At 69.0% G+C, this 112,997-nt stretch carries 112 protein-coding genes and 1 riboswitch (2 of these 113 cut by a window edge); of the genes, 47 read left to right on the top strand and 65 right to left on the bottom strand.

The genetic code is table 11. From position 1 onward, the window contains the following. From lacZ to TPAU_RS04935, 10 genes are all read right to left on the bottom strand, one after another. On the bottom strand, positions 1–1,978 hold the 5' portion of the coding sequence (lacZ, locus tag TPAU_RS04980; RefSeq protein WP_013125671.1) for a beta-galactosidase, LacZ type. It extends 1,061 nt beyond the left edge of the window; 1,978 of the gene's 3,039 nt are visible here — the first part of the coding sequence; the start codon lies at positions 1,976–1,978; its stop codon lies beyond the left edge, outside the window. Between the two features lie 136 nt (positions 1,979–2,114). Beyond that, positions 2,115–3,203, bottom strand: a complete 1,089-nt coding sequence (locus TPAU_RS04975; RefSeq protein ID WP_013125670.1) for a galactokinase — start codon at positions 3,201–3,203, stop codon at positions 2,115–2,117. Continuing rightward, a complete protein-coding gene (gene galT / locus TPAU_RS04970) occupies positions 3,200–4,297 on the bottom strand; it encodes a galactose-1-phosphate uridylyltransferase (protein ID WP_013125669.1) in 1,098 nt (365 codons plus the stop codon). Before galT ends, TPAU_RS04975 begins: the two co-directional genes overlap by 4 nt. Beyond that, positions 4,294–5,088 (bottom strand): DeoR/GlpR family DNA-binding transcription regulator, encoded by a 795-nt coding sequence (locus tag TPAU_RS04965; protein ID WP_013125668.1) that lies wholly within the window; start codon positions 5,086–5,088, stop codon positions 4,294–4,296. Before TPAU_RS04965 ends, galT begins: the two co-directional genes overlap by 4 nt. A 6-nt stretch (positions 5,089–5,094) precedes the next feature. Next, on the bottom strand, positions 5,095–5,388 hold the full coding sequence (locus TPAU_RS04960) for a hypothetical protein (RefSeq protein ID WP_013125667.1): 294 nt from the start codon (positions 5,386–5,388) through the stop codon (positions 5,095–5,097). A 35-nt stretch (positions 5,389–5,423) separates the two neighbouring features. Next, positions 5,424–7,133, bottom strand: a complete 1,710-nt coding sequence (locus TPAU_RS04955; protein WP_013125666.1) for a sodium:solute symporter family protein — start codon at positions 7,131–7,133, stop codon at positions 5,424–5,426. A gap of 99 nt (positions 7,134–7,232) precedes the next feature. Further along, on the bottom strand, positions 7,233–8,399 hold the full coding sequence (locus TPAU_RS04950) for an aminotransferase-like domain-containing protein (RefSeq protein ID WP_013125665.1): 1,167 nt from the start codon (positions 8,397–8,399) through the stop codon (positions 7,233–7,235). Between the two features lie 89 nt (positions 8,400–8,488). Beyond that, positions 8,489–9,220 carry an SDR family oxidoreductase gene (locus TPAU_RS04945; protein WP_013125664.1) on the bottom strand — a complete coding sequence of 244 codons (732 nt, stop codon included), beginning with the start codon at positions 9,218–9,220 and terminating at the stop codon, positions 8,489–8,491. 77 nt (positions 9,221–9,297) lie between these two features. Further along, positions 9,298–10,155: an RNA polymerase sigma-70 factor gene (locus tag TPAU_RS04940; protein WP_013125663.1), complete on the bottom strand. Its 858-nt coding sequence runs from the start codon at positions 10,153–10,155 to the stop codon at positions 9,298–9,300. Positions 10,156–10,161: 6 nt separating this feature from the next. After that, entirely contained in the window at positions 10,162–11,565 is a 1,404-nt protein-coding gene (locus tag TPAU_RS04935) for an NAD(P)H-quinone dehydrogenase (protein WP_013125662.1), read from the bottom strand. Positions 11,566–11,654: 89 nt separating this feature from the next. Between TPAU_RS04935 and TPAU_RS04930 the strand changes: the two genes are divergently transcribed. Next, complete coding sequence (locus TPAU_RS04930; RefSeq protein WP_013125661.1) at positions 11,655–12,155, top strand: gamma-glutamylcyclotransferase family protein; 501 nt, start codon at positions 11,655–11,657, stop codon at positions 12,153–12,155. A gap of 134 nt (positions 12,156–12,289) precedes the next feature. Here the strand turns inward: TPAU_RS04930 and TPAU_RS04925 are convergent, their stop codons facing one another. Then, positions 12,290–12,514 (bottom strand): hypothetical protein, encoded by a 225-nt coding sequence (locus TPAU_RS04925; protein WP_041944291.1) that lies wholly within the window; start codon positions 12,512–12,514, stop codon positions 12,290–12,292. 44 nt (positions 12,515–12,558) lie between these two features. On the opposite strand from TPAU_RS04925, the gene TPAU_RS04920 reads away from it, so the two are divergent. After that, a complete protein-coding gene (locus TPAU_RS04920) occupies positions 12,559–13,557 on the top strand; it encodes an ArsR/SmtB family transcription factor (protein WP_245537846.1) in 999 nt (332 codons plus the stop codon). 25 nt (positions 13,558–13,582) lie between these two features. Here TPAU_RS04920 and TPAU_RS04915 read toward each other — a convergent pair whose 3' ends face one another. Genes TPAU_RS04915 through TPAU_RS04905 form a run of 3 tightly spaced genes read right to left on the bottom strand, consistent with a single transcriptional unit; the run spans position 13,583 to position 16,673 of the window. Then, the gene (locus TPAU_RS04915) at positions 13,583–14,764 is read right to left on the bottom strand and encodes an amidohydrolase (RefSeq protein ID WP_013125659.1); all 1,182 of its coding nucleotides are present in this window, start codon (positions 14,762–14,764) and stop codon (positions 13,583–13,585) included. Beyond that, positions 14,761–15,960, bottom strand: a complete 1,200-nt coding sequence (locus tag TPAU_RS04910; RefSeq protein WP_013125658.1) for an amidohydrolase — start codon at positions 15,958–15,960, stop codon at positions 14,761–14,763. The genes TPAU_RS04915 and TPAU_RS04910 overlap by 4 nt, the downstream gene beginning before the upstream one ends. Before the next feature lie 2 nt (positions 15,961–15,962). Next, a complete protein-coding gene (locus TPAU_RS04905) occupies positions 15,963–16,673 on the bottom strand; it encodes an enoyl-CoA hydratase/isomerase family protein (RefSeq protein WP_013125657.1) in 711 nt (236 codons plus the stop codon). A 32-nt stretch (positions 16,674–16,705) separates the two neighbouring features. On the opposite strand from TPAU_RS04905, the gene TPAU_RS04900 reads away from it, so the two are divergent. Genes TPAU_RS04900 through TPAU_RS21775 form a run of 3 tightly spaced genes read left to right on the top strand, consistent with a single transcriptional unit; the run spans position 16,706 to position 19,713 of the window. Further along, a complete protein-coding gene (locus TPAU_RS04900) occupies positions 16,706–17,542 on the top strand; it encodes a purine-nucleoside phosphorylase (RefSeq protein WP_013125656.1) in 837 nt (278 codons plus the stop codon). Further along, positions 17,543–19,168, top strand: a complete 1,626-nt coding sequence (locus tag TPAU_RS04895; RefSeq protein ID WP_013125655.1) for a phospho-sugar mutase — start codon at positions 17,543–17,545, stop codon at positions 19,166–19,168. It begins immediately after the preceding gene. Further along, positions 19,165–19,713: a hypothetical protein gene (locus TPAU_RS21775; protein WP_013125654.1), complete on the top strand. Its 549-nt coding sequence runs from the start codon at positions 19,165–19,167 to the stop codon at positions 19,711–19,713. Before TPAU_RS04895 ends, TPAU_RS21775 begins: the two co-directional genes overlap by 4 nt. 10 nt (positions 19,714–19,723) lie before the next feature. On the opposite strand, the gene upp is transcribed toward TPAU_RS21775, so the two are convergent. Next, complete coding sequence (gene upp, locus TPAU_RS04885; protein ID WP_013125653.1) at positions 19,724–20,353, bottom strand: uracil phosphoribosyltransferase; 630 nt, start codon at positions 20,351–20,353, stop codon at positions 19,724–19,726. A 90-nt stretch (positions 20,354–20,443) separates the two neighbouring features. Here upp and TPAU_RS04880 point away from each other — a divergent pair, with 90 nt between their 5' ends. From TPAU_RS04880 to TPAU_RS04870, 3 genes are read left to right on the top strand one after another with little or no spacing between them, the layout of a single operon-like run. Then, complete coding sequence (locus tag TPAU_RS04880; protein WP_013125652.1) at positions 20,444–20,746, top strand: hypothetical protein; 303 nt, start codon at positions 20,444–20,446, stop codon at positions 20,744–20,746. Further along, the gene (locus tag TPAU_RS04875; protein ID WP_013125651.1) at positions 20,743–21,897 is read left to right on the top strand and encodes a C40 family peptidase; all 1,155 of its coding nucleotides are present in this window, start codon (positions 20,743–20,745) and stop codon (positions 21,895–21,897) included. Before TPAU_RS04880 ends, TPAU_RS04875 begins: the two co-directional genes overlap by 4 nt. Before the next feature lie 26 nt (positions 21,898–21,923). Continuing rightward, entirely contained in the window at positions 21,924–23,234 is a 1,311-nt protein-coding gene (locus TPAU_RS04870) for a hypothetical protein (RefSeq protein ID WP_013125650.1), read from the top strand. A gap of 6 nt (positions 23,235–23,240) precedes the next feature. Here TPAU_RS04870 and TPAU_RS04865 read toward each other — a convergent pair whose 3' ends face one another. Both TPAU_RS04865 and TPAU_RS04860 read right to left on the bottom strand, forming a co-directional pair. Further along, the gene (locus TPAU_RS04865) at positions 23,241–24,368 is read right to left on the bottom strand and encodes an adenosine deaminase (protein WP_013125649.1); all 1,128 of its coding nucleotides are present in this window, start codon (positions 24,366–24,368) and stop codon (positions 23,241–23,243) included. A 20-nt stretch (positions 24,369–24,388) separates the two neighbouring features. Next, positions 24,389–25,204 carry a helix-turn-helix domain-containing protein gene (locus TPAU_RS04860; RefSeq protein WP_013125648.1) on the bottom strand — a complete coding sequence of 272 codons (816 nt, stop codon included), beginning with the start codon at positions 25,202–25,204 and terminating at the stop codon, positions 24,389–24,391. Positions 25,205–25,279: 75 nt separating this feature from the next. On the opposite strand from TPAU_RS04860, the gene TPAU_RS04855 reads away from it, so the two are divergent. Together TPAU_RS04855 and TPAU_RS04850 are read left to right on the top strand one after the other, a co-directional pair. Continuing rightward, positions 25,280–26,158: a phytanoyl-CoA dioxygenase family protein gene (locus TPAU_RS04855; RefSeq protein ID WP_013125647.1), complete on the top strand. Its 879-nt coding sequence runs from the start codon at positions 25,280–25,282 to the stop codon at positions 26,156–26,158. A gap of 11 nt (positions 26,159–26,169) precedes the next feature. After that, positions 26,170–26,529: a hypothetical protein gene (locus TPAU_RS04850; protein ID WP_013125646.1), complete on the top strand. Its 360-nt coding sequence runs from the start codon at positions 26,170–26,172 to the stop codon at positions 26,527–26,529. Here TPAU_RS04850 and TPAU_RS04845 read toward each other — a convergent pair. Both TPAU_RS04845 and TPAU_RS04840 read right to left on the bottom strand, forming a co-directional pair. Next, a complete protein-coding gene (locus tag TPAU_RS04845) occupies positions 26,511–27,137 on the bottom strand; it encodes a response regulator transcription factor (RefSeq protein WP_013125645.1) in 627 nt (208 codons plus the stop codon). The genes TPAU_RS04850 and TPAU_RS04845 overlap by 19 nt on opposite strands. A gap of 11 nt (positions 27,138–27,148) precedes the next feature. Beyond that, entirely contained in the window at positions 27,149–28,402 is a 1,254-nt protein-coding gene (locus TPAU_RS04840) for a sensor histidine kinase (RefSeq protein WP_013125644.1), read from the bottom strand. A 98-nt stretch (positions 28,403–28,500) separates the two neighbouring features. Between TPAU_RS04840 and TPAU_RS04835 the strand changes: the two genes are divergently transcribed. Continuing rightward, a complete protein-coding gene (locus TPAU_RS04835; RefSeq protein ID WP_013125643.1) occupies positions 28,501–29,427 on the top strand; it encodes a D-2-hydroxyacid dehydrogenase family protein in 927 nt (308 codons plus the stop codon). On the opposite strand, the gene TPAU_RS04830 is transcribed toward TPAU_RS04835, so the two are convergent. Both TPAU_RS04830 and TPAU_RS04825 read right to left on the bottom strand, forming a co-directional pair. Next, entirely contained in the window at positions 29,424–30,722 is a 1,299-nt protein-coding gene (locus TPAU_RS04830) for a thymidine phosphorylase (RefSeq protein WP_013125642.1), read from the bottom strand. The two genes, TPAU_RS04835 and TPAU_RS04830, sit on opposite strands and share 4 nt — an antisense overlap. Beyond that, positions 30,722–31,120 carry a cytidine deaminase gene (locus tag TPAU_RS04825; RefSeq protein ID WP_013125641.1) on the bottom strand — a complete coding sequence of 133 codons (399 nt, stop codon included), beginning with the start codon at positions 31,118–31,120 and terminating at the stop codon, positions 30,722–30,724. Before TPAU_RS04825 ends, TPAU_RS04830 begins: the two co-directional genes overlap by 1 nt. A gap of 242 nt (positions 31,121–31,362) precedes the next feature. On the opposite strand from TPAU_RS04825, the gene sdhC reads away from it, so the two are divergent. The 9 genes from sdhC (at position 31,363) to TPAU_RS04780 (ending at position 39,194) form a co-directional block, all read left to right on the top strand. After that, on the top strand, positions 31,363–31,767 hold the full coding sequence (gene sdhC / locus TPAU_RS04820; RefSeq protein WP_013125640.1) for a succinate dehydrogenase, cytochrome b556 subunit: 405 nt from the start codon (positions 31,363–31,365) through the stop codon (positions 31,765–31,767). Between the two features lie 11 nt (positions 31,768–31,778). After that, positions 31,779–32,246 carry a succinate dehydrogenase hydrophobic membrane anchor subunit gene (locus tag TPAU_RS04815; protein WP_013125639.1) on the top strand — a complete coding sequence of 156 codons (468 nt, stop codon included), beginning with the start codon at positions 31,779–31,781 and terminating at the stop codon, positions 32,244–32,246. Positions 32,247–32,270: 24 nt separating this feature from the next. Next, positions 32,271–34,022, top strand: a complete 1,752-nt coding sequence (sdhA, locus tag TPAU_RS04810) for a succinate dehydrogenase flavoprotein subunit (protein WP_013125638.1) — start codon at positions 32,271–32,273, stop codon at positions 34,020–34,022. Next, positions 34,022–34,792, top strand: a complete 771-nt coding sequence (locus tag TPAU_RS04805) for a succinate dehydrogenase iron-sulfur subunit (protein ID WP_013125637.1) — start codon at positions 34,022–34,024, stop codon at positions 34,790–34,792. The genes sdhA and TPAU_RS04805 overlap by 1 nt, the downstream gene beginning before the upstream one ends. A 92-nt stretch (positions 34,793–34,884) precedes the next feature. Next, positions 34,885–36,033 (top strand): SGNH/GDSL hydrolase family protein, encoded by a 1,149-nt coding sequence (locus TPAU_RS04800; RefSeq protein WP_013125636.1) that lies wholly within the window; start codon positions 34,885–34,887, stop codon positions 36,031–36,033. A 113-nt stretch (positions 36,034–36,146) separates the two neighbouring features. Continuing rightward, positions 36,147–36,656, top strand: a complete 510-nt coding sequence (locus TPAU_RS04795; RefSeq protein ID WP_013125635.1) for a toxin-antitoxin system HicB family antitoxin — start codon at positions 36,147–36,149, stop codon at positions 36,654–36,656. Positions 36,657–36,757: 101 nt separating this feature from the next. Then, a complete protein-coding gene (locus TPAU_RS04790) occupies positions 36,758–37,603 on the top strand; it encodes a DUF4097 family beta strand repeat-containing protein (RefSeq protein ID WP_013125634.1) in 846 nt (281 codons plus the stop codon). Positions 37,604–37,629: 26 nt separating this feature from the next. Beyond that, complete coding sequence (locus tag TPAU_RS04785) at positions 37,630–38,427, top strand: ABC transporter ATP-binding protein (protein WP_013125633.1); 798 nt, start codon at positions 37,630–37,632, stop codon at positions 38,425–38,427. Then, positions 38,424–39,194, top strand: coding sequence for an ABC transporter permease (locus TPAU_RS04780; RefSeq protein ID WP_013125632.1), 771 nt, complete (start codon positions 38,424–38,426; stop codon positions 39,192–39,194). Before TPAU_RS04785 ends, TPAU_RS04780 begins: the two co-directional genes overlap by 4 nt. A gap of 60 nt (positions 39,195–39,254) precedes the next feature. On the opposite strand, the gene TPAU_RS04775 is transcribed toward TPAU_RS04780, so the two are convergent. The 4 genes from TPAU_RS04775 to TPAU_RS04760 all read right to left on the bottom strand — a co-directional run bounded on the left by TPAU_RS04775 (position 39,255) and on the right by TPAU_RS04760 (position 42,845). Then, positions 39,255–40,715, bottom strand: a complete 1,461-nt coding sequence (locus TPAU_RS04775) for a DHA2 family efflux MFS transporter permease subunit (RefSeq protein ID WP_245537883.1) — start codon at positions 40,713–40,715, stop codon at positions 39,255–39,257. Between the two features lie 61 nt (positions 40,716–40,776). Further along, positions 40,777–41,361 carry a PadR family transcriptional regulator gene (locus TPAU_RS04770; RefSeq protein WP_041944290.1) on the bottom strand — a complete coding sequence of 195 codons (585 nt, stop codon included), beginning with the start codon at positions 41,359–41,361 and terminating at the stop codon, positions 40,777–40,779. Between the two features lie 64 nt (positions 41,362–41,425). After that, positions 41,426–41,911, bottom strand: coding sequence for a nitroreductase/quinone reductase family protein (locus tag TPAU_RS04765; protein WP_013125629.1), 486 nt, complete (start codon positions 41,909–41,911; stop codon positions 41,426–41,428). Further along, a complete protein-coding gene (locus TPAU_RS04760) occupies positions 41,904–42,845 on the bottom strand; it encodes a ferredoxin family protein (protein ID WP_013125628.1) in 942 nt (313 codons plus the stop codon). The genes TPAU_RS04765 and TPAU_RS04760 overlap by 8 nt, the downstream gene beginning before the upstream one ends. A 28-nt stretch (positions 42,846–42,873) precedes the next feature. Between TPAU_RS04760 and TPAU_RS04755 the strand changes: the two genes are divergently transcribed. From TPAU_RS04755 to TPAU_RS04740, 4 genes are read left to right on the top strand one after another with little or no spacing between them, the layout of a single operon-like run. Then, entirely contained in the window at positions 42,874–44,250 is a 1,377-nt protein-coding gene (locus tag TPAU_RS04755) for an MFS transporter (RefSeq protein ID WP_013125627.1), read from the top strand. Then, positions 44,240–44,674, top strand: a complete 435-nt coding sequence (locus tag TPAU_RS04750) for a MarR family winged helix-turn-helix transcriptional regulator (protein ID WP_013125626.1) — start codon at positions 44,240–44,242, stop codon at positions 44,672–44,674. The genes TPAU_RS04755 and TPAU_RS04750 overlap by 11 nt, the downstream gene beginning before the upstream one ends. 28 nt (positions 44,675–44,702) lie before the next feature. Next, on the top strand, positions 44,703–46,001 hold the full coding sequence (locus TPAU_RS04745) for a D-alanyl-D-alanine carboxypeptidase family protein (protein WP_013125625.1): 1,299 nt from the start codon (positions 44,703–44,705) through the stop codon (positions 45,999–46,001). 21 nt (positions 46,002–46,022) lie between these two features. Continuing rightward, a complete protein-coding gene (locus tag TPAU_RS04740; protein ID WP_049825936.1) occupies positions 46,023–47,486 on the top strand; it encodes an APC family permease in 1,464 nt (487 codons plus the stop codon). Between the two features lie 19 nt (positions 47,487–47,505). On the opposite strand, the gene TPAU_RS04735 is transcribed toward TPAU_RS04740, so the two are convergent. From TPAU_RS04735 to TPAU_RS04710, 6 genes are read right to left on the bottom strand one after another with little or no spacing between them, the layout of a single operon-like run. Continuing rightward, positions 47,506–48,504 (bottom strand): YhjD/YihY/BrkB family envelope integrity protein, encoded by a 999-nt coding sequence (locus TPAU_RS04735; protein WP_013125623.1) that lies wholly within the window; start codon positions 48,502–48,504, stop codon positions 47,506–47,508. Between the two features lie 30 nt (positions 48,505–48,534). Further along, complete coding sequence (gene trpS / locus TPAU_RS04730) at positions 48,535–49,560, bottom strand: tryptophan--tRNA ligase (protein ID WP_013125622.1); 1,026 nt, start codon at positions 49,558–49,560, stop codon at positions 48,535–48,537. Between the two features lie 23 nt (positions 49,561–49,583). Beyond that, positions 49,584–50,402, bottom strand: a complete 819-nt coding sequence (locus TPAU_RS04725) for an exodeoxyribonuclease III (RefSeq protein ID WP_013125621.1) — start codon at positions 50,400–50,402, stop codon at positions 49,584–49,586. Then, positions 50,399–50,830, bottom strand: a complete 432-nt coding sequence (locus TPAU_RS21770) for a barstar family protein (RefSeq protein WP_013125620.1) — start codon at positions 50,828–50,830, stop codon at positions 50,399–50,401. The genes TPAU_RS04725 and TPAU_RS21770 overlap by 4 nt, the downstream gene beginning before the upstream one ends. Continuing rightward, entirely contained in the window at positions 50,827–51,282 is a 456-nt protein-coding gene (locus tag TPAU_RS04715; RefSeq protein WP_013125619.1) for a guanyl-specific ribonuclease, read from the bottom strand. The genes TPAU_RS21770 and TPAU_RS04715 overlap by 4 nt, the downstream gene beginning before the upstream one ends. A 10-nt stretch (positions 51,283–51,292) precedes the next feature. After that, positions 51,293–52,438 (bottom strand): MFS transporter, encoded by a 1,146-nt coding sequence (locus TPAU_RS04710; protein ID WP_041944289.1) that lies wholly within the window; start codon positions 52,436–52,438, stop codon positions 51,293–51,295. 157 nt (positions 52,439–52,595) lie between these two features. Next, positions 52,596–52,716: riboswitch (SAM riboswitch) on the top strand. An 83-nt stretch (positions 52,717–52,799) separates the two neighbouring features. Here TPAU_RS04710 and metX point away from each other — a divergent pair. After that, positions 52,800–53,879: a homoserine O-acetyltransferase MetX gene (gene metX / locus TPAU_RS04705; RefSeq protein WP_086012716.1), complete on the top strand. Its 1,080-nt coding sequence runs from the start codon at positions 52,800–52,802 to the stop codon at positions 53,877–53,879. On the opposite strand, the gene TPAU_RS21765 is transcribed toward metX, so the two are convergent. The 3 genes from TPAU_RS21765 to TPAU_RS04685 form a co-directional block, all read right to left on the bottom strand. After that, positions 53,876–55,282: a hypothetical protein gene (locus tag TPAU_RS21765; protein ID WP_013125616.1), complete on the bottom strand. Its 1,407-nt coding sequence runs from the start codon at positions 55,280–55,282 to the stop codon at positions 53,876–53,878. The two genes, metX and TPAU_RS21765, sit on opposite strands and share 4 nt — an antisense overlap. A gap of 125 nt (positions 55,283–55,407) precedes the next feature. Further along, entirely contained in the window at positions 55,408–55,722 is a 315-nt protein-coding gene (locus TPAU_RS04690; protein WP_013125615.1) for a DUF3017 domain-containing protein, read from the bottom strand. Further along, positions 55,722–56,588 carry a bifunctional methylenetetrahydrofolate dehydrogenase/methenyltetrahydrofolate cyclohydrolase gene (locus TPAU_RS04685; RefSeq protein WP_041944715.1) on the bottom strand — a complete coding sequence of 289 codons (867 nt, stop codon included), beginning with the start codon at positions 56,586–56,588 and terminating at the stop codon, positions 55,722–55,724. The genes TPAU_RS04690 and TPAU_RS04685 overlap by 1 nt, the downstream gene beginning before the upstream one ends. 87 nt (positions 56,589–56,675) lie before the next feature. Here TPAU_RS04685 and TPAU_RS04680 point away from each other — a divergent pair, with 87 nt between their 5' ends. Both TPAU_RS04680 and TPAU_RS04675 read left to right on the top strand, forming a co-directional pair. Then, positions 56,676–57,254: an HdeD family acid-resistance protein gene (locus TPAU_RS04680; protein ID WP_013125613.1), complete on the top strand. Its 579-nt coding sequence runs from the start codon at positions 56,676–56,678 to the stop codon at positions 57,252–57,254. A 51-nt stretch (positions 57,255–57,305) separates the two neighbouring features. Further along, on the top strand, positions 57,306–57,770 hold the full coding sequence (locus tag TPAU_RS04675; protein ID WP_013125612.1) for a tRNA (cytidine(34)-2'-O)-methyltransferase: 465 nt from the start codon (positions 57,306–57,308) through the stop codon (positions 57,768–57,770). Here TPAU_RS04675 and TPAU_RS04670 read toward each other — a convergent pair whose 3' ends face one another. Next, a complete protein-coding gene (locus tag TPAU_RS04670; RefSeq protein ID WP_013125611.1) occupies positions 57,771–59,654 on the bottom strand; it encodes an alpha/beta hydrolase in 1,884 nt (627 codons plus the stop codon). It abuts the gene before it with no gap. A 464-nt stretch (positions 59,655–60,118) separates the two neighbouring features. Here TPAU_RS04670 and TPAU_RS04665 point away from each other — a divergent pair, with 464 nt between their 5' ends. The 3 genes from TPAU_RS04665 to TPAU_RS04655 are packed head-to-tail and all read left to right on the top strand — an operon-like array spanning position 60,119 to position 65,103. Further along, the gene (locus TPAU_RS04665; RefSeq protein ID WP_013125610.1) at positions 60,119–63,505 is read left to right on the top strand and encodes a pyruvate carboxylase; all 3,387 of its coding nucleotides are present in this window, start codon (positions 60,119–60,121) and stop codon (positions 63,503–63,505) included. A 60-nt stretch (positions 63,506–63,565) separates the two neighbouring features. After that, positions 63,566–64,162: a CHAP domain-containing protein gene (locus TPAU_RS04660; RefSeq protein WP_013125609.1), complete on the top strand. Its 597-nt coding sequence runs from the start codon at positions 63,566–63,568 to the stop codon at positions 64,160–64,162. Then, the gene (locus TPAU_RS04655) at positions 64,159–65,103 is read left to right on the top strand and encodes a patatin-like phospholipase family protein (RefSeq protein WP_013125608.1); all 945 of its coding nucleotides are present in this window, start codon (positions 64,159–64,161) and stop codon (positions 65,101–65,103) included. The genes TPAU_RS04660 and TPAU_RS04655 overlap by 4 nt, the downstream gene beginning before the upstream one ends. Positions 65,104–65,143: 40 nt before the next feature. Here the strand turns inward: TPAU_RS04655 and TPAU_RS04650 are convergent, their stop codons facing one another. The 3 genes from TPAU_RS04650 to TPAU_RS04640 all read right to left on the bottom strand — a co-directional run bounded on the left by TPAU_RS04650 (position 65,144) and on the right by TPAU_RS04640 (position 69,271). Beyond that, complete coding sequence (locus TPAU_RS04650) at positions 65,144–65,566, bottom strand: nuclear transport factor 2 family protein (protein WP_013125607.1); 423 nt, start codon at positions 65,564–65,566, stop codon at positions 65,144–65,146. After that, entirely contained in the window at positions 65,563–65,892 is a 330-nt protein-coding gene (locus TPAU_RS04645; protein ID WP_013125606.1) for a nuclear transport factor 2 family protein, read from the bottom strand. Before TPAU_RS04645 ends, TPAU_RS04650 begins: the two co-directional genes overlap by 4 nt. Positions 65,893–65,989: 97 nt before the next feature. After that, positions 65,990–69,271: an error-prone DNA polymerase gene (locus tag TPAU_RS04640; protein ID WP_013125605.1), complete on the bottom strand. Its 3,282-nt coding sequence runs from the start codon at positions 69,269–69,271 to the stop codon at positions 65,990–65,992. 101 nt (positions 69,272–69,372) lie between these two features. Between TPAU_RS04640 and TPAU_RS04635 the strand changes: the two genes are divergently transcribed. Together TPAU_RS04635 and TPAU_RS04630 are read left to right on the top strand one after the other, a co-directional pair. Then, entirely contained in the window at positions 69,373–69,702 is a 330-nt protein-coding gene (locus TPAU_RS04635) for a YnfA family protein (protein ID WP_013125604.1), read from the top strand. Further along, positions 69,689–70,249 carry a GNAT family N-acetyltransferase gene (locus TPAU_RS04630; protein ID WP_013125603.1) on the top strand — a complete coding sequence of 187 codons (561 nt, stop codon included), beginning with the start codon at positions 69,689–69,691 and terminating at the stop codon, positions 70,247–70,249. The genes TPAU_RS04635 and TPAU_RS04630 overlap by 14 nt, the downstream gene beginning before the upstream one ends. Here TPAU_RS04630 and TPAU_RS04625 read toward each other — a convergent pair. Further along, positions 70,227–70,769, bottom strand: a complete 543-nt coding sequence (locus tag TPAU_RS04625) for a TetR/AcrR family transcriptional regulator (protein WP_013125602.1) — start codon at positions 70,767–70,769, stop codon at positions 70,227–70,229. The two genes, TPAU_RS04630 and TPAU_RS04625, sit on opposite strands and share 23 nt — an antisense overlap. Before the next feature lie 45 nt (positions 70,770–70,814). On the opposite strand from TPAU_RS04625, the gene TPAU_RS21760 reads away from it, so the two are divergent. After that, complete coding sequence (locus tag TPAU_RS21760; RefSeq protein ID WP_049825771.1) at positions 70,815–71,240, top strand: FAD-dependent monooxygenase; 426 nt, start codon at positions 70,815–70,817, stop codon at positions 71,238–71,240. Next, a complete protein-coding gene (locus TPAU_RS21755; protein ID WP_049825770.1) occupies positions 71,198–71,854 on the top strand; it encodes an FAD-dependent monooxygenase in 657 nt (218 codons plus the stop codon). The genes TPAU_RS21760 and TPAU_RS21755 overlap by 43 nt, the downstream gene beginning before the upstream one ends. On the opposite strand, the gene TPAU_RS04615 is transcribed toward TPAU_RS21755, so the two are convergent. Next, entirely contained in the window at positions 71,804–72,319 is a 516-nt protein-coding gene (locus TPAU_RS04615; RefSeq protein ID WP_013125601.1) for a MarR family winged helix-turn-helix transcriptional regulator, read from the bottom strand. The genes TPAU_RS21755 and TPAU_RS04615 overlap by 51 nt on opposite strands. Positions 72,320–72,330: 11 nt before the next feature. Here TPAU_RS04615 and TPAU_RS04610 point away from each other — a divergent pair, with 11 nt between their 5' ends. From TPAU_RS04610 to TPAU_RS04600, 3 genes are all read left to right on the top strand, one after another. Beyond that, positions 72,331–73,407, top strand: coding sequence for an amidohydrolase family protein (locus TPAU_RS04610; protein WP_013125600.1), 1,077 nt, complete (start codon positions 72,331–72,333; stop codon positions 73,405–73,407). Positions 73,408–73,460: 53 nt separating this feature from the next. Beyond that, positions 73,461–74,726, top strand: coding sequence for a serpin family protein (locus TPAU_RS21750; RefSeq protein WP_013125599.1), 1,266 nt, complete (start codon positions 73,461–73,463; stop codon positions 74,724–74,726). Positions 74,727–74,815: 89 nt separating this feature from the next. Next, on the top strand, positions 74,816–76,117 hold the full coding sequence (locus TPAU_RS04600; RefSeq protein WP_013125598.1) for a hypothetical protein: 1,302 nt from the start codon (positions 74,816–74,818) through the stop codon (positions 76,115–76,117). Between the two features lie 7 nt (positions 76,118–76,124). On the opposite strand, the gene TPAU_RS04595 is transcribed toward TPAU_RS04600, so the two are convergent. The 6 genes from TPAU_RS04595 to TPAU_RS04570 form a co-directional block, all read right to left on the bottom strand. Beyond that, positions 76,125–77,708 (bottom strand): DNA polymerase Y family protein, encoded by a 1,584-nt coding sequence (locus TPAU_RS04595; RefSeq protein WP_013125597.1) that lies wholly within the window; start codon positions 77,706–77,708, stop codon positions 76,125–76,127. Next, entirely contained in the window at positions 77,705–78,430 is a 726-nt protein-coding gene (locus TPAU_RS04590; protein ID WP_013125596.1) for a hypothetical protein, read from the bottom strand. The genes TPAU_RS04595 and TPAU_RS04590 overlap by 4 nt, the downstream gene beginning before the upstream one ends. Positions 78,431–78,652: 222 nt before the next feature. After that, positions 78,653–79,705, bottom strand: a complete 1,053-nt coding sequence (locus tag TPAU_RS04585; protein WP_013125595.1) for a threonine aldolase family protein — start codon at positions 79,703–79,705, stop codon at positions 78,653–78,655. Further along, positions 79,702–80,415 carry an SDR family oxidoreductase gene (locus TPAU_RS04580; RefSeq protein ID WP_013125594.1) on the bottom strand — a complete coding sequence of 238 codons (714 nt, stop codon included), beginning with the start codon at positions 80,413–80,415 and terminating at the stop codon, positions 79,702–79,704. The genes TPAU_RS04585 and TPAU_RS04580 overlap by 4 nt, the downstream gene beginning before the upstream one ends. Then, positions 80,412–82,541: a DUF6421 family protein gene (locus tag TPAU_RS04575; RefSeq protein ID WP_115329536.1), complete on the bottom strand. Its 2,130-nt coding sequence runs from the start codon at positions 82,539–82,541 to the stop codon at positions 80,412–80,414. The genes TPAU_RS04580 and TPAU_RS04575 overlap by 4 nt, the downstream gene beginning before the upstream one ends. 185 nt (positions 82,542–82,726) lie before the next feature. Next, positions 82,727–84,229: an amino acid permease gene (locus tag TPAU_RS04570; RefSeq protein ID WP_013125592.1), complete on the bottom strand. Its 1,503-nt coding sequence runs from the start codon at positions 84,227–84,229 to the stop codon at positions 82,727–82,729. Positions 84,230–84,278: 49 nt separating this feature from the next. On the opposite strand from TPAU_RS04570, the gene TPAU_RS04565 reads away from it, so the two are divergent. Together TPAU_RS04565 and TPAU_RS04560 are read left to right on the top strand one after the other, a co-directional pair. Further along, positions 84,279–84,827, top strand: a complete 549-nt coding sequence (locus tag TPAU_RS04565) for a CGNR zinc finger domain-containing protein (protein WP_013125591.1) — start codon at positions 84,279–84,281, stop codon at positions 84,825–84,827. Positions 84,828–84,843: 16 nt separating this feature from the next. Then, positions 84,844–86,001, top strand: a complete 1,158-nt coding sequence (locus TPAU_RS04560; RefSeq protein ID WP_013125590.1) for a serine/threonine-protein kinase — start codon at positions 84,844–84,846, stop codon at positions 85,999–86,001. 4 nt (positions 86,002–86,005) lie between these two features. On the opposite strand, the gene TPAU_RS04555 is transcribed toward TPAU_RS04560, so the two are convergent. Together TPAU_RS04555 and TPAU_RS04550 are read right to left on the bottom strand one after the other, a co-directional pair. Continuing rightward, the gene (locus TPAU_RS04555; RefSeq protein ID WP_013125589.1) at positions 86,006–86,677 is read right to left on the bottom strand and encodes a LuxR C-terminal-related transcriptional regulator; all 672 of its coding nucleotides are present in this window, start codon (positions 86,675–86,677) and stop codon (positions 86,006–86,008) included. Continuing rightward, a complete protein-coding gene (locus TPAU_RS04550) occupies positions 86,674–88,074 on the bottom strand; it encodes an ATP-binding protein (RefSeq protein ID WP_013125588.1) in 1,401 nt (466 codons plus the stop codon). Before TPAU_RS04550 ends, TPAU_RS04555 begins: the two co-directional genes overlap by 4 nt. Before the next feature lie 153 nt (positions 88,075–88,227). On the opposite strand from TPAU_RS04550, the gene TPAU_RS21745 reads away from it, so the two are divergent. Both TPAU_RS21745 and TPAU_RS04530 read left to right on the top strand, forming a co-directional pair. Beyond that, the gene (locus TPAU_RS21745; RefSeq protein ID WP_013125587.1) at positions 88,228–89,631 is read left to right on the top strand and encodes a PspC domain-containing protein; all 1,404 of its coding nucleotides are present in this window, start codon (positions 88,228–88,230) and stop codon (positions 89,629–89,631) included. After that, positions 89,621–89,872 carry a hypothetical protein gene (locus TPAU_RS04530; RefSeq protein WP_013125586.1) on the top strand — a complete coding sequence of 84 codons (252 nt, stop codon included), beginning with the start codon at positions 89,621–89,623 and terminating at the stop codon, positions 89,870–89,872. Before TPAU_RS21745 ends, TPAU_RS04530 begins: the two co-directional genes overlap by 11 nt. Positions 89,873–89,941: 69 nt before the next feature. On the opposite strand, the gene TPAU_RS04525 is transcribed toward TPAU_RS04530, so the two are convergent. From TPAU_RS04525 to guaB, 6 genes are all read right to left on the bottom strand, one after another. Beyond that, a complete protein-coding gene (locus TPAU_RS04525) occupies positions 89,942–90,751 on the bottom strand; it encodes an SDR family oxidoreductase (RefSeq protein WP_013125585.1) in 810 nt (269 codons plus the stop codon). A gap of 40 nt (positions 90,752–90,791) precedes the next feature. Further along, entirely contained in the window at positions 90,792–92,351 is a 1,560-nt protein-coding gene (guaA, locus tag TPAU_RS04520) for a glutamine-hydrolyzing GMP synthase (protein WP_013125584.1), read from the bottom strand. A 24-nt stretch (positions 92,352–92,375) separates the two neighbouring features. Further along, entirely contained in the window at positions 92,376–93,029 is a 654-nt protein-coding gene (locus TPAU_RS04515) for a DNA alkylation repair protein (RefSeq protein WP_013125583.1), read from the bottom strand. A 93-nt stretch (positions 93,030–93,122) separates the two neighbouring features. Beyond that, a complete protein-coding gene (locus TPAU_RS04510; RefSeq protein WP_013125582.1) occupies positions 93,123–94,856 on the bottom strand; it encodes a GMC family oxidoreductase N-terminal domain-containing protein in 1,734 nt (577 codons plus the stop codon). Between the two features lie 147 nt (positions 94,857–95,003). Next, entirely contained in the window at positions 95,004–96,170 is a 1,167-nt protein-coding gene (locus tag TPAU_RS04505; protein ID WP_013125581.1) for a GuaB3 family IMP dehydrogenase-related protein, read from the bottom strand. 63 nt (positions 96,171–96,233) lie between these two features. Next, positions 96,234–97,778, bottom strand: coding sequence for an IMP dehydrogenase (guaB, locus tag TPAU_RS04500; RefSeq protein WP_013125580.1), 1,545 nt, complete (start codon positions 97,776–97,778; stop codon positions 96,234–96,236). An 84-nt stretch (positions 97,779–97,862) separates the two neighbouring features. On the opposite strand from guaB, the gene TPAU_RS04495 reads away from it, so the two are divergent. Then, on the top strand, positions 97,863–98,252 hold the full coding sequence (locus TPAU_RS04495) for a DUF5319 domain-containing protein (RefSeq protein WP_013125579.1): 390 nt from the start codon (positions 97,863–97,865) through the stop codon (positions 98,250–98,252). 60 nt (positions 98,253–98,312) lie between these two features. Here the strand turns inward: TPAU_RS04495 and TPAU_RS04490 are convergent, their stop codons facing one another. From TPAU_RS04490 to TPAU_RS04480, 3 genes are read right to left on the bottom strand one after another with little or no spacing between them, the layout of a single operon-like run. After that, on the bottom strand, positions 98,313–99,422 hold the full coding sequence (locus tag TPAU_RS04490) for an anti-sigma-D factor RsdA (protein WP_013125578.1): 1,110 nt from the start codon (positions 99,420–99,422) through the stop codon (positions 98,313–98,315). Next, positions 99,422–99,994, bottom strand: a complete 573-nt coding sequence (locus TPAU_RS04485; RefSeq protein ID WP_013125577.1) for a sigma-70 family RNA polymerase sigma factor — start codon at positions 99,992–99,994, stop codon at positions 99,422–99,424. Before TPAU_RS04485 ends, TPAU_RS04490 begins: the two co-directional genes overlap by 1 nt. Before the next feature lie 20 nt (positions 99,995–100,014). Beyond that, complete coding sequence (locus TPAU_RS04480) at positions 100,015–100,863, bottom strand: hypothetical protein (RefSeq protein ID WP_049825768.1); 849 nt, start codon at positions 100,861–100,863, stop codon at positions 100,015–100,017. A 373-nt stretch (positions 100,864–101,236) separates the two neighbouring features. On the opposite strand from TPAU_RS04480, the gene TPAU_RS04475 reads away from it, so the two are divergent. Then, on the top strand, positions 101,237–101,533 hold the full coding sequence (locus TPAU_RS04475) for a WhiB family transcriptional regulator (RefSeq protein ID WP_013125575.1): 297 nt from the start codon (positions 101,237–101,239) through the stop codon (positions 101,531–101,533). 9 nt (positions 101,534–101,542) lie between these two features. On the opposite strand, the gene TPAU_RS04470 is transcribed toward TPAU_RS04475, so the two are convergent. From TPAU_RS04470 to TPAU_RS04455, 4 genes are all read right to left on the bottom strand, one after another. Beyond that, entirely contained in the window at positions 101,543–102,397 is an 855-nt protein-coding gene (locus tag TPAU_RS04470; protein ID WP_013125574.1) for an LLM class flavin-dependent oxidoreductase, read from the bottom strand. 102 nt (positions 102,398–102,499) lie between these two features. After that, the gene (gene groL, locus TPAU_RS04465; RefSeq protein WP_013125573.1) at positions 102,500–104,113 is read right to left on the bottom strand and encodes a chaperonin GroEL; all 1,614 of its coding nucleotides are present in this window, start codon (positions 104,111–104,113) and stop codon (positions 102,500–102,502) included. Positions 104,114–104,194: 81 nt separating this feature from the next. Beyond that, entirely contained in the window at positions 104,195–104,494 is a 300-nt protein-coding gene (groES, locus tag TPAU_RS04460) for a co-chaperone GroES (RefSeq protein ID WP_013125572.1), read from the bottom strand. Between the two features lie 167 nt (positions 104,495–104,661). After that, positions 104,662–106,026 (bottom strand): DUF445 domain-containing protein, encoded by a 1,365-nt coding sequence (locus tag TPAU_RS04455; protein ID WP_013125571.1) that lies wholly within the window; start codon positions 106,024–106,026, stop codon positions 104,662–104,664. 270 nt (positions 106,027–106,296) lie between these two features. Here TPAU_RS04455 and TPAU_RS04450 point away from each other — a divergent pair, with 270 nt between their 5' ends. Then, complete coding sequence (locus TPAU_RS04450; RefSeq protein WP_013125570.1) at positions 106,297–107,511, top strand: IS110 family RNA-guided transposase; 1,215 nt, start codon at positions 106,297–106,299, stop codon at positions 107,509–107,511. Between the two features lie 68 nt (positions 107,512–107,579). Here TPAU_RS04450 and TPAU_RS04445 read toward each other — a convergent pair whose 3' ends face one another. Together TPAU_RS04445 and TPAU_RS04440 are read right to left on the bottom strand one after the other, a co-directional pair. After that, positions 107,580–108,641 carry an endonuclease/exonuclease/phosphatase family protein gene (locus tag TPAU_RS04445; RefSeq protein ID WP_013125569.1) on the bottom strand — a complete coding sequence of 354 codons (1,062 nt, stop codon included), beginning with the start codon at positions 108,639–108,641 and terminating at the stop codon, positions 107,580–107,582. 67 nt (positions 108,642–108,708) lie between these two features. Further along, positions 108,709–109,545 (bottom strand): helix-turn-helix transcriptional regulator, encoded by an 837-nt coding sequence (locus TPAU_RS04440; RefSeq protein ID WP_013125568.1) that lies wholly within the window; start codon positions 109,543–109,545, stop codon positions 108,709–108,711. A gap of 86 nt (positions 109,546–109,631) precedes the next feature. Between TPAU_RS04440 and TPAU_RS04435 the strand changes: the two genes are divergently transcribed. Next, positions 109,632–110,051: a hypothetical protein gene (locus TPAU_RS04435; protein WP_041944705.1), complete on the top strand. Its 420-nt coding sequence runs from the start codon at positions 109,632–109,634 to the stop codon at positions 110,049–110,051. On the opposite strand, the gene TPAU_RS04430 is transcribed toward TPAU_RS04435, so the two are convergent. After that, a complete protein-coding gene (locus tag TPAU_RS04430; protein ID WP_013125566.1) occupies positions 110,005–111,531 on the bottom strand; it encodes an MFS transporter in 1,527 nt (508 codons plus the stop codon). The genes TPAU_RS04435 and TPAU_RS04430 overlap by 47 nt on opposite strands. 65 nt (positions 111,532–111,596) lie before the next feature. On the opposite strand from TPAU_RS04430, the gene TPAU_RS04425 reads away from it, so the two are divergent. After that, positions 111,597–112,067, top strand: a complete 471-nt coding sequence (locus TPAU_RS04425) for a MarR family winged helix-turn-helix transcriptional regulator (protein ID WP_013125565.1) — start codon at positions 111,597–111,599, stop codon at positions 112,065–112,067. Positions 112,068–112,089: 22 nt separating this feature from the next. Here TPAU_RS04425 and TPAU_RS04420 read toward each other — a convergent pair whose 3' ends face one another. Further along, the gene (locus TPAU_RS04420; protein ID WP_013125564.1) at positions 112,090–112,785 is read right to left on the bottom strand and encodes an alpha/beta hydrolase; all 696 of its coding nucleotides are present in this window, start codon (positions 112,783–112,785) and stop codon (positions 112,090–112,092) included. 73 nt (positions 112,786–112,858) lie between these two features. Between TPAU_RS04420 and TPAU_RS04415 the strand changes: the two genes are divergently transcribed. After that, on the top strand, positions 112,859–112,997 hold the start of the coding sequence (locus TPAU_RS04415; RefSeq protein WP_041944282.1) for a helix-turn-helix transcriptional regulator. Its footprint extends 731 nt past the window's final position; the window shows 139 of its 870 coding nt (coding positions 1–139); it begins with the start codon at positions 112,859–112,861; the stop codon falls past the right edge of the window.

Genomic DNA, 112,997 nt, shown 5'->3' with positions numbered 1-112,997 from the left:
CGAACGGCAGCGAGTACGCGCCGACCGAGCCGGCGTCCACACGCGTGTCGATCTCCGCCTCTTCGACGATGGTCCCCCCGTAGGAGAGCTGCGCGACGCAGCGGAAGTCCGCCGAACTCGTGAACATCATGCGGTTCTCGATCTCCACCGACGACCGACCGATCGTGAAGACGAAGCCTTGATACAGGCGTTTGACTTCTTCCGCGCACGGTTTGGGCGACCTGTCGGCGAACAGTATTCCGTTCCCGGAGAAGTCGGCGTCATTCGGTCGGTCACCGAAGTCTCCTCCGTAACCGAGGTACTCACTGCCGTCCGCGTTCCGTGCGGGGAGTGCTTGGTCGACGAAGTCCCAGATGAATCCGCCCTGGAAGAGCTCGTCGCGATACGCGAGGTCGACGTATCGGTCGACCGCTCCGAACGAGTTGCCCATGGCATGGGCGTACTCGCAGAGGATGTACGGCTTATCGCGATGCTCCAGCAGATAGGCCTCGACATCGTCCACGGGTAGGTACATCCTGCTGACGACGTCGCTCGTCTCCGGATACCGCGGGTCCATGGAGATCCCCTCGTAGTGGACCGGACGGGTGTCCTCCGCTTTGAGGAGCCGAGAGACCTCGAGGAGATTCCGGCCCCCGGAGGATTCGTTGCCGCACGACCACATCACGATGCTGCAGTGGTTGCGGTCTCGGGCCACCATATTGCGGGCGCGGGCACGGACGTTGTCCAGCCACTCGGGGCGGTCGCCGGGCAGTGCGGTGTCCGGCGTCGCCAGCACCGGGGTATCCGCCCACGTCCCGTGCGTCTCCAGGTTGACCTCATCGATCACGTACACGCCGTAGATGTCGCACAGCTCGTAGAAGAACGTGTTGTTGGGGTAGTGGCTCGTGCGAACCGCATTGATGTTGTGCGCCTTCATGAAGCGGAGATCCGACTCCGTCTCCTCGCGGGTGACCACGCGCCCCTTCAGGCCGAACTCGTGCCGGTTGACGCCGTTGAACACCACGCGTCGCCCGTTGACCTTGAACACACCGTCTTCGATGCCGACGCGCCTGATGCCGACTTTCACCGGCACGATCTCGGTCACGTCGCCGCGGTCGTCGGACACCTCGAGTACGAGGTCGTAGAGGTGAGGGGATTCGCTGCTCCACAGCTGCGGGGAGTCCACCGCGACGGCGAGCCGGCCCGCACCCGCCGAGACCAGGTCGCCGACTCCGGTCAGGACGCCGCGGACCATTCCCGCTCCGCGAAGCGTGACGGCGACCGAGACCTCGGCCGTGCTGAAATCATCTGCGATATCGGTGGACACGACCAGGTCGGTGATGTGCGTCGCCGGGTGGCGGTGCAGAGTCACATCACGGAAGATGCCCGAGAAGCGGAAGAGGTCCTGGTCCTCGAGCCACGAGGCGGAGCACCACTTGAAGACGCGACACGCGATCCGGTTCTCGGCCGACGTCAGGTAGTCGGTGATGTCGAACTCCGAGGGTGTGAACGAGTCCTCGGCGTAGCCCACGTAGATCCCGTTCACCCACACCGCCAGCGCGCTCTCCACGCCGGCGAAGTGCAGCGTGAGCCGCTCCCCCGGCCCGAGGGGTGCGTCGAGCTCGAAGGTCCGCACGTACGACCCGACCGGGTTGAATCTCATGGGGACCTGCCCCGGTTCGAGCTGCTCGCGCCCATCCCACGGGTATTGCACGTTGACGTACTGCGGCCGGTCGTACCCCTGCAACTGGATGTGCGCGGGGACCTCGATCTCAGCCCAGTCGTCGACATCGCAGTCGAGCCGCTCGAAGCCCTCGGGCGCGGACTGCGGATTCGGCGCATAGTCGAACTTCCACATGCCGTTGAGGCTCTGTTCGAAGGAACTGATCCCCGCCAGCGCCTCGTCTCGGTTCCGGAACCAGCGATGGTCCGAATGGGGGGCAACGGTCCCCTCCGCGAAGTGCTCGGGATCAGCGAGATCGCGTAGGTGAAAGGTCATGGCATGTCTCCGGTTGATCAAGGGAGTGGTCGAGGGTCGCACGGGAAAGCGGTCGATGGTCGGATCCCGGCAGACTCCGGCGATGATCACGAGTGCGCCAGGACGAGGCGTCAGAACACCGAACTGCGATCGGGGCTTAGGTCTTCTCAGCGAACGCACCGCCGCCGGGGCGGACCGCCGCAATGCTGGGACGCGGGTGTCCCGCCGAGTGGACCGCCTCGGGGAGCTCCGACACGATCCGCTCCGCTGCTGATGCAGGTGCCAGCACCACCACGGTGCCGCCGAAGCCGCCGCCCGTCATACGAGCGCCGTAGGCGCCGAACCGGCAGGCCTCATCCGCGATGAAATCGATAGCCGGAACGGTGATTTCAAAGTCATCTCGCATCGAATGATGCGATTCGACCATCAACTCGCCGAACCGGGTGAAGTCACCCGATGCGAGGGCATCCGCAGCTGCGAGGACTCTCGCGTTCTCGGTGATGACGTGCCGTGCCCGGCGAGCCGTGACGGCATCGTCGGTCCGGGTCCACGCACCGTCGGACGCATCGCGAAGCGAGGACAGCCCCAGTTCTGCCGCTGCCGCCTCACACGATCGCCGGCGCGCACCGTACTCACCACCGGCGTGCTGGTGCGGTGTCCGCGAATCGATCGCGAGGAGGACCGCGGTCCCCAGGTTCATGGGGACACGATCGACGGCCAGCGAACGGAAGTCCAGGAGCAGGGCGGTGTCCTGCTCGCCGTACAGGCTGCTCATCTGGTCCAGCAGCCCCGTGGGAGCACCGACGTACTCGTTCTCCGCGCGCTGCGCGATGCGGGCCAAAGTGGTCCGGTCAGGGGCCTCGGACCCCGATGCCGCCACCAAGGCCTCCAGCACGGCGCACTCGATCGCAGCGGAAGACGAGAGCCCGGCTCCCACAGGAACATCGGAAGCAATCGTCATTGCGCCTCCCGGCACGCGAACACCGTGCTCGCGCAGTGCCCAGACACATCCTGCGACGTACCCGGGCCAGCCTCGCACCGCGCCCGTCCCGGGACTGGTGTCCAGCGGGATGGCCGCCGCGGCCCCTTCCTCGCGCGAGGAAACGGCGATGCTGTCCGAGATCGACGGATCGAACCGCGCCGTGGCACCCACCCCGAGCGCGATCGGCAGCGCATAGCCGTCGTTGTAGTCCGTGTGCTCACCGATCAGATTGATCCGGCCGGGGGCATAGCCGCGCACGGTCATTCGAGCGCCTTCCTGAGTTCGGCCGCGATCGCTTCCGGTGACTTGTCGGTGATGAACGCGTCGCGTCCGGACTCCGCACCGGCAAGGTACTTCAGCTTGTCGGCACTGCGGCGAATGGAGAACAGCTCGGCGTGCAGGTACCCCTCCGCGGCATCAGTGCGGTACTGGTGCCAGGAGGCGATGTACGGCAAGGGGGTGCCGTACAGGGCATCGAATCCGCGCAGCACGGCGAGGTAGACCCGCGCGAGGTCATCCGCTTCCGCTGCAGTGAGTTCGGACAGATTGCGCACATGCCGGTTCGGGTACACGTGTACCTCGGACGGCCACTTCGCCGCGAAGGGAACGAACGCGGTGGTGTGATCCGTGCGGATCAGAATCCGGTCGCCGTCGGCGACCTCGGCGGCGAGGATGCTCTCGAACAGGTCCTGGCCCGTACTGGCACGGTGTGCCTGCGCTTCCCGCATGAGCGCAGCGGTCCGCGGTGTGGTGAACGGGAAGGCGTAGATCTGCCCGTGCGGGTGCGGCAGCGTCACGCCGATCTCCTCGCCCCGGTTCTCGAAGCAGTACACCTCCGCCACATCGTCACGACTGAGGAGCGCTGCAGTGCGGTGCGCCCACACGTCGACCACGAGGCGGGCATGCTCCTGCGTCAGGCCGGCGAACGCACCGTCGTGATCGCTGGAGAAACACACCACTTCACATCGTCCGACACCGGGCGACTCGACACGCAGGGCGTTCTCGGGCGGACCGGCCGCCTCGGCGACGCCGAACAGCGACGGGAAGCGATTCTCGAAGACCGCCACCCGGTAGTCGTGGACCGGGAGCTCACTGGAGAGGCCCTCCGGGTCGGGACACAGCGGGCACATCTGTTTGGGAGGCTTGTACGTCCGGTCTTGGCGGGCCGGCGCCACGATCACGAGATCGCCGGTCTGCGGGTCTCGGCGCACCGTGGTCGTGGGACCGTCCGGTCGCGGCGCAAGGGCGCGGTGATCGGTTTCGAGCACCGGTCGCGGAGCCTCGGATACATCGAACAGCAGGATCTCCCGGCCGTCCGCCAGGTGCCCTACGGTCGGGTCCGGCAGTGGGCGGTTCATTGCACGCCTCCTTCGGCGATGGTGAGCTCGACGACGCTGGAGAGGGCTTCGCGAGCGGCGGGTCCGAGCCCGCTGTCGGTGATGAGTTGTTCGACCACGGAGAACTCCCCGAACAGGTGCGCGCCGATCTCACCGAACTTGGTGTGGTCGGCGAGCATCACGGTGTTGCGCGATGCCCCGATCAAGCGCCGGTTGGTTTCCGCCTCACCGATGTTCGGCGTGGTGAACCCGGCGGTGGGGTCGATGCCGTGACATCCGAGGAAGCCGATATCGCATCGCACACGTTCGAGCATGGCATTGGCGACCGGGCCGACGAGCGCATCCGACGGCGTGCGCTGGCCACCGGTCAGCTGGACCGCTCCCCCCGCCACGAGGTCGTCGGCAGGGTCGGTCATCACGTGGAAGAGCGAAATCGAATTGGTCACCACGGCGATCGCTCGGCCGCGGAGCAGGCGGGCGAGTTCGAGAGTCGTGGTCCCTGCGCCGATCGCCACCGTCATCCCGTCTTCGACCAACGCCAGAGCGGCCCTGGCGATCGCCGTCTTCTCCGCGGTGGCTCGCTCTGCTTTGAGAGCAGATATCGGTTCCAGGCCTCGCCCGGAAAGCGAACCGGCGGTGCGCACCGCTCCACCGTGCACCTTCGTGAGCTCACCGGCCTCTTCCAAGCGGTCGAGGTCCCGGCGGATGGTCATCTCCGAGACGCCCAGCTCCTCCGCCAGATCGATGACCCGCACGGCGCCGTGCGCGACCGCCGCGGCGAGGATGTGTCGACGTCGTTCCGCTGCCAGCACCCGCGCCTACCCTTGCGACGAGTCGGAGCGCGCAGGCGTGAGCGCCGCCCACACCGCGAACAGGACGGCGAAGAGCAGCAGGCCGGCGCCCACCCACAGGTTCGCCGAGCTACCGGCCGCCATGTCGATCGGGTTCTGGCCGCGCTGCGCCTGGCCCGCACCGGCTTCGGCGACGCCGGGCAACAGGCCCGCGATGAGCAGACCGATCCCGTACAGGCCGAGGAGGGCGGCGATCACGTTGCGGATGTCGAACAGCCGGGTCAGCAGTCCCCGTGTGGGAGTACCGGTCGGATCGGTCATCGATCTGCTCCTGTCGTCGAAGTCGTTGTGGCCCATCAGCGGAAGATGACGCCCAGCACCAGGGTGGTCGCGAGCACCGCGATGCCGAGCGGCACCGCGCGGGCGTACCAGGGCGCCCGCGCATCGGAGTCCTCGGCACCGCGCAGGATCGCGCGGTCGGTCAGCGAGTACACGTAGCCGTTGAGCTCGGCCTCGGGTTTGGGCATGGTGACGGCGGAGACCGCTACCGAGACCACGATGTCGACCACGAACGCGGCGGAGGCCGCGACGAAGGCCATGCCCTGTCCGGGCAGATCGATTACACCGGTCTGCTGCATGACGAAGACCGCGATGGCGGCGAGCGTGCCGGAGACCAGGCCCACCCAGCCCGCGGTCGGTGTCATCCGCTTCCAGAACATACCGAGCAGGAAGGTGGCGAACAGCGGCGCGTTGAAGAAGCCGAACAGGGTCTGCAGGTAGTCCATCAGGTTGGAGTACCCGGCCGCGATGGTGGCGGTACCGATCGCGAGGAGGACGGCGATCACCGTGGCCACCTGACCGACCTTGATGTAGTAGGCGTCTTCGCGGTCCTTCACCACGTACTGCTGCCAGAGGTCGAAGCTGAAGACGGTGTTGAAGGCGGAGACATTGGCCGCCATACCCGCCATGAACGAGGCGATCAGGCCGGCCACCGCCACACCGAGCAGGCCGTTGGGCAGGATGTCACGGATCATGAGCAGCATCGCGTCGTTGTAGGTGACTCCTTGCGCCGCACCGTTGTTCTTGAGGTTCATCATGTCGCCGATGGCGGCGGCGCAGATCATGCCGGGGACCACGACGACGAACGGGATGAACATCTTCGGGATGGCGCCGATGATCGGCGTGCGGCGGGCGGCGGACATCGAATCGGACGCCATGGCGCGCTGCACCTCGACGAAGTTGGTGGTCCAGTAGCCGAACGAGAGCACGAAGCCCAGACCGAAGACGATGCCGACCACCGACCACACCGGCGATTCGAATCCACTGAGCGCCTGCCCCGGCCAGGTGTGCAGTTGCTGCGAGACGGTGGCCGTGACGCCCTGATCGCCTCGGGTCTCGATCACCTTCTCCTTCAGCCCGCTCCAGCCACCCACCTTGATCAGGCCGATCACGGTGAGCGGAACGAGCGCGGCGAGGATGACGAAGAACTGGAGAACCTCGTTGTAGATCGCCGCCGACAGGCCTCCGAGCACGGTGTAGGTGAGCACGACCGCGGCGGCGACGAGCAGGGACACCCACTGCGGCCAGCCGAGGACCACGTTGATGACGGTGCCGAGCAGGAACAGGTTCACACCCGCGATGAGCACCTGGGCGACGGCGAAGCTGATCGAGTTCACCAGGTGTGCGCCGGTGCCGAAGCGCTTGCGCATGAACTCCGGGACACTGCGCACCTTCGAGCCGTAGTAGAAGGGCATCATGACCAGGCCGAGGAAGACCATCGCCGGCACGGCGCCGATCCAGTAGTAGTGGAACGTCGACATGCCGATCTGAGCGCCGGTGGCCGACATACCCATGATCTCCACCGCACCGAGGTTCGCCGACACGAAGGCGATACCGGTGACCCACGCGGGCAGTCGTCGTCCCGACAGGAAGAAGTCGAGACTCGATGCCACCTGGCGCCGGGCCAGATAGCCTATGCCCAGCACGAACACGAAGTAGATCGCGATCAGCCAGTAGTCCAGGAATCCGACGTTGAGCCGGAGCGGAGCGTCCATCGCCAGAGTCATGGCCGACATTCCCCTTCGATCGCAGCAATCACTCCACGGAATCTAACAGCTTCAAACAGTCGAGGGGTGCAGATTGTTAGATTTTGTTCGACGGAACCGTCAGAAGACCTTCTCGAGCCTCTCCACGGCCTCACGCAACCGTGCGGGTTCGGCGGTGGTGAAGCAGAACCGCAGCGCTCCGGTGTGACTGCTCGCCACGGCGAAAGCACTTCCCGGCACGTAGGCGACACCCGCGTCGACGGCGCGCGGCAATGCAGCGGCGGTGTCCGTCCCGTCGGCGAACTCACCCCACAGGAACATGCCGCCGGCGGGCTCGGTGAGCGCCAGCCGGTCCCCGTACGCGCGCTTGAGGGCGGCGTGCAGCGCCGATGCCCGCTCGCCGTACAGCGACCGGATACGCCCGATATGTGCGTCCGACCAGGGGCCATCGGCAAGGATCTCAGCGGCGATGGCCTGCGTCAGGGTCGAACCGCAGAGGTCCGCGCCCTGCTTGAGCTTCTCGACCAGAGCGAGGACTTCGGCGTCGCCGTGCATCCACCCCACCCGCAGCGCCGGGGCCACGATCTTCGATGCGCTCGACAGTCGGATCACACGGTCACTGTGCGCGGCCACCGGCTCCACCGCGCGGCCGCGGAATCGCAGCCGGCCGTACGGATCGTCTTCGACGATCCAGAAGCCGAATTCATCGGCGAGCCGTGCGAGTTCGATCCGCCGCTCAGCCGCCAGCGTGGCGCCGCCGGGATTGTGGAAGTTCGAGACCGTGTGCACGACCCGCACGCCACCGCGCTCGACGATGGGTCGCAGCAGGTCGACGCGCATCCCTTCGGCATCCATGGGCACAGCCTCGATGTTCGCGCGCACCGCCGCGAACACCTGGAGGGCGCCTGTGTACCCGGGGTCCTCGACCACCACGGTGTCCCCCGGATCGAGCAGGGCCTGAGCGAGCAGGGCCAGCGCCTGCTGCGAGCCGTGCGTGATCACCACCGCGCCGGCGTCGCGGCCGATCGCCTCCGATTCGCGCGCATGCACGACATCGCGGAGCGCCGGCGCGCCCGTGGTGAGGCCGTACTGCAGGACGGACGGTGCCGTGAGCGCGCGCTCTGCAGCCTCGGCGACTCGTCGGGTGGGCAGCAGCTCAGGAGCGGGTAGACCGCCGGCGAGCGAGATCACGTCCGGCCGATCCGCGACCGCGAGCAGATCACGGATCGCCGACCCGCGCACAGCGCGCACCGCCGCCGACCCCCGTTCTCCGTGTGTCGTCGTCATGCGACGACGATCGCACATCACGATCCAAATGGCGAGATAGTTATCTCATCAATTGAGATTTCTAGATCTCCGCCCGGCTCGACGTCGCATCATCCGAAGAAGTGGGTGGCGGCGATCGTCGCGCCCGGTCCGGGCAGCAGGGTGTCCTCGCCCAACTGCGCACCGAAGTACGTCGCCTGCGCGTCACACACCACCTCCCGATCGTCCCCGTCGCCGCGGAGCGCTCGGCGCACCAGCTCGTCGAGGGCGAAGGTGTCCGGACCCGCGACCTCCGTGTACCGCCCCAGCGGCTCACCGGTGGCGGCCGATACCACCGCCGCGGCCACATCGGCGGAGGCGATCGGGGCGATACCCGCGCCCGGGAGGCGGATCACACCGTCGACGGTCGATGCGGCCGCGATACCCGGGACGAACTCGAAGAACTGGGTGGCGCGCACGATCGTGTAGGGCACCTCGCCGCCCCGGATCAGCTCTTCCTGCCTGATCTTTCCCCGGAAATAGCCGCTTTCGGCCAGCCGGTCGGTGCCCACCACCGAGAGTGCAACGTGGTGCCGCACCCGGGCCGCCCGCTCCGCAACGAGCAGATTCGTCGTCGCAGCGGTGAAGAACTCCAGCACCGCGGCATCGTCGAAGGACGGCGAATTCGCAACGTCGATCACCACATCGGCCCCGTCGAGCGCGGACGTCAACCCCGTCCCCGTGACCGCGTCGATCCCCCGGCTCGGCGAGCCGATCACTACCTCGTGATCACCCTCCACCAGCGCCTTCGCCACCTGTGATCCGATGAGCCCGGTACCGCCGATCACCACGAACTTCGCCATCGCGCACTTCCTTCCGTCCGCCCGTCCGTCGCGGGCACCCACAGCAAGGACCGAACGGGGTCGCGATCTGTGACAGATCAGCGGAAATCGGCGAGCTTGTCCGGGTTCATCACCCACATCAGCTGCGTGATCCCGCTCTCGTCGGCGACCACGCACAGCAGCGCCGAGGGCCGGCCGTCGTGCAGGAACAATGCCGCAGGCCGCCCGTTGGCCTGCACCCGCCGCACCGTGGCGTCGGGCCAGAACCTCGTCGAGAAGCCGGCCACGAACCGGGCGACATCGTTGCCACCCACCACGGGGCGACGCGCGGCTCGACGCACCCCACCACCGTCGGTCTCGCTCGTCACATCCGCGGCCAGCACCGCTTCGAGGCCCGCGATATCGCCGGCGTGTGCGGCCGCTAGAAAGGCGTCCAGAAGCGAGCGCAACCGGTCATGCGAGACAGTGGTACGCCGCTCACCGTCGAGCCGCCTGCGGGCCCGGCTCACCAGCTGTCGCACGGCGGGTTCGCGCATCTGCAGGATCTCCGCGATCCGGTCGTACGGATGGCCGAAGGCCTCCCGCAGGACGTAGGCGGCACGTTCGGCGGGCCCGAGTCGCTGCAGCACGTGCAGCACCGCCAGTTCCAGGGTCGCACGCCGTTCGGCGCCGAGTTGTGGATCGGATTCGGTGTCGACGGGCGTCGGGAACCACGGTCCCACATACGCTTCGCGCCGCACGTGCGCGGACTGCGCCTGAGTGAGGGCCAGTCGGGTCGCGGTGACCACGAGGAAGGCCTCGGGGTCGCGCACATCGGTGCGGTCCCGGCCGGACCATCGCAACCACGTGTCCTGCACCACGTCCTCGGCGTCCGGCGCGGAGCCGAGGATCCGATAGGCGATACCGAACAGGCGCGGCCGCGCGCGGGTGAAGGCGTCGAGCGCGGTGTCCGACACCGTCGGCTACGCCAGGTCGTCCTGCCGCATCAGCTGGCGTGCGGCCTCGGTGACGGATCCGGCGAGCGACGGGTACACCGAGAAGGTCTGCGCCACATCGTCGACCGAGAGACCGTTCTGCACTGCGAGGGTCAGCGGGAGGATCAGCTCGGATGCGTTGGGTGCCACCACGACCCCACCGATCACCACACCGGTGTTGGGGCGGCAGAAGACCTTCACGAAGCCGCGCTTGAGGCCCGACATCTTGGCCCGCGGATTGGTCGCGAGCGGCAGCATCACGGTGCGCGCCTGGTACGTGCCGTCATCGATCGACGCCTGGGAGACACCCACCGTCGCGATCTCCGGCCGGGTGAAGATCGCCGAACTCACGGTCTTGAGCTTGATCGGCGAAACGCCCTCGCCCAGCGCGTGATACATCGCGACACGGCCCTGCATGGCGGCCACCGAAGCCAGCGGCAGGACCCCGGTGCAGTCACCGGCGGCGTAGATGCCGGGCACCTTGGTGCGGGACACCCGGTCGACGGGGATGTAGCCGCCCTTGTTCAGCTCGATCCCCACGTCTGCGAGGCCGATGCCGTCGGTGTTGGGGATGGAGCCCACCGTCATCAGGCAGTGCGAGCCCTCCACGGTGCGACCATCGGTCAGGCGCACCACCACACCATCGTCAGTGCGCTCGACCTTGTCGGCGTAGGCACGTTTGACCAGTGACACACCGCGATCGACCAGCGCGTCCTCCAGCACCAGGGCCGCGTCCTCGTCCTCGTGCGGCAGCACGCGGTCGCGGGAACTGACCAGGGTCACCTTGATACCCAACTCGGTGTAGGCGTGCACGAACTCGGCTCCGGTCACACCGGAACCCACCACCACGAGGTGGGTGGGCAGTTCCTCCAGGTCGTAGAGCTGGCGCCAGGTGACGATCCGCTCACCGTCGGGCTTCGCCGAGTCGAGCACGCGCGGTGAGGCACCGGTGGCGACGAGCACCACATCCGCCTCGAGCATCTGCTCGCCACCGGTGGGGGTGATCACATTCACCATGTGCTGTGCCATGGCCGGATTGCTGGGGGCCAGCGAGGCGCGTCCGCGGATCATCCGCACGCCCTCGCCGGCGAGCCGGGCGCGGATGTCGGCGGACTGCGCGGCGGCCAAGTCCTTCACGCGGCCGTTGATCCGCTCGACGTCGATCTCGACGCGCTCGAAATGCAGCTCGATGCCCAGGTCGACGGCGCGCCGGGTCTCGGTGCGGATGCCGGTCGAGGCGATGAAGGTCTTCGACGGGACGCAGTCGTAGAGCACGCAGGCGCCGCCGATGCCGTCCGCCTCGACCACGGTGACGTCGCCGCCGTGCGCCACCGCGACCAACGCCGCCTCATATCCCGCCGGGCCGCCGCCGATGATCACGATGTTCGTCATGGGTGCAACGCTATCGTCCGCCGCCGCGCCGTGTGCGGGCACCATCGCACCCGACCGCCCGTTCCGCTCGGCGCGCTAGAGTCTGACCTGTGCCGATCTACGCCGCCTACGGCTCCAACATGCACCCCGACCAGATGGCCGAGCGCGCCCCGCACTCGCCGATGTACGGCACGGGGTGGATCCACGGCTGGCGCCTGACCTTCTCCGGCGAGGACATCGGCTGGGAGGGTGCGCTCGCCACGGTCACCGAGGACCGGTCGGATCCCGACGCCAAGGTCTTCGTGGTGCTCTATGACGTGACCACCGACGACGAGCTGTCCCTGGACCGCTGGGAAGGCTCCGAGCTGGGCATCCACGTCAAGCTCAAGGTCCGCGTCGAACTCACCGACGGCGGTTCCGTGCTGGCGTGGCTGTACGTGGTCGACGCCTTCGAGGGCGGCCTGCCCTCGGCCCGCTACCTCGGCGTGATGGCCGATGCCGCCTACATCGCCGGCGCTCCCGAGGAGTACGTGCTCGACATCCGCACCCGCGAGTCGCGCAACGTCGGACCGGGCCCGGGCGCCTCCGCCGACGGCGCCCCCGACGCCTGACGACGCACGATATCGCCGCGCGGGGGACGAGGCTCACCCGCACCGGAGGTCTGCTCCCCCACCGCACGATGTTGCTCCGGTGGGGGACGAAACGAGGCGCTCGCGGATCGGTGCGGCGCGGGGGGACGACCGGATCAGGCGGGCTCGGGACTGCGGGAGGACGGTGCCGGTTCGATCGCCGCTGCCAGGCGCCGCAGAGTACGGGCGACGGTGCGCCGCAGGCCCGGCCGCGCCCGCACCGGAGCACCCGTGCTGCGGTGCCGGTTCTCCGCTTCGTCGTGCAGATCCGCCAGCCGCGCATAGACTGCTGCTACCGGTGGGTCCGATGTCAGGTTCCAGTGTTCTCGATATCCGCTCATGTCCCGAGTACACGCGAACCGCGGCGAAGGTTCCAACGATTTAGGTGGCACCTAACATGTTGACCTATCTGCTGGACGTCGGCGACCTGGCCGATGCCCGATTCGTGCTGTCCCCGTTGAACGAAACGGCGCTCAGCCTGTTCCACTTCCGGAAGGCGCTGCCGTTCGGCCCGCACCTGGGACACTGGCGGCGGGAGGCCCTCGCCCGACGGAACAGCTTCGACAGCGAACTGATCGATGTGCTCGTCTCCCCCTCGGGGGCGCAGATTCCGGACTTCCTCACACCGCCACCGGCCGAGTCCGCGCGCCCGACCTTCGCGGAGCATCTGCGCCTGGTCGAGGCCACCGACGCGGAGGAGGCGCGCCGCCAGCTCGCGGGCCTGAGCGAAGGCGCGCGCCCGGCTCCAGCACTCACCGCGGTGATCGACCACCCCGAGCCCGCCCGGCGCGTGGCCGACGCCCTTGCCGGATACCACCGGGAGACCATCGCGCCCCACTGGCCGGCGATCGAACGAATCCTGGAGTCCGATATCACCTACCGCGGGCGGGAACTGGCGGCCGGCGGCCCCGCGCAGCTCTTCCGTTCCCTCACCCCGCGGGTGTCCTGGAGCCGCACGGGCGAACTCCGCATCGATCTGGCGTGCTCGAACGCCAGCGGCGAATTCCCCACCGACGGGCGGGGACTGATGCTCGTTCCGAGCGTCTTCATCGGTGGCGTCGCCGCCGCGCATGACCCGCGGTGCACGGCGCCACACATCGCCTACCCCGCACGCGGTTCGGCGACGCTCATCGAGTGGGCGGCGCCCGTCGCCGCGGATTCCCTGCGCCGACTGATCGGTGCGGCGAAGGCGGATCTCCTGGTGGCACTGGAGGAACCGGCGGCGGTCAGCGAACTGGCCCGGTTGCTCTGCGTATCACCGTCGGCGATCTCCCAGAGCCTGAAGGTGCTCGGCGCCAACGGGATCGTCGACAGTGCTCGCTACGGCCGCCGCGTCCTGTACCGCCGCACCGCCCTCGGCGACGCACTCGTACAGCCGCACTGACCGCCGGCGACACCGAGCCGCGTGACTACTCCGCGGAACCGAAGACCACGTTGGTGAACACCCGCACGCCCATCTCCAGGGCGCGCTCGTCGAGCACGAAATCCGGTTGGTGCAGGTCGTACTGGCGCCCCTCACCGGACCACACGCCCAGCCGCGCCATGGCGCCGGGCGCCTCCTCCAGGTACCACGAGAAGTCTTCGCCGCCACCGGATTGCGGCGTATCCGTCACCGCATCGGGAGAGACCGCGAGCGCCGCGGCGGTGAGGATCGCGGTGGCGTGCTCCTCGTTGATCACCGGCGGCACACCGCGGGTGTAGTTCACCTCGTACTTGATCCGCAGCGGCGAGATCAGGCCGTCGATGATGTCGCGCACCACCGGCTCCAGCGTCGCCCAGATGTGGTGTTCACCGGTGCGCACGGTGCCGTGCAGGGCGCCGATCTGCGGGATCGCATTGGGGGCGGAGCCTCCGTTCGCGGCGCCCCACACCATGATCGTTCCCGACCGCGGATCCACCCGGCGCGAGAGCACACCCGGCAGACCGGTGATCACGGTGCCCATCCCGTAGATCAGGTCCGAGGTCAGGTGCGGCCGCGATGTGTGACCGCCCGGCGAGTGCAGGATCACCTCGACGTGATCCGCCGCCGATGTGATCGCCCCGGAGCGCACCCCGATCCGCCCCACCTCGATCCGCGGATCGCAGTGCAGCGCGTAGATCCGGGAGACGCCGTCCATCACGTGATCGCGCACTGCCGAGAGCGCGCCACCGGGCATCACCTCTTCGGCGGGCTGGAAGATCAGGCGCACCCCCACCGGCAATTCGCCTGCGGCGTCCGCTTCGGCCAGCGCGAGGGCGGTGCCCAGCAGGATCGTGGTGTGCGCATCGTGTCCGCAGGCGTGTGAGACACCGGGATTACCGGACTGGAAGTCCAGGCCCGTGGCCTCGTGGATCGGGAGCGCGTCCATATCGGCGCGCAGCGCGACCCGCTCGCCGGTGCTGGGACCGAGGTCGCACACCAGCCCGGTGGTGGAGAGCTTGCGCGGGTGCAGGCCGGCGGCGGAGAGGGCCTCGAAGACGATCTTGGTGGTGCGCTGCTCACGCCACGATAGCTCGGGGTGCGCGTGGAGATCGCGACGGAAGTCCCGCAGCCAGTCCCCCTTGTGCAGCAACCACTCGTCCACCCGGGCTGCGCCCGTCGCGCCGCTCACTCTCCGTTGTTCCTTCCTCGGCGCGCGGCACCGTCCAGCAACCGCGCGCGCTCCGTCTCGTTCTCCGCGACCGCGGCGAACGCGGCGGCCAGTGCGAGCGCACCATCGCGCACGGCCCGGTCGGCCGAGGCGCTCGCGGCGGCCGCCGTGAATTCCGGCTGGTGGGTCACGGCCCCGCCGGTATCCAGGCCGATCAGCGGATGGATCGACGGTACCGCGTGGCTCACGTTGCCCATATCGGTACTCCCCAGGGGCACCGCGCGTTCGTACTCGGGCGCCACCGGCTCGCGGCCTATCGCCACAGCGGCCGAGCGGTACGCCTGCGCGAGGGCCTCGTCACTGCGCAACTCGGAGTAGCTGGGAGAGACCTCACGCACCTCGTGGGTGCACCCGGACGCGAGCGCCCCCGCGGCGAAGCAGTCGTTGGCACGCTCGGCCAACCGGTCCAGCGATTCGGCTGTCTCCGCCCGCAGGTAGTACAACAGCTCCGTGGCCGCGGGAACGACGTTCGGCGCGGTACCGCCCTCGCTGACGAATCCGTGCAGTTGCTGTCCCGGCTCGAGGTGCTGCCGTAGGAGACCGAGCGCGACCTGGGCCACCGTCGCCGCATCGCCCGCGTTGCGCCCCGCCCACGGAGCCGCGGAGGCGTGCGCCTCCCGCCCGGTGAACGAGATCGCGAGATCGGCCAAAGCCAGGGTGCGGGTGCGCACCACGTCGAACGGGGCCGGGTGCACCATGCCTGCGCACGCCACTGCGTCGAAGGCGCCGCGCCGCAACATGAGAACTTTGCCGGCACCGGACTCCTCCGCCGGGGTCCCGTAGACCTCGACGGTGAGCCCCATGTCATCGGCGACGGAGGCCAGCGCCAGACCCGCCCCGACGCCCGCCGCGGCGATGATGTTGTGCCCGCACGCGTGGCCTATCCCGGGCAGCGCGTCGTACTCGGCGAACACGGCGACGCGCAGCGGGCCGGTGCCACTGCGCGCGACAAGCGCCGTTTCGAGATCGGCGATACCGCGGGTCACGGCGAATCCGTGACCGGCGAGCGCCTCGGCCACCAGTCCCGACGCGTAGTGCTCCTCGAATGCCAGCTCGGGCCGCGCATGCACGGCGTGGCTCAGCGCCACCAGCTCGGGAGCCGCGGCGTCGACCGTCTCGGTCAGGCGGGCGAGGGTGGAGGCGACGGGCACCGGCACCGTCAGCCGAACTTGACTTCGGTGGTCGGCACCGCGAGGTCGGCGATGAGCGGCGCGTGCAGATCGTTCTTGATCTTGTTCAGCGTCGGCCCGTCGGCGGCGGCGTTCGCAGCGGCGCGCGCGGTCGCGGCGGCCAGCAGCTCGGCCTCCGAGGCGGTGCCCTGCGCGATACCGGCGGCCACCGCGTCACCGCCGCCGTAGCGACGTCCGGTGGTCATCGCCTCGACCGCGGTCTGGTAGGGCAGACGTGAACGCAGCAACGTGGCCATGCCCACCGTGAAGCCCATCTTGAGGCTCACCTCGGGGAGGCAGAAGAAGCCGCGATCGTCGCGCATCACGGTGAAGTCACAGGACAGGGCCAGCATCGCGCCGGCGCCGAAGGCATGGCCGTTCACCGCGGCCACGGTGGTCATGGGGAACGTCAGCAGCCGGCTGAACACCGTGTGCACGCGGTCCAGGTACGACGGCAGCTCGCCCACGTTGGCCAGGATGTACATCACGTCGAGGCCGTTGGAGAAGAACTTGCCGGTGGCGGTGACCACCAGCGCTGCGGGCGCCCCCGCCGCCTGCGCCTCGATCTCGTCGAGGCGGGCGTGCACCGCGTCGATCCAATCCGGGGAGAAGCGGTTCTCGGGGTTGGTCTCCGAGAGCTCGACGCCCTCATCGCCCAGGAACAGAGTGAAGACGTCGTCGGTCCGCGTGACGTAAGGCATGGGCATTACGATAGCCGCTAGCATCTGGGGCCATGGCGCAAGTTCACGTGGTACGCGACTCCGGCATCGACGATCCCGCGGCAGCGGCCCGCGAGGCGGCCTCCGCTCTCACCGCGGCGACCGGTGGCGAACCCTTCGACGTGGCGGTCGTGCTCGGCTCCGGCTGGGCACCGGCGGCGGAGGCCCTCACCGCACGCGGCTCCGCTCTGGGTTCGGTGCCGATGGCCGATCTGCCGCACTTCGCGCCGCCCAGCGCGGCGGGCCACAAGGGGACCGCGATCGCCCTGGCGGTGGGCGGCAAGCGGGTGCTGGTGCTGCTCGGCCGCACGCACGCCTACGAGGGGCACGACCTGTCCCGGGTGGTGCACCCGGTGCGCACCGCCTGCGCGGCGGGCGCGAGCACCGTGATCCTCACCAACGCCGCCGGCGGGCTGCGTGAAGGCATGTTCGTCGGCGAACCGGTACTGATCTCGGACCACCTGAACCTCACCGCGCGCTCGCCGCTCGTCGGCGCGGAGTTCGTCAACCTGGTCGATGCCTACTCCCCCGCGCTGCGCGCCCTGGCGCAGCGAGTGGATCCCTCGCTCACGGATGGCGTGTACGCCGGGCTGCCCGGCCCGCACTACGAGACGCCGGCCGAGATCCGCATGCTGCGCACGCTCGGCGCCGACCTGGTGGGCATGTCGACGGTGCACGAGACCATCGCCGCTCGCGCCGCCGATGCCGCAGTCCTCGGCATCTCCCTGGTGACCAACCTGGCGGCCGGCATCACCGGCGAACCGCTCAATCACGAGGAGGTCCTCGAGGCCGGCCGCGAGGCGGCCGCACGGATGGGCGGCCTGCTCGCCGACGTGATCGAGGCGATGTAGGTGCAGACCCCGCAGGCGCAGGCCTGGATCGCCGCCGATCCCGATCCGCAGACCCGCGCGGAGTTGGAGGCACTCGATGCCGACGACCTCGCCGAGCGGTTCGCGGCACCGCTCACCTTCGGCACCGCGGGCCTGCGCGGCCCGGTGCGCGGCGGACCGTCGGGCATGAACATCGCGGTGGTCACCCGCACCACCTGGGCGCTCGGTGAATGGCTCAAGGGCAAGTGCCTGGGCGGGGGCACCGTGGTGGTGGGCCGCGACGCCCGGCGCGGCTCCGAGGCCTTCTTCGCCGCGGCCACCGAAGTGCTCGCCGCACAGGGGTTCGCGGTGGTAGCACTCCCCGAACCCGGCCCCACGCCGTGGGTCTCCTTCGCCACCAGGGCGCTCGGGGCCGTTGCGGGTGTGCAGATCACCGCCTCGCACAACCCGCCCGCCGACAACGGCTACAAGGTGTACCTCGATGGGGGTGCGCAGCTCGTGGCGCCCGCCGACGCCGAGATCGAGAAGTTGATCGACGGTGCCCCGGGCGCCGCGTCGATCGCCCGGGCGACGGTGCCCGACGACCCGCGGGCCACCGAGGTGCTCGCCGCATACCTCGACCGGGTTTCCTCGCTCACCGGCGCGCCCGCGGCGCCCCTGCGGATCGCGCTGACGCCGATGCACGGTGTGGGCGGCGCCGTCGCGGTGGAGGCCCTGCGGCGCAGCGGTTTCGATGACGTTCACGTGGTCGCGGAGCAGTTCGCCCCCGACGGCGAATTTCCCACGGTTGCCTTCCCGAACCCGGAGGAGCCGGGTGCGGCCGATCTGTTGCTGGCGTTGGCCGAGCGGGTGGACGCCGATCTCGCGGTCGCCTTGGACCCGGATGCCGACCGGTGCGCTCTCGGAGTGCGCGGCCCGGACGGCTGGCGCATGCTCACCGGCGATGAATCCGGTGCGCTGCTGGGCGATCACCTGCTGTCCTCGCCGCTACCGGGTTCGCCGTCGGACCCGCTGGTGGCGACCACGATCGTCAGCTCCGAACTGCTCGGCGCGATCGCGGCGAGCCACGGAGCGCGGTACGCCCGCACGCTCACCGGGTTCAAGAACCTGGTCCGTGCCGGGACCGGTTTGGTGTTCGCCTACGAGGAGGCACTGGGGCTGTGCGTCGATCCGGCCGCGGTGCGCGATAAGGACGGTATCTCCGCGGCGGTGGTCGCCGCCGCGTACGCGGCATCGCTCAAGGCCGGGGGCGCGAGCCTGCTCGACGCGCTGCACTCGCTGTACCGGCGACACGGTGTGTACCTCACCAGCCAGTACTCGCTGCGCGTGGACGATGTCTCCCGGATCGGGAACATCATGGCCCGGTTGCGGGCGGATCCGCCCGCAGCGGTTGCGGGCACGCCGGTCGGCTGTGAGGATCTGCGGCAGGCTCGGCCCGCGACGGACGCGCTGGTCTTCCGTGGCGATGGCGTGCGAGTGACCGTGCGCCCCTCGGGAACCGAGCCCAAGGCGAAGTTCTACCTGGAGGTGATCGTGCCGGTGTCGGAGAACGAGGGCCAGGAGGCGATCGCGCATGCCGAGGCGGCCGGCCGCTCGCGGTTGACCGCGGTGACCGACACCGTCCGCGGGTGGGCGGAGCTGACGTGAGCCGCCCGGGAGGCAGTACCGAGCGCGGCCGGGTGATCGTGGTGTCGGTGATCGTCGGCATGGCGATCGTGGTGGCTGCCGCAGCCGGCGCGGCGGCGTTCGTCAACGGCCGGGAGGACCCGGCCGCGACGGCAGCCGCGCCGAATCCGTCCGCGCCCTCGTCGGGCTCCTCCGCACCGTCGGCGCCGCAGCCCCCGGAGAGCCTCGACGATGCCCCGTTACCGCCTGCGCCCACTGTGCCCGGCACCGACCGGCACGGCTTCCTGGGGACGCCGGCCCGATGCGCCGACATCGATCCCGCACGGATGATCGTGCAGACCGCGACCTCGCAAGCCGTGGTCTGCGCGCGCGGTGATGCGCTCTACTACGCCGGTTGGCGCAGTGACACCGGCGTCGGCACCCGCATCGACGGGGTGCTCCCCGCCGGACCCGGTTGGGTGGCACGGGCCCCCGATGCCACCATCAACATCACCCCGCAAGGACTGGTGATCTCCACCGCCACAGGCGAATTCACCGAACCGGCGACCGCCTTCTGGGCGGGCTGACGCGCTCCGGTCAGCTCCAGCGCGGTCCGAACTGCCGGTCACCCGCGTCGCCGAGACCAGGAACGATGTAGGCATCCTGGTTGAGTCCACGGTCCACGGTGGCCGTGACCAGCCGCACGGGGTGCCCGCAATCGGTGAGGGCCCGTACGCCTTCGGGGGCGGCGACCACGCATACCGCGGTGACGTCGGTGGCGCCGCGCTGCGCGAGCAGGCCCAGGGTCTCGACCATCGATCCGCCGGTCGCGAGCATCGGGTCGAGTACGAACACGGGGCGGCCCGCGAGGTCCGCGGGCAGCGACTGGAAGTAGGGCTCGGGAACGTAGTTCTCCTCGTTACGGCCCATACCGACGAAACCCACCTGCGATTCGGGCAGCATCGCGTGCGCCTGATCGACCATGCCGAGTCCGGCGCGCAGCACCGGCACCAGCAGCGGGGGCGCGGCGAGCCGCGCACCGTCGGTCACCTCGAGCGGCGTGGTCACCGGCTCGGCCACCACGGCGGCGTCGCGCATGGCCTCGTAGACCAGCATCTGGGTGAGTTCTTTGAGGGCGGCCCGGAACGACGCGTTGTCGGTCGATTCCGCGCGGAGCGTGGTGAGCCGGACGGCGGCCAGGGGGTGGTCGACCACGGTGATCTGCATGCGGCAAGCGTATCGGGAACCCGACGGCCCGCTCGCCCGTCCAATTGAAGAGGGGAACGGACAGGGGGAAAAGGCGTGGAGGATTTCCGGATGGACCTGCCGTCGGTGGCCAGTGCCGGCGGCTCGCTGGGCACTCTGGCCACGGCGGTGACCGCGGTGGCGGGGACCGGCGCGGTGTCGGGCGCGGCGCTCGCGCCGGTGTTCGGGGTGGTGGGCGGGGACTACGTGGCGGGGCTGCTGGGCGCCGTCGCCGCCGCGGACACCGAACTCGTGCGGTTGGCCGCGTACTACGCCTCCGCTGCGGCCGGTGCGGCGAGGACGGTGGCCGCGTCCGCCGCAACCGAGGCAGGCGGCACCGCGGCGCTGCTCGGAGTGTGGGGCGGCGCGGGATGAACGCGATCGTGCAGGCGTTGGCGGCGCCCCTGCGCACACTCCTGGACGCCTTCGGTTCCGGCGACCTCACCACCGGAGGCGTCGATGCGGCGATCGCCGCAATCCAATCCGAGTTGGACCGGATCAGCGCACAGACCCGCAGCACCAACGTGACGGTCGGGCAGTCGTGGACGGGACAGGACGCGGGCGCCGCGCAGCGGTCCATCGGCTCGGGCGGGGTATCGGCGTTGGCACTGGCCCAGCACACCGGTTCGATCAAGGAGTCGGTCACCGTGGCCGCCGAGAAGGTCCGTGGCGGGCAGGCCGAGCTGCGGCGGATCCTGGACTCCTTCCTGCAGCAGGCGGAGGCCGCCGATCCCTCGCTCGCCAACCCGGGCGGGCTGATCGCGGTGCTCACCCTTGCCGCGGATCACGTGCAGCAGGCCCTCGACGTGCTCACGAAGGTGCGCGGCGAGCTCGACGATGAGACCGGGAAGGTGAGCGAGCTGGCGGCGAACACACCGACGGCTCCGGGCACCGTCGACGGTGGTGCGGCCACGACCCCCGCGTCGGCCACCGGCAGCGCCGCTCCCTCGGCTTCTCCGTCGCTCGGCGCCGGCAGCTCCAGCGGAGGCGGCGCGTCGCCCGGCGGCGGCCTGAGCACTCTGCCGACCTCGCTCCTCGGCTCGCCCCGCTCGTCCGGATCGGGCAAGGGTTCCTCCGCCACGGCGCAGACCGCGAGCGCGCGGAGTACCCGGGGCGCCTCCGACACCAAGGGCGGGGTGGCGATCCGCCTGCCCGACGGTTCGGTGGTGAAGGCCCCGAACGCCAAGGCGGCAGCAGCGGTGCAGGCCGCACTCACCCAGATTGGCGTGCCCTACGCGTGGGGCGGTACCTCGCCGGGCGTCGGGCTCGATTGCAGCGGACTGACCCAGTTCGCCTACCGGCAGGCCGGGATCGAGCTGCCCCGGATCGCCGTGGATCAGGTGGTGGGCGCTCAGGTGAGCGCGTCGAATCTGCAACCCGGTGACCTGGCCGTCTGGGACGGCCACGTCGCAATGGTGGTGGGCAACGGGCTGATGGTCGAGGCGGGCGACCCGGTCCAGCTGTCGTCGATCCGCACCGACAACATCGGCCAGGGATTCCACGGCTTCTGGCGGCCCACCGGCTGACGGTGCGGTGCACTAGTGTGGGCGCCATGGCGTCTGACATCGTCCCGATCGAACTCGGCCTCACCGACGGCCCGGTGTACACCCTGTGGGCACCGCGCTGGCGCGACGGGGAGGACGAATGGGAGGCCTTCCTCGGTCTCGACGAGGATCTCTACGGCTTCTCCTCCGTGGCCGAGTTGGTGGCTTTCGCCCGCAGCGGCGCGGCGAACGACCTCGACGATCATCCCGCGTGGGAGGCCCTGACCACCCTCCCCGCAGAGGCCTTCGTGCCGCGCGAGGACCGCAGCTTCGACCTGATCTCTGTGCCCGAGCTGGCCGCCGAGGAGCCCACGCCCGAGGTGATCGCCGAACTCGAGGACACCCTCGAGATCGTCGGCCTGATCGGTGAGGTGTGCGAGCTGATCGACGTCACCAAGTTCTTCAACGGCAATCCCGTGCTGGGTACCGTCCGCATCGGTACCCGCAATTTCGAGGGCCGCGAGGGCGCCGAGATGTGGCACAAGGTGGGCCAGATCATCAGCCGCAAGTGGGACGATGTGGTCGATGCGATCGAGGGCGTGGTCACCACTCCGAAGGTCTCCGCGACGGTCACCGAGACGGCCGAGCAGGAACTCGCCGCCGCGGCCGAGAAGGCCGCTGCTGCGGCCGCCGACAACGACGAGCTCGAGGACGACGATCTCGATACCCTCGACGACGACACCGACACCGATCTCGACGACGACGCGGATGCCGAAGCGGACGCGGACGCAGACGAGACCGAGGATGACGAGGAGTTCGAGGAAGACGATTCGTTCTGGGGTCAGGTCGGCATCGATCCGATCAAGATCATCACCTCGGACGGCGAGTACTACACGCTGCGCTGCTACCTCGACGACAACCCGATCTTCTTGGGCCGCAAGGGCAAGATCTTCGTCTTCGACTCCACCGGATCACTGGCCCGCTACCTCGCGGACGATGAGGACAGCGAGCTCTCGGCGGTGTCCACCTTCGACGAGGTGCAGGTGGCCGCCACCGACGGCTCGCTCGAGGTGGAGGTGCTCGACGAGAACGTCTACGTGCTGCCCGGTATCGGCGAGGACATCGCCGACGGCCCGCGCCGGATCGACCGGGAACAGCTGGATCTCGCAGTCGAGTTGCTCCTGGACGCTGCAGATTTCGCCGATGACGATTCGGTGCGCGATGCGCTGCGCCCCACTACACCGCTGGGCTTCTTCGTCTCCTACGCGCTGGATCCGCAGCCGCGGCGGCTGGCCCCGTCGGGCCCGTTCGATAACGAGGCGGAGGCGTGGCGGGCCCTCGAGCACGACCTCGAGGACCGCCTCACCACCAAGAACTGACCCGGCTCAGCCGATCAGCACGGCGTAGCCGGGCTTGATCACATCGTCGATGAGCGCCAGGCGTTCGTCGAACGGCAGGAAGGCCGACTTCATCGCGTTGATGGTGAAGCGCTGCAGGTCCGACCAGCCGTAGCCGAAGGTCTGCACCAGCTTGAGCATCTCGAGGCTCATGGAGGTGTCGCTCATCAGCCGGTTGTCGGTGTTCACGGTGACCCGGAACCGCAACTGCGCCAATAGGTTGAACGGGTGCTGCTCCAGCGAGGCCACCGCCGCCGTCTGCACGTTCGAGCTGGGGCACAACTCGAGTGGGATGCGGGCGTCGCGCACCCGGGCGGCGACCAGGCCGAGCCCTGCGCCCGAGAAGTCCGTGGCATCGAGGCCGACCCCCTCGGGGAGGGTGATGTCGTCGACGATCCGCACACCGTGGCCGAGTCGATCGCACCCGCAGAAGGCCAGCGCCTCGTGGATCGACGGCAGGCCGAAGGCCTCACCGGCGTGAATGGTGAACGGCGCCGAGTGGTCGCGCATGTACTCGAACGCGTCCAGGTGACGGCTGGGCGGGAACCCGGCCTCAGCACCGGCGATATCGAAGCCCACGGCGCCCCGGTCACGCCAGCGCACCGTCAGTTCCGCGATCTCCCGGGAGCGGGCGGCATGCCGCATCGCGGTCACCAGGCACCGCACCACGATCGGATGCCCGTCGGCCTTCGCCGCGGCCTCGCCCTCGGCGAAGCCGGACAGCACCGCTTCCATCACCTCGTCGAGCGAGAGGCCGCGCTCGGTGTGCTGCTCGGGGGCGAACCGCACCTCGGCGTAGACCACGCCGTCCGCGGCGAGATCCTCGGCGCATTCGCGGGCCACGCGGCGCAGCGCGTCCGACGTCTGCATCACCCCGACGGTGTGCTCGAAGGTCTCCAGATACTTCACCAGCGAGCCGGAGTCCGCGGCCTCACGGAACCAGGTCGCGAGCTCGGGTTCGGTACTCGCGGGCAGGTTCTCGTAACCGGTCTCCGCGGCGAGCTCCAGGACGGTGCGCGGCCGCAGCCCGCCGTCCAGGTGATCGTGCAGCAGCACCTTGGGCGCGCGGCGCAGGGAGGACAGATCGATGGGGGTGGGACCAACCGGATTCGCCATAGGGCAAAACTACCCGGTGATCAGCTGGGTGACGATCCCGGTGGCGCAGGAGTAGCGGCATCAGGGGCCACGCCGGCGCGAACGCCGCGCGGAGACAGGCCGCTCTCGACCCGGCATGATTTGTTGAAGGCCTGTGGATCGTCGAACCCGACGGTGGCCGCCACCGCTGCGATCGGCATCGTGGTGTGACGCAACAGGTGCACCGCGCGCTCGATCCGGCGGTGACGCACGTAGCCGATCACGGTGCGTCCCGTCTCGGCACGAAACAAGCGAGTCAGATGGGTATGCGAAATCCCCACTTCCGCCGCGATGCCGGCCACCGTGAGCCGATCCTGCAGACGCGCCTCGATGATCGACAGCGCCTGCGCGACATGATCGACCGGGTCGTTGGCAGGTGCGCCCGCCGAAACCGCCCGGTCGAGCACTCGATGCAAGGCGATCCAGATCTCCGCGGCGCTGCGCTCGGGCCGGAGTATCGCGTTCGCGACCGCGAGGCGAAAGTTCTCGTCGATCGCGGGATATTCCGGGCCGAGAGGCACGACGAGCGGCGCACCAGGGCCGTGCTCCGGATCGGCGTCCGCGGGCGCCGAGAAGTGCACGTAGCGGTGCCGACTCGGCCCCCGATAGCGATACTCGGTGACCGCCCCCGGCGGCACCAGGGAGACGGCGCCGGGCCTGATCTGATAGCTCACACCATCGATCAGCAGCTCGGCCGCGTACGAGTACAGGTGAAAAGCCCACAGGTCCGGAAGCTGGAAGACGTCGACGTCGCGAACCACACCGTGGACCGCATTGCCCGCAGCGACCAGCACCGGAGGGCTCTCGACATTGAGCATGATGGTGAAAATTTACCATTTTCGGACCGGCGTGACCCACGACTTCGGCGGCTTGCGGATCTAGCGTTTTTCAGCATGACCACCACCCCAGACCGCAAGCACCTCTTGTCCTCCGTGGAGATGGCACGGTTCGTCGCGACGCGCGCCGTGACCCTCGACGCCGTTGTCCCTCAGGCGCTCAACGATCGCGCGATAGCCGTCCTCGATGCCGGAATCCCGGAGCACCCGTACGGCACCCCGCTCGATGTGGCCTACCCCCGGGGATCGTTCGCACGCGAACTCCTCGACCTCCCCGCGATCGCGGGTGCCGTGCACAGCCTCGTGGGGCCCGACCCGCGGATCGACCACCATCACGTGCACATCCGCGAGGCCCGCGGCGGCGAGGCGCAGAACATGCATGCCGACGCCGTGCTCGATCCGCGGGAGACCGCGTTCGACGTCCAGCTCATGTATTACCCGCACGCAGTGACGCTCGAACAGGGTGGCACGCTCAGCGTGCCCGGGACGCACCTGCGACGGATCAACGAGACCAGGATCGGGCGCTATCAGAACCTCGTCGGCCAACGTCGCCTCACCTGTCCAGCAGGCACCGTCGTTCTTCTGCACCATGGCATCTGGCACGGCGGTCGTCGCAATGATTCGGACACACCGCGTTACATGTTCAAGATCCGGTTCAACCCCTCCGTGCGCCAGCTCCGCCTGTGGAACACCGACGATATCGCCTCCCCCGAGGTGCTGGAGATCCTCACGCAGACGCCTCAGTGGGCGCCGGGCGACGAAGGGCGGCTCGAGCAGATCAATCGCGCGAAGCTGTGGCGTGCCCTGACGGGCGACGACACCTTCGACATCGACTACTACCTGACGCGGGCGGCGATCACGCCGACGTTCGTCGCCCCCGCCGCCACCGACACACGGCTGGCGGCGTCCGACCGCAGCGCCGGCGCGAACCTCTGAAGGGACGACACATGACCGACACCACCCTCGACCCTCGCACCGTCGACGAATTCCTCGGCGCACCGATCGCCGAACCCTCAGTGCGTCAACAGATCATGATTCTGTACACGGCGACCTCCGCGCTCGATTCCGCGGTGATCGGGTGGTCGCGATACGACGGGACCGGGCGAACCACACCCACCATGGGCGACGGCGATCAGCCGCCGTACCGCACCGGTGTCGATGCACTCGTCGACGGCTGGCGCCTGTTCCAGGCCTCACAGCTGCTCCCGCCCGCACGCGGCGGCGAGCACGACACCTCGTATCTACCGTACGAATTCTGGCTCAGCCGCCTGGTCACGATCGATGATCGTCAGCGCTCGGCGAGGTAGGTGAGGATCGCGCGGACACGCCGGTTCCCCTCCTCCGGTGGCAGGTCCAGCTTGGCGAAGATGTTCGCCACGTGTTTGGCCACGGCGGCGTCCGAGACCACCAGGGCGGCACCGATCTCGGGATTGCTCCGTCCTTCGGCCATCAGTGCGAGCACCTCACCCTCACGGGGAGTGAGCCGGTCGAGCACGGTGGTGGTGAACATCTTCCGCACCACCTCCGGATCGACGATCACGCCGCCGGAGGCCACCGTGTCGAGCGCGCGGACGAAGTCGTCGACCCGCCCCACCCGTTCTTTGAGCAGGTAGCCCACGGCGCCACCGGTGTCGAGCAGCCGCCGGGCGTACGCGGCGGCAACGTATTGGGAGAGCACGAGCACCGGCAGCTCGCTCCGCGCCGCCCGCAGGTCGAGGGCGGCGCGGAGGCCGTCGTCGCCGTGGCCGGGCGGCATCCGCACGTCCGTCACCACCAGGTCGATGGTGCCGGTGTCCACGGCGCGGAGGGCGTCGGCGTCGCCGAGGACCGTGGTCACTTCATGACCGGCCCGCTCGATGATGCGTTGCAGCCCCTCGGCGAGCAGCACGGAATCCTCGGCGACGACGATGCGCATGCTTAAGCAGGCTAGGGCATCGACCAATGCAGGGTGGTCGGGCCACCGGCGGGGCTGAGCACCGTGAGGGTGGCGCCCAGCGATTCCGCCCGCTCCACCAGGCCCGCGAGGCCGGTGCCGGCGGCCACGTCCGCTCCGCCCGGGCCGTCGTCGGTCACCGTCATCGCGGGCGGCTCGGCGGTGAAGACGATCCGCACCGAGCCGGCGCCGGCGTGCTTGATCGCGTTCGTGACGGCCTCGCTGGCGGTGTAGTACATGGCGCGCTCCACATCGACGGGTAGTCGCCGGCCGGACTGCCAGCCCTTGCCCGCGACCACGTCGACGCGCAGCGGTCCACCGAGTTCCGCGCACGCCGCCTCGACACCCGCATCGTCGAGCACCTGTGGGTGCACACCGCGGACGGTATCGCGCAGTCCCGCGAGCGCGCGCTCCACCTGGGCCTGGGCCTGGGCGACCTCGCCACGGACACTCTCATCGTCGACGCTCTGCTGCAGCATCCCGAGCTGCATCGACAAGCTCACCAGGTCCTGCTGCGGTCCGTCGTGCAGGTCGCGTTCGATCCGGCGGCGCTCCCCCTCGAAGGAGTTCACCAGCACACCCCGGGACGTCTGCAACTGCGCGACCAGGCGGCGCAGTTCGTCCTCACGGGGGCTGAGCATGCCCTGCGCCAGGGCGGCGCAGACCGCCGATACCGCGTAGGCGAGGTAGACGCCGACGGCACCGAACACCACACCGAGAGCGCACAACACAAGGCCGCCGAGCCGACTCTCCACCGACCAACCGAAGATCTGAATCGGCTCGTTCTGAGTGATCCAGGGCGCCATGAGCATGGCACCGACGACGGTGCCGTAGATCATCACGGCGAAGGAGATCATCGGACCGAACGCGGCGAGAACGAGCCCGTACGCCACCTCGCGCCAGGTGGACGCCTCGCCGAGCCGGTGCCCGGCGCGGGCCGCGAGGGTGCCGCTGATCGGCGGGTGGGGGTCGGCGATGGCCGGCAGTTTCATGAGCATCACCCGCTTGCGCTCGAGCTTGGCGATGAGGAACGACCACGCCGGGGCGAACGGGATCAACACGATCACGATGTACAGGAAGAACAACACCCAGCCGATCACCAGGGTGGAGATCAGGTAGGCCAGGCCGCGCCACGATGCCGACGAGCCGAGCAGATCGGCCGGGCTCCGCAACGGCGCGAACAGTGAGGAGCGGCCGCGGGTTTCGTCTGGATACGGGCCGGTGGGGGTCATGGCGGTTTCGATCATGCCCGAGACGTTAGGGCCGCGTCGAGCCCCGCACACGGGCTCGCACGCCCCGGTCTGTGGTGGTGCCAGCACTACCGCGGGCCGCTAGCGTGGCGGTCATGCGCATCGCGATCCTCGACGACTACCAGAACGTCTCCCGCGAATTCGGTGACTTCTCCGGCCTCGACGTGACCGTGTTCACCGATCCACTCACCGACGTCACAGCGCAGCTCGCGGAGTTCGACGCGGTGGTCGCGATGCGCGAGCGCACCCGCTTCCCGGCGGCGGTGCTGCGGTCCCTGCCCCGGCTGCGGCTGCTCGTCTCGACCGGCCGCCGCAACGCCGCGATCGATCTCGCGACGGCATCGGAGCTCGGTATTACGGTGTGCCACACCGGGTACCGGCCGGCAGCAGCGGCCGAACACACCTGGGCTCTGATCCTCGCGGCGCTGCGGCACGTGCCGGCGGAGGACGGAAACATCCGGACCGGGCGGTGGCAGAGCACCGTCGGGACCGAGCTCGACGGTGCTGTACTCGGACTGGTGGGGCTGGGCAATCTCGGGCGCCGCGTGGCCCGCGTGGGCGCGGCGTTCGGGATGGAGGTGCTCGCCTGGTCGTCGAACCTGCAGGCGCAGCGGGCCGCCGAGGGCGGCGCGACCGCGGTCACCAAGGAGGAGTTGTTCTCGCGCGCCGACGTGGTCTCGATCCACTACGTGCTCTCGGAGCGCTCGCGCGGCATCGTCGGGGTCGCCGACATCACCCGGATGAAGCGCGGAGCACTGCTGGTCAACACCTCTCGCGCCGGCGTGCTCGACACCGCCGCGGCGGCCGCGGCGGCGGACCGCGGCGATATCCGCCTCGCGCTCGACGTCTTCGATACCGAGCCGCTGCCCACCGGCGATCCCCTGCGCCAGCTGCCGAACTCGGTGCTCACCGGCCACATCGGCTACGTCACCGAGCAGCAGTACCGGGTCTTCTACGCGGATGCGGCCGAGGACGTCCGCGCCTATCTCGCGGGCGCCCCCGTCCGCGTCATGAACCCCTAGGCCGTCACCCGGTCGAGGACCAGCGAACCGCGCGGGGCGGCGGTCTCGCCGATCACGGCCGCCCCGTCGAGCGCGGCGATCGCGCCGTCGAACTTCTCTTCGGTGTCGGTGTGCAGCGTGAACAGCGGCTCCCCTGCGGTGACGGTGTCGCCGACGCCCGCGTGCCAGGTGACGCCCGCGCCGGCCTGCACCGGCTCGCCCTGCCGCTCGCGGCCCGCGCCGAGGCGCCAGGCGGCGATGCCGACGCCCATCGCATCGAGTTCGGTGAGCACACCGGAGGCGGGCGCGGGGACGGTGCGGGTGTGCTGCGCGACGGGCAGCGGCGCGTCGGGGTCGCCGCCCTGGGCCGCGATCATCGCCTTCCAGCTGTCCATCGCCTTACCGTTGGCGAGGTGCTCCGCGGGGTCGGCGTCGACGCCGGCGAGGGCGAGCATCTCCTTCGCGAGCGCGAGGGTCAGTTCCACCACATCCGACGGTCCCCCACCGGCGAGCACGTCGAGCGATTCGGCGACCTCGAGACCGTTGCCGGCACTGCGGCCGAGCGGAGTGGACATGTCGGTGAGGAGGGCGACGGTGTCGACGCCGGAGTCGTGGCCGAGCGCGACCATGGTCTCGGCGAGTTCGCGGGCCTGCGCTGCGGTCTTCATGAAGGCGCCCTTACCCACCTTCACGTCGAGCACGAGCGAGGCGGTGCCCTCGGCGATCTTCTTGCTCATGATCGAGCTGGCGATCAGTGGGATGGCCTCGACCGTGCTGGTGACATCGCGCAGCGCGTAGAGCTTCTTATCAGCGGGTGCGAGGCCCGAACCGGCCGCACAGATCACACCGCCCACCTTCTCCAGCTGGTCGAACATCTGCTCATTGGTCAGGTCGGTCCGCCAGCCCGCGATCGCCTCGAGCTTGTCCAGCGTGCCGCCGGTGTGGCCGAGACCGCGGCCGGACAGTTGCGGCACGGCGACACCGTACGAGGCGACGAGCGGTGTGAGCGGCAGGGTGATCTTGTCGCCCACGCCGCCGGTCGAGTGCTTGTCGGTGGTCGCGAGGGGCTTGCCGTCGCGGCGCAGTCCGGAGAAGTCCATCCGCTCGCCGCTGGCGATCATGGCCGCGGTCCAGCGCGCGATCTCACGGCGGTCCATCCCGTTGAGGAAGATCGCCATCGCCAGCGCCGACATCTGGTAGTCGGCCACCTCACCGCTGGTGAACCGGTCGATCACCCAGTCGATCTGGCCGTCGGTGAGGGCCTTACCGTCGCGCTTGGCGGCGATCACCGAGACCGCATCGAAGACTTCACTCATCACTTGACCTCCTCGAGGTCGTCGGGCCCGAAGGCATCAGGCAACAGTGTGCTCAGCGGCACGGGGCCCGAGCGGTGGTCGACGAGGAGTTCTCCCCCGCCGTGTTCGTAGAGCAGCTGGCGACACCGCCCGCAGGGCATCAGGATGTCGCCGTTGGCATTGGTGCACGAGAAGGCGAGCAGCCGTCCGCCCCCGGAATTGTGCAGCGCGCTGACCAGTCCGCACTCCGCGCAGAGCCCGAGGCCGTATGAGACATTCTCCACATTGCATCCGGACACGACCCGGCCGTCGGTGGTGATGGCGGCGGCCCCGACGGGATACTCCGAATAGGGCGCGTAGGCCCGCCCCATCGCCTCGACGGCCGTGCGCCGCAACATCTCCCAGTCGATCTCCGGCACCGTCGGCCACACCCTTTCGCTACGTTGTTGATCACGAGTCAATTTATGTCAGGCAAACCTAACTAAATCCTTTCGGCCCCAACGGATCGGGACCGTGGTTTCGATTCCACATTCCCGTGGGTTTAAGGTCAAGGCGTGGGTTCAGGTACACGTCGGGATTGAAGCGCCGTCCGGGCTGACGAGCTGCCCGAGGTGACTGATTCCGCCGCGTCCATCAACGATGATGTCGAAGGCAGGGCTCGATGAGCAGTACTACTGAGGTGGTGGCGGCGAAGGAGCCGCGCCGCGTCTCCCTCTACAAGGGCGACCCGGGAATGTTGAATTGGGTGCTGCACCGCATCAGCGGCGTCACCATCTTCTTCTTCCTCTTCGTCCACGTCCTCGACACCGCGGTCATCCGCATCGACCCCGAGGCCTACGACGCGGTCATCAAGACGTACAAGACGCCGCTCATCGGTCTTCTCGAGATCGGCCTGGTCATGGCCATCCTGTTCCACGCCCTCAACGGCATCCGCGTGATCCTCGTGGACTTCTGGAGCAAGGGCGTGCAGTACCAGAAGGCGATGTCGATCGCGGTGTGGGTGGTCTTCCTGATCACCGGCGCCGGCATGGCCGCCCGTCTCCTCTACATCATGTTCACGAACTAGGGGACCGATAGATGACTACCGCGAACGAGCCCAAGCTCGCCAAGACGCTGCTCAAGCAGTACGACCGCCCCGCCTCGCTCGACAACCCCCGCTCCCCGCACCGTCCCACCGGCGGCAACTTCGAGAAGTACGCATGGCTGTTCATGCGCTTCTCGGGCATCGCCCTGCTGGTGCTGGTCTTCGGCCACGTTTTCATCATGCTGGCGCTCGACAGCGACGGCGTGCACCGGATCAACGCCGCGTTCGTCGCGCAGCGCTGGGCCAGCCCGTTCTGGCAGATCTGGGACATCACCATGCTGTGGCTCGCCCAGTTGCACGGCGGCAACGGCCTGCGCGTGATCATCGATGACTACGCCAAGAAGGACCGCACCCGCTTCTGGCTCAAGGCACTGCTCGTCCTGTCGATGATCCTCGTGGTCGGCCTCGGCTCGTACGCGCTGCTCACGTTCGAACCGGCCTCCGTGCCCACCGCGCAGTAGCGCCAGGAAGGACTCACCCGCATCATGCAGGAACATCGTTACGACGTGGTGATCATCGGCGCCGGTGGCGCCGGTATGCGCGCTGCCATCGAGGCCGGCCCGCGGGCCCGCACCGCAGTGCTCACCAAGCTCTACCCCACTCGCTCGCACACCGGCGCGGCGCAGGGCGGCATGTGCGCCTCGCTGGCCAACGTCGAGGAGGACAACTGGGAGTGGCACACCTTCGACACGGTCAAGGGCGGCGACTACATCGTCGACCAGGACGCTGCGGAGATCATGGCCAAGGAGGCCATCGACGCGGTGCTCGACCTGGAGAAGATGGGTCTGCCGTTCAACCGCACGCCCGAGGGCAAGATCGATCAGCGCCGCTTCGGCGGCCACACCCGTGATCACGGCAAGGCGCCCGTGCGTCGCGCCTGCTACGCCGCGGATCGCACGGGGCACATGATCCTGCAGACGCTCTATCAGAACTGCGTCAAGCACGATGTGGAGTTCTTCAACGAGTTCTACGTCCTCGACATCGCACTCACCGAGACCGAGAACGGTCCCGTCGCGACCGGAGCGGTGGCCTACGAGCTGGCGACCGGCGAGCTGCACGTCTTCCACGCCAAGGCGATCATCTTCGCCACCGGCGGCTCCGGGCGGATGTACAAGACCACTTCCAATGCGCACACCCTCACCGGTGACGGCATGGGCATCGTCTTCCGCAAGGGCCTGCCCCTGGAGGACATGGAGTTCCACCAGTTCCACCCGACGGGCCTCGCGGGCCTGGGCATCCTCATCACCGAGGGCGTCCGCGGCGAGGGCGGCATCCTGCGCAACGTGGACGGCGAACGCTTCATGGAGCGTTACGCCCCCACCATCAAGGACCTCGCCCCCCGCGACATCGTCGCCCGGTCGATGGTGCTCGAAGTGCTCGAAGGCCGCGGCGCCGGACCGAACAAGGACTACGTGCTCCTGGATGTCACGCACATCCCGGAGGAGACCCTGATGGCCAAGCTGCCGGACATCATGGAGTTCTCGCGTACCTACCTCGGTGTCGACCCGGTCACCGAGCTGGTGCCGGTGTACCCCACCTGTCACTACGTGATGGGCGGCATCCCCACCAACATCCACGGCGAGGTGCTGCGCGACAACGAGAACGTCGTCCCCGGCCTCTACGCCGCCGGCGAGTGCGCCTGCGTCTCGGTGCACGGCGCCAACCGCCTGGGCACCAACTCGCTGCTCGACATCAACGTCTTCGGCCGCCGCTCCGGCATCGCCGCCGCCGAGTACGCCAACACCCACGACTTCGTCCCGCTCCCGGAGAACCCGGCCGAGATGGTCGAGAACTGGGTCGCGAACATGCTCAGCGATCACGGCAACGAGAACGTGATGGCCATCCGCACCGAGTTGCAGCAGACGATGGACAACAACGCCGCCGTCTTCCGCACCGAGAAGACCCTCACCCAGGCCCTCGAGGACGTCCGCGCTCTCAAGGCCCGCTACGACCATGTCACCGTGACCGACAAGGGCAAGCGGTTCAACAGCGACCTCCTCGAGGCCATCGAGCTCGGCTTCCTCCTGGAACTCGCCGAGGTCACCGTCGTCGGCGCGATCAACCGCAAGGAGACCCGCGGCGGCCACGCCCGCGAGGACTACCCCAACCGCGACGACGAGAACTTCATGGTGCACACCATGGCCTACAAGGAGGGCGAGGGCCTGGCCTCGGAGATCCGTCTCGACACCAAGCCCGTCGTGCAGACCCGCTACGAGCCGATGGAGCGTAAGTACTGATGACCGCTACCGCTGAATTCACGTCATCGACCGTCAACCCCCCGGTTCCGCCCGGCTCGACCATGGTCACGATCAAGGTCTACCGGTTCAACCCGGAAGATCCGGATGCCGCCGGCTGGCAGAGCTACAAGGTTCCTGCGCTGCCCTCGGACCGCTTCCTGAACCTGCTGCTGTACATCAAGGGCTACCTCGACGGCACCCTCACCTTCCGCCGCTCCTGCGCCCACGGCGTGTGCGGCAGCGACGCCATGCGGATCAACGGTGTGAACCGACTGGCCTGCAAGATGCTGATGAAGGACTTCCTCCAGGAGGGCAAGGAGGTCACCATCACGGTCGAGCCCATCCGCGGCCTGCCCGTGGAGAAGGACCTCGTGGTCGACATGGAGCCCTTCTTCGACGCCTTCCGCGCCGTGAAGCCCTACCTGATCACCTCGGGCAACGAGCCCACGCGCGAGCGGATCCAGTCGCCCACCGACCGTGAGCGTTTCGACGACACCACCAAGTGCATCCTGTGCGCCTGCTGTACCACCAGTTGTCCGGTGTACTGGATGGACGGCTCGTACTTCGGCCCGGCCGCGATCGTGAACGCGCACCGGTTCATCTTCGACAGCCGCGACGAAGGTGCCGCTGAGCGCCTGGACATCCTCAACGACGTCGACGGCGTGTGGCGTTGCCGCACCACCTTCAACTGCACCGATGCGTGCCCCCGTGGCATCCAGGTGACGAAGGCCATCCAGGAGGTCAAGCGCGCCCTCCTGTTCAGCCGCTAGCCAACAACTGCAGCCAGAGTCGCCCCGGGTCTCGCCTACGAGACCCGGGGCGTTCTCTTTCCCGGAGAGGATCGCCCGTGAGCGCCGGCCTCATGACCACCCCGATCGACGCGAGCGTGCTGCGCGGCCACCTCGACCTCGAACGCACCCCGCGCGGACTCGTCCCCCACCGGCTTCCGCCTGCCGCGCGGCGCCGGATCCCGGACGAACGCCTCGCATCGGCGCAGGCGCAGCCCTCGGGAATGCGATTGGTGTTCCGCACCGCGGCAACGACACTCGAGCTCGAGACCATCCCCACCAAACGGGTCTACGCGGGTCTCCCGCCACGTCCCGACGGGGTGTACGACCTGCTGGTCGACGGCCGGCTGATCGCCCAGACGACGGTGCCCGGCGGCGATCTCGACACCGTGGTCGACATGACGACCCAGGAGACCGTCGTCACGGAGGGTACCTCGGGCACGGCCCGATTCGACGACCTGCCACCGGGCGAGAAGCGGGTGGAGATCTGGCTTCCGCACAACGAAGCCGCCCGGTTGATCGCACTGCGTTCCGATGCCCCCATCGCGCCGATCGCCGACGACGCGCGCCGGGTCTGGTTGCACCACGGCAGCTCGATCAGCCACGGCTCCAATGCCACCCATCCCACGGGCACCTGGCCCGCGATCGCGGCCACCGCGCGCGGCGTCGACCTGATCAATCTCGGCTTCGGCGGCAGCGCGCTCCTCGATCCGTTCACGGCGCGCACGATGCGGGATACCCCGGCCGATCTGCTGAGCATCAAGATCGGCATCAACATCGCCAACGGCGACGTGATGCGGTTACGCGCGTTCACCGCGGCGATGCACGGCTTCCTCGACACCGTCCGGGACGGCCATCCCACCACGCCGCTCCTCGTGATCTCCCCCATCCTGTGCCCCATTCAAGAACACACCCCGGGCCCCGTGATGCCGGTCCCCACACGGAGCGGTCTCCGCTTCGAGGCGACGGGCGATCCGGCGGACGTGCGTTTCGGACGGCTCACCCTCACGGTGATTCGGGACGAACTCGCGCGGATCGTCACGGATCGGGCTGCCGAGGACGCGAACCTGCACCTGCTCGACGGCCGTGCCCTGTACGGGCCGGACGACCACGCCCGACTCCCGCTGCCCGATGCACTGCATCCCGACGGCACCACGCACCGATTGATCGGTGAACGGTTCAGCGATCTCGCATTCGGCCACGGCGGCGCATTCCATCAGTGACACCACATCGACGTCACCACGACACCATGCTGTAACTGTCGCTGAACTGCGGTTTTGCATGATCCTCGGCGGCCACACTTGACGTGACACCACAATGGTGTCACAGTAGTGCCATGGACCTCACGCCCTACGTCACCGAACTCCAGCGACAGCTGGCCGGCCCGGCCGAGCGCGAACTGGCCGACGCCGCCGACAACGGACTCGACGATCCGCGCGAGGCGGCCCAGCGACTCGCCGCCAGTGTCGACGCCGCCGCCCGCCTGGTACTGCTCGACGCGCTGTCGGCGGCGGCCGGGGCGATCACCCGCGACCTCGCGCCCGGCTCCGTCGATCTACGACTGCGCGGCCGCGAGGTGGACTTCGTCGTCACCCAGGCGCCCGCCGAGACGGATTCACCCGAGGCGGCCCCCGCGGTCGACATCGACGACACCAGCACCGCGCGCACCACTCTCCGTCTGCCCGACGCGCTCAAGGCACGGGTCGATGAAGCCGCGGCGGCCGACGGCCTGTCGGTGAATACCTGGCTGGTTCGTGCGATCGCGGCGGCCGTCTCCCCCAAACAGCGACGCTCCTCGCCGCGCGCATTGCGTACCGGCGACGATTTCGCCGGCTGGGCGAGGTAACCGCCTCCCCGCACCCCCTGAAAAAGAACGACTCGATCAGCCCCGCGGTCGCGCGGGGCGGACCGGCCATACCCGAAATACCCTCTGCGAAAGGACATCCCATGCCTACATTCGACACCCCGTCGCCCATCGACCTCGCCGTCAACCTCCAGGTCGGCGATCTCGAGGTGATCGCCGGCGACCGCACCGACACCGTCGTCACGATCTCCCCCACATCTGCGTCCAAGAGCGCCGACCGGCGCGCCGCCGAGGTCACCCGCGTGGAGTTCGACGGTGCCCGGCTCACCGTGGTGGGCCCTAAGCCGAAGTTCAGCCTGTTCGGCCCGTCCGAGTCCGTCGACGTGCGCGTCGAACTCCCGACGGGATCACGACTCACCGCCGAGGTGGCCTACGGCGGGACGCACAGCACGGGCCGACTCGGCGCCACGCGCATCAAGAACCCCGGTGGCCTCGTCGAACTCGGCGACACCGGCGACCTCTGGGTGCGAGCGGGGCACGGCAACGCCACGGTGGGCGATGTCGCCGGCTCCGCCGAGGTGACCGCCGATCACGGACAGATCCGGGCCGGCCGGATCGACGGAGACGCCCGCCTCAAGGCTTCACACGGCAGCGTCCGGGTGGAGGAGACCGGCGGCGCCGTCGAGGCCAACCTCTCGTACGGCGACCTCGATATCACGCGCTCCCTCGGTTCCGTCGCCGCGAAGACCGCCTACGGCTCGATCACGCTGCAGGAGGTGGTCTCCGGGGCCGTCGAGGTGGAGAGCGGCTACGGCCAGATCACGGTGGGGGTGAGCGCCGGTACCCCCGCCTGGCTCGACCTCAGCTCCAAGGAGGGGCGGGTCCGCAACGAGCTCGACGGCGACGATGCACCGTCGGACACCGAGAACTCCGTGTCCGTCAAGGCTCGGACCAACTACGGCGACATCGCCATCCGGCGCGCCCGCTGACGCGCCACACCGACGAGGAGAAACCCATGACCATGACTACGACCGACACCGCGATCGCGGTGCGCGGCATCGAGAAGTCGTACAAAGACCTCCAGGTACTGCGAGGCGTCGACTTCGACGTCGCGGCCGGCAGCATCTTCGCCCTGCTGGGTTCCAACGGCGCCGGCAAGACCACGCTGGTGCGCATCCTGTCCACCCTGCTGCACCCCGACGCCGGCACTGCCGTCGTCCACGGCTACGACGTGCGCGACGAGCCGCAGCTGGTCCGCGAATCCATCAGCCTCACCGGACAGTTCGCCGCGGTCGACGAGGTGCTCAGCGGCAGGGAGAATCTGATCCTGATAGCCCGGCTGCGGCACGAGACCGACCCCGAGGCGGTGGCGGACGATCTGCTCGACCGGTTCCGCCTCACCGAGGCCGGCGGCCGCAAGGTCGCGACCTATTCCGGCGGTATGCGGCGGCGGCTCGACATCGCGATGAGCCTGATCGGGAATCCGGCGGTGATCTTCCTCGACGAGCCCACTACCGGCCTCGACCCCGAGGCGCGCATCGACGTCTGGGAGGTGGTGCAGGGCTTGGCCGCTCGCGGCACCACGGTGCTGCTCACCACCCAGTACCTAGAGGAGGCGGAACAGCTCGCCGATCGCATCGCCATCCTGCGTGACGGCACCATCATCGCCAACGGCACGCTCGCGGAGCTCAAGCGCCTGCTGCCGCCCGCGAAGGTCGAGTACGTCGAGAAACAGCCCTCGCTCGAAGAGATCTTCCTGGCGCTCACCGGTGCCGTCACCCCGCCCCGCCCCGAATCCGAGGAACCGTCATGACCACCCACGCAGTCTCCGATACCCATGCCCTGCTGGGACGCTCGCTCAAACACATCACCCGGAGCGCGGACACCATCATCACCACCGCGCTCACCCCGATCGCGATGATGCTGCTGTTCGTGTACGTGTTCGGCGGAGCGATCAAGACCAGCACGGGCGAGGCCAACTACGTCAATTACCTGCTGCCCGGCATCCTGCTCATGGCCATCGCCTCGGGTATCGCCTACACCGCACTGCGCATGTTCAACGATATGCACGGCGGCATCTTTGAACGCTTCCAGTCGATGCCGATCGCCCGCTCGTCGGTGCTGTGGGCGCACGTGCTCACATCGATGGTGGCCAACGCCATCACGGTGGCGATCATCATCGGCGTCGCCCTGCTCATGGGCTTCCGTTCGTCCGCCGGTCCGCTGGCATGGCTCGGGGTGTTCGGCATCCTCGCGCTGTTCACGCTGGCGCTCACCTGGATCGCGGTGATCGCCGGTCTGTCGGCGAAGACCGTCGACGGGGCCAGCGGCTTCTCCTACCCGCTGATCTTCCTGCCCTTCATCAGCTCCGCGTTCGTGCCGACCGACACGATGCCCGGCCCGGTGCGCGCCTTCGCCGAGAACCAGCCGGTCACTTCGATCGTGAACACGATCTCCGCGCTGCTCGCCGAACGGCCGGTGGTGACCTCCGATCTGGTATCGGCTCTGGCCTGGTGCACCGGCATCCTGGTGCTGGCCTACGCCGCCGCCATGCTGGTCTACCGCCGCAAGATCAGCTGAGCCGCAATCGCTCCGAGGTCTGCTGCGCCGTGCGCTGATGCGCGCGGCGCAGCATCGTGCTCATGCCGAGGTCGAGGGCTGATCCTTCCTCAGATGCACCGGGGTGGCGAAGCAGAGCACGGCGATGAAGCCGAAGATGAGCGCCGTCGCCGGGAGATAGATGCTGTTGCCCATCGCATCGGCGAAGGGTCCCTTGAGGAAATCGGGCAACGGTCCCACCGAGCCGCTTATCGCGTCCTGCGACGGCGCCTGCCCGGGCGGGAAGACCGGAGTGAGCTTGGCCTGGATCTGGTTCTGCATGAGCACCCCGACCGAGGCACTGCCGAGCACCGCGCCCACCTGACGGGTCATGTTGTACACGCCCGATCCGGCGCCCGCCAGAGCAAGGGGCAGATTGCGGTTGGCGGTGGTCGCGAGCGGGCCCCAGATGAAGGCATTACCCACGCCCATGAGCGCGATCGGCGCGAGGATCCCTACGACGGGCGTCGTCGGCGAGGCCACGGCGCCGAGCCAGAACAGTGCGATCGAGTTGGCGGCGAAGCCGAAGCCCGCCAGGTACCGCGGGTGCACCTGGTCGATCAGCTTGCCGGACAGGGGCGCCAGGCCACCCGAGATCACGGCCAGGGGAATCAGCAGCAGCGCCGACCGGGTGGGGGTGAGCCCCATCGACTTCTGCGCGAAGAGCATCAGCGGAATCGACATACCGGTCACGGAGAATCCCATGGTGGCGATGGCGACATTGGCGAGGGAGAAATTGCGGTCCTTGAACAGCGTCAGGGACATCAACGGCTCGGGAGCCCTCCCCTGCCACCAGACGAACACCGCCAGCAGGACGAGTCCCGCGATGATCAGGGTCCACACGCCGATCGGTACCGGTCCCAGGTGCCAGATGGTGCCCCAGTCGTACTTCTGCCCCTCCTGCAGGCCGAACGTGAGCAGGAACAGTCCGGCGGCACTGAGCACGATGCCCGGAATGTCGAAGCGGTGCTTGTGCGTCGGCAACGAGGGCACCAGGCGCACGGCGAGCAGGAAGGCGATCACGCCGACCGGAACGTTCACGAAGAACACCCATTCCCAGCCCAGGCGATCGACGAGCACACCTCCGGCGAGCGGGCCCACCAGAATCGCGACACCGGCCACCGAACCCCACAGCGCCATCGCGCTCCCGCGCTTGTCCGCGGGGAAGGTCCGGGTGATCACGGCCATCGTCTGCGGCGTCATCAATGCGGCGCCGAAGCCCTGCACCACGCGGGCGGCGATCAGCATCCCGGCGGTGCCCGACAGGCCGCACCAGGCCGATGCCGCGGTGAAGATCACCAGGCCGATCAGGTACAGGTTCTTCGGCCCGTACATATCGCCCAGGCGGCCGGCTACGAGTAGCGGCACCACGTACGCCAGCAGGTAGGCGCTGGTCACCCACACCACGCTGTTGAGATCGGTGCCCAAGCCCACCATGATCGAGTCGGTCGCCACCGACACGATGGTCGAGTCGACCAGGATCATGAAGAACCCGATCACCATGGCCCACAACGCGGGCCACGGGCGGTAGTCCTCGGGGAGCCCACCGCCGACGGGGCGGTCATCAGTCGTCGTCACAAGTGACCTTCCATTCCAGGGTTCCGGTGTCGACATCGTCGACGAGTTCGGTGAGCCAGGCGATCTCCGCCTCGCGCATCGTGGCGAGGTATTCGACCTCGATGAGGACCACCCGAGGGTGATCGGTCAGCTCGGCCAGGATCGCGCGCAGTGACGCGGCCTCGCGCTGGAGGACGGCGATGCGACTACGTAAGTGCGCTGCCACGTCGTCCGCGGGTAGGTTGTGCGCCTCGGAGAGCGCCAGCGGGAACGCCGGATACTCCCGCGCGGGCGTCGCCAAGGCCTCGCCCAGTTCCTCCCGCAGCACGAATCGCCCGGCGCGGGTGATCCGGTAGGTGGTGCGCTCGGGCCGGTTGCCCTCGCGCTCGGTGCCCACCGATTCCACGAATCCCTTCTCCGCCAACCGGTTCACAGTGTGATAGAGCGATCCAGGCCGGAGCTTGACCACTGTATCGGTGCGCCGCGCCGCCAGGGTCTGGAACATCTCGTAGGGGTGCATCTCCCGCTCGGTGAGCAGCGCGAGCGCCGCGATACCGAGCGGGGTGAGCCGCTTGGGGGAACCGCTGAGCACACCGAAGAAGCTAGCACGAATACTCCGCACGGAATAGTCCGCGCGGACTAATTAGGACGAAGCATCACGAATCGCCCGCATCGAAGGCCAGGGTCATGAGCGGGATCGGGCGGTCGATGGTCGCCTGGAACGCCGCGAGATCGGGGCTGTCGGCCAACGCCCACGCCGCGAACTCGTCGTACTCGTCACCCTCGAGCACCCGCGCCACGGCGGCCATCGTGCGGTCACCGATCTCGACGGTGACCCGCGGTTGTTTCTTCGCGTTGTGCCACCACGCTGGATACGCCCGCTCGATGAACGAGCTGACGAACATCTGCTCACCTCGGTACAGCGGGCCCAGTGGAACGGTGTGCGGCCTTCCGGAGCGGGCGCCGGTGGTGGTCAGCAGGATCAGGGTGCCACCCTGGTACGCGCCGCCGACCGCGCCCGCGTTGGCGCGGAACTCGGCGATCACACCGGCATTCCAGTCGCCGATGGTGTCTTCGGTCAGGGTGTTCCAGGGCATCTGCGGGTCGTCATAGGAGCCTGGTTCAGGAGCGTTCTCAGTCATGGTCGAAGTGTGACTCGAATTGGTGACAGTTTCTGTCCGCTGCCACCGGTTCCGTCACGATCTCCGTGATCCGCCAGGCACGCGCGGGCGAGGGCGACTTGCCACAGGAGGCGATACGGGGCTCCAGTTCGTCGGCCGCCACCGCCACCCGCCACACCCTTCCGTCGCGATGACGCACCGTGGCGAGACCGGTCGCCGCACCGTGTTTCGGCACGTCCCCGGATTCGACGGTGACCCGCACCAGATCGGGACCGAACGCCGGGACCGACTCACGCACCGCAACCTCGGCCACCTGCGCCACCGGTGGCGTCGACGAGCGGCCGCGGAGCCCGACCGTCGCAACCACACCGTCCCTCGCAGCATCGAAGACCTCTCTGGCCTCGACCTCGGTCACTCGACCGTAGGTGTAGCCGGTGGGGAGCACGATGAGCACGGGAGCGAATCGGTGGCCGCCGGTGTGCGAGCACTCCCACACCACCGGTTCGGCGTAGCCCGCCGCAAGGGCTGCGGCCAGCGGGCGGCCGCGGACGGCGCAGCACACATCGCGTTTGCCGTTGGTGCACACCAGCGCGATCGGCTCGGCGGGTTCGCCCGCGGCCGGATCATCCACGGGCAGCGAGGGGATCTGCGCGTACTCATCCACCTCGTACCTGCGCAGCGCCGTTTCTCCCGCAGCACTGCGGGCCACGTAGACCCGGTGCGCGGCGCGCGCGCCCGCCGCGCGCCCGGGACGCCGGATGAGCAATACGCGCAGGTCCCGCTCCTCGGCGAAACGCTCGATCGCCGCGCCCACCTCGGACGCGAAGTTCTCCCCGGAGAACGGATCACGACCCCAGCCTGCATCGTTCTCGATGCACAGCCATCCCAGTTCCTGGGTGGCAGTGCCCGGCAGGGGCTCGTCCACGAAATCCGAGCAGTGCGGAGTCTGGTGCATGAATTAATTGTATGGTTACAATCATTGTATGTCTACAACGATCTCGGGGCTGAGTTCGCGGCGCAAGCAGCTGGTGCTGCTCACCTGCAGCCTCAGCCTCTTGATCGTCTCCATGGACGCGACCATCGTCAACGTCGCACTCCCGTCGATCCGCACCGACATGTCCGCCACCGTCCAACAACTCCAGTGGGTGGTCGACGTCTACACCCTGACCCTCGCCGGGCTGCTGGTCCTGGCCGGCGCCGGAGCCGACCGCTTCGGCCGCCGCCGGGTGTTCCGGATCGGCCTGGCGGCCTTCGCCGTCGGCTCTCTGCTGTGCAGCCTCGCCCCCACCGTCGAGGTGCTCATCGCCGCCCGATTCACCCAGGCCGTCGGCGGTTCCATGCTCAACCCGGTGGCCATGTCGATCATCACCGCCACCTTCACGGGCCGGGTGGAGCGCGCCCGGGCGATCGGCGTGTGGGGCGCCGTGGTCGGCATCTCCACCGCCCTGGGCCCGCTCGTCGGCGGTGTGCTGATCGAGACGCTCGGCTGGCGTTCGGTGTTCTGGATCAACCTCCCGATCTGCACGCTCGCGCTCGGACTGACCTTCCTGGTGGTCCCGGAATCGCGGGCCGCACGGATCCGGAGTATCGATCCGATGGGACTGGTCCTGGCGGTCGCGGTGGTATTCAGCCTGGTGTTCGGGCTGATCGAGGAGCAGCCGCTGGTATTCCTGGGCACCGCCGCGGTACTGGCCGCTTTCGTGCTGCACGAGCGCCGTCACCCCTCGCCCTTCCTCGACCTCCGGTTCTTCCGCAGCATCCCGTTCTCGGCGGCCACCCTCACCGCGGTCTGCGCGTTCGCCGGATTCGGCGCTTTCCTGTTCACCATGTCCATCTACCTGCAGGACACGCGGCACCTCTCCGCCGTCCAGGCCGGCGTGATGTTCCTCCCGATGGCGCTCGCGGTGCTCGTCTGCTCGCCGGTCTCCGGCCGGATGGTGGCGACTTTCGGCGCGCGACCGTCGCTGGTGGGCGCCGGAGTGCTGATGACGACCGGTGCCGCCTCCCTGACCGCTGTGCATCCCGGCACCCCGCTGCCCCTGATCGCGTTCGCATTCGCGGTCTTCGGCGGCGGATTCGGCCTGGTCAACGCACCGATCACGAATTCAGCGGTGAACGGCATGCCGCTCGATCGCGCCGGCGCCGCGGCTGCGCTCGCCTCCACCAGCCGCCAGGTCGGTGTGAGCATCGGCGTCGCCCTGGCCGGGATCTCCGCGGGCGCGCAGCTGTGGTGGATCATCGCCGGTGCCACCACCTGCGTCCTCGCACTCGGTGTGATCTCCACCGGCCCCGCCGCCGCGCGCTCCGTGGAGCGCATCACCCCGCTGCTCGACGACCGGCGGGCCGCCGATGTCCGCTGAACCGCGCACTCCCGGACCCGATCCCGACGAGATCTGGGGCGAACTGGTCCGCATCGCCTTCGACGGCCGCGATGCCTGGCGGCGTACCGTCGTCGAGCGGACCGGCCTGCCGTTCAGCAGGATCCGGGCGCTGAACCGGCTCGCAAAGTTGGGCCCGATGACGCTCAAACAGCTCGCACACGCCGCCACGATGGATGCTCCCGCCGCCACGGTCACCGTCAACGACCTCGAGGCACGCGGACTGGTGATCCGCGAGACCGACCCCTGCGATCGCCGGTCGAAGCTGGTGACCCTCACCGATACCGGGCGCGCAGCGGTCGCGCTGGTCGCCGACACCCCGGATCCGGCGCCCGAGGCCCTGCGCGCCTTCAGCCCGGCGGATCTGCGGCGCCTCGGCGACATGCTTCGTCGTTTGCAGGATTGAACCGCGCGGGCGGATACGATTCGAGCCGATGACTGCTCGACTTCTCCGGGGCGCGCTCGCCGCCTGCCTGGTCGGGGGCCTCACGGCGCCCGGCCTCGCCGCCGCCGCCCCACCGCCGCCGCCGACGCCCGGTGTCACCACCCCGGCCGTGAGCACCGTGGTCACCGATACCTGCCCGCACAGGCAGGTGGCGCCGCCTGCGGTGGACGCCTCCGAAGTGCCCAAACCCGGCCAGAAGGCTCCCGCGCCGCTGCCGGTGCCGACCCCGCCCGTGGGCGGCGCCCGGCTCGCGGGCTGCGGGCTCGTCGTGCCCGACGGTGCGCCGCCGGTCCCGCAGGGCATCGACTCCGCGGGCTGGCTGGTGGCCGACCTCACGAGCGGCACCGTGGTGGCTGCAAAGGACCCGCACGGCCGGTACCGGCCCGCCAGCACCATCAAACTGCTCCTCGCTCAGGTGGCACTGCGCGAGCTGAACCTCGATACCGTCGTCTCCGGCACCGCCGAGGATGCGGCCCAGGAAGGCGACGCTGCGGGGGTCGCACCCGGCGGCCGATACACCGTGCGGCAACTCCTCGAAGGGCTACTGCTGATCAGCGGCAACGACACCGCGCACGCGCTCGCCCGTCAACTGGGCGGGGTGGACACCGCCGTAGCGAAGATGAACGATCTCGCGAAGTCACTGGGGGCCAAGGACACCCGTGCGATAACCCCGTCGGGCTTGGACGGCCCCGGCCAGACCACCAGCCCCTACGACTTGGCCCTGATATTGCAGAACGCCCTGCGCGACAAGCGGTTCACCGACATCGCGTCGACCCGGCAGATCACCTTCCCGGGCCATCCCCCGGTGCCGACCACGGGGCCGGCCACTCCCCTGCCACCGGGCGGTACGCCGCCGCCCGCACCGACCTCCGTGGCGCCGTATCCGATCATCAACGAGAACCGCATGCTCACCGATGTTCCCGGTGCCGTGGCCGGGAAGAACGGCTACACCGACGATGCGAAGAAAACCTACGTGGGCGCGGTGGATCGCGACGGTAAGCGGTACGTGGTAGTGCAGCTGTTCGGTCTGGCGTACACCGGCAACACCTACTGGGACCAGTTCCGCCGGCTACTGGATTACGGCGCGGCACTGAGCGGTAAGTCCGTCGGCAGCCTGGTCGCACCGGAAGGAGGCGGGGCCGTGGCGCCCGCGGCGAGTCCCGACGACCCCGTCGTCGAGGCGTCCCCCGGTATGGGTACCGGCACCCGCGTCGCGATCGGCCTCGGCGGACTCGTCGTGATCGGCGTCCTGGTCGCGGCCGCGATGCGCACCAGCAGGGGGCGGTAGGTGGGCTCGCCGGTGACCTCGATGGTCCCCCCGAAGGGGCTGCGCTCGGATTCACTGGGCCTGCTGGGCAACATGGCCATCGGCCTATCGTCGACGGCACCGGCCTACAGTCTGGCCGCCACCCTCGGGTACGTGGTGGCCACGGTGCACGACCGATCACCCGCGATGTTCGCGCTGGCCTTCGTTCCGATGCTCATGGTGGCCGTGGCGTACCGCGAACTAGCCGACGCCGTACCCGATTGCGGCACCACGTTCACCTGGGGCAGCAAGGCCTTCGGGCCGTGGGTCGGGTGGATGGGCGGTTGGGGTCTGGCGGTCTCCGCGATCATCGTGCTGGCGAACGTGGCCGAGATCTCCGGGGTCTACCTCATGCGCTTCCTCGGGGTGCCCGAACTCGCCGATTCACGCTGGCTGGTGACCGGTCTGGGCTGTGTGCTGATCGTGGCCATGACCTGGGTCAGCTACCGCGGCATCGTCGTCTCCGAACGGCTGCAGAACGTCCTGATGGCGGTGCAGTTCGCGGTGCTGGTGTTCGCGGCGGCCGCCGCGCTGGTGCTGGTGTACTCCGGCCGCGCCGGCGCCCAAGCCGTGCGGCCCAGCTGGTCGTGGCTCAGCCCGGCCGGGCTGAGCGCCTCGCAGATCGCCGCGGCGGTCATCCTGTGCATCTTCCTGTACTGGGGCTGGGACGCCTGCCTCGCGGTGGGAGAAGAAACGAAGGGCTCGGCCAGCACACCGGGACGCGCCGCCGTGCTCTCCACGGTGGTACTGCTGGGCACCTACGTCCTGGTCGCCGTGGCGGTGCAGGCCTACGCGGGTTTCGGAAGCACCGGGATCGGCTTGAACAACACCGAGAATCGCGATGATGTCCTCACCGTGCTGGGCGCGCCGGTAGGTGGGGCGGTCCTCGCCGGGTTGCTGCTGCTCACCGTCGCGATCTCGGCGCTCTCGTCCACACAGTCCACGGTGCTGCCCACCGCCCGGGGGACCCTCGCGATGGCCGTCTACAAGGCGGTTCCCGACCGGTTCGCCCGAGTCGACCCGAAGTACCTGACACCGTCCTTCGGCACCGTGGTGATGGGCGCGTCGGCACTGCTGTTCTACCTCACGCTGTCGCTGGTGAGCCGCAATGCGCTCGAGGACTCGATCACGTCGTTGGGGCTGGCGGTGGCCTTCTACTACGCGATCACTGCGTTCGCGTGTGTCTGGTACTTCCGTCGGACGCTGTTCCGGTCGGTACGGAACGTGGTGCTGCGGTTGATCTTCCCGCTGCTCGGCGGTCTCACGATGGTGTGGGCGTTCGGGCAGAGCGCGGTCGATATGATCGCGCCCGACTACGGCTCCACCACGATCGGCGGGATCGGCGGAGTCTTCGTGCTCGGTGTGGGCATGCTGGTGCTCGGCGTGCCCCTGATGCTCGCGTGCGCCGTACACCGTCCCGCGTTCTTCCGAGGGCGGACGTTGCCCCGAGACGCCGCCCGGGACTGACCGGCCCGCGCGAGCGGCGTCAGCGGCGGCGGCGGACCAGCGCGCCGAGCCCGAGACCGGCCACCAGGCCCGCGGCCCCGGCGGCGACGGTACGGCTCGGATCGGACTCCTGCCGGATCACCGGCGAGATCACCACCGGGTCGGGAGCGGCCGGGATCACGTACTGCTGGTTGCGCGGATCCGTCGCGGCCCAGGCGGTGGCGAACAGCACGATCCGGGCGGTGAAGTAGATGAACAGCATGATGCCGAGGATGGGCCCGAAGGTCGCGCCGGCGGGCCCCTTCATGGTGTTGCCGATGAGCAGCGCCGCCACCTGCATGAAGATGTAGAACGCCACCGAGGTCAGCAGGCCCGCGCGCAGCGCGTTGCGCCACGGGAACTGTACCCGGGGTAACTTGGCGATCACGAAGGTCCACAGTGCCCAACCGGCGAGGAGCGTCACGATCACCGTGGCGGTGGTGACCAGACCCTGCAGGCCGGGGACATCGCCGAGGCCCATGGATGCGAGGATCTTGCCGGTGAGCGGGCTGCTCCCCACCGCCATCAGCGCGATGCACGCGACGATCACCACGAACAGGCCCACCAGGGCGCCGAGGTCCTGCAGTTTGGTCTTGACGAAGTTCTGCTTCGGCACGTCGCTGTCCCACATCGCGGTCAGCGCCGCACGCACGTTGGACATCCAGCCCAACCCGGCCCACAGCCCACCCGCGAGACCCACGATGCCGACGGTGCCGCGCGAGCCGATGGCCTGGTCGATCAGGTCGTTCACCGACTTGCGCAGGCTCTCCTCGCTGATCGCCGAGTTGATCTCCATCTTCAGCTCGGCGAGCAGCTCGGCGTCGTTGATGAGCACGTAGCCACCGACCGAGAAAGCGACCATGGCCAGCGGGAACAGTGCGAAAACGCTGAAGTAGGTGATCCCGGCGCCGAAGTAGTCGCCCTTCTTGTCCTGGTAGCGCTCGGCCGCGGCCATGAGGTGATCGAACCATGGCCAGCGCTGGCGGTACTTGTCGAGCATCCCCGGGTGACCTCCTGCGTTTGCAACCGCTTAGGGCGCCAGGAACCCTACCCTGTCGTAGACATCGGCGAGGGTCCGGGAGGCGATATCGCGGGCACGCTCGCGGCCCTGGCCGAGGATCCGGCCGAGTTCGGTGCGGTCGTCGAGGTACTCCTGTACTCGGCCGCGCAACGGCGTGGCGAAGTCGACCAGGGCATCCGCCACATCGGCCTTCAGATCGCCGTAGCCCTTGCCTTCGTACTTGGCCTCGAGCTGCTCCATCGATGCGCCGGTGAACGCCGACTCGATGGTGAGCAGATTCGAGACACCGGGCTTGTTCGCTCGGTCGAATCGGATCTCGCGCTCGGTGTCCGTGACCGCCGACTTCACCCGCTTGGCGATCACCGCGGGCTCATCGAGGATGCTGATCAGCCCCGCATCCGATTCCGCGGACTTGCTCATCTTGGCGGTGGGGTTCTGCAGGTCGTAGATCTTGGCGGTACCCGAGACGATGTAGGGCTCGGGCACCACGAAGGTCTTCTTGAACCGGGTGTTGAAACGCTGTGCCAGGTTCCGCGTGAGTTCCAGATGCTGGCGCTGGTCCTCGCCGACCGGGACGACCTGCGGACGGTAGAGCAGGATGTCGGCGGCCATGAGGATCGGGTAGGTGAACAGACCCACCGACGAGCTGTCGGTACCGTTCTTCGCCGACTTGTCCTTGAACTGCGTCATCCGGCTGGCCTCGCCGAAGCCCGTGATGCAGCTGAGCACCCAGCTGAGTTCGGCATGCTCGGGGATCTGCGATTGGACGAAGATCGTCGACCGCTCCGGGTCGACGCCGAGCGCCAGCAGCTGCGCGACGGCGAAGACGGTGCGCTCGCGCAGCACCTTCGGATCGTGCGGCGTGGTGATGCCGTGCATGTTCGGGATGAAGTAGAAGGTCTCGAACTCGTCCTGCAGATCCACCCACTGCTTCACCGCGCCCAGGTAGTTGCCGAGGTGGAACGAGTCCGACGTCGGCTGGATTCCGGACAGCGCGCGCTGCCGCTTCGCTGGAGTGGGGGCGGTTTCAGTCACGGTGGATCAGTCTAACGAGGCCGCTACGGCATGTCGCAGGAGTATTCGACCGTCACCGGCGCATGGTCGGACCAGCGCAACGAATAGGCCTCGGCCCGCTCTACCCGCGCCGCAGTGGCGTGCTGAGCGAGAGCGTTGTTAGCGATCTGGAGGTCGATCCGCCAGCCCGAGTCGTTGTCGAAGGCCTTACCGCGCCAGGACCACCAGGCGTACGGGCCGGGGGTGCCGGGGTGCAGCTCACGGACCACGTCCGTGAACGGACGACCGGCACCGATGTAGGTGCTCATCCACGCACGCTCCTCGGGCAGGAAGCCCGAGTTCTTGACGTTGCCCTTCCAGTTCTTGATATCCAGCTCGGTGTGGCCGATGTTCCAGTCGCCGCACACCACCGCCTTGCGGCGGCGCCGCCCCAACGTGCCGAGGTACTCACCGAACTCCGCACGGAACCGGTCCTTCTCGTCTTGGCGCTCGGTACCCACATCACCCGAGGGCAGGTACAGCGAACCCACCGTGAGGTCGCCGAAGTCGGCCTCCAGGTAGCGGCCGGTCTCGTCGAATTCGGCGCTGCCGAAACCGATACGCACGGCGTCGGGTTCGCGGCGGGAGAGGACGGCCACGCCGTTGCGGCCGGCGGTCGACGATTCCGCCGCGGAGAGATGCCACCCTTCGTCCAGGGCCGGGGCCAGCGCGGCGAGCGACTGCTTGTGGGTCGCGCGTACTTCCTGCAGCGCCACCACATCGGCCTTGGTCTCGCGAAGCCAGGGCAGCATGCCCAGGTTCTCCTCCGACCGCTGCTTGACGGCGGCGCGGATACCGTTGACGTTGATCGAGGTGATGATCATGCGATCGCTGCCACCGTGAGTCCGGCGTCGGACCAGGCGGAGCGGACGGCCTCGTCGTCCGCATCGTCGCCCGTGCTCAGCAGCACCTGCACACCGCGGTCGGCGAGCACCGACACGAAGACGTCGAAGGATCCGGCTTCGTCGGCGAGGACCTGCTCGGCCTCGGCGATCGCGACCACGACCAGCGCGGGGCCACCGAACCAGCCCAGGTCTCCCAGGCAGTCGGCGAGGGCGTCCCAGTTGGCGCCGAAGTCGAGCGGGAATTGCAGGACGGCGGACACCTCGTCCAGCAGGGCCGCCTTGGTGCGCATGCGGCTGCCCCGGGCGACGAGCACGCGGGGCCGCTCGCGCTGCTTGAGGCTGTCGAGGTCGACGCCGGTGAGCGCCACCCCGGAACCGGAGGCCAAGAACTGCGGGAGTGTGGTCATCGGATCCTCGTGAAGGTCTCGTAGTGGTCGAGGGTGTACCAGGCGCTGCCGTCGGAGCCAGTGACGATGCGTTCGGCGTCGCGCCCGCGGTTCGGCTTCTTGATGTTGACGTCCCACTCGGTATAGCGCACCTTCGTGCCGTCTGCACCGGTGGCAGGGAGCCGCTTCTCGAAGTTGCCGAAGGTGCGGCCGCCTTGCGTGCCGGAGCCGTCCTGCGGCGGCCAGTCACCGGCGTCGATCTTGGCGAGCGTGTCGGAGACGCGTTGCGGTACCGCGGTGTTCGTCGCGGAGCGAGTGGGGACGCCCGGCTTGACCGTGGCCGATCGCGACGGCGATGCGGACGCCGAGGCGGAGCCCGCCGGCGCCGCTGAGGGCTGGCTCGACGCGCCGCAGGCCGTGAGGCCGAGCACCGCGAGCAGGGTGATCGCGCACAGCGCGAGAATCCTTCGCATGGGCCCGACCCTACCGGCGGGCCCCGACAGGTTCCGGAGCGCGCCGCGCCGCGAGCAGTCCGATGCCGAACACCGCCAGGCCCGCGACGGCGAGGCCGCTTCCCACCAGCGCGGGCGCCGTGTAGCCGTAACCCGCAGTGATCACCGCGCCGCCGAGGAAGGCGCCGAGCGCGTTGGCGATGTTGAGCGCGGAGTGGTTCAGCGTGGCCGCGAGGGTCTGTGCCTCACCGGCGACGTCCATCAGTCGAGTCTGCAACGCAGGCACCAACGCCGAGGCGGTGAGACCGATCAGGAAGAACAGGGAGACCGCGGCGACCGGCTCCGGAGCGAACGCGGAGAACACCGCCTGCAGGACGACGAGCAGCGCGAGCGTTGCGATGATCGAGCGGGTCACGGAGTGGTCGGCGGCGCGACCGCCCACCACGTTGCCGATCACCATGCCCACGCCGTACACGGCGAGCACGAACGGCACCGCGGACTTCTCCAGGCCGGAGACACTGGTCAGAGTGGTGCTGATGTAGGTGTAGACGGCGAACATGCCACCGAAACCGACGACACCGGTGAGCAGCGCGAACCACACCTGCGGGCGGCGCAGGGCACCGAGCTCGGTAAGTGGGTTGGTGACGGGGATGTCCACTGCGGGCAGCCAGACCAGGAGCGCTATCACCGTGGCGGCGCCGATCACCACGACCACCGAGAGTGCAGAGCGCCAGCCGAACGCGTCGCCGAGCCAGGTGGTGAGGGGGACGCCGATCACGTTCGCCACGGACAGGCCCATGAGTACCTGGCCGACCGCGCGCCCGCGGCCCGCTGGTCCCGCGAGGTGCGCGGCGACGAGCGCGGCCACGCCGAAGAAGGCGCCGTGCGGCAGGCCTGCGATGAATCGCGCGGCCACGAGGGTCTGGTAGCTCGGCGCGATCACCGAGAGCGTGTTGCCCAGGGTGAAGGCCACCATGAGTGCGATGAGCAGGGTCCGGCGCTGGACTCGCGCGAACGCCGCGGCGATGAGCGGGGCACCTACCACCACGCCGAGCGCGTACGCGGCGATCACATGGCCGGCGACGGGCTCCGAGACGCCGAGGTCGCTCGCGATATCGGGCAGCAGACCCATCGCCGCGAACTCGGTAGTGCCGATGCCGAAGCCACCGAGGGCCATCGCGCCGACGGCAAGACTAGTGCGGGTGGATGAGTTCACACGGCGGTGTAACGCCGCGGCGGGCGCTTTGGTTCCCGATCGCACGTGTGAACCGCTTCACAGCGTCGTCGTCCCTGGCCCCGGGCGGCCGCGGACCGTTCCGTTATGATGCACACGAGGTCATGAGCGTCAGCGTGGAGCCCCGGCTTGCTGACCGGCAACCCTCCGCCGCGGTGGGGTGCCCCGGGTGATGACCAGGTTTCTCGGCGGTCAGCCCCGTCGGGCGGCAAACGCGAGAAGAGGTTCGGTGACTATCAGCATCCCCGCAGATCGATCCGCTCACAGCGCCTCTGGCGACTGGGCCCGGGTGCCCGACGGCGCGATGCAGTCGGTGCGGATCGGTTCGCTCCGCCTGGAGTCGGGCGAGGTGCTCGACGATGTGACTCTCACGTTCCAGCGGTGGGGCACCCTCAACGAGGCCGCCGACAACGTCGTGCTCACATTGCATGCGCTCACCGGCGACTCCCACGTGGCCGGCCCCGCCGATGATGACCATGCGCAAGCCGGTTGGTGGAACGGGCTGATCGGCCCGGGCGCAGCCGTGGACACGGACGAGTGGTGCGTGCTGTCGGTGAACGTGCTCGGCGGGTGCTCCGGTTCGACGGGGCCGGCGTCGATCGCCGCCGACGGTCGCGCCTATGGATCACGATTCCCCGAGATCACCGTGCGCGATCAGGTCGAATCCGAGTTGGAACTGCTGCGTATTCTCGGCGTTCGCCAGATCGCCGCTGTCGCGGGCGGATCGATGGGCGGCGCCCGCGCCCTGGAATGGGTTGTCAGTCATCCTGATTCAGTACGGACTGCATTGATCCTCGCGGTCGGCGCCCGCGCTACCGCTGATCAGATCGGCACTCAGACCACGCAGATCCAGGCCATCACCTCGGATCCGAACTGGCAAGGCGGCGACTATCACGATTCTGACGCCGAACCCGATGCCGGCCTGGGGATCGCGCGCCGGATCGCGCACCTGACCTACCGCTCCGAGATCGAACTCGACACGCGGTTCGCCAATGCCCCGCAGGGCGACGAGGATCCGCTGGCGGGCGGACGGTACGCCGTCACCTCGTATCTGGAGCACCAGGCCGCGAAGCTGGTGCGGCGGTTCGACGCCGGCAGCTACGTCACGCTCTCGGCCGTGCTCAACCACCACGACGTGGGTCGTGGGCGGGGTGGCGTCGAGGCTGCCCTCCGTGGCTGCCCGGTCCCCGTGGTGGTCGCCGGCATCGATTCCGACCGGCTGTACCCGCTCCGGCTCCAGCAGGAGATCGCCGACCTCATGCCGGGCTGCGACGGGCTGCGAGTGGTGCACTCGCGCGACGGGCATGACGGATTTCTCACCGAGATGGATGCGGTGGCCGAACTGCTCACCGCCACCATGGAACTGGCACGCAGACTGCGCTAGGCGGCCGGCGCCGTCACCGTCGGCGCCGCCTCGGGTACCACCTCGATGCGAGCGGGCTGCCGAGGTACCGAGGAGCTCTGTTCCGGGGCCATCAGCATGCCCTCACGCGGCGCTGCGCCACCGCCCACCGCGGGGCCTCGCGGCGCCTCCGGCGTTCCGGATGGCACTGTGGGCGTGCCCGTTGCCCCGCCTGTGGTGGGTGCGACGGGAACGCTCGGATCGGTGCTCGACGACGGGGTACCGGTCCCCGTGGGCGGCGTCGGCAGCAGCACCGTCGGCCACGGCGTCCCGGGCGTGGTGGGCACCGGGCGGGTCGTGGTGCGATCGGGAACACGGGTGGGCTGCGTCGCGGTGGGAGGCGGGGCGAAGGTCGTCATCACGGGCGGGACCGTGACCTCTTCGCGCGGCACCTCCTGGGGGGCGGTGGTACTGACCCGCACGTCGACACCGGCGAGGGTCGACGTGGTGGTGGGGAGGACCTCCTCGGTCGTCGTCTCCCCCTGCAGCGTGTCCGACGAGGTGAAGGCGGGCGACGGCGAGCGATCGGTGCTATCGCCCGTGGGACCGATGATTCCGGTGGCGTACGTGGCGACCAGAACCGCGAAGGCCAGGGCGGCCACCACGAGGGCGGGGAGCACCGCCGCGGTGAGCCGCACGCTGTGGCCGCCGAGTACGCCGAGGCCGGAGCCCAATCGGGAGGGCGCCGCGGGCACGGCGCCGGTCAACCGGTCGGCGGCGAGCAGGGCGGCGCCGATCGCGGCGAGCGCCTCGGGCTCGTCCACGCCGACCACCTCGAGTCCGTTACTCTCGGCCACGTCGCCGATGGCCTCGCGCACGGTGGCGTGCTGTGCGCCGCCGCCGATCAACACGATCGCTTCGGGCCGGACTGCCGCAACCTTGATCACGCGGCGAACGAAATCAGCTGCAGCAGCCGGTGTTCCAAGACCCGGCTCGACCCCCGAAACAGCTACCCCGGTGGTGCGTGCGGTGTCCTCGACGGCACCGTCGGCAATGGTGTGCACGCGCATTCCCCCGGCGCCGATGTCCGCGACCAGAGCGACCGCGTAGCGCGCGATGACGCCGCTGTCGTCGAGTGCGCGGAGTACCGCGTCGACCTCGCGCACCACTTCCGCGGAGCGCAGCTCGCCACGGGTACCGAGTTTCGCCGCGAACAGATCCCGGCGAGTACGCACGGCGACCGCGGAGGCATCGACCGCCGCCTCGGTGTGCCCCACGAGAAGATCGAAGCCAGACGCCAACAGGTCGCTGCGGCGGCCGAGTCGGTACGGGCCGGGATCGATGGTGCGCGCCTGCTGGCCGACGATGCGCCCATCGTCGAGTTCGAGCATGACGCAGTGCACGGGGCCGCGACCGATGGACGCGCCGAACGACGTGGTGGTCATGGCACCTCCGATCACGCGGCGAACTGTCCGTTATCTCAAGACATCGTACCCGATACGGAATCGTTACATACGCGATAGTGAAATCTAGAATGCGGTGGTTACAGCACCGGTTGTCAGTCGTCGCCCTACTTGGTGCCGAGCGTGCTGATCGTCCAGGTCACGACCAGGATCGCGACCGCCGCGACGGCCAGTACCGTGGTATCGAACCACCGGCTGCGCACCCGCAGCAGGCCCTGCCGACGGTCCGGCAACGTCGCCCGGAGCACTGCAGCGAGTCCGGTGCCGGCACCGAACACCGCGAGACCTCGGCGCCAGTACTCCAGCCCCACCAGAACCATGCCGACGGTGAGCACGGCGATCACCGCGGCGTACCCGGCGTTGGTCGCCACCGCCCGCACCAGGCGGGCGCGGCGGTACCGATCGACGGCGGGCTCGGTCACTACGCCCCGTCCGCGCGGGCCAGATCGCGCTCGGCGGCGTCGATCACATTGCCCAGGAGGAAGGCGCGGGTGAGCGGCCCCACCCCTCCGGGGTTCGGGGAGAGGTACCCGGCGACCTCCGCGACCCCGGGAGCGACATCGCCGCGCAGGCCCTCGTCGGTGCGGCTGACGCCCACGTCGAGCACGGCCGCACCGGGCTTGACCATGTCGGCGGTGATCAGACCGGGCACGCCGGCGGCCGCAATAACGATATCGGCACGCCGCACCTCGGCCGCGAGATCACGAGTGCCGGTGTGGCACAAGGTCACCGTGGCATTCTCGCTGCGCCGGGTGAGCAGCAGCCCGATGGGCCGGCCCACGGTGACTCCGCGACCGATCACCACCACGTGGGCACCGTTGATCTCCACGCCGTAGCGCCGCAGCAGGTAGACGATCCCGTGCGGTGTGCACGGCAGCGGTCCCTCGGCGCCGAGAACCAGTTTGCCGAGATTGGTCGGGTGCAGGCCGTCGGCATCCTTGGCGGGATCGATCCGCTCCAGGATCGCGTTCTCGTCCAGATGCTTGGGCAGGGGCAGCTGCACGATGTACCCGGTGCACGCGGGATCGGCGTTGAGGCCGTCGATCACCGCCTCCAATTCCGCCTGAGAGACGTCGGCCGGAAGGTCGCGCCGGATCGACTCGATACCGACCTTGGCGCAGTCCGCGTGCTTACCCTTGACGTAGGAGTGCGACCCCGGGTCGTCGCCCACCAGGACGGTACCGAGGCCGGGCGCCACGCCCCGGGCCCGCAGGGCGTCCACCCGCGCCCGGAACTGCTCGAAGAGCTCGTCACGGGTCGCCTTGCCATCCAGAACACGCGCAGTCACGACCAGCAGTCTATCCATGGGGGACGTGCACAACGTATTCAGCCGATTCGAGTCGCAACCAGGAGGAATTCGTTCGATACTACAACCATGACTACCAACAACCCCCTGCAGCAGGGCATCAAGAGCACCTGGCAGACCACGCTGTTCCTGGGCATCGTGTCGATCATCATGGGCGCGATCATCGCGGTATGGCCGGGTCCGACCACGTTGGTCGTCGGCGTCCTGTTCGGCATCTTCTTGATCCTCACCGGCATCTTCCAGGTGATCGCCGGCCTCATCGGGGAAGCCCAGCACCGGGTGCTCGCGGTGATCAGCGGCGCACTGTCGCTGATCCTGGGCGCCTTCTGCTTCCGCGATGACATCTACAACTCGATCGCCGTACTCGGGATCTGGATCGGTATCAGCTGGATCTTCTTCGGCATCACGTCGATCACGATCGGATTCGCCAACAAGTCGCTGCCGAACCGCGTGTGGGTCGTGATCCTCGGCATCCTCACCGCCGTGGGCGGTTTCGTGCTGGTCTCCTATCCGTACGAGGTGCAGATCCTGGTGCTGATCTCCGGTATCTGGGCCATCGCGATCGGCATCGTCGAGGTGATCTCGGCGTTCCAGCTGCGCAGCGCGGCGAACAAGTTCGAGCAGCGCGTGTCCGACTTCGTGAGCTGATCGACCCCCACCGACGATGAATGCGGAACCCGGGTGACAGGATCGTCACCCGTGTTCCGCATTCTGTTTTTCGAGCCGCGAATCGCTCCCAACACCGGGAACGCGATCCGGCTTGCGGCGGTCACCGGGTGCGAACTGCACCTGGTGGAGCCGCTCGGTTTCGACCTCTCGGAACCGAAGCTGCGCCGGGCCGGCCTCGACTACCACGATCTAGCCCACGTGCGCGTGCACGCCGACCTCGAGGCCGCCTGGTCTGCCCTGCGTCCCGAGCGGGTGTTCGCCTTCACGGCGCACGCGCGGCGCTACCACCACGAGATCGCCTATTCCGCCGGCGATGTCCTGATGTTCGGCCCTGAGCCGACGGGACTGCCGCCCGAGGCGCTGGGCGATCCGCACGTCACCGAGTCCGTGCGGATCCCCATGCTCGCGTCGCGCCGCTCGCTGAACCTGTCGAACGCCGCCGCCGTGGTCGCCTACGAGGCATGGCGCCAGCAGGGTTTCGACGGCGGCGTCTGACTATCCGGTCGGCTCGTTGTAACCGGTCTGGCTGTTGAGGATCGGGCGTAGCCGGGCCGTCTTCTCCGGATTCCAGCCCGGGGGCTCCAGGATCGCCGCCCACGCATCCGCTGCGGCCTTGACGTAGCTGTGGCCGTGCCCATCGGGCACGTTCACAGCGACCGCCATATCGGCCGAGACCTGCAGGAAGCTCACGATCGGGATCCACGAGACCGAGGACAGAACGTCCGGACCGCGCTTCTCACGCATCCAATCCGGCTTGCTGAAGGCCAGTTCTGGCTTCCAGCGACCGATCGGATCGGATGCGTGCTGCAGGTACACCACGCGCGGGTAGGCCCACGGCTGCTCGGGCTTGGTGAGGTCCTCTGCGCTTGCGGCGAAGCGGATGTTGGCGCCCTGCTGGTACACCGGCAGCCACTCGGGCGAGCCGCCGTCGCGCTGGCGGGTCATCTGCACCCACATCTCGTTGTTGAACGTCGGGCCGGAGAACAGCGCACCGTCGGTCCGCGCCAGGATGTTGTTGGGCGAGAGGAACGGAGCCTCTCCACCGAACGAGCCGAGACTCTCTCCGAAGATCACCAGCTTCGGCCGCTGCCCCTCGGGCAGCGACTTGACCTTCTTGTCCACGGCCTCGAACAGTGCCTGTCCGGCCTGAAGCGCGTTCTGCTTATCGACCAGGAACGAGAGCCAGCTCGGCAGGAACGAGTACTGCATGCTCACGATCGCGGAATCACCGTTGTACATGTACTCCAGTGCGCCGGCTTCGGCCTCGTTCACCCAGCCGGTGCCGGTGGTCGTCGCCACGGCGACGATCTTGCGCTGCAGTCCGCCGGTGCGCTCCAGCTCGTTCGCGGCCTGTTCGGCGATCACCTTGTACCGGTTCGGATCCGACGCATCGATCGACCCGAGACCAGCGTAGGTACGGATCGGCTCCATCGCCGGGGCACCGTTGAAGGCGCTCAGGTGCTCGACCGTCTGCGCATTGGAGACGAAGATCCGTCCCTGCTTGCCCAGCGACGGCCAGCTGACGAGCGATCCGGGGCCACCGGAGCGCAGCGGGCTGGTCGGGGCGGGGCGGTCGTTGCCGCCCTCACGGTTGACCTTGGAGAAGGTGGTGTTCATCGCGTCCATCGCGCCGCGCACGACCACGCCGTTGATGATGCCCACCGAGAGCACCAGGACCAGAGCCACGGCCACCACGGCCGAGACCCGCGGCGGCGAGACCTTGTTCAGCTGTCCGATCAGCCACCGGATCACCCAGCGGATGCCCTTGGCGATCTCGACCAGCACGTAGAGCAGCACCACCGACAGCACCGCGATCTCGACGTAGTCGATCGGCACCAGGTGTTCGGTCTGCATCATGTCGCGCAGCTCGTCCTGCCAACGGTCGAACCAGACCACCATGCCGATGGTGCCGAGCACGCCGATGCCGATCAGTACCAGCCAGTACCGTGCCGGCGCCCTGGGACTGCTGTCCTTCGACTGCATGAACCGCACCAGCCACACGGCGAAGACGCCGATGCCGTAGCCGATCGCGCCGGATCCGCCGCTCACCAGGCTCTGGAACAGCGGGCCACGGGGCAGCAGCGACGGCGTCAGTGAGAGCCAGACGAACACCAGGCCGATAGCGGTGCCGGTGAACGTGTAGCGACCGGACCACCACGAGCCGAACCGGTCGAGCACGCTCTCGGCCTCCGCCTGTGCAGCAGTAGACGGCGCCTTCTCCCCCGCAGCCGCGGCGGCTTCGGGCGCGGCGTCGTCGGGTTCGGCGAGTTCGTGCTTGCCGGCCTTCGGCGCGTCGACCACGTTCGGGGCGTCGGCTGCCGCCTGCACCTCCGAGCCGGTACCGCCCGGCTCGTCGGGCGACTCGTCGACCTTGCTCATGCGACCTCCCAGTTCACTGTCACGTATCCGGGTTAGCTAACCATGCCCCGAACGGTTGTGCTGCGCCTGCAAAGGAGAGCGAACGATCCGGCTGTCCGGCGGTTCGTCCGGAGACATTCATCCGCTGTCCGGATCGCTGGTACTGCGGCGCGACGGGACAGCCCGCCGACAACGATCCGGAGTTCGCCTGGTCACGGCGTTCGGCGCTGTTCTCGCACGCACCCACCGCAACGGAACCGTCCGTATTCATCGGATGTTTTATCTTCTTATAACTCTCGTAACGAGGGGCGACTGCACATTCAACCGGCAATATCTGCCGTCGCCGCTAGAATTGATCGGGTCTCTCACTAGATCACCGAGAGCACCTCAACGGTGCGTGAATCCCGCGCACCGTCCGCCCGGACCACACGCGATGACGGGAGCACACGGTGACGGACTTCGCCCACGACCGACCGACGGTAACGATGTTCGAGAAGGTCCTGGTGGCCAACCGGGGTGAGATCGCGATTCGCGGTTTTCGTGCCGCGGTGGAGTGCGGCGCGAAGACGGTGGCCGTCTACCCCTATGAGGACCGCAACTCGCCGCATCGGCAGAAGGCGGATGAGGCGTATCAGATCGGGGTGGAGGGGCATCCGGTGCGCGCGTATCTCAGCGTCGAGGAGATCGTCCGGACCGCCAAGCGCTCGGGCGCCGATGCCGTGTATCCCGGTTATGGGTTCCTCTCGGAGAACCCTGAGCTGGCTGCTGCCTGTGCCGTCGAGGGGATCACGTTCGTCGGGCCCCCGACGGAGGTGCTGGAGCTGACCGGTAACAAGGCGAGCGCTATAGCCGCGGCGCGAACGGCGGGGCTGCCGGTGTTGGACTCATCGGCGCCGTCGGCCGATCCGGACACGCTGATCGCCGCCGCGCAGGGCATGCAGTTCCCGGTGTTCGTCAAGGCGGTCGCCGGTGGTGGCGGGCGCGGTATGCGCCGGGTGAACACGATCGAGGATCTGCGCGATGCGGTCGAGATCGCCTCGCGGGAGGCGGAATCGGCGTTCGGTGATCCGACGGTGTTCCTCGAGGAGGCGGTGATCGATCCGCGGCATATCGAGGTGCAGATCCTGGCCGATACCGCGGGTAACGTGATCCACCTGTTCGAGCGGGATTGTTCGTTGCAGCGGCGGCATCAGAAGATGATCGAGATGGCGCCGGCGCCGAACATCTCGGAGGCGTTGCGCGAGCGCCTGTGCGCCGATGCGGTGAACTTCGCCCGGTCGATCGGTTACAGCTGCGCGGGCACGGTCGAGTTCCTGGTCGATCCGCAGGGCCGGCACGTGTTCATCGAGATGAATCCGCGGATCCAGGTGGAGCACACGGTGACCGAGGAGGTGACCGATGTGGATCTGGTGGCCGCGCAGCTGCGCATCGCGGCTGGCGCGACACTGGCGGAGCTGGGCCTGTCGCAGGATGCGATCCGGCTCAACGGCGCGGCGCTGCAATGCCGCATCACGACCGAAGACCCGACCGACGGGTTCCGTCCGGACACGGGCCGCGTCAGCGCCTACCGCACTCCGGGCGGCGCCGGTATCCGCCTGGACGGCGGTACGTCGGTGGGCGCGGAGATCAGCCCGCACTTCGATTCGATGCTGGTCAAGCTCACCACTCGCGGTCGCGATCGGGAGACGGCGATCGTGCGCGCACGCCGCGCCCTCGCCGAGTTCCGGATCCGCGGTGTAGCGACCAACATCCCCTATCTCCAAGCGGTGCTGGCCGATCCGGATTTCGTCGCCGGTGTGGTGACCACATCGTTCATCGAGCAGCGGCCCGAGCTGCTGACCGCGCGTGGATCTTCGGACTCGGCCAGCAAGATCCTGCGCTACCTCGCCGATGTCACGGTGAACAAGCCGCACGGTGATCGCCCGACCAAGGTCTACGCCGTCGACAAACTTCCGGCCGTCGACCTCGCGGCGCCCGCACCGGACGGTTCCAAGCAGCGGCTCTCCGCGCTCGGTCCGGCGGGGTTCGCGGCCGATCTGCGAGCACAAACGGCACTCGCGGTTACCGACACCACCTTCCGCGACGCGCACCAGTCGCTCCTCGCCACCCGGGTGCGCACCTCCGCGCTGGCCGCCATCGCCCCGTACGAGGCAAGGCTGACCCCGCAGCTGCTCTCGGTGGAGGCATGGGGCGGCGCCACCTACGATGTGGCGCTGCGATTCCTGCACGAGGACCCCTGGGAGCGGCTCGCCACGCTCCGCGAGGAGATGCCGAACATCTGCCTACAGATGCTGCTGCGCGGGCGGAACACCGTGGGGTACACCCCGTACCCGCAGCAGGTGACCGACGCCTTCGTGGCGGAGGCAGCCGCGACCGGGGTGGACATCTTCCGGATCTTCGATGCACTCAACGACGTCGAGCAGATGCGGCCCGCGATCGAAGCGGTCCTGGCCACCGGCACGGCGGTCGCGGAGGGTGCCCTCTCGTACACCGGCGACCTGTCGAACCCCGGCGAGACTCTGTACACGCTCGACTACTACCTCGCCGTCGCCGAGCGGATCGTCACCGCGGGCGCGCACATCCTGGCGATCAAGGATATGGCCGGGCTGCTGCGCCCCGCCGCCGCAACCACGCTCGTGACGGCGCTGCGCAAGGAGTTCGACCTCCCCGTGCACGTGCACACTCACGACACCCCGGGCGGGCAGCTCGCCACCTACCTGGCGGCGTGGACGGCCGGCGCCGATGCCGTCGACGGTGCCGCCGCGCCGCTGTCAGGTACCACCAGCCAGCCCTCGCTGTCGTCGATCGTCGCCGCGACCGCGAACACCGAGCGCGACACCGGGATCGACCTCGACGCGGTGTGCGCGCTGGAGCCCTACTGGGAGGCGGTACGCGGCGCGTACGCCCCGTTCGAATCCGGTCTCCGGGCCCCCACCGGACGGGTCTACCACCACGAAATCCCCGGCGGGCAACTGTCGAACCTACGGCAGCAAGCCGGTGCGCTCGGCCTGGCGGAACGGTTCGAGGACATCGAGAACGCCTACGCCGCAGCCGATCGCATGCTCGGCCGGCTGGTGAAAGTGACACCGTCATCGAAGGTCGTGGGTGATCTGGCGCTCGCGTTGGTGGGCACCGGAGTCTCCGCGGAGGAGTTCGCCGCCGACCCCGCCCGCTACGACATCCCCGATTCGGTGATCGGGTTCCTGCGCGGCGAGCTGGGCACCCCACCCGGAGGCTGGCCCGAGCCGCTGCGCACCCGCGCCCTGCAGGGCCGCGCCGACGCCGCACCTGTCAGCGACGTCCCCGCCGACGAGGCCGCCGAGCTGACCGGAACATCGCAGCAGCGCCGCGCAGCCCTGAGCCGCCTGCTGTTCCCCGGGCCGATGCGCGAATTCACCGAACACCAGACGGAATTCGGCGACGTCTCCAAACTCTCGACGAACCAGTTCCTCTACGGCCTACGCCAAGGCGAAGAGCACCGCGTCCGACTCGCCACCGGCAAAGAACTGCTGATCACACTCGACGGCGTCGGCGAGCCCGACGAACACGGCAACCGGACACTGGTGTGCACACTCAACGGCCAGTTGCGCACCGTCGCCGTCCGCGATCGCGCAGTACAGGCCGACGTGCCCGCCGCCGAACGCGCCGACAAGACCAACCCCGGCCACGTGGCGGCCCCCTTCGCCGGGGTGGTCACCCCCACGGTGCACGCGGGATCCACCGTCACCGTAGGCGATCAGATCGCCACCATCGAAGCCATGAAGATGGAAGCCGCGATCACCGCACCCACCGCAGGCACCATCACCAGAGTCGCGCTCGCCGGACCCACCCAGGTCGACGGCGGTGACCTGGTCGCCGTGATCGAAGGCTGACCCCTCGGTCATCGACCGCGGAGCGCTTGATTCGGCTGGTACGGCCGGTAGCGTGGTCGCATGGGGTCGAGGAGAATCGGAGTCGGCGCGGCGGCCCTCGCCACCGTGCTGGTGCTGCTGGCCGGGGGCGTGCTGTGGCTGTCGGCCGCGCGGGAGACTCCCCTCTCCCGGTACCTTCCCGCCGAACTGAAGCCGCGGGTCTTCCCCTCTGTCCAGACCGACGGGCTGAGCCCGGAGCGCATCGCGATCGTCGAGAGCCTACGCCGCGAGTTCGCCGCGAATCGGCCCGGGACCTACTACGCCGAAGGCGTGGTGGAACCGTGGTGTGCCGACTTCGCCTCGGCGGTACTCCGCGATTCGGGGCTCGCGGTGCGGAATCCGAACTCGGGGTCGTGGAGAATCCCCAGTGTGTACACGCTCACCGAATACTTCCAGCGGGACGGCCGGTTCCGTCCTCCGGAGTACCTACCTGCCGTCGGCGACCTGGTGCTTTACGCACCCGAGCACCGATTCGGACAGCATACGAACTTCGTGGTCGGCGTCGCGGACGGCATCGTGACCACGGTCGGCGGCAATCAGCCGGGCGGCATCAGCACCCTCACCTTCGAGCACGCCGACCACGCGGGCATCGTCGGATACGGGATCCCGGTCCGATGAATGATGTGCTGGCCGCGCTCCGGGAGCGCATCGCTGCGGGAAGTCGTCCGGGAGAACGTACCGACGGGTGGCGGATCGCACTGTCGATCGAGGGCGGCGGATCGCGCTCGGCGTATTCGGCGGGTATGGCGATGGCCGTGGAGGAACTCGGCCTCCTCCCCGCGTTCGACGCGGTGTACGGCACCTCGGGCGGCGGGCTCAACGCCGCCTGGCTGCTCTCCGGCGAGGGCAGCCGGTGGCTCCCGTCCTGGGGGTGGGATGAGGTGCTCGCCGAGCGAGTGGTGTACCCGCCCCGCGTATTCCGCGGCGGCGTGGTCGTCGATACCCGTCACCTCGTGGAACGGGTGTACTCGGCGGTGACACCGATGAACTTCGGTGCGATTCTCGCCAACCCGATCTCGCTGCATCCCCTCGCGGTCGACGGTGACACACGGCAGGTCGCCGACCTGGCGCCTCTCATCACCGACCAGGACTCGCTGCGCGCCGCGCTGCGGGCGACCACCGCGCTCCCGCTGCTCGCCGGCCGTCCGGTGCGTCTCGGCGGCCGGGAATGGTTCGACGGCGGTCTGGCCGAGAAGGTCCCGCTCGCGACGCCGCTCGCACAGGGCGTGACGCACCTGGTCGTGCTGCGCACGGTTCCCGAATCGGCGACGCCACGGTCATCGCGTGGTGAGGCCCTGATCCTGGATGCCTACTTCGCCGCGCGCCGCCGGTTCCGCACTCCACCCACCGGTTTCGAGCAACCCGTCGATCAGAAGGGGGCTGCGGTAGTGCAGATCTGGTCACCGGAGGACGGCCCGGAGGTGGGCCGCCTCTCCCGCGACGGTGCGGCGATCTCCCGGGCTGTGGAGATGGGCCGCACCGTCGCACTCGAGGCGCTGTCGCCCGCGGACGCGAAATGTGGTCCCGACGACGACCGCACCGAGGCCGACTCCGCGTGACGCGCCTGCCGCGGTACTCCGCGTCGCTCACGCAGCCGACCTACTCCGCGGCGACCGGGGTGCCCTGGTGGAACAGCACGGACCACCGGTTCTCGCGACGCTTCCACACCGACAGTCGTCGGGTGACGCGGTCGCCCTGGGTCAGGGTGTAGGTCAGGAGATAGGTCGACGACCCGGTGGCGCGAACCTGGAAATCGCTGGTCTCCCAGGGATCGTCGGCATCCTGCGCGTAGCGGCGTTCCAGCGCCGACCACACGTAGTCGCGACTGTATCGCCGACCGGACGCACCCACCTCCCAGAAGTCGGGGGCGGTGAGGGCGAGGAAGTCCTCGTGCGTGACTCCCCACTCCCGGCGGTGGAAGATCGGCTCGCGGCGGCGCAGGTCCTCGAGGACTTCGCGCAGTTCGCGGGCCGTGCTCCGGTCCGGTTCGCGTTCGATGTCCTGCGGTTCGGGCGCGCTCACCCCTCGCGGATCGTCATGGATGCGATCTTGTCGCCGTCCACGGCGAAGGTGAACTGGCTCAGGCCGTTCGCGTGGGTGCTTCGCCAGTCGCCGATCACGACCACCGTGGATCCGTCCACGGTGACCTTCTCAGGAGTGAGAACTCCCTTGGCGCCGAGGAACTCGGCGTCGCTCCACTTCTTGATCGCTGCGCGGTCCGGGAAGACACGGCCCCAGTCGTCGACGAATCCGCCGTCGGTGAAGGCATTGAGGAAGCCCTCCTCGTCGCCGGCATTGACGGCGGCGATGAACGTTGCGACCGGCTCGGGGACGGTGACGTCTGACATTCTCACTCCAATCGTCGGGGTACCTCCCACCGTACTCAGGTTCGCCATACCTATGTACTTGCGGTCCTGAGAAATGCACAGATGATCGTTGTCGGTGCTACTGCCAGTCCCGAGAGCGCGATGGCACCGACAGGTCCATGCGTTGCAAACGATCCGCGACCACGGTGACCGCACCCTCGGCGTTCTGCAGTTTCCCCCGGATCAATAACGCCGGGGCGGACTGCGCGAGCCGCCGGTACCGGGCCCACAGCCCCTGACTACACACGACGTTCACCATGCCGGTCTCGTCTTCGAGATTGATGAAGGTGACGCCACCAGCGGTGGCGGGGCGCTGCCGGTGCGTCACGGCCCCACCGACGAGGACCCGGTCACCGTCGGGCAGGGACAGCAGCTGATCGGCGGGGATGACCCCGAGCTCGTCGAGCTTCGGGCGCAGGAACTCGGTGGGATACTTGCCGACGGTGACCGAGGTGGCCCAGACGTCCGCAGCCGCCAGCTCGGTCTCGCTCATCCCCGGCAAGGTGGGCGGTGCGCCTGCGGTGGCGGTGCCGGGCAGGCGATCCGGGCGCTCGCGGGCTGCGGCACCGGCCTCCCACAGCGCCTGCCGCCGGTCACGCCCGAAGCAGTCGAGTGCGCCGGAGGTGGCGAGCGCCTCAGCCTGTGCCACAGTGAGTTCCACCCGGGAGGTGAGGTCCGTAAGACCCGCGTAGATGCCTCCCGCCTCCCGTTCGGCAACGATGCGCTCGGCCAGTTCATCGCCGATGGTGCGGATCGCCGCGAGCCCCAGCCGTACCTCCATCCCTGCGTTCTCCAGGTTCGCCCACGGCAGGCTGATGTTCAGGTCAGGGCCGTGCACCGTGACGCCGTGCCGCCGGGCATCGGCCACCAGGGACTGCGGCGAGTAGAAGCCCATCGGCTGCGCCCGCAGCAGAGCGGCACAGAAGGCCGCGGGGTGATAGCACTTGAACCACGACGAGTAGAACACCAGCGATGCGAATGACTGCGAATGACTTTCGGGGAAACCGAAGTTCGCGAACGCCGCCAGCTTCTCAAAGATGCGATCGGCCAGTTCACCCTCGATACCGTGCAACTGTTTGGCACCCCGGTAGAACCGCTCGCGGAGCTGTTCCATCTTTTCGGTGGAGCGTTTGGAGCCCATGGCGCGGCGCAACTGATCCGCCTCGGCCGGAGTGAAATCGGCGACGTCGACGGCGAGTTGCATGAGCTGCTCCTGGAACAGGGGAACACCCAGCGTGCGTTCGAGGGTCTTCCACATCGATGGATGCTCGACCCGCGGTTCCTCCTGCCCGTTACGGCGGCGGATGTACGGGTGCACCGAACCGCCCTGGATGGGTCCGGGCCGGATGAGGGCGACCTCGACCACCAGATCGTAGAAGGTTCGCGGTTTGAGCCGCGGCAGGGTGGCCATCTGAGCCCGCGACTCGACCTGGAAGACCCCCACGGAATCAGCGCGCCGGAGCATCGCGTAGACCGTATCGTCGGTGAGGTCGAGCTGGGCGAAATCGACCTCGATCCCCTTGTGCTCCTTGAGCAGATCCTGCGCATAGTGCAGGGCACTGAGCATGCCGAGACCGAGCAGGTCGAACTTCACCAGGCCTGCGGCGGCGCAGTCGTCCTTGTCCCACTGCAGCACGCTACGGTCCTGCATCCGAGCCCACTCAGTGGGGCACACATCGGCGATGGGTCGGTCGCAGATCACCATGCCACCGGAGTGGATGCCCAGGTGCCGAGGCAGATCCGCGATCTGTGTCGCCAGATCGATCACCCGCTCCGGCACCCCGTCGGGCACCGGATCATTGCGCCAGCCGTAGCTGGAGATCTGCTTACTCCAGGCGTCCTGCTGCCCCTGGGAGTAGCCGAGCGCACGAGCGGTATCGCGCACCGCGGACCGGCCACGGTAGGTGATCACGTTGGCTACCTGCGCCGCGTATGCGCGCCCGTACGTGCGGTAGACGAATTGGATCGCCTCCTCGCGACGATCGGACTCGATGTCGACGTCGATATCGGGCGGGCCGTCGCGTTCCGGTGCGAGGAAGCGTTCGAACAGCAGGCCGTTGCGGACGGGATCGACCGCGGTGATGCCGAGCGCGAAGCACACGGCGGAGTTCGCGGCGCTGCCGCGCCCCTGACAGAGAATGTCGCTCTCCCGGCAGAAGCTCACGATGCTGTGCACGATGAGGAAGTAGCCGGGGAAGGTGAGGGTCTCGATGACGTTCAGTTCGTGCTCGATCTGGCGGTACGCCTTCGGATTCGACTCCGGCGGACCGTATCTGTCGAGGGCGCCGCGCCGCGTGAGCTCGCGCAGCCAGGTGGCCTCGGTATGCCCCGCCGGCACATCGAAGGGCGGCAGGTTCGGCGCGATCAGCCTGAGGCTGAAGGCGCATTCGGCGGCGAGTTCCACCGCTCCCGCGATGGCTCCGGGATGCTCCGGGAGCAGCAGCGCCATCTCGTCGCCGGAGCGCAGGTGCGCTCCGCCGGCCGCGGGCAGCCAGCCGTCGAGTTCATCGAGGCTGCGACGGGCCCGGATCGCGGCGAGGGTGGCGGCGAGGCGCCGCTGATCGGGTCGCGCGAAGTGGGCTCCCGTGGTGGCGACGGTGCCCACTCCCATCCGGGCGGCGACCCCGGCGAGGAGATGGTTGCGCTCGTCGTCTTCGGGGACGCCGTGCACCGTGAGTTCCATGCTGACCCGGTCGGGACCGAACCGGTCCAACAGGTGCGCGAGCGCACCGGCGGCACCGTCGGGTCCGGCGGCGTCGAGCCCGCGCCGGACGGCACCCTTGCGGCAGCCGGTGAGGATGTGCCAGTGCCCTTCCGACCATTCGGCCAGACGGTCCGGATGGAAGCGCAGTTTCCCCTTCTCGCCCGCTTCCATATGCGCCTCGGCCATGGCGCGGGACAGACGGCGATAGCCCTCCTGGCCCCGGGCGAGCACGAGCAGGTGCTCGCCGTCGGGGTCGGCGGTGCCGGTACGTTCCGCATCGCGCAGCAGCGAGAGTTCGGCACCGAACACCGTGGGAACACCCAGCCCGAGCGCGGCCTCCGCGAATCGCACCACCCCGTAGAAGCCGTTGTGGTCGGTGACGGCGAGCGCCGTGAGACCGAGCGCGTGCGCTTGTTCGACCATCTCCTCGGGCTGCGCCGCGCCATCGAGGAAGCTGAACGCGGTGTGCGCGTGCAACTCAGCGTAGGGAACACGGGAGGCACCCGGACCGCCCTCCCCCGGTACGTAGGGCTCACGCTTACGCGACCACGCCGGTGAATCGCCGCCGTCACCCGGAGGCTCCTCACGTCGCGCCGGGGCACGCCCCGAGAGCACCCGCTCCATCTCCGCCCAGCTGGGCCCGTTACTCCAACCCACACGAACCAGCATACGCTCATATGTTCGATGAATGATAGGAGTGTCGTACGGTGCAGCCGGCCCACTGCGCCACCGCCGTGCGCCCGCCTAGAGTGAGCCTCGTGACCGTCACCAAGTCGATCCTGCTGTTCGGAGTAGCCGCGCTGTTCGAGATCGGCGGGGCATGGCTGGTATGGCAGGGCATCCGAGAGCACCGCGGATGGCTGTGGATCGGCGCGGGCGTGATCGCACTGGGACTGTACGGGGTCGTGGCGGCGCAGCAGCCGGATGCGAACTTCGGGCGCATCCTGGCGGCCTACGGTGGCGTCTTCATCGCCGGCTCACTGCTGTGGGCGATGGCGGTCGATGGCTTCCGGCCCGACCGCTGGGACGTGATCGGCGCCCTCATCGCGCTCGCCGGAGTAGGGGTGATCATGTATGCCCCACGGTGATCCGGCACCCGCGGTCCGCATCGCGCAGCTCGATCCGCGCGCGGTGACAGCGCTGGCGGTGGGCGACCTACGACAGGCGAACCGATACAGCGAGATCGTGCTCCCGCCTTCCTTCGCGACCCCGGAGTCACTGCGGCTGTGGCGAATGCGCGACCGGCAGATCGCCGCCGACCCGGCCAGCGCCGAGTGGATCACCGGCGCCATCCTGGACACCGATCGCGATCTCGTCGTAGGCCGCGCGGGCTACCACGGGCCGCCGGATGGGAACGGCACGGTGGAGATCGGTTATGCCGTCGACCCCGAGTACCGACGACGCGGATACGCCCGTGCCGCACTCGAATTCCTGCTCGCTCGAGCCGGGAGCGACCCGTCGGTCCGCACGGTGCGCGCCACCGTCAGCCCGGACAACACCGCGTCGTCATCGCTGATCGCCCAGTACGGGTTCGTCGAGATCGGAACCCAGATCGACGAGGTGGACGGCCTGGAGTTGGTCTACGAGGTACCCAGCAATCGCGCCGAGCCGCCTATCCGCGCAACGCGGCGATGAGCCGGCCGAGCGTCGGCCGCGGATCGAAATCTTCCGACGCTAGCGCCAACTGCCGCAGGACCACCGCATCGGTCGCATCCATCACCAGCGCCGACGCGGGACCGTCGAGCCCCAGGTTCGCTCCGATCGCCGCACCCGCCGCCTCGACGGCCGCCCGCGCACGGCGCAGCGGTTCTTGCAAGTCTGGCGAGGTCGCTGCGGCGGCGAACAGATTCAACCGCGCCGTACTGCGCACCCGGCCCGCACCGACCGACCACAACACATAACCGACGAGGCGTTCGGTCACCTCGTCGACGGACGGTGCACCGGCACCGTCGAACCCCTCCCAGAACGAGAGGTCCTGCTCCACCATGCGGTCGAGGATGCCGCGCACCAGCGCAGCCCTCGACCGGAAGTGGTTGGACGTGGTGCCCGACGGGACGCCGGCGGCACCGTCGACGGCGCGGTGCGTGAGGCCGCGTAGCCCGCGCGTGCCGACCACCTCGATCGCCGCGTCGAGCACCTCTTCTCTCCGTCCCATGCGGTCAGACAGTACCGCGTACTACATTTGTAGTAGGGTCGACGTATGCGGACAGCGGCGATCATCGGCGGCGGCATCGGCGGGTTGGCCACCGCGGCACTCCTGACCGGGCAGGGCTGGGAGGTGGAGGTATTCGAGAGAGCGGCATCGCTGCCCACAACCGGTACCGCGCTCGGGATGTGGCCCGAGGCTCTCGCGGTCCTGGACCGCACGGGAGCCGGAGCGAAGGTTCGCGAGATCGGCATCGACCAGCGATTCGGGGAGATCCGTAGCTGCGAAGGCCACCGCCTCGGACCACGGATCGAGGCCCGGGGCGCAACGGTGTTGATCTCCCGCCCGCGCCTGTTGGAGGCGCTCGCAGCAGCGGCTCCCCGATCCGGTTCGGCGATCACCGCACCGATCTCGAGGGACTCGATCACGACGTCATCGTGGGCGCCGACGGCATCAACAGCATCACCCGCACCGCCGTGATCGGCCGCGTGATCGAGCCGCGCCCGCTGGGCGTGGAGGTGGTGATCGGGCGATGCCCCGGCAGCACCGACACCTTCACCGAATACTGGGGGCCCGGAAGACTGTTCGGCGTGACCCCGCGCGACGGCGGCTTCATCAACTGGTACTCGGAGTTCGATCCGCACGCAGTTCCCGAAGGCGTGCCCGACCCGGATTCCGATCCCCGCGGCTTCCTGCGCTCGATGTATCACGGTTGGGCCCCACGGGTCCTGGAGACGATCGAGGGCATCGACGTGGAGTCTGCGCTGCACTACCGGTCCCGTGATCTTCCGCGCCTGCACCGGATCGTCCGGGGGAACACGGCGCTGATCGGCGATGCCGCGCACGCGATGGCGCCGAACCTCGGGCGCGGGGCGTGCGAGACGCTGCTGGACGCGGCCGCGCTCGCCGATGCCCTCGGCCCGGCGGACGATGCCCGGGACCCGGCGGCGGCGTTGGCCGGGTACGAGCGGGCGCGGCGCCTTGCCGGTCAGCGCACGATGCTGCTCTCCCGGGCGATGCGGTACGCCGCGCTCACCAGCCGGTTACGCGCGCCGCGGAATCTCCTGTTGCGTGGCCTGGCCGCGGTGGCCTGAGTGTGATCCCGGATCGCCGAGACTGGCGCTGATCTTCGGCAACACGGTGGCGAGCGCCTTCACATCGCCGGGGTCGAGGCTGTCGAAGACCCGGCGGCGCACCTCCTCGACGTGCCCGCGCGCCGCGGCGTCCAGCACGGCAAGACCGTCGGCGGTGAGTTCCGCGTAGGCGGACCGACCGGTCGCGTGGCGAACCAGCCATCCGGACTCCCCCAGTTTGCGCAGCACGTGCGAGAGCCGAGACGGTGATGAGTTCGCGGCGTCGGCCAGCGCGGACAGTCCCATCTTCCGTCCCTCGGCCTGCGAGAGCTGCGAAAGCACCATGAATTCGTAATGCGTGAGGCCGGAATCGGAACGCAGTTGCGTGTCCAGCTTGGCCGGCAACTGCATGGCTATGTTGATCAGTGGCAGCCAGGCCGCCATCTCGGCCTCGGACAGCCACCGCGCCTCATCGGTCGAGCCCACTATTCACCCCCATGAATACCGGCGCCACCACGGGTCTCGAGCGACGCTGCATCCCACTGTATACGCAGGATCGGGCACGTTCCCGGGCACCGAATTCGGCGAACCCCGCCAGCGGATCCAGCGGAATCCCCGTGGGCGGATTCATCGGACAGCCGTTCTGGCCGGTCGGTAAGTTGACAGCGGTGAGCCGCTTGCAGACCACCCCCGGCCCCCGGACCGATGACGAGATCCCGGCGTACCTCGCCGCACTCGACCTCCCGGGACTCGCCGACATCCACGTGCACTTCCTCCCCGAGCCGATGCTGGCGAAGGTGTGGGACTTCTTCGACCGTGCGGATGTCGAGTACGGCCAGGAATGGCCGATCACCTACCGCTTCGACGAAGACACCAGACTGGCCCTGATCCGCGCGATGGGCGTGCGCGAGATCCCCGCTCTGTGCTACCCGCACAAGCCCGGGATGGCGCAGTGGCTCAACGCGTGGTGCGCCGACTTCGCCCGCCGTGTACCGGACGGGATTCATTGCGCAACACTGTATCCCGAGCCGGGCGTGGGCGAGTACGTGGCCGCCGCGATCGCCGACGGTGCCCGACTGTTCAAAATGCACGTCCAGGTGGGCGTGTTCGCCCCCGACGATCCGCAACTCGATCCGGCCTGGGAGGCGCTCGCCGACGCGGGGGTTCCGGTGGTGATCCACGCCGGGTCGGGACCGGTCGGGGGACCGTACACCGGCCCGGAACGGGTCGCTCGGACGCTCCGCAAGCACCCGGAGCTCACTCTGGTGATCGCCCACCTCGGCATGCCCGAGTACGACCAGTTCGCCGACCTGGCCGAGCGTTTCCCCAATGTGCACCTCGATACCACGATGGCGGCGACGGACTTCACCGAGAAGCGGGCTCCGATGCCGGCCGGTTACCCCGACCGGCTCGCGCGTCTCGCCGATCGTGTGGTGCTGGGAAGCGACTTCCCGAACATCCCCTACCAGTACGCGCACCAGTTGTTCGGTCTCGCGCGCCTGGACCTGGGCGACGAGTGGATGCGCAAGGTGCTCTGGCACAACGGCCGGAGGCTGCTGGGCCACGGCGAGTGAGCGCCGTCCCGTTGCGAGCGGGAGGCGAGCGGTATCGCCGATACGATGGAGCCATGCAGATCCGACGAGCCGCGATCACGCTGCTCGCGGCGGCCACCCTCACCGCGTGCGGCGGTTCGCCGCCGGCGCCGGGACCGCTCGCCCTGGACCGGCCCACCACGGCCTTCGATCAGGTGGGCATCGACGACACCCGCACCGACGTCGCCGCCCTGGTGAACACCGCCACCCGGATCGGCACGCGGCTCATCGCACCCGACGGCCGTGCGTCGGCCACCGCGGTCTCGCCGTGGTCGGTGCTATCGCTGCTCGGGATGCTGCGGGCCGGGGCCGACGGTACTGCCGCGGCTCAGCTCGACGCTCTCGGTTTGAGCGGGGCACGGGACGTGCCACGGGCCATGGCTGCGCTGACCGGGCAGACCGGACAGTGGGCGGGCGATCCGGGGAAGGTTCCCGCGGGCACACCGCCGGCCGCACCGTTGTTCCAGTCGCAGGTCGCGCTGCTCACCGCGCAGCAACTCGAACCTCGAGGCGAATACCTCGACCGGCTCGCGAAGTACTACGGAACCGGTGTGTACCCGGTCGATTTCGCGCGCGGTATCGACCAGCCGCTCGGCGAATGGGTTGCGGTGAACACGGGGAGCACCCTGACCTCGGCGCCCCTACGCACTGATCGCGATACCCGGCTGGCGGCCGCGACGACCGCCTATCTCGCAGTGGCCTGGCGGTTCCCGTTCGACGCGGCTCAGACCCGCCCGCGCCCCTTCACAACGGCCGACGGTGCCGTGGTCGAACCGCCGACGATGCGCGCCACCGTCCCCGCCCGGGTCGCCGGGGGCGACGGGTTCACGGCACTGCAACTGGATTTCGGCGTGGGAACCCTGGCATTGCAGGTGATCCTGCCGAATCCCGGCGTTCCGCTGGCCGATGGCGTGACCGAGGGCCGGTTCACCGCTGCGCGCCTCGCGCTGGCGGGGGCACCCACGGCGGCACACGAGGTCTCGCTGCCGAAATGGCGCAGCGCCGGGTGGACCGGCCTCGTCGACCCGCTACGTGAGCTGGGTGTGACGGGCGTCTTCCCGGGCGGCGCGGGCTTGAGTGGGATCGCCGACGGCGAACCCACCCTGGCCGATGCGCGGGCCTCGGCGGTGCTCACCGTGGGCGAGAAGGGCACGGCATCGGACTCCGCGACCACCCCGGCTCCCGAGCCGCCGCCCGGCCCCGAGCCCGTCACCGTGGATCGCGCCTTCGCCTACTCGGTGGTCGACACCGCGACCGGCCTCCCCCTGCTCATGGGCACGGTGAACCGACCGGCCGGCTGAGTCCTTCGGTCTCCGCAGGGTCCGCTTCCCAAAAAGGCTAACCAGGTTGATCTTTCACTAAACCCTCCACTTCAGGTTAAGGTTGAGCCATGACCTCGACCCTGACCCGCTCGCTCCGCGCGGCGGCCCGTTCGGCCTGGGCGCTCACCGGCACCGCGCTCCTCGCCGTGATGGTGGCGCTCGTCGCGGGCGGCACCGCCTTCCTCGTCGCGGCTGGGACCACGCCACCCGCGCCGGAGCAGGAACGGGTCAACGCCGAGAACACGCGGGTCGCACTCAAGGCGGCCGACGAATCGCGCGCCCTGTTCGGACTCGTGTCCAACGGCCTCACCTCGGCGAGCGCGGGACTCAACACCTCGGCGAGCTCGGTCCCGCAGATCTTCGACAGCATCGACACCGCCAAGCAGGGCGCCGAGCAGTTGGTCACCGGCCTCGACGAGGCCTCGTCGCTGTCCGCGGCCCTGAGTCAGGTGAGCCGCGCGTCGGTGGCGCTCGGCGGCGCTCTCGATCGCACGCAGGGCCTGCAGCAGGTGGCCGCGGGCACCCGGGGCGCACTCGTCGTGCTGCGGCAGCGGCTGGTGGAGAACCCGTCGCCGGGTTCCGCCGGCGCGGTGGCGCAGCTCGATCGCGCGTTGAGCAGTTCCCGGGGCGTCGGCGCCCTCGACGATGTGGCCGGCCTGCGCGGCACACTCTCGTCCATGACCTCGAGCCTGACCAGCGCATCCGCCAACGCCGATGCCTCCATGGCCTCGGCCCGCAGCGCCGCCCGACAGCTGCGCGACGGCCTGACCAAGCTGGCCAGCGCCCGAACCGATGTCAACGCCTCGGTCGCGAATCTCACCACTGGCGTCGGCCAGCTCAAGACGGCGCTGGGCGCGATCGACGGGCAGCTCGCACTCACGCAGACTCGGCTGCGGTCGGTCACGGACACGCCGGCCCCGGCCCCGGATCCCGGCATTGCACGACCGCTGGCCTGGGCGTTCATCGTCGGCGGCAGCGCCGGGGTGCTGGCCTACCTGCTCGCGCTCGCGCTCGCGCACCGCCTGAGCCGCCGCGCCGCCGGATCCGAGGAGCTCTCCGACGATGCCGCGGAGCGCGGCGACGCCGGTGCAGCGGAGTCACCGCAGCGCACCGAGGCCGTCCCGGACACGACCGCGCCCTCGACGCCGGACACCATGCCCCGCGGCCTGCCACTCCCCGCGCTCGCGGCGGCGACCACATCGGGCGACATCCTCACGATCGATCAGGCGCCGTCGTCGAGCGAAGAGCCGACCGACACCACGGACCAGCCGGGGAAGCGCAGCACGTCCGGCCGTCGACGGTTCGCGGTCGACCGCTCCACCGACACCAATCCGTGGCTTTCGGTGTCGATCTCGGGCAGCTCGAGCTGACACCGATCTACTCGTACACGCCCTCCACCTCCCATCCCCCGGCGTACTGCAGCAGCAGCGCGCGGCCGTCGTCCCGGCCCGGTGCGGGCTCCAGCAGCACCTGGGCGCGGGCTCGGAGTTCGCCGGCGCCGGATTCCCACCACCGCTCGTCCACCAGCCACGGCCCCGCCCACCAGCTCAGCGCCCAGTCACGCGACCCCCAGGACAGACGCGTCGGCTCGGCGGTGAACCCGCCCCGCTCGGTGACCCGTACCGGCGTGCCCGACGCATCGGTCACCGCGACCGAAGCTCCGGAGAGCAGCACCGCAGGTGCCGGTTCCGGCATCCGACCGGGCCACGGTGCTGCGGGATCCTGGGCCGGCACCGCCTCGTCGCCCAGCGGAGTCCAGGTGACCTGCTCGGCGGGCCCGCGACCGCCGCTGCGCGTGCCCAGCCGCACCGCCTCGCCGCCGAGGAGCCCCTGAACCCGCACCAGTGCCCGGCGGAAGCGGGCGGCACCGTCGCCCTCGTCGCCCCACATGCCGGCCTGGAGCGCGCCGGCGTCCACCACCTCGACCGGTTCCAACCGCAGCAGCGTGATCGGGGCACCCGGTCCTCCCGAGCGGCCGCGGCCGCCGGTGAGCCAGCCGTCGATCTGCCAGCGCACCCGGTCGGCCGTGCCGTCGGGCGTGAGCGGCTGCGCGCAACGCCAGATGCGGGTGTGCCGCTCTCCGTTCTCCGCGACCGCCGAAACCTCCAGACGCAGGCACGCCACTCCGGCCGCGGACAACTTCCGGTGCAGCTCCGCGGCCAGGGTGCGGCCGGCGAAAGCCGCTGCGTCGACCCGGTTGATCGGCGGATCGGGTCGGAGCTCCGCCTCCAGGCCGGGCGGGAGCGCCGCAGTGGACGGCGGACGGTCTGCCACCGCGCGCGCCTGACGGTGCGCGGCGATCGCGTCGACGCCGAACCGGGTGGCCACATTCGAGGTGGAGAGCGCGGCGAAGGCGCCGAGGGTGCGCACGCCCAGGCGACGCAGTAGGTCGATCAGCTCGGCGCGGTCGTCGGTAGCGAGGGCGGGCTCGGCGCCGAGCTGCGCGATGGGCAGCGGGGACAGGAACTCGGCCGATCCGCCGGGCGCCACGATCACCCCGGTGCGGGCGGCCAGCGCGGCGGTGAAGACCTCGTCGGCGATCCCGGCGAGGGATTCGGCGCCCACCGAGGAGGCGGCGTCGACCAGCTTCTCGGCGGCCTGCTCCTCGCCGCCGAAGAAGCGGGCGGCGCCGCGTGCGGGGATCACGATCAGGCCGGGCCGCAGCACCTCGATGAGCGGGATCAGCGCGGCTACCGCACCCGCGACCGGTTCGAAGAGCCGGGCGTCGCGCCCCGGATCCGCCGCTGTCACGTGCAGGTTCGGGCAGCGGGCCTGGGATTCGCGGCGTTTCATGCCGCGGCGCACGCCGTCGGCACGGGCAGCGGCATTGCACGCGATCACCCGGTTGCCGTGGAGGACGGCCACGGGATGGTCGGGCGGCAGATCGACATCGGCCGCGGCGGCCGCCGCCGGCCAATCCGGGCACCACAGCGCCAGGATCCGCTGTTCCCGTCCGCTCATCGCGCCACCGCCGCACGCGGTTCCGACAGGCCCCGGTACGGGTTGAGGCAGCCGCGGCCCCGGGCCGAGAAGGCCAGGTCGATGCCGCGGATACGGCCTCGGCCCGGCTGCCCGCCGGGGCCCGCGTAGCCCTGTACCCGGGCGCCCAGATGCAGGGCGGCGCCCTCCCAGCGGCCACCGGTCACGAGCAGAATCGCGCCCTTCGTGCGGGCGCGGGCGGCGATCGCCCGGCCCCGGCTGGGCGGCACCGCGATGCCGCCCAATCCGCACAGCACCACATCGGCACCGTCGAGCAGCACGGAGGCCACGGACACCGGATCGGCCAGCGGCCCCTCGATGAGCGCGATGCGCTCGATATCGGCTCCTTGTTCGAGTGCCGCGGCCATACCGAAGCCGGCCACCCCGCACAGCGCGACGCGGGCGCCCGCCGCGGTGACGGTGGCCACCAGCGAGACGGCGAGCGAGGCCGCACCGGTCACCGTAATCACCGTGCCCCGCGGCAGGCCGCCGCCGGGAAGCAGCCGGGCCAGTTCCGGATGCACCGGAAGAATGCCCTGCGTGAACTGGGACGAAACGTTCTCGACCGGCTCCGGCGAGGCTGCGGCGAGCCGCCGGGAACCGGCCGGCTGATGCCGCTCCGGCAGCGCCGCGAGCCGCTTGCGCAGCTCCGCCAGCTTCTCCTCGCGACTGCCCGCCGGCACCGCGGAAAGCCCCTTGGCCACCTGTCGCACCCCTCCCCTAGGTTCTCTTCCGCCGGAGGTTCACCACCCTCGGCGGAGCCGCGGGGAAGACGCGACTCGAAACTCTTTTCGATTGATTTCTAGCGTAGATCCGGCACGCGAGAGCCGTCAAGCGCCGAAGTGAGAAGGAGTGGTCACTGCACGACAGCGCCCTGTCGCAGGGCTCGGAGCGACCACAGTTCCCGACCGCCCCGCGGACCGCGCCTACGAGGCCAGCTCGCTCCGGACCAGGGCGGCGAAGTCACGAACGTCCTGCTCCGTGGTGTCCCACGAGCACATCCAGCGCACCTCGCCGCGGGCCTCGTCCCAGAAGTAGAACGGAACCCGCTGCATCAGGGACTCGGAGACGGCGTTCGGCAGCGTGGCGAAGACGGCGTTGGACTGCACCGGCTGGGTCAGCTCGACGCCGGGGATCTCGCCGACCAGATCGGCCAGCAGTCGCGCCATCGCGTTCGCGTGCGCCGCGACCCGCAGGTGCAGACCGTCGGAGAAGAGCGCGAGGAACTGCGCGGCGATGAACCGCTGCTTCGAGGCCAGCTGCATCGACAGCTTGCGCACGTACGCGATTCCCCTGGTGGCTTCGGGATTGAGCACCAGCACCAGCTCACCGCCCAGCAGGCCACTCTTCGTGCCACCCACGCTCACGATATCGGCGCCGATATCGGTGGTGATCGCCCGCGGCTCCACGCCGAGGCTCGCGGCGGCATTGCCCAACCGCGAACCATCGATGTGCAGCAACCAGCCGCGCTCGTGCGCGTAATCCGCCAGGGCCGCAAGCTCTTCGACGCCGTACACGGTGCCCAGCTCGGTGGACTGCGCTACCGACAGCACCCGCGGCTGCGCCCAGTGCTCGTCGCCGGCACGATCGGGCACGGCCGCTGAGATCGCCTCGGGAGTGAGCTTGCCACCCACCTCCGGCACCACGAACAGCTTGAGGCCGGCCACCTTCTCGGGCGCACCCCCCTCATCGACGTGGATGTGCCCGGAATCCGCGCACACCACGGCCGACCAGTGGTCGCTCACGGCCTGGAGGGCGACCACATTGGCACCGGTGCCGTTGAACACCGGAAACGCCTGAGCGCGTTCGCCGAACAGCTCGCGCACCCGCTCGGCCAGCGCCGCGGTGTACTGGTCGCCTCCGTAGGCCACCTGGTGCCCCAGGTTGGCCTCACCGATCGCGGCCAGCACCTCGGGCAGCACACCGGAGTAGTTGTCGCTCGCGAAACCCCGCTTGGCGGGATCGTGCAGCTGTGTCATGCGGTGGTGTTCTCCTCACCGGGAATCAGGGTGTGCACGGTGCCGTTCAGTTCAGCCGCGGGAGCATCCCACAGCCCGACGAGCCGCTCGGCGACCGTCTCGATCGGGGTGTACCGCGGGAACTTCCGCTCGGGTGAGGCTTCGCGCATCTGTGGGGTGAGCAGCGCCATCACGCGCAGTGCGGTCGCCGCGGCGTCAGTACCGGAGAAGGCGTCCGCCAGGGCCAGCGTCCATGCCTCCGACGCGGCCTTCGCCGAGACGTACATCGCGTTCTTCGCAGTCGGTTTCGCGACCGCGGTCGACGAGATGATCGCCAGCCGGGCACCGGAACTCGCGACCATCGGCGCATAGAAGGCTCGGGTCACACACTGCAGGCTGCGGATCAGCCCCTGGTCGAGGAAGTCCCAATCGGCCGGATCGGATTCGTCGATCGGCACGCCACCGCGCCAGCCGCCCACCAGATGCAGCACACCGTCGACCCCGCCGTGGTCGGTGACCACCTTTCGCGCCGCCTCCGCGGTCGCGGCATCGTCGGTGAGGTCGGCCCGGTAGGCGCGCACGCCGTCGAGCTCGGTGAGCGCCGCATCCGCCGCACCCCGCGAGATCACGGCCACCCGGGCGCCATGCTCGACGAGCAGCGCTGTGACCGCCTGTCCGAGGGCGCCGTTCGCGCCCGTCACCACGACGGTGCGGCCGGCGACCCCGGTCACGCCCCGGCCCCGACGGGGTCGGCGTCCGCGGTGATACCGCGGGTGGAATCCACTACGCCGCCCACCTTGCGGCGCAGGGCTTCGAAGAAGACGTTGAGCGGGAATTCGTCCGGCAGTACCAGATCGACCAGCGCACGCGGCTCACCGTCGAGCGGCAACGCCTCGGGCCCCTTGGCCCAGGTCGCCCCCGGGGCGGGCACCACGTACGACGAGACGAACTGGTAGCTCGCCAGCCACTGCCCGACCTTGGACCGGTCGATGCCGGTGCGGTACAGTTCCTCGATCTCCTCGGCGAGGCGGATCACCTGGAGCGGCAGTTCCTTCCAATCGATGGACAGACGGTTGTCACGCCAACGCAAGGCGCCGTGCCGGTGCAGGTAGGCGAACAGCAACTGTCCGCCGAGGCCGTCGTAGTTGCGCACCCGGGTGCCCGTGATGGTGAACCGGAAGAGCCGGTCACACAAGATCGCCAACTGCACCGGCAGTCCGTACGGATGCCCCTCCTGCTGCAAGCCGTAGGCCTCGCGGAAGGTGGTGAGGTCGCAGCGCAGCTCCTCGAGCGCGTACAGCCAGTAGGGCATCCGCTGCTTGATCATGAAGGGATCGAAAGGCAGATCGCCACGACTATGGGTGCGGTCGTGAATCAGGTCCCACATGGCGAAGGTGGACTGCGCCAGGGCCTGCGAGGCGACCAGCCGCTCACCATCGGGCGGGAGCTGTAGCGAAAGCACCTCGGCCGCAGCACCGGTCACGCGCCGGAAGCGGGCCGCCTCGCGATCGCAGAAGATGGCGCCCCAGTGGAACTCGGGGGTCTTCTCCACCGTGACGGTCTCGGGGAAGAGCACCGCGGAGTCGGTGTCGTAGCCCGCGGTGAAGTCTTCGAAGGCCACCGCGAGGAACTTGCCGTTATCGAAACGCTGCTCCACATCGGCGAGCCACGTGGGCCACACCACGGAGAGCAGGACCGCCTCGAAGACCTTGCCGGCGTTGCCGTTCTGCGTGTACATGGGGAACACCACCAGGTGCTCCGCACCGTCGACCCGCTCCAGATCGGGACGGAACGCGGCGAGCGACTCATCGAACAGCGGCTTGCCGAAGCCCCCCTCGACCCAGCGGCGGAAGTCGCGGGGCAATGCGGCCAGATAGTCGGCATCGTGCGCGAACAGCGGTGCCAGCGCGGCGATCCGGGCCACGATCGTCTCGACCAGCTCGCCCGCGCGGGCGTGGTCGGCGGCATCGACCACGGACCCGTCGGCGGCCTGCAGGGCCCGCAACTCGGTGACGGCGGCCTTCAGAGCGCCCCAGTCGGCGCTCTGCGCGGCCGCGGACACGTGCCGGGCACCGCGGTCGCCGTGGGCGCCGGAGGCCCAGGTGACCACGTTGGTCCACAGGGTGCGCTGGTCGAAATCATCGATCGAATCGTCGCCGAACAGGTCGGAGTCCGCGAAGACCACGACGCGACCGAGGCCGACCTGCAGAGCGGCGGCGAGGGGGCGGCCGGCGGGCGAGGCGCTCTCGCTGGTCCGGGCCAGAACGCTGACACCGGCAGCGGGCGGGCCCACGTCGAGCACGCCGGAGCGGTAGAAACAGGCCTCGTCGACGCCGGCGACGAGCCCCTGCCCACGCAACTCGGGGGCGATCTCGGAGCGGATCCAGGTGGCGTTGCCGCCGAACCGGCGATCGCCCGCAGCCTCCTGCACCACAAGTGATTCCACCGTGACACCGAAGCGAGCGAGCAACTCGCCGAGGTTGCTTCCGGAAGTGGCGGTGTCGCACTCGGCGAGCACCACGAGGCCGCCGCCGCCGCGCACGTACTGCTCGATCGCGTCGAGCTCGGCGTCCGAGTACACGGGCGGAAGATCGCCGGTGACCCGCTCGACACCGGCGCGGGCGAGATGGGGGATCACGTAGACATCGGCGGAACGCAGCGTGTCCACGGTGACCTGCGGTGACGTCGCATCGGTGACGGTCATGCCGCGACGGCGCAGGGCATCCACGGCGAGGGCGAGGCTGGCGTCCTCCGGGTTGACCGGAACCATCTCGCGGGCGCGCTCGATCGTCGTGGCCCACGCGCTGCTGCGGGCCTGCTCGACCTGCACGCGGGGGAAGACGGTGACATCAGACATAGTCGTTCCCATCGTTTACCTCTTACAACTCTTAACGCGATCTTAGCGCCCTTCGGCCGCGGAACCGAATGGAATCGAGAGCTGAAACGCGAACGTAACCGGACGGGCACCGGCCCGAGAATGCCGACGGCCCCGCGGCGCGATGCCGCGGGGCCGGGACGGAAGGCCAGATCAGGCCCTGTGAATCAGGCCGAAGCGGGGTCGGGGTCGCGGTGCGCAGAGGCCGCCGCCGAGGGCGAGAGATCGGCGGTACGCAGGTCCACCGTCGGGGCCTTGGTGACCAGCTTGTGCCCCACCCAGAGACCGACGAACAGGATGAGCGCCGCGTACGAGGTGAGCAGCAATTCCCAGCCACCCTCCTCTCCGGCGCGGAGCGAGACGTAGTACTGCCCGGCGATCACGCCCACGCACATGAGCAGCGCCACGACCGGACCAGCCGGGTACAACCAGGCCCGGTACGGCAGCTCATCGAGCGAGCGACCCTGCACGTTCCACGCGCGGCGGAACCGGTAGTGCGCCCAGGCGATACCGATCCAGGTGATGAACCCGGCCACCGAGGAGGCCGTGACCAACACCGTGTACGCCGTGCCGTCGCCCACCTTGCTCGCTATGAAACACAGGGCGCCGATCGCGACCGTGGCCGCGACGGCCGCCGCAGGCACGCCCGACTTGCTGACCTTGCCGAAGATCTTCGGCGCATTGCCCTCCACGCCCAGCCCGTACAACGCTCGGGTCGCCGCGTACAAGCTGGCGTTGCCCGCTGAGAGGATCGCGATCAGGATGACCGCGTTCATGATCGAGGCTGCGGCATCGATACCGGCCAGCTTGAAGACGAGGGTGAACGGCGCCACCGCCACGTTGTCCTCGGAACCGTTGAGGAGCTCGGGATTCGTGTACGGGATGAGGAAGCCGATGATCGTGAGCGTGCCGATGTAGAACAGCAGGATCCGGAAGAACACCGTGCGCACGGCCTTCGGGATGGCGCTGCGCGGCTCCATCGCCTCACCCGCGGCCACGGCGATCATCTCGGTCCCCTGGAAGGCGAACCCGGCGATCAGGAACACCGACAGCATGCCCAGCGGCCAGTCCACGAACGGCGCATCACCGATGGTCCAGTTGGAGAATCCGGGCGACGTCCCGCCGATCACGCCGAGCACCATCAGCACGCCCACGATCAGGAAGACCACCACCGCGATCACCTTGATCGAGGCGAACCAGAATTCGGCCTCGCCGAAGGCCTTGACCGCGAACAAGTTCAACGCGAGGAGGCCGACCATGAAGATCAGCGACCAGATCCACGAGGGCACATCGGGCAGCCAGAACTTCATGATCAAGCCGGCTGCCACCACTTCGGCGGCGAGCGTGATCGACCAGTTGAACCAGTAGTTCCATCCGGCGGCGAAGCCGAAGGACCGGCTGACGAACCGGGTGCCGTACTCCTCGAACGGGTTGCTGCACGGCATGTACGCCGACATCTCGCCAAGGCTCTGCATCAGGAAGAAGACCATCACGCCCATGAGCGCGTACGCCGCGAGCGCACCGCCCGGGCCTGCGTCACTGATGGTCTTGCCGGAGGCCACGAACAGGCCGGTGCCGATGGCACCGCCCAGCGCGATCATGCTGATGTGGCGGGTTTGCAGTCCCTTGCGAAGCGCAGGGTCAGGGGTGATTCCGAGCGGGCTGGACACCCGATGAGAGTAGCGAGCGTTTGTTACGGGCGACTACCATTCGTCCAACATGTTCTCGTACGACACGAAATCCGCGCTCGCGAGTGCCGCCGAGCTGGTGAACACCGCGCCCGATGCGACCACCGGGCGCCTGGAGCGGTTGCCCGACGAGGCGGCACTCCGCGACTTCGTGGCCCGGTGGGGCTGGACCGGGCCCATCCCGATCCGCCCCGACGAGCTCGACCGGGTGTACGCGGTGCGTGCTCTGCTGCGCGAGCTGTGGGACTCCGCGGCGGACGAGGCCCGCGCGGTCTCGCTGATCAACCGGATGCTGCGCGAGGCGCACGTGCTGCCGCAGCTGGCCCGGCACGATGACTGGCCCTATCACCTGCACGGATGGTCGGACGAGACGCCGATCGCGGAACGCTTCCTCGCCGAACCGGCGATGGGACTGGTCGATATGGTGCGCGCGGACGCCCTGGACCGGCTGCGGGTGTGCTCGGCACCGGACTGCGCCGGCGTGCTCGTCGACTTCACTCGCAACTCCTCGCGCCGGTACTGCGACGACGGATGCAACAACCGGCTGAACGTGGCCGCCTACCGCGCGCGACGCGCGTGAGCTCTAGTATCGACGCGTGACGGAATCGACGGGAACCGGTGGGGCGACGCGCGGCGTCCCCGGGCCCGACTACCTGGTGGCCGGACGCTACCGGCTGACGTCGAAGATCGGCGGCGGCGGCATGGGCGCGGTGTGGCTCGCCCGCGACGAGCGCCTGGACCGCGACGTGGCCGCCAAGCAGGTCATCTCCACCGAGGGACTCTCCGAAGAACAAGCCGACGAGTTGCGCCGCCGTGCCCTGCACGAGGGACGGATCGCCGCCCGACTGCAGCACCGCAATGCGATCTCGATGTACGACGTCGCGATCGACCGCGGCGAGCCCTGGCTGGTGATGGAGTACCTGCCGTCCCGCTCACTAGCGCAGGTACTGCACATGACCGGCACCATGCCCGACCGACAGGTCGCGCAGATCGGCGCGCAGGTCGCCGACGCCCTCATCGAGGCGCATGAGGCCGGAATCATCCACCGCGACATCAAACCCGGCAACATCCTCATCGCCAACCGCGGCCGCGCCTCGGGCACCGTGAAGCTCTCCGATTTCGGTATCGCCCGGGCGAAGGGCGACGAAGCCGGACCGTCCGGCATCATCACCGGCACACCCGCGTACTTCGCGCCCGAGGTGGCCCGTGGCGGCGAACCGTCCGAGGCCTCCGACCTGTACTCCCTGGGCGCCACCCTCTACACCGCACTGGAGGGAGTGCCGCCCTTCGGTGTGGACGAGGACTCGATGTCGCTGCTGCACAAGGTTGCTCGCGGCCAGATCGACCGTCCCAAGCACACCGGACCACTCACCGCGGTGATCCTGGACATGCTGCAGCCGAGCCCCACCAAGCGTCCCTCCCTGGAGACCGCCCGCGACCGCCTCGCCGAGGTGGCCGCGGCCGGCGGCAATCCCGCCGCTGTGCTCGCATCGCCGTTGCAGCCGGGTCAGGACGGTGCCGCGGTGTGGCTGCGTCGCTCGGCCGGAGAGCGCGTACCCCGGGAGCCGCGGGACCGGACGGCACAGTCAGCCACCGGGAACCGTCCGCCCGCGCCGCGTCCGGCGACGAACTACACACCACCTCCGGTGGCCCCGCCCTCCGGTATGTCGAACACCGTCCTCGCGGCATGGATCATCCTGGGCTTCATCGTGCTCGCCGCCGTGGTGGCCGGCGTCATCATCGCACTCGGCTGACGCCTCAGTCGGCGAGGTGCCGGGTGTGCGCCCAGCGGGTCAGCGCGTTCCTGTTGCTCTGCTGCGTCTTCCGCAGCACGTTCGAGGCATGCGTCTCGACCGTTTTCACCGAGATGAACAGATCCTCGGCGATCTCCCGGTAGGTGTAGCCGCGGGCCAGCAGACGCAGCACCTCCAGCTCACGTGGGGTGAGCGAATCCAGCTCCGGATCGAGCGCGGGCTCGGGCACCGGCGAGCGCCCGGTGAACGAATCGAGCACGAAACCGGCCAGCCGAGGCGAGAACACGGCGTCACCGTCGGCCACCCGCCGCACGGCATCGGCCAATTCGGGACCCGAGATGGTCTTGGTGACGTAGCCACGCGCTCCGGCGCGGATGGTGGCGATCACGTCCTCGGCAGCGTCGGACACACTGAGCGCCAAGAAGACCGGTGTCTTCTCCAGGCGGGCGCGCGGCGCACCGTCGGTGACCCCGCGGAGCACGGCCACACCACCACCGTCGGGCATGTGCACATCCAGCAGCACGACATCCGGTGCGCTCTCAAGGATCCCGGACACCGCCTCGGCGACGGTGCCGGCCTCGCCGACCACCTCGATGGTGGCCTCCCGAGCCAGCTCGGCGCGCACGCCCGAGCGGAACACCCCGTGATCGTCGACCAGGAACACCCGGTTGGTCACGCGTTCTCCTCCGCGATCGATTCCGCCGGTTCCGACGCGGGTGCGTCCGAACCGGGCCGGGGAACCGAGAGCCGGATCTCGGTGCCGCGCCCGGGCGTCGAGCGCACCTCGGCGGTGCCGCCGCGACGTTCCACGCGGGCCCGGATCGACTTCGCCAACCCCTGCCGGTCCGACGGTACCGCGTCCGGGTCGAATCCGATGCCGCGGTCGCGCACGAAGACGGCGACCAGATCGGCGTCGACCTCGGCGTAGGTGTCCATCGTCTCGCAGCCGGAGTGCTTGGCGGCGTTGACCATCGCCTCCTTCACAGCCCCCAGCAGGGCGGTGAATCGGTCGTCGACACCCAGCTCCGCGCCCTCCACATCGCCCACGGTGATCACGTTGACCGCCACACCGTGGCTGTCCTCGACATCGGCGGCGGCGGCCTTGAGCGCGGCGGCGAGCGAACTCGCCGGTGCCTCGGCGGCACCGAACAGCCACTCCCGCAGTTCACGTTCCTGGCTGCGCGCCAGGCGCTTGACGGCGGCACCGTCGGCCGATTGCTTCTGTATCAGGGCCAGGGTCTGCAACACGGAATCATGCAGGTGTGAGGCGATCTCCTCGCGCTCGATGGTGCGCACCCGGGCCGCGCGCTCCTCGCCGAGGTCTCGCCACATGCGCATCCACACCGGGACCGTGAGCAGCGCGACGCCCACCAGTGTGAGCACGACCGCGGCCAATGCCGTCGGCAGCGCGGAGACATCGACGCGGCCCAGGAAGACCACGGCGAGACCGACGACCACCAGGGTGACCCCGCCCAGCATGCGCAGCCAGGTGATCAGCCGGGGACCGCCCACCGCCGCAGGAGCGCGCGCGGCGAAATCCGCCTCGCGCCAGACCAGGGCGGCCCCCACGCCGATCACGATCACCGGCACGATGAATCCGGTGTTCGCGTTGCTGGCGACCGCGGTGAGCGTGGCGGCACCGACCACGCCGAGCACGGCGAGCGCGAGACCACGGCGACGCTCCGCCGGATCGGGCTTCTCGGTGTCGGTGCCCGGCCGGCAGAAGAACCACAGCAGCGCGTACATGATGACGCCCGCGCCGAGCAGCGCCAGCAGGGTGAACGCGATCCGCACCCGGGTCACGTCGAGTTCCAGGTGGTCGGCGATGCCGCCGCACACACCACCGATCACGGCACCACCGTTACGGCGATACATGCGGGGATAGCCGAGCCCGGCGTCGGGGCCGGGCAGCGGGAACCCGGGCACCGGGGCGGGCGCCTGCGGCACCGTCGACGGTGCGCCCTGGCCGGGGTGCGCCGCAGCGCCCGGGTACCGGGGGTACACGGGGGCCCAGGCCTGGTACTGCGCCCAGGAGTTGCGTGCGCGCCGAGCGCGTCGTGAAAGTCGTGCCATCGTTCCTCGATGGTGGCACGCCATCGCGGTGCCGCGCATCGGGGAACTCCCGGAGCCGCCCCCGGATGCCTCGGAAACCCCGAGCCGGAGCGTCCGCGAATTCAGGGTAGATCCCGATGGTTCCGCGCCGTCCGCGCCAGCAGTATCGATGACATGGACACAGCAACCCTCTCCAGCCAGGTCCGGCAGATGTGGGACACCCGGCCCCTGCGGGCCCGGCGCGCGCCCATCGCGGGCGTGTGCACCGGCTTCGCTCGCCGCTACCAGGTGGACGTCGCGCTGGTGCGCGCCGCGTTCCTCGGCGCGGCTCTGCTCGGCGGAGCCGGACTGATCGCGTACATCGTCGGCATCTTCGTGCTGCCGAAGGAGCCGTACCGCGAGTACGCGCCGGAGCAGAGCGGACCGCCGCCCTTCGTGCTGGTGATCGCGGCGGTGCTCGCCGTGTCCTTCGGCAGCGGACTCAGCTCGTCGTGGCCGGGCTCCGGCATGATCAGCGCGGCGTTGCTACTGGTGGTCTGGTACGCGCTGCACCAGCGCACCCCGCAGGCACCGCCCGGAACCGCGATCTCGTCGCGGTTCGTCGATGTCGGCCCGGCCCCGGTGGGCGCGTGGCAGCCACCCGCGGCGCCGTTCCGATGGCAACCGATGTGGCAGCCGCCGGCGGGGACCGACCCGGGCACCTTCGCCGCGCCGGCCGAGCAACCGGCACAGCAGGCCGGCGCGGCACATCCCGCGCAGGCCGACGACACCACCGAATCCGCCGCCGCCGCGGATACCGCGACGCCGGCGACCGACGCCGCTCCCCCGGTGGCGCCACCGCAGGCCACCCCGACGACCGCACCCCAGCAGCCGCGCCGCGACCAGGTGACCGAGGAGATCCACCCGCCCCGGTGGGATCCGCTGGGCGCCGCGCCCTTCGCCTGGGACCTTCCCGAACCCGCACAGCCCACGCCGCCCACCCCGCTCCCGCGTCCGCGGTCCCGGGCCACGCCGGTCACGCTCGGGCTCGCACTCCTCACCGCCGCCGGTATCGCCGCAGTGAACGTGACCGGGCTGGCGTCGGTCTCCCCCGTTCTCGCCGGTTCACTGGTGCTCGGCGTGATCGCCGCGGGACTGCTGTTCGGTGCCTTTCACAAGACCGGCTACGGGCTGCTGGTCGCCGCGATCCCGCTCGCCGGGTTCGTCGTGGTGGCCGCGACAGCGCAGAACGTGATGAGCGGTTACGTCGACGCGCCCCGCGGCGACCGGTCGTACGTGCTCACCGACGCGGCGACCATGCCCGAGGAGTTCAAGCTGCAGGCCGGCACCCTGACCCTCGACCTGCGCGGGATGACCCTGGACCAGGACCGCAAGCTCAAGACCCGGGTCGCCGCGGGCGAAACCCGCATCACCGTGCCGGATTCGATGAACGTCGAGGTCACCTGCTCGGTGAATGTCGGCGACACCCAGTGCCCCGAAGGACTGATCCTCGGCGCCGGTGCCAAGCCCGACGCACCGACGCTGAAGATCGACGCCAGCGGCAACGTCGGGAGCGTGGAGGTGAACCGTGTCCGCTGATGAGAACCCCGGCACCGCAACGGAGAAGGGCGCGCCGCGCCGCTTCTCCCCGGCACTGCTCGTCGCCGGCCTGATCGCCCTGACCATCGCCGTGTGGGGCGCGGCCGGCGGGCCCAGCCTGATCAGCGCCGGCACACTCCTCGCGGTGGTCGTGATCGGCGCCGTCGCCATCGCCGGTTTGATGTTGATCATCAAGCCCGGCAAGAACTCTCCCACCGACCAGCCGCCGAACACCCCCTAGCGGCGGCGCGAGACGCCCGGGGCGCACCCCTCACCCATGCGCCCCGGGCTCTCCCATGTCCGGAGAAGATCAGGCGGAGAACAACTCCCGGTTCGCGGCCGCCCATTGCGCCAACGACGTCGCCGGGCGGCCGGAGAGCCGCTCCACCAGATCGTTGGGCTCCTGCTTCCACTCGATCGAGGCCTGCTGCAGGTCGAGATACCAGGAAGCCATGTCACCCATGGACGGTCGCAGCAGCTCCTCCGCCTGCTCACGGGTGATCTGCTCGAAGCGCACCTCCCGGCCGATCCCGATACCGATCTGCCGCGCCGCCTCCGGGCGGGTGAGGAACTCGGGACCCGTGATGTCGTAGGTGCGCCCCAGGTGCGGCGTCCGGTCTTCGGCGGTGAGTAGCGCCGCGGCCACTGCCGCGATGTCGATCATCCCGATCGGGGCGTTGCCGGCATCCGGGTAGGGCTCGCGCACAGTGGAATCCGCGGCGATCCCGGGAGCCCAGCCCGCGAAGTTCTCCAAGAATTCGCCCGGGCCCAGCACGGTCACGTCGAGCCCGCTCCCGAGGATGATGTCGGTGAGCGCCTGCCAGTGCGCACTGCCCGAGGTCGCCACCACATACTGAACGCCCGCGTCCTTCGCCCGCCGCAGCACCTCCGCCGCGGTGGGCTCGTACGGCGCGAGGTACATCGCGGTCACGCCGTCGAACGCGCCATCGAGCGTCTCCGGCTTGCCGATGAAGCCCGCGAAGGCCTCCACTCCGCTCGGCAGATTCGCCTTCGCTGGGTTCGTGGTGAGCGCCCGGATGTCCGAGACACCCCTGAGCAGCAGCTCGTCCACGACCTTCCGTCCGATGTTTCCCGTTGCACCCGTCACCAGAATCGTCATGACATCGACGGTACCCACGGCAGCGGTCAGAACGTGACCGTTACTCCCACTCGATGGTCCCCGGCGGCTTGCTCGTCACGTCGAGCACCACGCGGTTGACCTCTTCCACCTCATTGGTGATCCGGGTGGAGATGATCTCCAGCGTCTCGTACGGCACACGCGTCCAGTCCGCGGTCATCGCGTCCTCGGAACTGACGGGACGCAGCACGATCGGGTGACCGTAGGTGCGGCCGTCGCCCTGCACGCCCACGCTGCGGACATCGGCGAGCAGCACCACCGGGCACTGCCAGATGGTGCCGTCGAGGCCCGCGGCGGTGAGCTCTTCACGGGCGATCGCATCGGCCTTACGGAGCAGGTCGAGGCGGTCCTTGGTGACCTCGCCGACGATGCGGATCGCCAGGCCCGGCCCGGGGAAGGGCTGGCGGCCGACGATCTCCTCCGGCAGGCCCAGCTCGCGGCCGACCGCGCGGACCTCGTCCTTGAACAGCAGCCGCAGCGGCTCGACCAGGGTGAACTCGAGGTCCTCGGGCAGGCCGCCCACGTTGTGGTGGCTCTTGATGTTCGCGGTGCCGGCGCCGCCCCCGGACTCCACCACGTCGGGGTACAGCGTCCCCTGGACCAGGAACTCCACCTTGGCGTCCGCCGTGCCGACGACCTCGGAGACCGCGCCCTCGAAGGAGCGGATGAACAGCTCACCGATGGTCTTGCGCTTCGTCTCCGGGTCGGAGACACCGGCCAGGCGGGACAGGAACGTCTCCTCGGCGTCCACCGTCACGAGGCGGGCGCCAGTCGCGGCGACGAAGTCCTTCTGCACTTGCTCGCGCTCGCCCTGGCGCAACAGCCCGTGATCGACGAAGACACAGGTGAGACGATCGCCGATGGCGCGCTGCACCAGCGCGGCCGCGACCGCCGAGTCGACGCCGCCCGACAGGCCGCAGATCGCGAGGCCGTCCGCACCGACCTGGACGCGAACGTCGTCGATGAGCTGCTCGGCGATGTTCGCCGCGGTCCAGGTGGGCTTCAGCCCGGCGATCTCGTACAGGAAGCGGGTCAGCACCTCCTGACCATGCGGGCTGTGCAGCACCTCAGGGTGGTACTGGACGCCGGCCATCCGCTTGTCGACATTCTCGAACGCCGCGACCGGGGCGCCCGGCGTCGAGCCGACGGTGGTGAAACCCTCGGGCGCCACCTGCACCGCGTCGTTGTGGCTCATCCACACCGGCTGCTCCGTCGGGAGGCCGGTGTGCAGCACGCCCTCGGCGGGCGTGAAGGTGGTGCGGCCGAATTCGCGACCCCCGGTGTTGGCGACCGTACCGCCCAGTGCTCTGGCCATCATCTGGAAGCCGTAGCAGATGCCGAACACCGGGACACCGAGATCGAAGACCGCGGGATCGAGATTGGGGGCGTCCTCCGCGTACACCGATGCGGGGCCGCCGGAGAGCACGATCGCGGCGGGGTTCTTGGCGCGCACCTCATCGGCGGTGATGGTGTGCGGCACCACTTCGGAGTAGATCCGCGCCTCGCGGACGCGGCGGGCGATGAGCTGCGCGTACTGCGCGCCGAAGTCGACGACAAGAACCGGGTTTGGGGAGTCCGTCACCCGGGACAGTCTAGTCGGCGCCGGTTAGCCCTCGCGACGGCGCACCATCTCTGCGATCCAGATCGGCGCGAAGGGCGATGTGCAGCCCTTCGAGACCGGGTAGTCGGCGAGCACCTGCAGGTCTTCGCCGATCTGCACCGCGCGAGCGCGACGGGCCTCGTCCTCGATGCCGATGGTTGCGAGGGTCTCGTTCATCGACCACTGCAGCTTGGGCTCCGCGTCCTTCATCTCGGACTCGATTCGGTCCAGGAGGTCGTCCCGGTCGAGGTCGGCCTTGGTCACCGCGTGGGTGGTCAGCGCCCAGCCCGCGGCACGAACTCGGGGATCGGCGTCGTCGAACCAGCGATTGCGCAACGCGGTTTCGTGCGGCGACTTCTTCACCACGTAGTTCAGCAGCCAATCGTGCGCCTTCTCGCTGCGGGTGGTGCGCAGCATGGTGTCGAGCTCGTCGGCGGTGTACTGCTTGGGCTTGCTGATCAACAGCGCGAGCAACTGCGCTGCAACATCACCGGAAGCCCATAGGTCGCGCGCGAGGTCCTGATCGGTGCCGATCGTCTTCGCGAGCGCTCGTAGCTTCGTCAAGTTCACGCCGTGGGGGTCGCCGTGCCGCTCATTGACCGTCCGCGCCTTCGGATCCTCCAGTGCGGCCAGCTCGGCCAACGCCTCGTCGACGGTCATGCCCCGAGGGTAGCTCTCACGAAGTCGGGTTCCGCGCGGACGGGCGAGGGGAATCTGCCGAACACCCCCGCAGCACCCGATAACGCAATGGCGTCAGGCCTGCGGCTGGGTCGGCCGCACCTTCGGCAGCGGCAGAAGCAACTGGCCGGGCGCCCCCTCGGGCACAGCGGGCGAGACCGGCGCCGTCGGCGCGATCCGCTGGTAACCGGTCCCCTGCGCGGGCCGGGGATCCTGCTCGCCCTTGTTCGGCCACAGCGAGGCGGCCCGCTCGGCCTGCGCCGCGATCGACAGCGACGGGTTCACACCGAGGTTCGCCGAGATGGCGGCGCCGTCCACCACGAAGAGCGACGGATAGTTGTGCACCCGGTGATAGGGATCGATGACACCCTGTTCCGGAGTCTCCGAAATCGCTGCGCCGCCGAGGAAGTGGGCCGTCATCGGGACGTTGAAGATATCGCCCCAGGTGCCACCGGCCACACCGTTGAGCTTCTCCGCGCCGATCCGCGCGGCCTCGTTCCCGGCCGGGATCCAGGTGGGGTTCGGCGCGCCGTGGCCCTGCTTGGAGACCATGCGCCGCTTCTTCGAACCGGGAATCTTCTTGGTGTACGTGGTGATCGAGTTGTCGAGGCTCTGCATCACCAGCAGGATCAGCACGCGCTGGCCCCAGTCCTTTTGGGTCAGCAGCAGTTTCAAGTCGCTGGGCTTACGCACCAGTCCCTTGAGGAAGCCCGCGAGGCGAGTACGCCCTTCGCCGCCGTCGACCAGGAGCGATTGCAGCATGCCCATCGCGTTGCGTCCCGGGCCGTACCGGACGGGCTCGATGTGCGTATCGGGCCGCGGGTAGAAGGAGCTGGTGATCGCGACGCCCTGGGACAGATCCTCGGTGGGGTCGACCGTGGTGCGCGCCGAACCGAGGATCGACTCCGAGTTGGTGCGGGTGAGCACCCCGAGCCGGTCGGACAGCTCGGGCAGTGCGCCGGTGTCCTTGAGGTGATGCAGCAGGGTCTGCGTACCCCAGGTGCCGGCGGCGAAGACCACGTTGTCGGCGGTGTAGACGGTGCGGTTCTTCCGGGCGACCGCACCGGTGCGCTCGGTGTCGATCTCCCACACGCCCTTACGACCCTCCCGCACGCCGGTCACGGTGGTCATCGGGATGAATCGGGCTCCACCCTTCTCGGCGAGGTGGATGTAGTTCTTCATCAGGGTGTTCTTGGCACCCACGCGGCAACCCGACATGCACTGCCCGCACTCGGTGCAGCCCGTACGGGCGGGACCGGCGCCGCCGAAGAAGGGGTCGGCGTCGGTGCGGCCGGGCTGATTGAAGTACACGCCGACCGGCGTGGCGACGTAGGTATCGCCCACGCCCATCTCGTCGGCGATCTGCTTGATCACCCGGTCCGACGGGGTCTCGTGCGGGTTCTTCACCACGCCGAGCATCCGCCGGGCCTGGTCGTAGAACGGGCTGAGCTCGTCGTCCCAGTCCGTGATGTCCTTCCACTGCGGGTCGTTGAAGAACGGGGCCGGCGGCTTGTACAGCGTGTTCGCGTAATTGAGCGAGCCGCCGCCCACACCGGCGCCGGCGAGCACCACCGCGTCGTTGAGCAGGTGGATGCGCTGGATCCCGAAGCAGCCGAGCTTGGGCGCCCAGAGGAACTTCTTGAGGTTCCAGGTGGTCTCGGCGAAGTCCTCGTCCTCGAATCGCTGCCCCGCTTCGAGCACGCCGACGCGGTACCCCTTCTCGGTCAGGCGCAGCGCCGTGACGCTGCCGCCGAATCCGGAACCGATCACGAGTACGTCGAAGTGGTCGCCCGTCTTCTGCTTGGCCATTGCAGTCCCCTTCACCCGTCCTGCGCGGACATGTGTCACAGGGCCGCGGCTGAAACGGCCCTACTGCCGGGTAACGGTACTACTAAACACCACTCAATAACAGCGAGTCGGCCGATTCCACGATGGACCCGGTGACCGTCGCGACGCTCAGTTCGCGACGTTCAGACCGACCTTCTGGAACTCCTTGAGCTCGCTGTAGCCGGACTTGGCCATCGACCGGCGCAGGCCGCCGACCAGGTTCAGCTGGCCGTTCGGCTCGCCCGACGGTCCGGTCAGGATGGCCTGCAAGGTCGGGGCCGCGCCGTCGCGGGCATCGAGCCCGCTCAGCTGTGCCGGAGCGACGGCGCCGCGCGGCATCGACGGGTGCGCCGCCACCGACGGCCAGTACCAGCCCTTGCCCGGCGCCTCGGCCGCCACCGCGAGCGGTGCACCGAGCATGGTGGCGTCCGCACCACAGGCGATGGCACGGGCGACATCACCCGAGCTGTAGATGTCGCCGTCCGCGATCACGTGCACGTACCGGCCGCCGGTCTCATCCAAGTAGTCCCGGCGCGCCGCCGCCGCATCGGCGATCGCGGTGGCCATCGGCACACCGATACCCAGCACCTCCCGGGTGGTGGTGGCGCCCTCGGCCGAGCCGTATCCCACGATGACGCCCGCGGCGCCGGTGCGCATCAGGTGCAGCGCGGTGCGGTGATCACTCACGCCGCCCGCGACCACGGGCACATCCAGATCGCCGATGAAGGTCTTGAGGTTCAGCGGCTCCCCCGCCGAATCCTCGGCCGAGACGTGCTCGGCGGAGATGATCGTGCCGTGGATCACGAGGAGGTCGATACCCGCCTGCAGCAACGTCGGCGTGAGCTCGCGGGCCCGCTGCGGCGAGACCCGGACCGCCACCGTCACCCCGGCGTCGCGGATCCGGCCCACGGCGGCGGCCAGCAGCTCGGTGTCCACCGGCGCCGCGTGCAGCTCCTGCAGTTTGCGGATCGCGGCGACGCCCGTGATGTCCGACGCCGCCAACGCGACGACCTCGTCGAGCTTGGCACCGGCATCACGGTGCCGCGAGTACAGACCCTCGGCGTTGAGCACGCCGAGACCGCCCAGCTTGCCCAGCTCGATCGCGAAATCCGGGGATCCGATCGCATCGGTGGGATGCGCAAGGATCGGAGTGTCGAAGCGGTACGCGTCGAGCTGCCAGGCGGTGGACACCTCCTTCGAGGAGCGCGTGCGCCGCGACGGGACGATATTGATGTCCTGCAGCTCGTAGGTGCGTCGGGCCGTGCGGCCCATGCCGATCTCAACCATGTCGCGCAACGCGCTCGGTCCTTCCGGGACGGGGTAGGGGCTCACCCTCGACGGGCGAGCCCCGCGGGAGCCCTAGCGGCTCGCGTAGTTCGGCGCCTCGACCGTCATCGTGATGTCGTGCGGATGCGATTCTTTCAGACCGGCCGCGGTGATCTGCACGAACTGCGCCTGCTGCAGGTCGGTGATGGTCTGGCTGCCGGTGTAGCCCATCGCCGCACGCAGGCCGCCGGTCAGCTGATGGATCACCGATCCGAGCGGGCCGCGGAAGGGCACCCGGCCCTCGATGCCCTCGGGAACCAGTTTGTCCTCGGAGAGCACATCGTCCTGGAAGTAGCGGTCCTTGGAGTACGACTTGCCCTGGCCGCGGCCCTGCATGGCGCCGAGACTTCCCATACCGCGGTAGCTCTTGAACTGCTTGCCGCCCACCAGGATCAATTCGCCCGGCGACTCCGCCGTGCCCGCCAGCAGCGAGCCCAGCATCGCCGTCGACGCACCGGCCGCGAGGGCCTTGGCCACATCGCCGGAGAATTGCAGGCCACCGTCCGCGATGACCGGCACACCGGCGGGCGCGCACGCGGCGTTCGCCTCGAGGATCGCGGTGATCTGCGGGGCGCCGACGCCGGCGACCACGCGGGTGGTGCAGATGGAGCCGGGCCCCACGCCCACCTTGACACCGTCGACACCGGCCGCGACCAGCGCGGCAGCGCCGCCGCGGGTGGCGACGTTGCCACCGATGATCTGCACGTCGTCGCCGATCTCGTGCTTGAGCTTCTCGATCATGTTGAGCACGCCGCTCGAGTGCCCGTGCGCCGAATCGACCACCAGGACGTCGACGCCGGCATCACGCAGCGCCATCGCGCGCTCCCATGCCTCATCGCCTGCGCCGACCGCGGCGCCCACCAGCAGCCGACCGTCGGAGTCCTTGGTGGCGTTCGGGTGCTTCTCGGTCTTGACGAAGTCCTTGACCGTGATCAGGCCGGTCAGCTTGCCACTGCCGTCGACGATGGGCAGCTTCTCGATCTTGTGCCGACGCAGCAGGCCCAGGGCGGCCTCGGCCGTCACCCCTTCCTGCGCGGTGATCAACGGCGCCTTCGTCATCACCTCGGCGACCGGGCGCTCGAAGTCGACCTCGAAGCGCATATCGCGATTGGTGATGATGCCGACCAGCGTGCCCTTGTCGTCCGTGACGGGCAGACCGGAGATACGGAACCGGGCGCACATCTCGTCGACCTCGCGGAGCGTGTTCGACGGGCTGCACGTCACGGGATCGGTGACCATGCCGGCCTCGGAGCGCTTGACCGTCTCGACCTGCTGCGCCTGCGACTCGATCGACAGATTGCGATGCAGCACGCCCATGCCGCCGTTGCGAGCCATGGCGATCGCCATCCGGGCCTCGGTCACGGTGTCCATCGCGGAACTGATCAGCGGCACCTTCAGCGAGATCTCGCGGGTGAGCTTGGTGGAGATGTCGACGCCGGACGGGATCACGTCGGAGGCGGCGGGGACGAGCAGGACGTCGTCGAAGGTCAAGCCGAGCATGGCGACCTTGAACGGATCGTCACCCCCGATGCGGACTGGGCCAGTGGAATCGGGCGCGGAAGTGCCGGTACGCGTCATGTATCCATGGTACGCGGGGAAAGGTTTGCGCTCGCGCCGGGCGTGTGGCTGGCCGAACGGCGGGCCGCTGCGTACCGTGGGGGTGTGCGCAACAATCTTCCCCCCGGGCTACCCCCGGACCCGTTCGCCGACGATCCGAGTGACCCCACGGCCGCTCTCGACTCCCTCGATCCCGGCCAGCCGCTGGATCCCGCGGAGCGGCTCGCGGTCGAGGAAGACCTCGCCGACCTGTCCGTCTACGAGGCGCTGCTCGGCCATCGCGGCATCCGCGGCCTGGTGATCTGCTGCGATGACTGCCAGGAGGATCACTACCACGACTGGGACATGTTGCGCGCGAACCTGCTGCAGTTGCTGGTCGACGGCACAGTGCGCCCCCACGAGCCGGCCTATGATCCGGCGCCCGACTCCTACGTCACCTGGGACTACTGCCGCGGCTACGCCGATGCCGCCATGAACCTCGCCGGCGAGGAGTAGCGCCCGCACCACGAGGAAAGCCCCCACCGACGGTGGGGGCTTTCTCGTCGGCGCGGCCGGTCAGCCGGGAAGGGTTCCGGGCCGTTCCACCGTGAAGGTGGGGTGCGCCGCCGCGGTCGTCGTGGTGGTCACCGGCGGGCGCGGCGTCGTGGTGGTCGACGGCGCCGAGGTGGCGCTCGACGGCTCGGTCGTGCTCGGTTCCGTCGACGAGGTCGACGGTGACGTCGACGGCGATGTGGTGCTCGTCGGTGGGCGCGGCGTCGTCGTAATCGGCGTCGTCGTCGGAGCCGTGGTCATCATGATCACCGGCGGGATCGACGTGACCGACGTCGGATCAGGGGGGCGCGGCGTGACCGGCGTGGTGGACGTCGACGACGGCACCGTGGTGCGCAGGTCGGTGGACCCGACGGGCAGCCCGGCGCGGGCCTCGGCCTGCCGGATCTGCTCTTCGAGCGCAGCGCGTTGCTTGTCGTTCTTGACCTTCGCGGCCTGCTCCCGGGCGCTGGCCAGCGCCGTCTGTGCGGCCGCCTGGTTGCCGGAGGAGGCGTCACGATCGGCGCTCTCGATCTGCGCCTTCGCTTCCGAGGTCGCCAGGGTCTGCGAGGCGGCGTCCGCGAAGACGACCTCCTTGACGCTCCACAGCGCACCGTCGCCCGGGCTGGCGGCGTTCACCAGCACGCCGCCACCACCGAGGATCGCGACCGCAGCGGCGGCCGACCCCATCGCGAGGCCCAGCTTGCGGCTGCGCCGCGCGGCACGGGCATCGGCGAGCGAGGTCACTCCATCGTCCGAACCACCGGCCTTGCGGCGCTCGGCCTCGGCCATCAGCTCGTCGACCGACGGCCCCGCGGCGACGGGGGTGGTGACGATCTCGTCGCGCCAGTCCGCCAGCAGCGAGGCAAGCGCGAACTCGCTGTGATCGGACGTGCTCACGGCACCGCCCGAGGCGAGCGCCTCGATCAGTTCGTCGTCGCGCCGGACCGCGGCCACGTCGACGGGCGCACCGTCATCGGTGACCCGGTCGATGAAACCGGTATCGGCGTTCCGGCTGTCGGGAACGGCACCGGGGCGCATGGGACGGATCGGCGGCCCCAAACGGTGAGCGGCCGTGCGTTCGGAATCACGGGGGTCACCCTGCTCGCGGGGATTCCGCGGATCGTTGCCGGCCATTACATCTCACCTTCTTTCGCGATCTGGTTCTTCAGCTTTGCCAACGCTCGATGCTGGGCTACACGGACGGCACCGGCGGTACCGCCCACTGCCTCCGCGGTCTCCTCGGCCGAGAGGCCGACGACCACGCGGAGGATCAGGATCTCGCGTTGTTTCTCCGGGAGCGTGCCCAGCAGTCGGTTCATCCGGCGGTTCGCCTCGGATTCGAGGGCGGTGACCTCCGGGCCGCTGTCGAGCGACGCTCTCTCTGGCATCTCGCTCACGGGGTCGGATTTGTTACGCGTTGCGGCACGGAAGCCGTCCGCGACCTTGTGCGCGGCGATGCCGTAGACGAACGCCATGAACGGGCGGCCCTGGTCTTCGTACCGGGGCAGTGCCATCATGACCGCCATACACACCTCCTGCGCGATGTCCTCCGCTGACAGCGAGTGACGTTCGCCACCACCGACCCGCGCACGGCAGTACCGCACGACCAGAGGCCGGATGGAGTCGAGGACGTCCGCGAGCGCCGACCGGTCCCCTCGCGCGGCTTCGCGCACGGCCCGGTCGAGCTCCTCACCTGTCAGAATCATCGCCAGCCTGCATCCTGCCGTTACAGCCTTCCCATTTCCGCACCATCGCGAATCCACCTCGCTTCAACGGCGGCGGCCTCCTGCGCGAAACGCTGCCCCGGACCCTCCCCTGACAACACGGACATCAGTTTCGCACCGGCCCACTGTAGAGGATCGAACCCGCCCTCGGTCGCGATCGCGTGGCCGTGACGGGCGAGGTCGAAGGCGCGTTCCGGGTCCCCCGTCGCGGCCGCTGCAGATGCCGCGATGAGGCGGGTCTTCGCATGGTGACGAGGCCGTGCGGCCCCGGGGTCGGCGGCGAGCAGAGCCGGCAGGGCGCGGGCCGACCCGTCGGCGTCTCCGGAGTACACGGCGAGCTCCGCCGCGACCCAATCCCGGCGCAACGAGGCCCGCGGCACGGTCCACCACGGATACGCGACTGCGGGCGCACCCGCGGACAACTCCGCGTCGGCCCGGTGCAACACGGTGGCGGCGAGCCGGAATCGTCCGACGCCCAGGGCATCCGCCGCCAATCCCACCAATGCATCGACGCGGAACGCGATCGCCGCACCTTCGTCGCGGGCCAGCGGCGCGGCGAGCGCGTACGCGGCACCGTCGCTCACCGAGGCGTGACGGTGCCCGCCGGACTGCCGCAACATCGAGGCCTCGAGACATCGGGCGGCGGAGGCGAACGGGCCGGTCACCACGGCTGCGCACCGCGAGCGGGCCGCGGCGAAGCGGCCGCGACCGGCGAGGTCGACCGCACGCAGCCAGGCCAGGGCAGCAGGCGAGTCGACGGTGCCGGGATCACCGGCATCGGCGCCGAAGGCGGCTTGTAGCGCATCGGCGGGCGTACGCGCCAGTCGCCGGCTCGGGTACCCCGTTTCCAAAGATTTAACCTCTCCATTTTTGCGCACCCACTCCGGAGGCGAGGTCGCCGAATCTCACGCGAATGTTACCTGACTGTAAAGTCAGACACGGCGACATTGTCGCGAATTCGGGCTCAATTCTTACACATAAGGCGAATTACATTACACCGTTGACCAGTGAGTACAACGAATTGCCCGGATCGTCGTGCTGTCGCAAAAGTTGCGGTTGAGACCCTCGTTGAATGAACGCAATGTTAAATCTCGGCGTGATTCGAGGTCGGGCGAAAATGCACCGACGAGGTTGACCTTCCTCTCGCTAACTGCATACGGTGAGCGGGCGGAACAACGACGTTTCCATGCCAGCGAAGACGACGCCGAGCGTTTGGAGAATGCGATGCCTCAGCCTAATGAGCTACCGGGGCCCAATGCCGACTTCTGGGATTGGCAGATGCGGGGCGTGTGTCGGGGCGTGGACAGTTCGGTGTTCTTCCATCCCGACGGTGAGCGCGGCCGCGCCCGCGCGCAGCGGGAGCGGCGTGCCAAGGAACTGTGCCACTCCTGCCCCGTTCTGGTGCAGTGCCGCAGCCACGCGCTCGCGGTCGCCGAGCCCTACGGCATCTGGGGCGGGCTCTCGGAGTCCGAGCGGGCCACCCTGATGAAGCGCGATGCCCGGCGTCCGATCGCCGGCTGAGCGCGACCACTACCCGACTGGCGGGCCTTGCGCGATGCGCGCACGGGCCCGCTTCGTCTCCCCCGGGCCACCGAGATCCTCCCAGTAGGAGTCGATGAACCAGGTATAACCGACGGCCTCGAGCGCCGCAGCGCGCTCGGCGGCGCGATCCCACTGCTCGAGTGGATACCCCGCTTCGCCCACGAGGTCGTAGGGACCGGTGCGCCCGGCCTCGGCCCGTAGCCCCAACACCTCCCGTGCGATCGCCGCATAATCGCCGACGGTGCCCTCGTAAGCCTCGGCGGCCACCCCGGGCGGCGGCCGAAAGTTCGGCAGCAATCCGTCGCAGCGGGCGGCCCGCGCCATCGATGCGCGCGCTCCGGCAAGGCCGACGCACCAGACCGGGATGCGGGGACGCTGCACGGTGGCGGGCGCGGCGAACGGACCGGGGTCGAGGGCGGTCACCGTGTGGTGCTCACCGGTGTACGAGAAGCGCTCACCCGACCACAGACCGAACAGCACATCGAGGTTCTCGTCCATCAGTTCGGCCCGCATGCGACGCCCCTGGTCGGCCTCGAAGGCCGTCCACTGCTCGATCACGGCGCCGAGCCCCACCGGCAGGATCACCCGGCCGCCGGAAAGCAGATCGAGGCTCGTGGTGACCCGCGCGAGGTCCCAGGGCCGCCACCGCGGAAGCGGAGTCAACATGGTGCCCAAGCGGATCCGCTCGGTAGCGGTAGCCGCTGCGGTCAACGCGATCCACGCGTCGAGGCCCGAGACGGACTCCCACGAGAAGATCGCGTCCCACCCCGCATCTTCCGCGGCGCGGGCCGACTCCGCGAACCGGCGCGGGTCCCGGTCGGTCACCACGATTCCGTAGCGCATGTCCCGACCGTAGCCCCGCGCTCCGACATCCGCAGGGCGCTCAGCGAACGACGACGCCCCCGGCCGCTACGGCCGGGGGCGTCGTTCGGGTGCGCGGTAGGACTAGTGCGCGTGGCCGTGACCGGCGTGCGCGTCGTCGTCCTCCTCGACCGGCTTGTCCACCACGGTGGCCTCGGTCGTAAGGATCATCCGCGCCACCGACGCGGCGTTCACCACAGCGCTACGGGTCACCTTGACGGGATCGATGACACCGTCGGCGATCAGGTCGCCGAAGGCCAGCGTGGCGGCATTGAAGCCCTTACCGGTCTCGGTCACCTGGTTGACGATGACGGCGCCGTCCTCGCCGGCGTTGCTGGCGATCCAGAACAGCGGAGCGGTGAGCGCCCGGCGGAAGGCCCGCACGCCCAGCTTGAAATCGCCCTCGGACGTGTCCTCCAGATCCGCCAGCTGCGCGCTGACCTTGACCAACGCGGTACCGCCGCCGGAGACGATGCCCTCCTCGACCGCGGCCCGCGCAGCGGACACCGCGTCCTCGACGCGGTACTTGCGCTCCTTGAGCTCGGTCTCGGTGTTGGCGCCCACGCGGATCACGGCCACGCCGCCGGCCAGCTTCGCGAGCCGCTCGGAGAGCTTCTCGCGGTCCCAGTCGGAGTCGCTGTTCTCGATCTCGGCCTTGATCTGTGCGGACCGCTGCTGCACGGCCTCCTTGGAGCCGCCACCATCGACGATGGTGGTGGCGTCCTTGGTCACCTCGACCCGGCGGGCGGTGCCCAGCAGGTCGATGCCGGCCGTGGCCAGACTCAGGCCCAGGTCGGTGTTGATGACGGTGCCGCCGGTAACGATGGCGAGGTCCTCCAGGAAGGCCTTGCGGCGATCACCGAAGAACGGCGCCTTCACGGCGACGGCCTTGATCGTCTTGCGCAGAGTGTTGAGGACCAGCGTCGACAGCGGCTCGCCCTCGACGTCCTCGGCGACGATGAGCACCGGCTTACCGGTCTCCAGGATCTTCTCCAGCAGCGGGAGGAAGTCCGGGAGCGAGCTGATCTTGTCGCGGTAGAGCAGCACCAGTGCGTCGTCGAAGACGACCTTGCGGGATTCGAGGTCGGTGACGAAGTTCGGCGAAATGTAGCCCTTGTCGAACTGCACGCCTTCGGTGACTACGACGTCGGTCTCGACGCCGGAGCTCTCCTCGATGGTGACGACGCCGTCGGCGCCCACCTTGGTCATCGCGGAGCCGATCATCTCGCCGAGCTCGGCGTCACGCGAGCTGACGGTCGCGACCTGCGCGATCGCCTTCTCGCCGTCCACTTCAGTGGCCTGCGAGATGAGGATCTCGGACGCGGCGTCGGCGGCCGCGGCGATGCCCTTGCCGAACTCGATCGGGTTGGCGCCGGCCGCGACGTTGCGCAGGCCCTCCTTGACGAGGGCCTGGGCGAGCACGGTCGCGGTGGTGGTGCCGTCACCCGCGATGTCGTTGGTCTTGGTAGCGACGGACTTCACCAGCTGGGCACCGAGGTTCTCGACCGGATCGTCGAGCTCGATCTCCTTGGCGATGGTGACGCCGTCGTTGGTGACGGTGGGGCCACCGAACGCCTTGGCCAGCACCACGTGCCGGCCGCGAGGTCCGAGGGTCACCTTCACCGCGTCGGCGAGAGCGTCGACGCCGGCCTCCAGGCTGCGGCGTGCGTTCTCGTCGAATGCGATCTGCTTAGCCATATTCGAAAGCTCCTAGGCTTCTAGAAACGGCCGGACCGCCCCGCCGGGGCGGGGCGGTCCGGATGTCGCACGGCTTGGGACTTACTTGCCGATGACGGCGAGCACGTCGCGCGAGCTGAGCACCAGGTACTCCTCGCCGTTGTAGTTGAACTCGGTGCCGCCGTACTTGCTGAACAGCACGGTGTCGCCCTCGTTGATGCCGGTCGGGACGCGGTTGCCCGCCTCCGTCACACGGCCCTCGCCCACAGCGACGACGGTGCCGGTCTGCGGCTTCTCCTTGGCGGTGTCCGGAATAACCAGGCCCGAAGCAGTGGTGGTCTCGGCCTCGGTCGCCTTGACCAGGATCTTGTCGTCAAGCGGCTTGATGTTCACGCTTGCCACAGTTCGCCTCCATGTGTGGATATCGGTGTCATGTTGTCTGGCCCGAAAGTCACAGCCGTCGTCGCGGGTGCCGGCGTCACCTTGTGTACCGAGTCACCCCGGCACACGAACCACTTAGCACTCTACCCATGGGAGTGCTAGCGCTTCAAGGGCTGGGCTGCGAGAGGTCAGTGCGTGAGGTTCTCCACCATCAATACCTGGAGCTCGCCGACGAGGAATCCGAGGATCGCACCCACCATGATCAGGGTCTTCTCGTCGGCCTGGAACGCCGGGCGTAGAACGCCCTCGAACTCCTCCGGTGTCATCGCCGCCATCTTCTCGATCATCGTGGCGCGAATATCGAGCCTCGCGTCGAGGTAATCGGTGGCTTCGCCCAGGATATCGGGCAGAGCCGCCACGAAGTCGTCGGCTCCTGCCCGCGACATGGGACCGATCTGTGTCATGTCGAGTCCACCCGCCACCTTGCCGACCGGGCCACCGACCACCCCGCCCACCGCACCGACAGCGTCGGCGACCACGCCGACCAGGGCGCCGACCGCGACCGGGCCGACACCCACTCCGTCGAGGCCGGTACTGCGCCGCAGTGCCTTCTCGATACTCGGCAACTCGTCCTCGATCGCTTCCCGGAGTACCTCGGAGACCACGGTGACCAGCTGGTCGCGATGCGGACCGGTGAACAACGACCGGACCAGGCGATCGGAGGTGAGCACGCGGGCCGCGATCAGGCTGCCGTACTCCTCGGAGACGGAGACCCGATGCTTGAGGAAGAGCCCCTGCCACCGAATGAACCCGAGGTAGCGCTTGGGCTCCTTCGGGTTGAAGATCAGGCGCAGCGCGGCCCAATCGGTGAACCAGCCGGTGAACAGGCCGAACAGCGGCATCACCCAGGGATTGCGGAAGACCGCCCAGGCCGCGGCCTGCAGGATGCCGATGGCGAAGCCGAAGACCAGGCCGCTGCGCCGGATGAAGGCGAACTCCCGGCGCCCCACGTCGAGGAACATCCGCTCCAGCAGATCGGGATCGGCGAGCACCTCGCGGGTGACCATCTCCTTGAGATCGAAGACCTCGTCGAGATTGTCCCGGATCGCGGCCACCAGCTGGGGCACCAGCGACCGGGCGATCACCTGGGCGCGCTGCACCACGAGGTCACGGCCGGTGCCGGGCAGCAGGTTCCACAGCGCGGGCTGGTACTCGGCGGCCACCACGGGCACGATCCGGGCCACCTCGCGGCGCAGCGCGCGCTCCATCCGGTCGCCCAGCTCGTCGGGCTCGACCTTGTCCAGGATCTCGGAGGCGGAGACGAGCCGGTCGGTGAGGGTGTCGCACAGCACCTCGACCATCTGCGGCGCGCGCTTGGGGATGATGCCCTGCCAGCCGAACCGGCCGATGCCCTTGAACTGTTGCGGGCGGAACATCATCCGAATGGCGACGATCTTGGTTCCCCAACCGATGAGCGCGGCGATGATCGGCATCGACGCGTAGATCGGCCAGTTCCGTTGCAGGTCGGCGGTGATCGCTGCCCAGGACTGCATGGCGACACAGTACGCAGGGTGTCCTTAAGTTCATAGGTGCAGGCGAGCGCGATGGATTACGTTCGGCTGCAAGCCCGGGCAGATCGGGCGAGGCTAGTTAGGGTGTTGCCGGCCTTACGGTGCGGCTGGGCCGGATTGGCTACCCGATCTGTCTGGGTGTCCTCGGGCCGCTGATTGAGATCTGCGAAATCGATCGCTTGTTTAAGGACCTGCTGGCGAGGATGCCCATCGGGTCCACCTCACAGGGCTAACAAGCGAACAGGAGCGCAGATGGTGAAGAGCGAAAGTCGTTGGTGGGTAGGGGTAGATGTTGGCAAGGAGTTCCACTGGATGGCTGTCTGCGACGACGCCGGAAAGGTGATCTCCTCTCGTAAGGTTGCCAACGATGAGGTCTCGATCGCTGCGGCGATCACCGAAGTTGAATCTCGCGATGGCACCGTGTCGTGGACGGTGGACCTGACCACCACTTACGCGACCCTCCTGCTGACGATGCTCGCCGCAGCCGGGCATTCCGTGCGGTATCTGACTGGTCGCGCCGTCTGGCAGGCCTCGGCGATCTACCGAGGCGGCGAGGCAAAGAGCGACGCCAAAGATGCGAGGGTTATCGCAGACCAGGGGCGCATGCGGGGCGATGATCTTCCGCTGCTGCGCCCCAACGATGACCTGGTCACCGAGCTATCGATGCTCACCGCTCACCGTGAGGATCTGGTGGCCGACCGCACCCGCACGATCAATCGGCTGCGGCAGCAGCTGGTCGCCATCAGTCCTGCGCTGGAGCGGGCTGCACAGCCTTCCACCGATCGCGGGTGGATCGCGCTTTTGGCCCGCTACCAGCGGCCCCAGGCAATCCGCCGATCGGGGATCACACGGATCACCCGAGTCCTAGCCGATGCAGGGGTGCGGAACGCAGGTCCAATCGCCGAAGCCGCCGTCACCGCGGCTAAGGCGCAGTCGATTACCCTGCCCGGCGAGGCCATCGCCGCAGATCTGGTAGCCGAGCTTGCACAGGGGGTGATCGACCTCGATAAGCGGATCAAGGCGGCCGACGCCGCCATCGAGGAACGGTTTCGCCGCCATCCGCTCGCCGAAGCGATTGTGAGCCTGCCCGGCATGGGATTTCGCCTCGGCGCCGAATTTCTAGCCGCCGTCGGCGATACCTCACGGATTCTCTCCGCAGATCATCTCGCGTCGTGGGCCGGCCTCGCACCCGTCACGAAAGACTCTGGCAAACGGACCGGACGCTTATGCACGCCCCAGCGCTACCACCGCGGACTGCGCAGAGTGATGTATCTGTCAGCGGTGAGCGCTGCTCGCTGGGATCCCGCCGCCAAAGACTACTACCAGCGAAAACGCGCTCAGGGAAAGAAGCACGTCCCCGCGACTATTTGCCTGGCACGCCGCCGCGTCAACGTGCTCTACGCCCTCATCCGCGACAACCGAACCTGGCAGCCAGCCGCCCCGCAAATCACCGCGGCCGCCGCTTGACAGGATCATTGAGAATCCGGCCCGCGGGGCCGGTTAGGAGGACTCGGATACCGGGTCCGGTGTCGCGATCAGCCCACGGCGTAGGTGGCCAGCACTGCCTTGTGATCGGTGGGCCACGGGGTGGGGTTGGCGGTGAACTCCCCGGCCTCCGGCTCGTCCACCCGCTTGCTTCGCACGATCGACGCGCGCGGGCCGACGATGCCTGCGCCGGTGACCCGCAGGCCGGACCCCGGCGAGCTGAACAGGTAGTCGATGCGGTCGCGCTCATCGGCATCGGGCGCCCAGGTCAGGGAACTGACCGGCGCGTCGGCATTGCTCGCCGGCCACGTGAATCCGGGGTGGGTGGCGGGGTCCGGGAAGGTGCTGCGGTAGGCATCGACATAGCCGGCGGCGGCCAGCTTCGCGGTGGACCCCCACGGTACGACGGTCCCGTTGTGGTCGTAGAGGTCCTTCGTTCCTGTGGTCCAGTCGAGGGCCGAGGGTTCGTTGAAGTCTCCGCCCAACAGCACCATACGGCCGCGGGCGCGTTCGGCTTCCGCATCGGCGAGGAAGCGGTCGATCACGCCCGGCCGTCCCGAGGCGTCGTTGCACCGCTGCACGGCGGCGACATCGGTCACCGGACCGCCGGGAATCTTGTTCCAGCCGAACTCGGAGAACTCTCCGGAGGGCACGCCGGCACCGTATCCGCGCGGCAGATATGTTGCGTACCAGCGGTATTCGAGATGCGCCGCGTAGGCGACCAGGGTCTTGTCCCCCAGCGGAATCACCGCCTTCGCCATCCCCGGCAGGGTGCCGGCGGAAGCGATCGGGAACTTGGACAGGACGCCGGGATCGCTCGACGTGGCGCGATGATAGGTAGCGCCGGCCGCGGCGAGCAGCGGCACCAGATCGGCGGTCGCCGTCTTGGCCTCGGACAGCAGCACGATATCGGCGTCGACCTGACGGATCACCGCTGCGACCCGGTTCAGCCCGTCCGGCACCTTGGTGCCGTTCATCCAGGTGTTGATCGTGAGCACCCGCAGCCCGGTGGGCGCCGCCGCGGCCGTGCCGGCGAATCCGGCCATACCGACCGCAGCGGTCGTTCCGGCGGCGAAGCGGAGGAGGGAACGCCGACTCAGCTCGTGGTTCATACCTGCAAAAGGTAGTCACGGTAACTGAAATCCCCGTGAACGGCGGGCCGCGTGTCTGCCAACTCGCTCAGGTCAGATACCGCGCGAGGTGCGGCAGCCTGCGCACCAGCCGGACGGCCCGGTCGGCGGAATCCTCAGCCGCCGCGGCCAGAGCGGTACGCGTCGCCTCATCTCCCGGATAGAAGGCCTCGAGGACGAGACTCTCCAGAACGGCGTCGCGCGGACTGCCGAAGGTGGTGAGGGTGGAGACAAGGCGAACCTGTCCGCCACCGCGCAACGTGAGCCGGAATGGCACGAAGATCTCCGGGGCGGAGCCGGATTCGGCGTCCGGCTGTTCCGGTGCGTACTCCCGCAATTCGTCGTACAGCGCGCCGAGCCGCGGGTCGGCGGTGCGGTCGTATGAGCGCCGCACCCGGGCCAGGATCGATTCGGCCACCTCGACGCGGTTGATCAGACGCGGCGCGAGGCCGCCGGGATGCAGGCACAGTCGCATCACGTTGATCGGTGGCGTCAGCAGCGCGTCGTCAACCCCGTCGACCAGGACGGCTGCGCCGGCATTGGCGGCGACCAGGTCGAATCCGTCGCCGAGCACCAGCGCGGGATTAGGATCGTGTGCGGCTAGCACTGTATCGAGAGCGGCGCGGACGGGCCGCATCGGCTCATCATCGAGCCGGTGCGCGGTGAACCGGGGAGCGAAGCCCGCGGCGAGCAGCAGTTCGTTGCGCGCGACGAGCGGAATATCCAGACCCTCACCGATTTCCAGGATCAACCGCCGACTGGGGCGCGATCGTCCGGTCTCGACGAAACTGAGGTGCCGGGTCGAGACACCCACCGCCACGGCGAGATCGAGCTGCGTCATCCGGCGTCGTTGCCGCCATTGCCGGATCTCGTCGCCACAGTTCATGTCCCGACGATAGGCCGCGAAGGTAGTCAGGCGCATTACCTTACGGGTAATCGACAGGCGCCCGTTCGCGCGGCAGCATGGCGATCATGATCACCGACACAGACGACGCCGGTCGTCTTTCCCCTGTGTTCGTCGCGATGGCGGCCGGCCGGATCGCCTGGGGCGCAGCCGCCGTCGCCGCACCGCGCGCGAATCTGCGGGCAGCGGGAGCGCCCTCGCTCGCGACCCCGCACACTGAGTACCTCATCGGGGTGTTCGGGGTGCGCGCGCTGGCGATCGGCCTGGGCTATCTGGGTGCCGACGCCGCGACCCGCAGGCGCTGGCGCCGCCTGGGGCTGCTGATCGATGTGACCGACACCCTGAACGGCGCGATGCGGCTCGCCGCGACCTCCGATGCAGAGACGCGACGAGCCGCACGGTCGATGATCTCGATCACCGGCGCCTATGCGGCCGTGGGCATCACGGACGCGGCACTGTCGGCGCTGCGACGGCGTCGGGCTCGGTGAGCGCCCGGGGCCGAGCGAGACCGAGCACCGCTGCGGTACCGGCGATCCCGATCAGCGTGAGGCCGACGATCACGGCCACCGCCGTGGTCATTCCCGGGAGCAGCTGTCCCGGCTCCGCCGCGATATGGCCGCTGGTGGTGATCGCGGTGACCACGGCCATCATCACGGCACCGCCCACCTGGATGAAGGTGTTCAGCAGACCCGATGCCAGGCCCTGTTCGTCGTCGTCCACACCCTCGGTTGCCTGGGAGTTCACCGCGGGGAAGGTGAGCGCGAAGCCCACGCCCAGCAACAAGATGGTCGGGAACAGGAACACCCAGTAGCTGGCACCCGGCTCGGCTCGCAGGAACCAGGCGTATGCGCCGAGGAAGGCGAGCAGGCCCACCGCGACCAACACGGTGCTGTTCACTCGGTCCAGTACGGCGTCGATCTTGGTTGCCGACGCCACCACGAGCAGACCCGCGGACAGGAAGGCCAGCGACATCGCGACGGGGCTCCAGCCGAGCGAATCCTGTACATAGAGGGTGACCAGGAACTGGAAGGCCGCGTAGCCGCCGAACATGACGAACCCGGCGAGGTTCGCGTGCACCAGCCGCACCGACTTCAGGATCGACAGGCGCACCAGCGGGTGCGGGTGCTTGATCTCGATCACCACGAAGGCCACGGCGAGCAGCGCCGAGACGGTGAACAGAGTGAGCACGGTGGCCGAAGTCCATCCCAGGCCCGGCGCCTGCACCACGGTGTAGACGAGGATCAGCAACGCGCCGGTCGAAGTGAGAGCGCCGGCCACATCGAAGCGCCGCATGGTGAATTTCTCCGCCGGCGCGGTCTTCGGGATCACCTTCCAGCCGAGCACGACCAGCGCCAGGGCGACGGGTCCGGGGAAGAGCAGCGTGAGGCGATAGGACACCTCGGTGAGCAGACCCCCGAAGACGAGGCCGAGCGAGAAGCCGGAGGCACCGCACACGGTGTAGATGGAGAAGGCCTTGTTGCGGGCGGGCCCCTCGGCGAACGTGGTGGTGATGATCGACAGGCCCGCGGGCACGGTGAAGGCTGCGGCCACACCCTTGACGAAACGCAGTGCGATCAGCACCGCCGGTACGTCGATGAACGCGGTCGCGACGGACGCGATACCGAAGACCAGCACGGCGCCGAGGAACACCGGTCGCCGGCCGAGCAGATCGGCGGCGCGGCCGCCGAGCAGCAGCAGTCCGCCGTACCCGAGCACATAGCCCGAGACGATCCACTGCAGGGCAGCGGGTTCCATGCCGAGTGACGCTTTGATGGAGGGCAGTGCCACACCCACCATCGAGATATCGAGGGCGTCCAGGAAGAGCGCGCCGCAGAGGACGAGCAACAGGAGCCAGGTGCGTGAGGTCCATCCGGTCGGCGACGTCACGTGCAGCGACGATGCGCCGGGCCCGGTGGGTGCGGTCGGGTTCTCGTGTGTGGTGGTCACGAGCGAGAACTCTATGCGCATGCATTGAATGTGTCTACATTTATTTCTCAGGAATATTTTGCGCGGGTCCGGTGTAGCATGTGGCCATGACGGTCAAAAGCGGCATCACGCCCCGGCCCGCATCCCCGGCCTCGGCGGATTCCGCAGCGGACGAGGCGCTGGCCGCGCAGTGGCATCAGCTGATGCGCGACTACTCGCGGATGTCCTGCGCACTCGACCGGGCACTCAGCGCCCACGACCTGACCTCATCCGAATTCGAGGTCCTCGAACAGCTCTCACGCGCCGGCGCGAGCGGACTGCGCATGGCCGACCTCGCCGATCGGGTCCACCTGTCCCAATCCGCTCTCTCACGCCTGGTCGCCCGGCTCGAACGCGACGGCCTCGCCATCCGGACGATGTGCTCATCCGACCGGCGGTCGGTGTTCACCGCGATCACCGAGGAGGGCGGGCGCCGCTACTGCGACGCCCGCCCCACCCAGCGGGCCGTGCTCCGCGCCGAGGTCGCCACCTGCCAGGTGGGTGAATACCTCTGCGGCGAAGAGAATCCGGGCGACTAGCTCGCGGTCCCCGCTACGGCGACTAGCTCGCGGTCCCCGCTACGGCGGCGTCGATCAGATCGGCGATCGCCGCCGGGTGCGAAGCCAGCGAGGCATGACTGGCGTCCAATTCGATGACACCGCGCGGATTGATCCGTTCGGCCATGCGCCGCTCGTTGTCGGGGTGGATCATCCGATCCTCCGTCGACACCTGGTACCAGCTCGGCTTGTGCCGCCAGGCCGGATCGGTGACCGCATCGCCGAACGTGGATGCCAGCGGCGCCTTCTGGGTGACCGCCATGACCAGCGCATCATCGGCCGACAGATCCTGAGCGAAATTCTCGTGGAACAGATCCTGCTTGATCCACAGGTAGCCGTCGGAATCGGGAGCAAGCGCCGCGGCACCGGCCGGCGGGTTCTCCTGAGTGATCCCGCCGGGGCTCTCCCCCGCATCCGGGGCGAACGCGGCGACGTACACCAGCCCCACCACGTTCGGCTGGTTGCCGGCTTCGGTGATCACGGCACCGCCGTACGAGTGCCCCACCAAGATCACCGGCCCCTCCACCTGCGCCACCATCTTCCGGGTGCGCTCGGCGTCGTCCTGCAGGGAGGTCAACGGGTTCTCCACCGCCCGAAGCTCGGGGTAGCCCCGCTTGCGGAGTTCGACGATCACTCCGGCCCAGTGAGCGGCGCCGCCCCAGAACCCATGAACGAGGACGATGGTCGGCTTGTCAGTCATTGCGTATGCCCTTCGGTCAGTTGAACACTATGCTGTGCCCAACCCAGAGTAGAAGGATGTTCAGTCAATCAACATGCCTGATTCGATGCAGTTCTTTGCAGATCGTCCAGATGCACCACCGGATGCCCTGTCGGAACTTTTGCGATCGGTACGCCTGCGTGGCGTCCGCGCGGCGCGCTTCGCACGCGCACACGGCTTCACCCATCGCGCCT

It is taken from the genome of Tsukamurella paurometabola DSM 20162 (assembly GCF_000092225.1).
Lineage (GTDB): Bacteria > Actinomycetota > Actinomycetes > Mycobacteriales > Mycobacteriaceae > Tsukamurella > Tsukamurella paurometabola.
Note: the sequence above shows the minus strand (reverse complement) of the source record. Positions and strands in the feature narration are given on the sequence as shown.

Bases quoted from the DNA above. Each gene is read 5' to 3' on its own strand.
- TPAU_RS04975 (WP_013125670.1), bottom strand. From the start codon at position 3,203: ATGACCGTGCGCGGCTATGCCCCCGGCCGGATCAATCTGATCGGTGAG.
- galT (WP_013125669.1), bottom strand. From the start codon at position 4,297: ATGAACCGCCCACTGCCGGACCCGACCGTAGGGCACCTGGCGGACGGC.
- TPAU_RS04960 (WP_013125667.1), bottom strand. From the start codon at position 5,388: ATGACCGATCCGACCGGTACTCCCACACGGGGACTGCTGACCCGGCTG.
- TPAU_RS04955 (WP_013125666.1), bottom strand. From the start codon at position 7,133: ATGACTCTGGCGATGGACGCTCCGCTCCGGCTCAACGTCGGATTCCTG.
- TPAU_RS04950 (WP_013125665.1), bottom strand. From the start codon at position 8,399: ATGACGACGACACACGGAGAACGGGGGTCGGCGGCGGTGCGCGCTGTG.
- TPAU_RS04945 (WP_013125664.1), bottom strand. From the start codon at position 9,220: ATGGCGAAGTTCGTGGTGATCGGCGGTACCGGGCTCATCGGATCACAG.
- TPAU_RS04935 (WP_013125662.1), bottom strand. From the start codon at position 11,565: ATGACGAACATCGTGATCATCGGCGGCGGCCCGGCGGGATATGAGGCG.
- TPAU_RS04925 (WP_041944291.1), bottom strand. From the start codon at position 12,514: ATGAGCGGATATCGAGAACACTGGAACCTGACATCGGACCCACCGGTA.
- TPAU_RS04905 (WP_013125657.1), bottom strand. From the start codon at position 16,673: ATGCCTTACGTCACGCGGACCGACGACGTCTTCACTCTGTTCCTGGGC.
- TPAU_RS04900 (WP_013125656.1), top strand. From the start codon at position 16,706: ATGGCGCAAGTTCACGTGGTACGCGACTCCGGCATCGACGATCCCGCG.
- upp (WP_013125653.1), bottom strand. From the start codon at position 20,353: ATGCAGATCACCGTGGTCGACCACCCCCTGGCCGCCGTCCGGCTCACC.
- TPAU_RS04880 (WP_013125652.1), top strand. From the start codon at position 20,444: ATGGACCTGCCGTCGGTGGCCAGTGCCGGCGGCTCGCTGGGCACTCTG.
- TPAU_RS04875 (WP_013125651.1), top strand. From the start codon at position 20,743: ATGAACGCGATCGTGCAGGCGTTGGCGGCGCCCCTGCGCACACTCCTG.
- TPAU_RS04870 (WP_013125650.1), top strand. From the start codon at position 21,924: ATGGCGTCTGACATCGTCCCGATCGAACTCGGCCTCACCGACGGCCCG.
- TPAU_RS04865 (WP_013125649.1), bottom strand. From the start codon at position 24,368: ATGGCGAATCCGGTTGGTCCCACCCCCATCGATCTGTCCTCCCTGCGC.
- TPAU_RS04860 (WP_013125648.1), bottom strand. From the start codon at position 25,204: ATGCTCAATGTCGAGAGCCCTCCGGTGCTGGTCGCTGCGGGCAATGCG.
- TPAU_RS04855 (WP_013125647.1), top strand. From the start codon at position 25,280: ATGACCACCACCCCAGACCGCAAGCACCTCTTGTCCTCCGTGGAGATG.
- TPAU_RS04850 (WP_013125646.1), top strand. From the start codon at position 26,170: ATGACCGACACCACCCTCGACCCTCGCACCGTCGACGAATTCCTCGGC.
- TPAU_RS04845 (WP_013125645.1), bottom strand. From the start codon at position 27,137: ATGCGCATCGTCGTCGCCGAGGATTCCGTGCTGCTCGCCGAGGGGCTG.
- TPAU_RS04840 (WP_013125644.1), bottom strand. From the start codon at position 28,402: ATGATCGAAACCGCCATGACCCCCACCGGCCCGTATCCAGACGAAACC.
- TPAU_RS04835 (WP_013125643.1), top strand. From the start codon at position 28,501: ATGCGCATCGCGATCCTCGACGACTACCAGAACGTCTCCCGCGAATTC.
- TPAU_RS04830 (WP_013125642.1), bottom strand. From the start codon at position 30,722: ATGAGTGAAGTCTTCGATGCGGTCTCGGTGATCGCCGCCAAGCGCGAC.
- sdhC (WP_013125640.1), top strand. From the start codon at position 31,363: ATGAGCAGTACTACTGAGGTGGTGGCGGCGAAGGAGCCGCGCCGCGTC.
- TPAU_RS04815 (WP_013125639.1), top strand. From the start codon at position 31,779: ATGACTACCGCGAACGAGCCCAAGCTCGCCAAGACGCTGCTCAAGCAG.
- sdhA (WP_013125638.1), top strand. From the start codon at position 32,271: ATGCAGGAACATCGTTACGACGTGGTGATCATCGGCGCCGGTGGCGCC.
- TPAU_RS04805 (WP_013125637.1), top strand. From the start codon at position 34,022: ATGACCGCTACCGCTGAATTCACGTCATCGACCGTCAACCCCCCGGTT.
- TPAU_RS04800 (WP_013125636.1), top strand. From the start codon at position 34,885: ATGACCACCCCGATCGACGCGAGCGTGCTGCGCGGCCACCTCGACCTC.
- TPAU_RS04795 (WP_013125635.1), top strand. From the start codon at position 36,147: ATGGACCTCACGCCCTACGTCACCGAACTCCAGCGACAGCTGGCCGGC.
- TPAU_RS04790 (WP_013125634.1), top strand. From the start codon at position 36,758: ATGCCTACATTCGACACCCCGTCGCCCATCGACCTCGCCGTCAACCTC.
- TPAU_RS04785 (WP_013125633.1), top strand. From the start codon at position 37,630: ATGACCATGACTACGACCGACACCGCGATCGCGGTGCGCGGCATCGAG.
- TPAU_RS04780 (WP_013125632.1), top strand. From the start codon at position 38,424: ATGACCACCCACGCAGTCTCCGATACCCATGCCCTGCTGGGACGCTCG.
- TPAU_RS04775 (WP_245537883.1), bottom strand. From the start codon at position 40,715: ATGGTGATCGGGTTCTTCATGATCCTGGTCGACTCGACCATCGTGTCG.
- TPAU_RS04765 (WP_013125629.1), bottom strand. From the start codon at position 41,911: ATGACTGAGAACGCTCCTGAACCAGGCTCCTATGACGACCCGCAGATG.
- TPAU_RS04760 (WP_013125628.1), bottom strand. From the start codon at position 42,845: ATGCACCAGACTCCGCACTGCTCGGATTTCGTGGACGAGCCCCTGCCG.
- TPAU_RS04755 (WP_013125627.1), top strand. From the start codon at position 42,874: ATGTCTACAACGATCTCGGGGCTGAGTTCGCGGCGCAAGCAGCTGGTG.
- TPAU_RS04750 (WP_013125626.1), top strand. From the start codon at position 44,240: ATGTCCGCTGAACCGCGCACTCCCGGACCCGATCCCGACGAGATCTGG.
- TPAU_RS04745 (WP_013125625.1), top strand. From the start codon at position 44,703: ATGACTGCTCGACTTCTCCGGGGCGCGCTCGCCGCCTGCCTGGTCGGG.
- TPAU_RS04740 (WP_049825936.1), top strand. From the start codon at position 46,023: ATGGTCCCCCCGAAGGGGCTGCGCTCGGATTCACTGGGCCTGCTGGGC.
- TPAU_RS04735 (WP_013125623.1), bottom strand. From the start codon at position 48,504: ATGCTCGACAAGTACCGCCAGCGCTGGCCATGGTTCGATCACCTCATG.
- TPAU_RS04725 (WP_013125621.1), bottom strand. From the start codon at position 50,402: ATGATCATCACCTCGATCAACGTCAACGGTATCCGCGCCGCCGTCAAG.
- TPAU_RS21770 (WP_013125620.1), bottom strand. From the start codon at position 50,830: ATGACCACACTCCCGCAGTTCTTGGCCTCCGGTTCCGGGGTGGCGCTC.
- TPAU_RS04715 (WP_013125619.1), bottom strand. From the start codon at position 51,282: ATGCGAAGGATTCTCGCGCTGTGCGCGATCACCCTGCTCGCGGTGCTC.
- TPAU_RS04710 (WP_041944289.1), bottom strand. From the start codon at position 52,438: ATGGCCCTCGGTGGCTTCGGCATCGGCACTACCGAGTTCGCGGCGATG.
- metX (WP_086012716.1), top strand. From the start codon at position 52,800: ATGCAGTCGGTGCGGATCGGTTCGCTCCGCCTGGAGTCGGGCGAGGTG.
- TPAU_RS21765 (WP_013125616.1), bottom strand. From the start codon at position 55,282: ATGACCACCACGTCGTTCGGCGCGTCCATCGGTCGCGGCCCCGTGCAC.
- TPAU_RS04680 (WP_013125613.1), top strand. From the start codon at position 56,676: ATGACTACCAACAACCCCCTGCAGCAGGGCATCAAGAGCACCTGGCAG.
- TPAU_RS04670 (WP_013125611.1), bottom strand. From the start codon at position 59,654: ATGAGCAAGGTCGACGAGTCGCCCGACGAGCCGGGCGGTACCGGCTCG.
- TPAU_RS04665 (WP_013125610.1), top strand. From the start codon at position 60,119: ATGTTCGAGAAGGTCCTGGTGGCCAACCGGGGTGAGATCGCGATTCGC.
- TPAU_RS04660 (WP_013125609.1), top strand. From the start codon at position 63,566: ATGGGGTCGAGGAGAATCGGAGTCGGCGCGGCGGCCCTCGCCACCGTG.
- TPAU_RS04655 (WP_013125608.1), top strand. From the start codon at position 64,159: ATGAATGATGTGCTGGCCGCGCTCCGGGAGCGCATCGCTGCGGGAAGT.
- TPAU_RS04645 (WP_013125606.1), bottom strand. From the start codon at position 65,892: ATGTCAGACGTCACCGTCCCCGAGCCGGTCGCAACGTTCATCGCCGCC.
- TPAU_RS04630 (WP_013125603.1), top strand. From the start codon at position 69,689: ATGCCCCACGGTGATCCGGCACCCGCGGTCCGCATCGCGCAGCTCGAT.
- TPAU_RS04625 (WP_013125602.1), bottom strand. From the start codon at position 70,769: ATGGGACGGAGAGAAGAGGTGCTCGACGCGGCGATCGAGGTGGTCGGC.
- TPAU_RS21760 (WP_049825771.1), top strand. From the start codon at position 70,815: ATGCGGACAGCGGCGATCATCGGCGGCGGCATCGGCGGGTTGGCCACC.
- TPAU_RS04610 (WP_013125600.1), top strand. From the start codon at position 72,331: ATGAATACCGGCGCCACCACGGGTCTCGAGCGACGCTGCATCCCACTG.
- TPAU_RS21750 (WP_013125599.1), top strand. From the start codon at position 73,461: ATGCAGATCCGACGAGCCGCGATCACGCTGCTCGCGGCGGCCACCCTC.
- TPAU_RS04600 (WP_013125598.1), top strand. From the start codon at position 74,816: ATGACCTCGACCCTGACCCGCTCGCTCCGCGCGGCGGCCCGTTCGGCC.
- TPAU_RS04595 (WP_013125597.1), bottom strand. From the start codon at position 77,708: ATGAGCGGACGGGAACAGCGGATCCTGGCGCTGTGGTGCCCGGATTGG.
- TPAU_RS04585 (WP_013125595.1), bottom strand. From the start codon at position 79,705: ATGACACAGCTGCACGATCCCGCCAAGCGGGGTTTCGCGAGCGACAAC.
- TPAU_RS04575 (WP_115329536.1), bottom strand. From the start codon at position 82,541: ATGTCTGATGTCACCGTCTTCCCCCGCGTGCAGGTCGAGCAGGCCCGC.
- TPAU_RS04565 (WP_013125591.1), top strand. From the start codon at position 84,279: ATGTTCTCGTACGACACGAAATCCGCGCTCGCGAGTGCCGCCGAGCTG.
- TPAU_RS04550 (WP_013125588.1), bottom strand. From the start codon at position 88,074: ATGGCACGACTTTCACGACGCGCTCGGCGCGCACGCAACTCCTGGGCG.
- TPAU_RS21745 (WP_013125587.1), top strand. From the start codon at position 88,228: ATGGACACAGCAACCCTCTCCAGCCAGGTCCGGCAGATGTGGGACACC.
- TPAU_RS04525 (WP_013125585.1), bottom strand. From the start codon at position 90,751: ATGACGATTCTGGTGACGGGTGCAACGGGAAACATCGGACGGAAGGTC.
- TPAU_RS04515 (WP_013125583.1), bottom strand. From the start codon at position 93,029: ATGACCGTCGACGAGGCGTTGGCCGAGCTGGCCGCACTGGAGGATCCG.
- TPAU_RS04510 (WP_013125582.1), bottom strand. From the start codon at position 94,856: ATGGCCAAGCAGAAGACGGGCGACCACTTCGACGTACTCGTGATCGGT.
- guaB (WP_013125580.1), bottom strand. From the start codon at position 97,778: ATGACGCGTACCGGCACTTCCGCGCCCGATTCCACTGGCCCAGTCCGC.
- TPAU_RS04490 (WP_013125578.1), bottom strand. From the start codon at position 99,422: ATGGCCGGCAACGATCCGCGGAATCCCCGCGAGCAGGGTGACCCCCGT.
- TPAU_RS04485 (WP_013125577.1), bottom strand. From the start codon at position 99,994: ATGATTCTGACAGGTGAGGAGCTCGACCGGGCCGTGCGCGAAGCCGCG.
- TPAU_RS04475 (WP_013125575.1), top strand. From the start codon at position 101,237: ATGCCTCAGCCTAATGAGCTACCGGGGCCCAATGCCGACTTCTGGGAT.
- TPAU_RS04470 (WP_013125574.1), bottom strand. From the start codon at position 102,397: ATGCGCTACGGAATCGTGGTGACCGACCGGGACCCGCGCCGGTTCGCG.
- groL (WP_013125573.1), bottom strand. From the start codon at position 104,113: ATGGCTAAGCAGATCGCATTCGACGAGAACGCACGCCGCAGCCTGGAG.
- TPAU_RS04455 (WP_013125571.1), bottom strand. From the start codon at position 106,026: ATGCAGTCCTGGGCAGCGATCACCGCCGACCTGCAACGGAACTGGCCG.
- TPAU_RS04450 (WP_013125570.1), top strand. From the start codon at position 106,297: ATGGTGAAGAGCGAAAGTCGTTGGTGGGTAGGGGTAGATGTTGGCAAG.
- TPAU_RS04445 (WP_013125569.1), bottom strand. From the start codon at position 108,641: ATGAACCACGAGCTGAGTCGGCGTTCCCTCCTCCGCTTCGCCGCCGGA.
- TPAU_RS04440 (WP_013125568.1), bottom strand. From the start codon at position 109,545: ATGAACTGTGGCGACGAGATCCGGCAATGGCGGCAACGACGCCGGATG.
- TPAU_RS04435 (WP_041944705.1), top strand. From the start codon at position 109,632: ATGATCACCGACACAGACGACGCCGGTCGTCTTTCCCCTGTGTTCGTC.
- TPAU_RS04430 (WP_013125566.1), bottom strand. From the start codon at position 111,531: ATGCGCATAGAGTTCTCGCTCGTGACCACCACACACGAGAACCCGACC.
- TPAU_RS04425 (WP_013125565.1), top strand. From the start codon at position 111,597: ATGACGGTCAAAAGCGGCATCACGCCCCGGCCCGCATCCCCGGCCTCG.
- TPAU_RS04420 (WP_013125564.1), bottom strand. From the start codon at position 112,785: ATGACTGACAAGCCGACCATCGTCCTCGTTCATGGGTTCTGGGGCGGC.